The organism is Kitasatospora sp. MAP12-44 (genome assembly GCF_029892095.1).
Classification (GTDB): Bacteria; Actinomycetota; Actinomycetes; order Streptomycetales; family Streptomycetaceae; genus Kitasatospora.
Genome location: NZ_JARZAE010000004.1, coordinates 2,347,300 through 2,460,086, shown reverse-complemented (window position 1 = coordinate 2,460,086; position 112,787 = coordinate 2,347,300). Strand labels below are relative to the sequence as shown.

The 112,787-nt window shown below is 72.0% G+C and carries 103 protein-coding genes, 1 pseudogene and 3 riboswitches (1 of these 107 running past the window's edge); of the genes and pseudogenes, 54 read left to right on the top strand and 50 right to left on the bottom strand.

The features are described from left to right. Nucleotides 1–489: 489 nt before the first annotated feature. Together P3T34_RS11570 and glnA are read right to left on the bottom strand one after the other, a co-directional pair. Nucleotides 490–2,559: a Shedu anti-phage system protein SduA domain-containing protein gene (locus tag P3T34_RS11570; protein ID WP_280665944.1), complete on the bottom strand. Its 2,070-nt coding sequence runs from the start codon at nt 2,557–2,559 to the stop codon at nt 490–492. Nucleotides 2,560–2,919: 360 nt separating this feature from the next. Next, nucleotides 2,920–4,335 carry a type I glutamate--ammonia ligase gene (glnA, locus tag P3T34_RS11565; protein ID WP_280665943.1) on the bottom strand — a complete coding sequence of 472 codons (1,416 nt, stop codon included), beginning with the start codon at nt 4,333–4,335 and terminating at the stop codon, nt 2,920–2,922. A gap of 302 nt (nt 4,336–4,637) precedes the next feature. On the opposite strand from glnA, the gene P3T34_RS11560 reads away from it, so the two are divergent. After that, on the top strand, nt 4,638–5,105 hold the full coding sequence (locus tag P3T34_RS11560) for an RDD family protein (protein WP_280665942.1): 468 nt from the start codon (nt 4,638–4,640) through the stop codon (nt 5,103–5,105). 104 nt (nt 5,106–5,209) lie between these two features. Here the strand turns inward: P3T34_RS11560 and P3T34_RS11555 are convergent, their stop codons facing one another. From P3T34_RS11555 to P3T34_RS11535, 5 genes are all read right to left on the bottom strand, one after another. Beyond that, the gene (locus tag P3T34_RS11555; RefSeq protein WP_280665941.1) at nt 5,210–5,899 is read right to left on the bottom strand and encodes a DUF4191 domain-containing protein; all 690 of its coding nucleotides are present in this window, start codon (nt 5,897–5,899) and stop codon (nt 5,210–5,212) included. Nucleotides 5,900–6,030: 131 nt separating this feature from the next. Then, nucleotides 6,031–6,189, bottom strand: coding sequence for a hypothetical protein (locus P3T34_RS11550; RefSeq protein WP_280665940.1), 159 nt, complete (start codon nt 6,187–6,189; stop codon nt 6,031–6,033). 176 nt (nt 6,190–6,365) lie between these two features. After that, the gene (locus tag P3T34_RS11545; RefSeq protein ID WP_280665939.1) at nt 6,366–7,322 is read right to left on the bottom strand and encodes a lipoyl synthase; all 957 of its coding nucleotides are present in this window, start codon (nt 7,320–7,322) and stop codon (nt 6,366–6,368) included. A 104-nt stretch (nt 7,323–7,426) separates the two neighbouring features. Next, complete coding sequence (gene lipB, locus P3T34_RS11540; RefSeq protein ID WP_280665938.1) at nt 7,427–8,230, bottom strand: lipoyl(octanoyl) transferase LipB; 804 nt, start codon at nt 8,228–8,230, stop codon at nt 7,427–7,429. A 122-nt stretch (nt 8,231–8,352) separates the two neighbouring features. After that, complete coding sequence (locus tag P3T34_RS11535) at nt 8,353–10,392, bottom strand: GAF domain-containing protein (RefSeq protein WP_280665937.1); 2,040 nt, start codon at nt 10,390–10,392, stop codon at nt 8,353–8,355. A 348-nt stretch (nt 10,393–10,740) separates the two neighbouring features. On the opposite strand from P3T34_RS11535, the gene P3T34_RS11530 reads away from it, so the two are divergent. Beyond that, on the top strand, nt 10,741–12,471 hold the full coding sequence (locus P3T34_RS11530; RefSeq protein ID WP_280665936.1) for a regulator: 1,731 nt from the start codon (nt 10,741–10,743) through the stop codon (nt 12,469–12,471). Nucleotides 12,472–12,518: 47 nt separating this feature from the next. Here the strand turns inward: P3T34_RS11530 and P3T34_RS11525 are convergent, their stop codons facing one another. Continuing rightward, nucleotides 12,519–13,862 carry an NAD(P)/FAD-dependent oxidoreductase gene (locus P3T34_RS11525; protein WP_280665935.1) on the bottom strand — a complete coding sequence of 448 codons (1,344 nt, stop codon included), beginning with the start codon at nt 13,860–13,862 and terminating at the stop codon, nt 12,519–12,521. 325 nt (nt 13,863–14,187) lie between these two features. Further along, complete coding sequence (locus P3T34_RS11520) at nt 14,188–15,093, bottom strand: TIGR01777 family oxidoreductase (RefSeq protein ID WP_280665934.1); 906 nt, start codon at nt 15,091–15,093, stop codon at nt 14,188–14,190. Between the two features lie 129 nt (nt 15,094–15,222). On the opposite strand from P3T34_RS11520, the gene P3T34_RS11515 reads away from it, so the two are divergent. After that, the gene (locus tag P3T34_RS11515; protein ID WP_280665933.1) at nt 15,223–16,275 is read left to right on the top strand and encodes a DUF2510 domain-containing protein; all 1,053 of its coding nucleotides are present in this window, start codon (nt 15,223–15,225) and stop codon (nt 16,273–16,275) included. Nucleotides 16,276–16,287: 12 nt separating this feature from the next. Here P3T34_RS11515 and P3T34_RS11510 read toward each other — a convergent pair whose 3' ends face one another. From P3T34_RS11510 to cobU, 7 genes and pseudogenes are all read right to left on the bottom strand, one after another. Continuing rightward, entirely contained in the window at nt 16,288–16,803 is a 516-nt protein-coding gene (locus P3T34_RS11510) for a DUF4240 domain-containing protein (RefSeq protein WP_280665932.1), read from the bottom strand. 167 nt (nt 16,804–16,970) lie between these two features. Beyond that, nucleotides 16,971–18,746, bottom strand: coding sequence for a 2-oxoglutarate dehydrogenase, E2 component, dihydrolipoamide succinyltransferase (sucB, locus tag P3T34_RS11505; protein ID WP_280665931.1), 1,776 nt, complete (start codon nt 18,744–18,746; stop codon nt 16,971–16,973). Between the two features lie 60 nt (nt 18,747–18,806). Beyond that, a complete protein-coding gene (gene lpdA, locus P3T34_RS11500; protein WP_280665930.1) occupies nt 18,807–20,195 on the bottom strand; it encodes a dihydrolipoyl dehydrogenase in 1,389 nt (462 codons plus the stop codon). 447 nt (nt 20,196–20,642) lie between these two features. Then, a complete protein-coding gene (locus tag P3T34_RS11495; RefSeq protein WP_280665929.1) occupies nt 20,643–22,133 on the bottom strand; it encodes a leucyl aminopeptidase in 1,491 nt (496 codons plus the stop codon). Nucleotides 22,134–22,318: 185 nt separating this feature from the next. After that, nucleotides 22,319–23,068: an adenosylcobinamide-GDP ribazoletransferase gene (locus P3T34_RS11490; protein ID WP_280671989.1), complete on the bottom strand. Its 750-nt coding sequence runs from the start codon at nt 23,066–23,068 to the stop codon at nt 22,319–22,321. 10 nt (nt 23,069–23,078) lie between these two features. Then, complete coding sequence (locus tag P3T34_RS11485; RefSeq protein ID WP_280665928.1) at nt 23,079–24,197, bottom strand: nicotinate-nucleotide--dimethylbenzimidazole phosphoribosyltransferase; 1,119 nt, start codon at nt 24,195–24,197, stop codon at nt 23,079–23,081. 59 nt (nt 24,198–24,256) lie between these two features. Further along, nucleotides 24,257–24,808, bottom strand: a pseudogene (gene cobU / locus P3T34_RS11480) (bifunctional adenosylcobinamide kinase/adenosylcobinamide-phosphate guanylyltransferase); the annotation flags it as partial. Nucleotides 24,809–24,929: 121 nt separating this feature from the next. On the opposite strand from cobU, the gene P3T34_RS11475 reads away from it, so the two are divergent. Next, entirely contained in the window at nt 24,930–25,130 is a 201-nt protein-coding gene (locus P3T34_RS11475) for a hypothetical protein (RefSeq protein ID WP_280665927.1), read from the top strand. Between the two features lie 33 nt (nt 25,131–25,163). Here the strand turns inward: P3T34_RS11475 and P3T34_RS11470 are convergent, their stop codons facing one another. Next, a complete protein-coding gene (locus P3T34_RS11470; protein WP_280671987.1) occupies nt 25,164–25,883 on the bottom strand; it encodes a class I SAM-dependent methyltransferase in 720 nt (239 codons plus the stop codon). A 269-nt stretch (nt 25,884–26,152) separates the two neighbouring features. Further along, nucleotides 26,153–26,752: a DUF3043 domain-containing protein gene (locus P3T34_RS11465; protein WP_280665926.1), complete on the bottom strand. Its 600-nt coding sequence runs from the start codon at nt 26,750–26,752 to the stop codon at nt 26,153–26,155. Nucleotides 26,753–27,055: 303 nt separating this feature from the next. Here P3T34_RS11465 and P3T34_RS11460 point away from each other — a divergent pair, with 303 nt between their 5' ends. Together P3T34_RS11460 and P3T34_RS11455 are read left to right on the top strand one after the other, a co-directional pair. After that, nucleotides 27,056–27,859 (top strand): PspA/IM30 family protein, encoded by an 804-nt coding sequence (locus tag P3T34_RS11460; protein WP_280665925.1) that lies wholly within the window; start codon nt 27,056–27,058, stop codon nt 27,857–27,859. Nucleotides 27,860–27,891: 32 nt separating this feature from the next. After that, complete coding sequence (locus P3T34_RS11455; RefSeq protein ID WP_280665924.1) at nt 27,892–28,185, top strand: hypothetical protein; 294 nt, start codon at nt 27,892–27,894, stop codon at nt 28,183–28,185. 77 nt (nt 28,186–28,262) lie between these two features. Here the strand turns inward: P3T34_RS11455 and nadA are convergent, their stop codons facing one another. After that, on the bottom strand, nt 28,263–29,456 hold the full coding sequence (nadA, locus tag P3T34_RS11450) for a quinolinate synthase NadA (protein ID WP_280665923.1): 1,194 nt from the start codon (nt 29,454–29,456) through the stop codon (nt 28,263–28,265). A 160-nt stretch (nt 29,457–29,616) separates the two neighbouring features. Here nadA and P3T34_RS11445 point away from each other — a divergent pair, with 160 nt between their 5' ends. From P3T34_RS11445 to P3T34_RS11435, 3 genes are all read left to right on the top strand, one after another. Beyond that, a complete protein-coding gene (locus tag P3T34_RS11445; RefSeq protein ID WP_280665922.1) occupies nt 29,617–30,543 on the top strand; it encodes an NADP-dependent oxidoreductase in 927 nt (308 codons plus the stop codon). Between the two features lie 67 nt (nt 30,544–30,610). Beyond that, nucleotides 30,611–31,075: an Lrp/AsnC family transcriptional regulator gene (locus P3T34_RS11440; protein WP_280665921.1), complete on the top strand. Its 465-nt coding sequence runs from the start codon at nt 30,611–30,613 to the stop codon at nt 31,073–31,075. A 176-nt stretch (nt 31,076–31,251) separates the two neighbouring features. Beyond that, a complete protein-coding gene (locus tag P3T34_RS11435; protein ID WP_280665920.1) occupies nt 31,252–32,598 on the top strand; it encodes a pyridoxal-dependent decarboxylase in 1,347 nt (448 codons plus the stop codon). Nucleotides 32,599–32,613: 15 nt separating this feature from the next. Here P3T34_RS11435 and P3T34_RS11430 read toward each other — a convergent pair whose 3' ends face one another. Then, entirely contained in the window at nt 32,614–33,489 is an 876-nt protein-coding gene (locus P3T34_RS11430; protein ID WP_280665919.1) for a GNAT family N-acetyltransferase, read from the bottom strand. A 237-nt stretch (nt 33,490–33,726) separates the two neighbouring features. Here P3T34_RS11430 and P3T34_RS11425 point away from each other — a divergent pair, with 237 nt between their 5' ends. Further along, a complete protein-coding gene (locus P3T34_RS11425) occupies nt 33,727–34,080 on the top strand; it encodes an iron-sulfur cluster assembly accessory protein (protein WP_280665918.1) in 354 nt (117 codons plus the stop codon). A 102-nt stretch (nt 34,081–34,182) separates the two neighbouring features. Here the strand turns inward: P3T34_RS11425 and P3T34_RS11420 are convergent, their stop codons facing one another. After that, a complete protein-coding gene (locus P3T34_RS11420; protein WP_280665917.1) occupies nt 34,183–34,875 on the bottom strand; it encodes a hypothetical protein in 693 nt (230 codons plus the stop codon). A 122-nt stretch (nt 34,876–34,997) separates the two neighbouring features. Further along, nucleotides 34,998–35,216 carry a hypothetical protein gene (locus P3T34_RS11415; RefSeq protein WP_280665916.1) on the bottom strand — a complete coding sequence of 73 codons (219 nt, stop codon included), beginning with the start codon at nt 35,214–35,216 and terminating at the stop codon, nt 34,998–35,000. Between the two features lie 234 nt (nt 35,217–35,450). Between P3T34_RS11415 and P3T34_RS11410 the strand changes: the two genes are divergently transcribed. Continuing rightward, nucleotides 35,451–36,425 carry a carbohydrate kinase family protein gene (locus P3T34_RS11410; RefSeq protein ID WP_280665915.1) on the top strand — a complete coding sequence of 325 codons (975 nt, stop codon included), beginning with the start codon at nt 35,451–35,453 and terminating at the stop codon, nt 36,423–36,425. On the opposite strand, the gene P3T34_RS11405 is transcribed toward P3T34_RS11410, so the two are convergent. Continuing rightward, complete coding sequence (locus P3T34_RS11405; RefSeq protein WP_280665914.1) at nt 36,418–37,800, bottom strand: aminotransferase class V-fold PLP-dependent enzyme; 1,383 nt, start codon at nt 37,798–37,800, stop codon at nt 36,418–36,420. The genes P3T34_RS11410 and P3T34_RS11405 overlap by 8 nt on opposite strands. 338 nt (nt 37,801–38,138) lie before the next feature. Here P3T34_RS11405 and P3T34_RS11400 point away from each other — a divergent pair, with 338 nt between their 5' ends. The 4 genes from P3T34_RS11400 to P3T34_RS11385 all read left to right on the top strand — a co-directional run bounded on the left by P3T34_RS11400 (nt 38,139) and on the right by P3T34_RS11385 (nt 42,657). Continuing rightward, on the top strand, nt 38,139–38,987 hold the full coding sequence (locus P3T34_RS11400) for a cytochrome c oxidase subunit II (protein ID WP_280665913.1): 849 nt from the start codon (nt 38,139–38,141) through the stop codon (nt 38,985–38,987). Next, nucleotides 38,987–40,774: a cytochrome c oxidase subunit I gene (gene ctaD, locus P3T34_RS11395; protein WP_280665912.1), complete on the top strand. Its 1,788-nt coding sequence runs from the start codon at nt 38,987–38,989 to the stop codon at nt 40,772–40,774. Before P3T34_RS11400 ends, ctaD begins: the two co-directional genes overlap by 1 nt. Next, nucleotides 40,774–41,190, top strand: coding sequence for a cytochrome c oxidase subunit 4 (locus P3T34_RS11390; protein ID WP_280665911.1), 417 nt, complete (start codon nt 40,774–40,776; stop codon nt 41,188–41,190). Before ctaD ends, P3T34_RS11390 begins: the two co-directional genes overlap by 1 nt. Nucleotides 41,191–41,364: 174 nt before the next feature. Beyond that, nucleotides 41,365–42,657, top strand: coding sequence for an Ig-like domain-containing protein (locus P3T34_RS11385; protein ID WP_280665910.1), 1,293 nt, complete (start codon nt 41,365–41,367; stop codon nt 42,655–42,657). Here the strand turns inward: P3T34_RS11385 and P3T34_RS11380 are convergent, their stop codons facing one another. The 5 genes from P3T34_RS11380 to P3T34_RS11360 all read right to left on the bottom strand — a co-directional run bounded on the left by P3T34_RS11380 (nt 42,658) and on the right by P3T34_RS11360 (nt 47,473). Continuing rightward, nucleotides 42,658–43,029: a GntR family transcriptional regulator gene (locus P3T34_RS11380; RefSeq protein ID WP_280665909.1), complete on the bottom strand. Its 372-nt coding sequence runs from the start codon at nt 43,027–43,029 to the stop codon at nt 42,658–42,660. Between the two features lie 130 nt (nt 43,030–43,159). Beyond that, on the bottom strand, nt 43,160–44,812 hold the full coding sequence (locus P3T34_RS11375; RefSeq protein WP_280665908.1) for a ubiquinol-cytochrome c reductase cytochrome b subunit: 1,653 nt from the start codon (nt 44,810–44,812) through the stop codon (nt 43,160–43,162). After that, entirely contained in the window at nt 44,809–45,906 is a 1,098-nt protein-coding gene (locus P3T34_RS11370; protein WP_280665907.1) for a Rieske 2Fe-2S domain-containing protein, read from the bottom strand. Before P3T34_RS11370 ends, P3T34_RS11375 begins: the two co-directional genes overlap by 4 nt. Then, complete coding sequence (locus tag P3T34_RS11365; protein WP_280665906.1) at nt 45,903–46,712, bottom strand: c-type cytochrome; 810 nt, start codon at nt 46,710–46,712, stop codon at nt 45,903–45,905. Before P3T34_RS11365 ends, P3T34_RS11370 begins: the two co-directional genes overlap by 4 nt. A 140-nt stretch (nt 46,713–46,852) precedes the next feature. Next, nucleotides 46,853–47,473, bottom strand: a complete 621-nt coding sequence (locus P3T34_RS11360; RefSeq protein ID WP_280665905.1) for a heme-copper oxidase subunit III — start codon at nt 47,471–47,473, stop codon at nt 46,853–46,855. 472 nt (nt 47,474–47,945) lie between these two features. Between P3T34_RS11360 and P3T34_RS11355 the strand changes: the two genes are divergently transcribed. The 3 genes from P3T34_RS11355 to P3T34_RS11345 all read left to right on the top strand — a co-directional run bounded on the left by P3T34_RS11355 (nt 47,946) and on the right by P3T34_RS11345 (nt 51,184). Continuing rightward, complete coding sequence (locus P3T34_RS11355; protein WP_280665904.1) at nt 47,946–48,368, top strand: hypothetical protein; 423 nt, start codon at nt 47,946–47,948, stop codon at nt 48,366–48,368. 135 nt (nt 48,369–48,503) lie between these two features. Then, nucleotides 48,504–49,580, top strand: coding sequence for an anthranilate phosphoribosyltransferase (gene trpD / locus P3T34_RS11350; RefSeq protein WP_280665903.1), 1,077 nt, complete (start codon nt 48,504–48,506; stop codon nt 49,578–49,580). A 76-nt stretch (nt 49,581–49,656) separates the two neighbouring features. Then, a riboswitch (SAM riboswitch) is annotated at nt 49,657–49,776 on the top strand. 49 nt (nt 49,777–49,825) lie between these two features. Beyond that, the gene (locus P3T34_RS11345) at nt 49,826–51,184 is read left to right on the top strand and encodes an aminotransferase class V-fold PLP-dependent enzyme (RefSeq protein ID WP_280665902.1); all 1,359 of its coding nucleotides are present in this window, start codon (nt 49,826–49,828) and stop codon (nt 51,182–51,184) included. 6 nt (nt 51,185–51,190) lie between these two features. Here the strand turns inward: P3T34_RS11345 and P3T34_RS11340 are convergent, their stop codons facing one another. Next, on the bottom strand, nt 51,191–51,472 hold the full coding sequence (locus P3T34_RS11340) for an Lrp/AsnC ligand binding domain-containing protein (protein WP_280665901.1): 282 nt from the start codon (nt 51,470–51,472) through the stop codon (nt 51,191–51,193). Continuing rightward, nucleotides 51,469–52,278 carry a rhomboid family intramembrane serine protease gene (locus P3T34_RS11335; protein ID WP_280665900.1) on the bottom strand — a complete coding sequence of 270 codons (810 nt, stop codon included), beginning with the start codon at nt 52,276–52,278 and terminating at the stop codon, nt 51,469–51,471. The genes P3T34_RS11340 and P3T34_RS11335 overlap by 4 nt, the downstream gene beginning before the upstream one ends. 195 nt (nt 52,279–52,473) lie before the next feature. On the opposite strand from P3T34_RS11335, the gene P3T34_RS11330 reads away from it, so the two are divergent. The 7 genes from P3T34_RS11330 (at nt 52,474) to P3T34_RS11300 (ending at nt 60,733) form a co-directional block, all read left to right on the top strand. Then, nucleotides 52,474–52,713, top strand: a complete 240-nt coding sequence (locus tag P3T34_RS11330; protein ID WP_280665899.1) for a hypothetical protein — start codon at nt 52,474–52,476, stop codon at nt 52,711–52,713. 153 nt (nt 52,714–52,866) lie between these two features. Beyond that, the gene (locus P3T34_RS11325) at nt 52,867–54,318 is read left to right on the top strand and encodes an NYN domain-containing protein (RefSeq protein WP_280665898.1); all 1,452 of its coding nucleotides are present in this window, start codon (nt 52,867–52,869) and stop codon (nt 54,316–54,318) included. Between the two features lie 195 nt (nt 54,319–54,513). Further along, entirely contained in the window at nt 54,514–55,548 is a 1,035-nt protein-coding gene (locus tag P3T34_RS11320; RefSeq protein ID WP_280665897.1) for an NlpC/P60 family protein, read from the top strand. Nucleotides 55,549–55,709: 161 nt separating this feature from the next. Continuing rightward, on the top strand, nt 55,710–56,744 hold the full coding sequence (locus tag P3T34_RS11315) for a C40 family peptidase (protein WP_280665896.1): 1,035 nt from the start codon (nt 55,710–55,712) through the stop codon (nt 56,742–56,744). Between the two features lie 283 nt (nt 56,745–57,027). Next, a riboswitch (cyclic di-AMP (ydaO/yuaA leader) is annotated at nt 57,028–57,178 on the top strand. A gap of 11 nt (nt 57,179–57,189) precedes the next feature. Then, nucleotides 57,190–58,287, top strand: coding sequence for a C40 family peptidase (locus tag P3T34_RS11310; RefSeq protein ID WP_280665895.1), 1,098 nt, complete (start codon nt 57,190–57,192; stop codon nt 58,285–58,287). A 200-nt stretch (nt 58,288–58,487) separates the two neighbouring features. Next, nucleotides 58,488–59,558 (top strand): C40 family peptidase, encoded by a 1,071-nt coding sequence (locus tag P3T34_RS11305; protein ID WP_280665894.1) that lies wholly within the window; start codon nt 58,488–58,490, stop codon nt 59,556–59,558. Nucleotides 59,559–59,698: 140 nt separating this feature from the next. Next, the gene (locus tag P3T34_RS11300; protein WP_280665893.1) at nt 59,699–60,733 is read left to right on the top strand and encodes a hypothetical protein; all 1,035 of its coding nucleotides are present in this window, start codon (nt 59,699–59,701) and stop codon (nt 60,731–60,733) included. A 19-nt stretch (nt 60,734–60,752) separates the two neighbouring features. Here P3T34_RS11300 and P3T34_RS11295 read toward each other — a convergent pair whose 3' ends face one another. Further along, nucleotides 60,753–62,153, bottom strand: a complete 1,401-nt coding sequence (locus P3T34_RS11295; protein ID WP_280665892.1) for a glycosyltransferase 87 family protein — start codon at nt 62,151–62,153, stop codon at nt 60,753–60,755. A gap of 195 nt (nt 62,154–62,348) precedes the next feature. Here P3T34_RS11295 and P3T34_RS11290 point away from each other — a divergent pair, with 195 nt between their 5' ends. After that, nucleotides 62,349–63,488, top strand: a complete 1,140-nt coding sequence (locus P3T34_RS11290) for a glycosyltransferase family 4 protein (RefSeq protein WP_280671984.1) — start codon at nt 62,349–62,351, stop codon at nt 63,486–63,488. Nucleotides 63,489–63,516: 28 nt separating this feature from the next. Here P3T34_RS11290 and P3T34_RS11285 read toward each other — a convergent pair whose 3' ends face one another. Next, nucleotides 63,517–65,307: a long-chain fatty acid--CoA ligase gene (locus P3T34_RS11285; protein WP_280665891.1), complete on the bottom strand. Its 1,791-nt coding sequence runs from the start codon at nt 65,305–65,307 to the stop codon at nt 63,517–63,519. Between the two features lie 284 nt (nt 65,308–65,591). Here P3T34_RS11285 and P3T34_RS11280 point away from each other — a divergent pair, with 284 nt between their 5' ends. The 5 genes from P3T34_RS11280 (at nt 65,592) to P3T34_RS11260 (ending at nt 69,563) form a co-directional block, all read left to right on the top strand. After that, nucleotides 65,592–66,023, top strand: coding sequence for an SRPBCC family protein (locus P3T34_RS11280; protein WP_280665890.1), 432 nt, complete (start codon nt 65,592–65,594; stop codon nt 66,021–66,023). A 22-nt stretch (nt 66,024–66,045) separates the two neighbouring features. Then, a complete protein-coding gene (locus P3T34_RS11275; RefSeq protein WP_280665889.1) occupies nt 66,046–67,215 on the top strand; it encodes an ArsA-related P-loop ATPase in 1,170 nt (389 codons plus the stop codon). Nucleotides 67,216–67,329: 114 nt separating this feature from the next. Beyond that, the gene (locus tag P3T34_RS11270) at nt 67,330–67,584 is read left to right on the top strand and encodes a DUF5304 family protein (RefSeq protein WP_280665888.1); all 255 of its coding nucleotides are present in this window, start codon (nt 67,330–67,332) and stop codon (nt 67,582–67,584) included. A 203-nt stretch (nt 67,585–67,787) separates the two neighbouring features. Next, a complete protein-coding gene (locus P3T34_RS11265; protein WP_280665887.1) occupies nt 67,788–68,732 on the top strand; it encodes an ROK family glucokinase in 945 nt (314 codons plus the stop codon). Nucleotides 68,733–68,822: 90 nt separating this feature from the next. After that, complete coding sequence (locus tag P3T34_RS11260; protein WP_280665886.1) at nt 68,823–69,563, top strand: endonuclease/exonuclease/phosphatase family protein; 741 nt, start codon at nt 68,823–68,825, stop codon at nt 69,561–69,563. 10 nt (nt 69,564–69,573) lie between these two features. Here the strand turns inward: P3T34_RS11260 and P3T34_RS11255 are convergent, their stop codons facing one another. Next, nucleotides 69,574–70,680, bottom strand: coding sequence for a methyltransferase domain-containing protein (locus P3T34_RS11255; protein WP_280665885.1), 1,107 nt, complete (start codon nt 70,678–70,680; stop codon nt 69,574–69,576). Beyond that, nucleotides 70,680–70,823: a hypothetical protein gene (locus P3T34_RS11250; RefSeq protein ID WP_280665884.1), complete on the bottom strand. Its 144-nt coding sequence runs from the start codon at nt 70,821–70,823 to the stop codon at nt 70,680–70,682. Before P3T34_RS11250 ends, P3T34_RS11255 begins: the two co-directional genes overlap by 1 nt. A 174-nt stretch (nt 70,824–70,997) precedes the next feature. Here P3T34_RS11250 and P3T34_RS11245 point away from each other — a divergent pair, with 174 nt between their 5' ends. Together P3T34_RS11245 and P3T34_RS11240 are read left to right on the top strand one after the other, a co-directional pair. Further along, on the top strand, nt 70,998–72,041 hold the full coding sequence (locus tag P3T34_RS11245; protein WP_348534649.1) for a helix-turn-helix transcriptional regulator: 1,044 nt from the start codon (nt 70,998–71,000) through the stop codon (nt 72,039–72,041). 274 nt (nt 72,042–72,315) lie between these two features. Beyond that, entirely contained in the window at nt 72,316–72,693 is a 378-nt protein-coding gene (locus P3T34_RS11240; protein WP_280671982.1) for a hypothetical protein, read from the top strand. A 46-nt stretch (nt 72,694–72,739) separates the two neighbouring features. Here the strand turns inward: P3T34_RS11240 and P3T34_RS11235 are convergent, their stop codons facing one another. Then, nucleotides 72,740–73,288 (bottom strand): hypothetical protein, encoded by a 549-nt coding sequence (locus P3T34_RS11235; RefSeq protein WP_280665883.1) that lies wholly within the window; start codon nt 73,286–73,288, stop codon nt 72,740–72,742. Between the two features lie 61 nt (nt 73,289–73,349). Then, a complete protein-coding gene (locus tag P3T34_RS11230) occupies nt 73,350–74,123 on the bottom strand; it encodes an alpha/beta fold hydrolase (protein WP_280665882.1) in 774 nt (257 codons plus the stop codon). Nucleotides 74,124–74,354: 231 nt separating this feature from the next. Here P3T34_RS11230 and P3T34_RS11225 point away from each other — a divergent pair, with 231 nt between their 5' ends. Beyond that, entirely contained in the window at nt 74,355–75,173 is an 819-nt protein-coding gene (locus P3T34_RS11225; protein WP_280671981.1) for a lysophospholipid acyltransferase family protein, read from the top strand. Nucleotides 75,174–75,246: 73 nt separating this feature from the next. On the opposite strand, the gene P3T34_RS11220 is transcribed toward P3T34_RS11225, so the two are convergent. Continuing rightward, the gene (locus tag P3T34_RS11220; RefSeq protein ID WP_280665881.1) at nt 75,247–75,903 is read right to left on the bottom strand and encodes an NAD(P)-binding domain-containing protein; all 657 of its coding nucleotides are present in this window, start codon (nt 75,901–75,903) and stop codon (nt 75,247–75,249) included. Between the two features lie 63 nt (nt 75,904–75,966). After that, complete coding sequence (locus P3T34_RS11215; protein ID WP_280665880.1) at nt 75,967–77,940, bottom strand: anthranilate synthase family protein; 1,974 nt, start codon at nt 77,938–77,940, stop codon at nt 75,967–75,969. 304 nt (nt 77,941–78,244) lie between these two features. On the opposite strand from P3T34_RS11215, the gene P3T34_RS11210 reads away from it, so the two are divergent. Further along, nucleotides 78,245–79,579: a 3-deoxy-7-phosphoheptulonate synthase class II gene (locus P3T34_RS11210; RefSeq protein ID WP_280665879.1), complete on the top strand. Its 1,335-nt coding sequence runs from the start codon at nt 78,245–78,247 to the stop codon at nt 79,577–79,579. A gap of 127 nt (nt 79,580–79,706) precedes the next feature. Further along, nucleotides 79,707–79,970 carry a (2Fe-2S)-binding protein gene (locus tag P3T34_RS11205; protein ID WP_280671979.1) on the top strand — a complete coding sequence of 88 codons (264 nt, stop codon included), beginning with the start codon at nt 79,707–79,709 and terminating at the stop codon, nt 79,968–79,970. 23 nt (nt 79,971–79,993) lie between these two features. On the opposite strand, the gene bfr is transcribed toward P3T34_RS11205, so the two are convergent. Further along, a complete protein-coding gene (gene bfr / locus P3T34_RS11200) occupies nt 79,994–80,473 on the bottom strand; it encodes a bacterioferritin (protein WP_280665878.1) in 480 nt (159 codons plus the stop codon). Nucleotides 80,474–80,677: 204 nt separating this feature from the next. Here bfr and P3T34_RS11195 point away from each other — a divergent pair, with 204 nt between their 5' ends. After that, nucleotides 80,678–81,307 carry a sulfite oxidase-like oxidoreductase gene (locus tag P3T34_RS11195; protein WP_280665877.1) on the top strand — a complete coding sequence of 210 codons (630 nt, stop codon included), beginning with the start codon at nt 80,678–80,680 and terminating at the stop codon, nt 81,305–81,307. Nucleotides 81,308–81,319: 12 nt separating this feature from the next. Here the strand turns inward: P3T34_RS11195 and pknB are convergent, their stop codons facing one another. The 4 genes from pknB to thiO all read right to left on the bottom strand — a co-directional run bounded on the left by pknB (nt 81,320) and on the right by thiO (nt 85,520). Further along, nucleotides 81,320–83,257: a Stk1 family PASTA domain-containing Ser/Thr kinase gene (gene pknB / locus P3T34_RS11190; protein WP_280671977.1), complete on the bottom strand. Its 1,938-nt coding sequence runs from the start codon at nt 83,255–83,257 to the stop codon at nt 81,320–81,322. 71 nt (nt 83,258–83,328) lie between these two features. Next, complete coding sequence (locus tag P3T34_RS11185; protein WP_280665876.1) at nt 83,329–84,126, bottom strand: thiazole synthase; 798 nt, start codon at nt 84,124–84,126, stop codon at nt 83,329–83,331. 6 nt (nt 84,127–84,132) lie between these two features. Beyond that, nucleotides 84,133–84,342, bottom strand: a complete 210-nt coding sequence (thiS, locus tag P3T34_RS11180; protein ID WP_280665875.1) for a sulfur carrier protein ThiS — start codon at nt 84,340–84,342, stop codon at nt 84,133–84,135. After that, nucleotides 84,339–85,520, bottom strand: a complete 1,182-nt coding sequence (thiO, locus tag P3T34_RS11175) for a glycine oxidase ThiO (RefSeq protein ID WP_280665874.1) — start codon at nt 85,518–85,520, stop codon at nt 84,339–84,341. The genes thiS and thiO overlap by 4 nt, the downstream gene beginning before the upstream one ends. Beyond that, a riboswitch (TPP riboswitch) is annotated at nt 85,514–85,627 on the bottom strand. It overlaps the preceding gene by 7 nt. Before the next feature lie 156 nt (nt 85,628–85,783). Between thiO and P3T34_RS11170 the strand changes: the two genes are divergently transcribed. The 3 genes from P3T34_RS11170 to thiE all read left to right on the top strand — a co-directional run bounded on the left by P3T34_RS11170 (nt 85,784) and on the right by thiE (nt 88,041). Further along, nucleotides 85,784–86,962: an FAD-dependent oxidoreductase gene (locus P3T34_RS11170; protein WP_280671975.1), complete on the top strand. Its 1,179-nt coding sequence runs from the start codon at nt 85,784–85,786 to the stop codon at nt 86,960–86,962. Between the two features lie 105 nt (nt 86,963–87,067). Beyond that, nucleotides 87,068–87,388: an Rv2175c family DNA-binding protein gene (locus tag P3T34_RS11165; protein ID WP_280671973.1), complete on the top strand. Its 321-nt coding sequence runs from the start codon at nt 87,068–87,070 to the stop codon at nt 87,386–87,388. After that, nucleotides 87,388–88,041, top strand: a complete 654-nt coding sequence (thiE, locus tag P3T34_RS11160; protein WP_280665873.1) for a thiamine phosphate synthase — start codon at nt 87,388–87,390, stop codon at nt 88,039–88,041. The genes P3T34_RS11165 and thiE overlap by 1 nt, the downstream gene beginning before the upstream one ends. A gap of 1 nt (nt 88,042) precedes the next feature. Here the strand turns inward: thiE and P3T34_RS11155 are convergent, their stop codons facing one another. Continuing rightward, entirely contained in the window at nt 88,043–89,149 is a 1,107-nt protein-coding gene (locus tag P3T34_RS11155) for a polyprenyl synthetase family protein (protein ID WP_280665872.1), read from the bottom strand. A 158-nt stretch (nt 89,150–89,307) separates the two neighbouring features. Here P3T34_RS11155 and metF point away from each other — a divergent pair, with 158 nt between their 5' ends. Both metF and P3T34_RS11145 read left to right on the top strand, forming a co-directional pair. Continuing rightward, nucleotides 89,308–90,222, top strand: coding sequence for a methylenetetrahydrofolate reductase [NAD(P)H] (metF, locus tag P3T34_RS11150; RefSeq protein ID WP_280665871.1), 915 nt, complete (start codon nt 89,308–89,310; stop codon nt 90,220–90,222). 104 nt (nt 90,223–90,326) lie between these two features. Further along, nucleotides 90,327–91,100 (top strand): hypothetical protein, encoded by a 774-nt coding sequence (locus tag P3T34_RS11145; RefSeq protein WP_280665870.1) that lies wholly within the window; start codon nt 90,327–90,329, stop codon nt 91,098–91,100. Between the two features lie 27 nt (nt 91,101–91,127). Here P3T34_RS11145 and P3T34_RS11140 read toward each other — a convergent pair whose 3' ends face one another. Both P3T34_RS11140 and P3T34_RS11135 read right to left on the bottom strand, forming a co-directional pair. After that, nucleotides 91,128–92,519, bottom strand: a complete 1,392-nt coding sequence (locus P3T34_RS11140) for an NAD(P)/FAD-dependent oxidoreductase (RefSeq protein WP_280665869.1) — start codon at nt 92,517–92,519, stop codon at nt 91,128–91,130. A gap of 3 nt (nt 92,520–92,522) precedes the next feature. Further along, nucleotides 92,523–93,134 (bottom strand): DUF4126 domain-containing protein, encoded by a 612-nt coding sequence (locus P3T34_RS11135; RefSeq protein ID WP_280665868.1) that lies wholly within the window; start codon nt 93,132–93,134, stop codon nt 92,523–92,525. A gap of 145 nt (nt 93,135–93,279) precedes the next feature. Here P3T34_RS11135 and P3T34_RS11130 point away from each other — a divergent pair, with 145 nt between their 5' ends. The 3 genes from P3T34_RS11130 (at nt 93,280) to P3T34_RS11120 (ending at nt 95,539) form a co-directional block, all read left to right on the top strand. After that, nucleotides 93,280–93,804 (top strand): SAV_6107 family HEPN domain-containing protein, encoded by a 525-nt coding sequence (locus tag P3T34_RS11130; protein ID WP_280665867.1) that lies wholly within the window; start codon nt 93,280–93,282, stop codon nt 93,802–93,804. Nucleotides 93,805–94,021: 217 nt separating this feature from the next. Beyond that, entirely contained in the window at nt 94,022–94,774 is a 753-nt protein-coding gene (locus tag P3T34_RS11125) for a methyltransferase domain-containing protein (protein ID WP_280665866.1), read from the top strand. A 378-nt stretch (nt 94,775–95,152) separates the two neighbouring features. Continuing rightward, nucleotides 95,153–95,539 (top strand): DUF3040 domain-containing protein, encoded by a 387-nt coding sequence (locus P3T34_RS11120; protein WP_280665865.1) that lies wholly within the window; start codon nt 95,153–95,155, stop codon nt 95,537–95,539. 75 nt (nt 95,540–95,614) lie between these two features. Here the strand turns inward: P3T34_RS11120 and P3T34_RS11115 are convergent, their stop codons facing one another. From P3T34_RS11115 to P3T34_RS11100, 4 genes are all read right to left on the bottom strand, one after another. Beyond that, on the bottom strand, nt 95,615–98,059 hold the full coding sequence (locus P3T34_RS11115) for a DUF3488 and transglutaminase-like domain-containing protein (protein WP_280665864.1): 2,445 nt from the start codon (nt 98,057–98,059) through the stop codon (nt 95,615–95,617). Continuing rightward, on the bottom strand, nt 98,056–99,393 hold the full coding sequence (locus P3T34_RS11110) for a DUF58 domain-containing protein (RefSeq protein ID WP_280665863.1): 1,338 nt from the start codon (nt 99,391–99,393) through the stop codon (nt 98,056–98,058). Before P3T34_RS11110 ends, P3T34_RS11115 begins: the two co-directional genes overlap by 4 nt. 1 nt (nt 99,394) lies before the next feature. Beyond that, on the bottom strand, nt 99,395–100,354 hold the full coding sequence (locus tag P3T34_RS11105; protein WP_280671971.1) for a MoxR family ATPase: 960 nt from the start codon (nt 100,352–100,354) through the stop codon (nt 99,395–99,397). 351 nt (nt 100,355–100,705) lie between these two features. Continuing rightward, on the bottom strand, nt 100,706–101,266 hold the full coding sequence (locus P3T34_RS11100) for a carbonic anhydrase (protein WP_280665862.1): 561 nt from the start codon (nt 101,264–101,266) through the stop codon (nt 100,706–100,708). Nucleotides 101,267–101,833: 567 nt separating this feature from the next. Between P3T34_RS11100 and rsmH the strand changes: the two genes are divergently transcribed. The 9 genes from rsmH to murG form a co-directional block, all read left to right on the top strand. Continuing rightward, nucleotides 101,834–102,829 carry a 16S rRNA (cytosine(1402)-N(4))-methyltransferase RsmH gene (gene rsmH / locus P3T34_RS11095; protein ID WP_280665861.1) on the top strand — a complete coding sequence of 332 codons (996 nt, stop codon included), beginning with the start codon at nt 101,834–101,836 and terminating at the stop codon, nt 102,827–102,829. A gap of 43 nt (nt 102,830–102,872) precedes the next feature. After that, nucleotides 102,873–103,478, top strand: a complete 606-nt coding sequence (locus P3T34_RS11090) for a cell division protein FtsL (RefSeq protein WP_280665860.1) — start codon at nt 102,873–102,875, stop codon at nt 103,476–103,478. Then, nucleotides 103,475–105,580 carry a penicillin-binding protein 2 gene (locus P3T34_RS11085; protein ID WP_280665859.1) on the top strand — a complete coding sequence of 702 codons (2,106 nt, stop codon included), beginning with the start codon at nt 103,475–103,477 and terminating at the stop codon, nt 105,578–105,580. Before P3T34_RS11090 ends, P3T34_RS11085 begins: the two co-directional genes overlap by 4 nt. 128 nt (nt 105,581–105,708) lie before the next feature. Beyond that, a complete protein-coding gene (locus tag P3T34_RS11080; RefSeq protein ID WP_280665858.1) occupies nt 105,709–107,265 on the top strand; it encodes a UDP-N-acetylmuramoyl-L-alanyl-D-glutamate--2,6-diaminopimelate ligase in 1,557 nt (518 codons plus the stop codon). Next, a complete protein-coding gene (murF, locus tag P3T34_RS11075; RefSeq protein WP_280665857.1) occupies nt 107,262–108,668 on the top strand; it encodes a UDP-N-acetylmuramoyl-tripeptide--D-alanyl-D-alanine ligase in 1,407 nt (468 codons plus the stop codon). The genes P3T34_RS11080 and murF overlap by 4 nt, the downstream gene beginning before the upstream one ends. Then, complete coding sequence (gene mraY / locus P3T34_RS11070) at nt 108,665–109,726, top strand: phospho-N-acetylmuramoyl-pentapeptide-transferase (protein WP_280665856.1); 1,062 nt, start codon at nt 108,665–108,667, stop codon at nt 109,724–109,726. Before murF ends, mraY begins: the two co-directional genes overlap by 4 nt. Continuing rightward, nucleotides 109,723–111,147: a UDP-N-acetylmuramoyl-L-alanine--D-glutamate ligase gene (gene murD / locus P3T34_RS11065; RefSeq protein WP_280665855.1), complete on the top strand. Its 1,425-nt coding sequence runs from the start codon at nt 109,723–109,725 to the stop codon at nt 111,145–111,147. Before mraY ends, murD begins: the two co-directional genes overlap by 4 nt. A 29-nt stretch (nt 111,148–111,176) precedes the next feature. Further along, on the top strand, nt 111,177–112,547 hold the full coding sequence (gene ftsW / locus P3T34_RS11060) for a putative lipid II flippase FtsW (protein WP_280665854.1): 1,371 nt from the start codon (nt 111,177–111,179) through the stop codon (nt 112,545–112,547). 6 nt (nt 112,548–112,553) lie between these two features. Next, on the top strand, nt 112,554–112,787 hold the start of the coding sequence (gene murG / locus P3T34_RS11055; protein WP_280665853.1) for an undecaprenyldiphospho-muramoylpentapeptide beta-N-acetylglucosaminyltransferase. The gene runs 873 nt beyond the window's last position; the window shows 234 of its 1,107 coding nt (coding positions 1–234); it begins with the start codon at nt 112,554–112,556; the stop codon falls past the right edge of the window.

Sequence of the window (112,787 nt, the reverse complement as noted above, 5' to 3'; positions counted from 1 at the left end):
GCATGGCGATCGCCCGGCCTGGCGTCGGGCGGGACCACAGCGGTCGCCGCCCGACGCGCTCTGCCGCGCGGGTCAGCTCGGCCGGGTCGGCGATCCCGCGGGTCGGCGAGGACCGCGGCCGCGACCTGCTCAGGGGAGCCCACACCGACCAATGAGGAACCGCTTGTCACGACCGCTGTCATCCGACGATGAGGGGTGGCCGACGCCGCGTCGGTCACCCCTCGAAGCGCTGTCGGGTGGTGGCCCAGCAGAGGTGATTCGGTACACATGAGGACGAGAAATGACTAGTGGCTGCGAGAGTCACTGAGAGTAGTATCAGCTGGTCAGTCAAGGTAGACGTGACATCATCGCAGGTCAGAGAGCTGTCCGCCGAAAACTCCTAAAGCTGGTGTCATGGCCATCACATCGGCGCGGCCAGGGGTGCTCGGGCGCGCTCACGGGCTTGGATAAGGCAACAGCATCGGCGCCGCCACACTCTGCGACGCAGGGTCAGCGGTCCTCGACGATGAAGCATGCTCGCTGGTAGAGCTCGTCGAACGTGATGATCTCGACATCCTGGATAGATTTCCGGTATAGCTCGAAGGAGCTGAGCTTCACCGGGTTCACTTCTCCATTCTGGATGAACTCCTGCAAGCTCCCGATCACCACGACCTGCCGGGGTCGGGTGGTGGACAGTTGGATACCGGTCGGGGTGCCGTCGTCCTCGAAGATCCGGGCGAGGAACTCACGGGAGATGAGCTGCTGGGCCTTGCTGGCGGTCATCTGCACCTGAGCCACACTGCCGCCCAGCTCCTTCGAGACCTGGTAGACGCCCGGGCGGTACTGGGTCCTGGCGAGTAGCTCCGTCTCGTGGGTCTTGATCTCGCAGAAGAGCATGCTGCTGATCAGTCCCTTGGAACGCATAATGGCGTCGATGCGCTTCCCAGCCCCGCCGAAAATGCTGGCGCCGGTGGTGAAGCGTTCCAGTTTGCCGTCGTCGATGGATTCGCAGGCGATGAGGTTGAGGCCGTAACCAAAGATCCACTGGTTCTCCTCGAAGAACGCCTGCCAGACCGCCTCCGCCCCGCGTGTCGTGGCCAGGCTCTCCGCCTGCTGGAAGTAGTCCGGATCGGTAAGCAGCCGCTCGAACTTCTGGAGCTGTTCCTTGCGGTTGCTGATCAGCCGGATGTCCTCCTCGGTGAGACCACCGCCGATCGCGGTCCTGACCGCACCGAGAACCATCGTCCGGTCCTGACCGGTCAGCAGCTGGGCCAGCTGCGCCTCGTCGCTGGCCACCAGCTGGAGAGGGTCGCCGGGCATGCTCAGGCCAGCGCAGCCCTGGAGGAAGTTGATGACCTTCCAGAAGTTCTCGTGAACGTCACCGATGTCGACAAGTGCCTTGACGGCCCGGGTGGCCCCATTGTCAGGAATCATCTGGTTGACGGGGGTCTCCCCAGCCTTCTTCTTGTCCTTCTTCCAGAGCTTGATCCTGGGCGTGAAGCTGTCACCCTTTTTGATGATGACGACGTTGCACAGGGTCGCCACCTGGGGCCGATCGTCGAGGACGAAATCGGTGATCATCCGGTGTGCGCGGGTGTCGTAGAGGTAGTGGAACCCGCCGCTGTCATGCGAACCGCGGATCTCCAGGCTGGCGAAGTCCCCTCGGATGACATCGAACTCGGTGGCGGAGAAGGGGAGGCGGAAACCGCGAACGATAGGAGTGGCTGGTGCGGTGGCCTGGATCCGCCAGTCCGGCGGGATGCTGGGCATCGGCCGAGGATCACCTTCGACCACGAGGTCCTGAACGTCAATGCGTCCGAGCTGGCCGAGCACGGTCTCCAGCGTCCGCCAGATCAACTCCTTCGTCTCTTCGGTGAAGGCGTGCAGGAGCTCGCGTTCCACTGTCAGGACCGCCTCGTACGTGGCTTCCGTCCAGCTGTCACCCGGCATGGGATGGAAGAAGCCGCCGTTGTGGCGCAGGGTCAGGACCGCGGTGCGCAGCAGATCGCGTGTGCTCTCCTCGCCGGCGCAGTCCAAGAGGCTGTAGGTCTGGCCCAGGACCAGGTCGAGCTTGCTCGTGTCCTCGTCGCCCAGCGGCAGCGGGACCAACGGGCCCGTCGATGCGACGCGGACTGGGGCGTACATGGGGCGGCCGGAAATGAACGCAGAGGGACGTAGGCTCCATCCGTCCGGTGCCAGAAGCCGGTTCAGCTCCTCGACGCGCCCCGTTGCCTCCTCGACATCGGCTGCCACCTCGGGATGGACCATCCGTGCCAGAAATGCGAGCAGTACCTCGTCCGGTCCGTGGGAGAGCCCCAGCCTGGGATCCTCGAAGATCCAGTCGTCGGGCAGGTCGTAATTGTTGAGCCGGTGCTGCTGGATATCGGCGCGGACAGTCGGGAGCCGGCTGTTCTCTGATGACGGTCGGTCGAGGTCGTAGAGGTTCTCCAGGAACGTGACTTCGTCCAGTTTCCCCCACCAGGGGCTCGGCATCCCGCGCAGGTACTTGAAGATGTCCTGCCGCGTCACCGCCGTGATTTCTGGGCGCGCGTGTGCCGGGGCGGGGTCGCTGGACGTCATGCCTCCATGATGGCCGTCCGGTATGGCAGGAGGCGGGCTATTGGGAGATTCCGTTCTCGCTCGGGCATCAAGGTGTCTGGCTGGCTACGAGAACATCGCAGCCCGTCCGGGCGAGGCTGGGTGATCACCGTCATTTTGAGGTGCAACGAGAACGGGGGCTCGTCACGCTCTGTGAGGAGCGTGACGAGCCCGACGTCGCCCTGCCTAGCTGATCCACCGTCAGCTATCGGCGTCGCCATTTCACACTCATTTCACATGAGGGCGAGGAGCAGCGAGCAACGACGAGAGCTTCTGAGAGGCGTTTTCGCAGGTCAGAGGCCCTGAAAGGGCCTCCTGGCCAACTGGCTCATGGGGGCCGATTCAGAGGTCGAAGTACAGCTCGAACTCGTGCGGGTGGGGGCGCAGGGCGATCGGGGCGATCTCGTTGGTGCGCTTGTAGTCGATCCAGGTCTCGATCAGGTCGGGGGTGAAGACGCCGCCGGCCAGGAGGTACTCGTGGTCCTTTTCGAGGGCCTCGAGGACGGCGGGGAGGGAGGCGGGGACCTGGGGGACGCTGGCGTGCTCGTCGGGGGCGAGCTCGTAGAGGTCCTTGTCGACCGGCTGGAGCGGCTCGATCTTGTTCTTGATGCCGTCCAGGCCCGCCATCAGCATGGCGGAGAAGGCGAGGTACGGGTTGGAGGACGGGTCGGGCGCGCGGAACTCGATGCGCTTGGCCTTGGCGTTGGAGCCGGTGATCGGGATCCGGATCGCCGCCGAGCGGTTGCGCTGGGAGTAGACCAGGTTGACCGGGGCCTCGAAGCCGGGCACCAGGCGGTGGTAGGAGTTCACCGACGGGTTGGTGAAGGCGAGCAGCGAGGGCGCGTGCTTCAGCAGGCCGCCGATGTAGTAGCGGGCGGTGTCGGAGAGGCCGGCGTAGCCCTGCTCGTCATAGAAGAGCGGCGCGCCCTCGGCCCAGAGCGACTGGTGCACGTGCATGCCGGAGCCGTTGTCGCCGAAGATCGGCTTGGGCATGAAGGTGGCCGTCTTGCCGTTGCGCCAGGCGACGTTCTTGATGATGTATTTGAACAGCATCAGGTCGTCGGCCGCGTGCAGCAGGGTGTTGTACTTGTAGTTGATCTCGGCCTGGCCGGCGGTGCCCACCTCGTGGTGCTGGCGCTCGACCTCCAGGCCGGAGGCGCCGAGCTCCAGCGACATCTCGGCGCGCAGGTCGGCGAAGTGGTCGACCGGCGGGGTCGGGAAGTAGCCGCCCTTGTACTTGACCTTGTAGCCGCGGTTGCCACCCTCCTCGATCCGGCCGGAGTTCCAGGCGCCGGCCTCGGAGTCGATGTGGTAGTACGAGGCGTTCGCGCTGGTCTCGAAGCGGGCCTCGTCGAAGACGTAGAACTCGGCCTCGGGGCCGAAGAAGGCGGTGTCGGCGATGCCGGAGGAGGCGAGGTAGGCCTCGGCCTTCTTGGCCACGTTGCGCGGGTCGCGGCTGTAGGCCTCGCCCGTGATCGGGTCCTGGATGAAGAAGTTGATGTTGAGGTGCTTTTCCTTGCGGAACGGGTCCAGGCGCGCGGTGGCCAGGTCCGGGACGAGCGCCATGTCCGACTCGTGGATGGCCTGGAAGCCGCGGATCGACGAGCCGTCGAACATCAGGGTCTCGGCGGGGTCGAACGTTGCCGCAGGCACCGCGAAGTGCTGCATGACTCCGGGCAGGTCACAGAACCGCACATCCACGAACTTGATGTCGTTCTCCGCGATGTACGCCTTGACCTCGGCGGCGTTCTTGAACATCAATCCTCCTCAGCCCGGCCGCGGGGGCCGGGTTCAGACGTTCACGGACCGGTCGTCCCAACCGGCCGTGGTGCGGCCACGATAGGAACCGGCCGTTTCCTGGTCGTGACCCTATCGTTTCGCCCATGTTAACCAGCCGCCTCGCGCGGGCGGCAAAGCCGCACGGCTACGGGCAAATCGCATCCCCGCCCAGGTTGCGCATCTGGACTGGTCTAGACCAGCTGAATCGAGCCGTCGAGATGGATTCACCCGCAGGGGGAGTCGATGGCGGTCGGGCCGAGCTGCCCGGATAGTGTGCATTCGTGGACAGCAGAGAAGCGTTGGGATCGTGGATCGAAGGCCCGAAGGCCGCAGCCGAGCGGATGGGCGCCGACTTCGGCTACCGGGGTGAGCGGCTCGGCCTGCCGCGGGAGGGCACCGGCTCGCTGGCCGGCCCGGGCCGCCGGATCGGCGCGCTGTTCGTCGACGGCTGGCTCTGCAGCCTGATCGCGTACGGGCTGATCGCGCACGGTGACCAGTCGCGGGCGAACCTCTGGACCACGCCGCTGCTCTTCGCGGTGACTGCGATCCTGCTGGCGACCACCGGGACGACCGTCGGCAAGCGGCTCTTCGGCCTGCGCGTGGTGCGGCTCGGCGGCACCCGCGCCTCCATCCCGCAGGTGCTGCTGCGGACGTTCCTGCTCTGCCTGCTGGTGCCCGCGCTGGTCTGGGACCGCGACTCGCGCGGCCTGCACGACAAGGCTGTCGGCACCGTCGAGGTCCGGATCTGACCACCGCCGCCCCAGACGGTTGAGCACAACGAGCTGAGCACAACGAGAGGCCCCGCCGCGGAGAACCGCGGCGGGGCCTTGGGGTATTCGGGGGCAGGCGGGGCTCAGCGGCCCTGGCCGCCCTTGGGCATCCGCGCACCCTTGGGCATCGGGCCCTTGGGGATCGGCGCCTTGGAGAGCAGGTCGCCCAGCGCGCGCAGCCGGTCGTTGGTCTCGGTGACCTGGGCCGGGGTGATCGCGCGCGGCAGCCGCATCAGGTGGATCTGCAGCTTCTTCAGCGGCACCTCACCCGGTCCGTCGCCCACCACGATGTCGTGCACCGGGATGTCGCCGACCACGCGGGCCATCTTCTTCTTCTCGGAGGCCAGCAGCGGGCGCACCCGGTTCGGGTTGCCCTCACCGATGAGCGCGATACCGGCCCGACCCACCGCGCGGTAGATCGCGTCCTGGCTGCGGGTGACCGCCACCGGGGTCGGGTTGCTGCTCCAGCCGCGCTTCATGTTGTTCAGCACGGCGGCCGCCGCACCCGGCTGGCCCTCCATCTGCCCGAACGCCGCTCGCTCGGCCCGTCGCCCGAAGACGATCGCCATGGCCAGGACCGCCACGATGAAGCCCAGGATGCCCAGGTAGATGGGATGACCGATCACGAACCCGATGGCGAGGAACACGCCGAAGGTCAGGAGGCCAACGCCTCCGATGATCAGGCCGATCTTGGTGTCGACCTTCTTGGTCATGCTGTACGCCTGGCGGATCTGCTTGAGCCGCCCGGGATTCTCGGATGTTTCCCTCGCCATGAGGGTCATGGTACGTGGCGCGGTCATCGGATCACGAAGTACGGTCCCGATTCGGTCCGAACCGTGATCCTTCCGACCGTCCGGACCAGGCGATCCGGGGCCGAGCCGGCGATCCGGGGCGGAGCAGGGCGTTACTTCGCGACCGCCGCCGTCCGGGCCGCCTCACGGTCCGCCGCGTACCGGCGGTTCTCGCAGACCGAGGTCCAGGCGTTCAGCCGGGCCTGCCTGCGGCCGCCGGACAGCAGCACGCTCTCCGCCAGCCTGATCGCACTGCCGATAGTGGTACGCATGCCGGGCCTCTCCCCTCGGTGGGCTCGTGGACCAGTCTGGGCCGCCGGTGTTTCCGCACAGTGACCGCACGGTCAAACGCGGATGAAAACGCGGAGGAAAAACGGGGAGGAAAAACGCGGAGGCCCGGCCGCCTTCCAGAGGAAGACGGCCGGGCCTCTCGCAGAGTGCGGCTGGATCAGACGGCGGCGGTGCGCTCGCGGTGCTCCAGCGCCTGCCGGTACAGCCGGCCCGCGCGGTAGGACGAACGGACCAGCGGCCCGGACATCACACCGGCGAAGCCGAGCTCCTCGGCCTCCTCCTGCAGCTCCACGAACTCGTGCGGCTTCACCCAGCGCTCGACGGGGTGGTGGCGTACCGAAGGCCGCAGGTACTGCGTGATGGTGATCAGCTCGCAGCCGGCGCCCACCAGGTCGGCCAGCGCCTGGCTGACCTCCTCGCGGGTCTCGCCCATGCCCAGGATCAGGTTGGACTTGGTCACCAGGCCGGCCGCGCGGGCCTGCGTGATGACGTCCAGCGAGCGCTCGTAGCGGAAGGCCGGGCGGATCCGCTTGAAGATCCGCGGCACCGTCTCGACGTTGTGCGCCAGCACCTGCGGGCGCGAGGAGAAGACCTCGGCCAGCTGCTCGGGCACCGCGTTGAAGTCGGGGATCAGCAGCTCCACGCCGGTCCGGCCACCCTCGCGGCCGGCCGTCAGCGCGTGCACCTGGCGGACGGTCTCGGCGTACAGCCAGGCACCGCCGTCCGGCAGGTCGTCGCGGGCCACGCCGGTGATGGTCGCGTAGTTGAGGTCCATCGTGACGATGGACTCGGCAACCCGGCGCGGCTCGTCCCGGTCGAAGTCGGCGGGCTTGCCGGTGTCGATCTGGCAGAAGTCACAGCGCCGGGTGCACTGGTCTCCGCCGATGAGGAAGGTCGCCTCGCGGTCTTCCCAGCACTCGAAGATGTTGGGGCAGCCGGCTTCCTGGCAGACCGTGTGCAGGCCTTCCTTCTTGACCAGCGACTGGAGGGCGTTGTACTCCGGACCCATCTTCGCGCGGGTCTTGATCCACTCCGGCTTCCGCTCGATGGGGGTCTCGCTGTTGCGGACCTCCAGGCGGAGCAGCTTCCTGCCGTCGGGTGCGACAGCGGACACGTGCGACTCCTAGAACTAGACGGGGTACCCCCAGGGTACGCCTCTACTTGTACGGTCTGCGCTGAGCCTTCGCCCCGCATTCGCAGGGCAACAGCGGCAGCGGGTCAGGGATTCCCGATCAAGGCCGGCTCGGGCAGCTCGGCGAGGACCTCGGACAGGTGGCGCTCGACCACCGGCAGCACCTCGCCGACCGGCACGTCCCGGCCCAGCTCGGTGGAGAGTGAGCCCACGCCGGCGTCCCTGATCCCGCACGGGATGATCCGGTCGAACCAGGTCATCTCGGGGTTGCAGTTGAGCGCGAAGCCGTGCATCGTCACGCCGCGGGCCACCCGTACACCGATCGCCGCGAGCTTGCGGTCGTCCCCGCGCTGCCCGGCGTTGGACGGAGCGTACTCGGGGCCGGCCAGCCGCGGATCGATGCCCAGCGGCAGGCCCATCCGCAGCGTGAGCCTGCCGATGTCGACCACGTCCGCCGGGTCCACCCGCGCGTCCGGCAGCTCCTGGCCCAGCACCCAGACGCCGCTGCGGCCCTCGACCCGGCTGGAGCTCACGCCGAGCTCGCCGCAGGCGCGGATCAGCGCCTCCTCCAGGCGGCGGACGTAGGCGACCACGTCCATCGGCTCGGGCAGCTTGACGATCGGGTAGCCGATCAGCTGCCCGGGACCGTGCCAGGTGCCCTCGCCGCCGCGGTTGACCTCGACCACGGGGGTGCCGTCCAGCGGCAGGTCCTCGGGCTTGGTGCGCTTGCCGGCCGTGTAGACCGGCTGGTGCTCGAGCAGCAGGACGGTGTCCGGGATCTCGTCTGCCCGCCGCAGGGCGTGCAGACGCTGCTGCTCCTCCCAGGCGACCTGGTACGGCACCGCGCCTTCGCCGATGCCCATGCGTACGAACCGCACGTTCGCGCTCACCGCTGCTCCTTGCCAGGCGTTCGAGACCAACCTCGCTAGCCTACGCCCGCTCGCTCAGCTGCCCGAGAGCAGCCGTTCAGCTGCCCTCCTGGCGGTCCGCCGAGCTGCCCGAGAGCAGCCGTTCAGCTGCCGTTCGGCTGCCCTCCCGGCGGTCCGCCGACCCGGCCCGAGATCAGCTGGAGCCGCAGCGCGAGCTGGAGCTCCAGCGTCCGCTCCGGCCCGTTCCAGTGCGGACCGAGCAGCACCTCCACCCGGTCCAGGCGCTGGACCACGGTGTTCACATGCACGTGCAGCTCGTCCTTGGCCCGGGTCAGGCTGCCGCCGCAGTCGAAGTACGCCCGCAGCGTGCGCACCAGCTCGGTGCCGCGCCGGGCGTCGTACGCCAGCAGCGGTCCCAGCGTGCGCTCGACGAAGCCGCCGACGTCGTGCCCGTCGCCGAGCAGCACGCCCAGGAACCCGAGCGACTCGGCCGACGCCCCGTCGCCCTCGCGCCCCAGCATCCGCAGCGCGCGCACGCAGCGCAGGCCCTCGCCGTACGCGGCCGCCAGCGCGACCGGGCCGGCCGCACTGCGACCGGTGCCGACCGTCACCGGCTGCCCAGCCAGCCGGGTCAGCCGCTCGGCGGCCAGCGCCGCGGCCGCCGCCGGGGTGGCCGAGCCGTCGTCGGGGAGCAGCAGCACCACAGCCTCGCCGTGCTCGGCGCTGACGCCCCGCGAGCCGCCCGAGGCCCCCGAACCGCCCGAGGCCCCCGAGGCCCCCGAGGCCCGCGAGCCGCCCGAGGCTCCCGAGCCGCCCGACCCCGCCGGGGCGCGCGAGCCGAAGAGCAGCTGCGCGGCGGCCCCCGCCAGCCGTGAGCGGCCGTCGGGCGCGGTCTCGGCGACCAGCACCAGGTGCGGGCGGCCCAGATCCACGCCCAGCCGGCGGCCGCGGGCCAGCAGGCCGGCCGGGTCGCGGTCTGGCGCGCTCAGTAGGTCGGCGAGCAGCTCGCCGCGGACCCGGTTCTCCGCCTCGGCGACCGAGCGGCGCAGCAGCAGGAGCAGCGCGGTGACCACGCAGGCCCGTTCGAACAGCCGCCGGTCGGCGTCGTCCAGCTCGGGCCGGCCGCGCAGCAGCAGGCTGCCGAGCGGCTCCTGCCCGGCCAGCACCACGCAGACCCAGCTCTCGCCGTGCCGCACCGCCCGTCCCTCGGCCCGCGAGCGCTCCACCGCCGCCGCCAGCGCCCCGGCCGGGCTCGGCCGCCCGGCCAGCGGACGGCCCTCGGGGTCCTGCACCGCGACCTCGCCCTCCAGCAGGACGCCCACCTCGGCGGCCACGTCCGCCACTTCGGCGCCGCGCAGCACCAGGTCGGTGAGCCGGTCGTGCGCCTGCCCGGCGCGCTGGACGGCGGCCGCGTGGGCGCGGATGACGGCGTTGGCACTGTTCAGCTCGGCCAGCGCGGCCCGGGTGCCGGCCACCGACTCGGCGGTGTCCAGGGCGATCGCGGCGTGTGCGGCCAGCGAGCAGAGCAGCGCGACCTCCTCGGGGGAGAAGGCCCGCGGCGAGCGGTCGGCCGCGAACAGCACCCCGATCACCGTGCCGCCGAGCAGCAGCGGCACGCCGAGGATGGCGACCAGGCCCTCGTCCAGCACGCCCGCGTCCACCCGGCCGGTGTGCTGGAAGCGCCCGTCGGTGCGGTAGTCCGGCGAGGCGTACGGGCGGGCGGTCTGCGCGACCAGGCCGCCGAGTCCCTCGCCGAGGCTCAGCCGCAGGCTCTGGAAGAGCGGCGAGACCGACCCGTCGGTGACCCGCATATAGGTGTCGCCGGCGGCCTCGTCCGGCAGGGTCAGATAGGCGGTGTCGGTGCCGAGCAGCAGCCGGGCCCGCCGGACGATGGCCCGCAGCACCGCGTCCAGGTCGTGAGAGGCCGCCAGATCGCCTGCGGTGTCGAAGAGCGCGGTCAACTCGGCCTCGCGGCGCCTGTGCTGATGCAGCGTCCGGTGCACCCGCAGGGCGAGCCGGACGGACTCCTCGACCTGGGCCAGCACCTCCGGTTCGGCGCCGTCGCGCCGGGCCCGGGCGAGCACGTCCGCGAAGTCCTCGGTAGCGGCGCCGCCGGAGGCGAGCAGGTCCAGCAGCCGGCGCAGCGCGGGGGCCGCGGCGGTCACGGGTACGGAGTCATCCATGGTGCGGGACACCGTCTCACATCGTTCTCCCGCCGCGGCAGGGGGCAGTACGCGAGGAACTCCGGTGGCTGCAACCCATGTGAGGAACCGCCACAGTCGGCTGCCGTCGCGTGGGGGTGTACACCACTCACCGCTCGGGCCCGAAAACCCCAGCATCTCCAAACCCCCTGCGGGTCACCTTCCCCACAACGGGCGGCCATCCTTCACCCGTTCGGAGGATTGGCCGCCCAGATCCGCCCATAGCGCCCGAATGCTCGCTACATTCACGCCGATTCCCGACAGGGGGCGCCGCACCAGGCAGCGGGGGATTGGACTTCCCGGTGCGCCGTCCGAGAGGTGTTGACTGACATGCCCCAACGGCCTGCGACCGACAGCCCGGCTTACGGTCCGCTCGACCCGCACGAACGGCGGACCGCGCGGTCCCTGCCGGACGCCTCCCTGTCCGCACCGCCGGGCGACGAACCCGAACCCGACCCCGAGCACGAGCACGAGGCGTCCGCCGGCGGCCCGGCAGGCACCGAGCGCGCCCAGAACCCGGCGCTCGCCGCGCTGATCGAGGAGGCCGGCTTCTCCCATGCCGGCCTGGCCCGCCGGGTCGACCAACTGGGCCTGGAACACGGGCTCGACCTGCGGTACGACAAAACCTCGGTGACCCGCTGGCTGCGCGGCCAGCAGCCACGCGGCGCCACCCCGGCGCTGATCGCCGAGGTCTTCACCCGCCGGCTCGGCCGCCGGCTCTCCGCCCAGGACATCGGCCTGGACGCCTGCGCGCCGGTCTACGCGGGCCTGGAGTTCGCCCAGACGCCGCAGGAGGCCGTGGACATCGTCGCCAGCATGTGGCGCAAGGACACCGGGCCGCAGTCCGAACTGCGCCGGATCGCCTTCACCCCGGCCGGGTTGGTGGTGCCGAGCCGCGACTGGCTGATCGGGCGCACCGACGAACAGGTCGCCCGGGACGGCTCGGTGGTCGGCTACCCGGCCGCCGCCGGCGGCCCGGCCGACCCGCTGGACCACCCGCCGCTGCGCCCCGCCGGCCTGCCGGGTGCCCGGGTGGCCGCCCCGGGCCGGGTGCCCTCGCAGAGCCGCCGGCCGCTGGTCTCAGACCTGAGATCCCCGCAGGCCCCGGCGCCGCTGCCGCCCGACCCCGGCGCCCGCCCGCCGCGCCCCGGGCTGCGGGTGGGCCGCGGGGACATCGCGGCCGTCCGGGCGGTCGGTGACCTGTTCCGCTCGCTGGACAACGCCTACGGCGGCGGCCACGCCCGGCAGGCGCTGGTGCGCTACCTGGAGAGCGAGGCCGAGCCGATGCTGCGCGGCCGCTACGGCGAGCAGATCGGCCGGGCGCTGTTCGCCGCCGTCGCCGACCTGACCAGGCTGGCGGGGTGGACGTCCTTCGACATCGCCGCGCACGGCCTGGCGCAGCGCTACTTCGTCCAGGCGCTGCGGCTCTCCCAGGCGGCCGGCGACCGGGTGCTCGGCGGGTATGTGCTGATCACCATGAGCCAGCAGGCGGTGCACCTGGGGCACGGCCGGGAGGCGGTCCAGCTGGCCCGGGTCGCCCAGCAGGGCGTGGGGACGGCGGCCCCGGCCGCGGTGCAGTCGCTGATGCACGCCGCCGAGGCCCGCGGCCACGGGATACTGGGCGACGTCCGTGCCTGCACCACCGCCCTGGTGCGCTCCGAGCGGGCCCTCGCGGTGGCCCGGGGGAGCGACGAACTCCCCTCTTGGGCACGGTACTTCGACGAGGCGCAGCTGGCCGACGAGTTCGCCCACTGCTATCGCGACCTGCAGCAGTGGCGGCTGGCCGCCCAGCACGCGGAGAAGTCGCTGCGGCTGCGCTCGGCGGCCTACGCGCGCAGCCGGGTCTTCTGCCGGATGGTGCTGGCGGCGGCCCGGCTGGGCATGGGAGATCTGGAGGAGTCCTGCGGGATGGCGACCGAGGCGCTCCGGGCGGCGGGTGAGATGCGCTCCGCCCGGACGGTGGAGTACCTGCGCGACTTCCACCGCCGGCTCGCGCCCTACCGGGGCAGCCCGGTGGCCCGGGCCTTCGAGGAGGCCGCGCGGCAGGCGGGGGTGATCTAGGACCGAGGGGGGCGCGCACCGCACATGCGCGCCCCCGGGTCCGGAAGTCAGGCCGCCTCGCGTGCCTCCCGCGCGCCGTGGTCGGCCAGGCCGAGGTCGCGCAGCACCGACTGCGCCGCCCGCCGCCCCGACACCAGCGCGCCCTGCGCGCTGCTGGTGTCCCGGTGGTCGCCGCAGACGTACAGCCCGGCCAGCACCCGCACCGGGCGACGGAAGTTGTGCGGGGGCGGCATCGCCGGGACGGCCTCCGGCAGGTGGCGCACGCTGAGGAACTCCCACTCCCGGGTGGACACCCCGTACAGCTCCGCCAGCCGCGAGCGGACCGCCGGTTCGAGACCGGCCGGCCCGCCCGCGTCGAAGCTGCGGCGGCCGAGCACGGTGGTGGCCACCAGCGAGCGCCCGGGCGGGGCGTAGGACGGGTGCACCGCGCTGAGCACCAGCGAGTGCGAGACCGGGGCGGAGCCGCTGGGCCGGTCGGCGTCCAGCAGCATCACGGCTTCGGCGATCGGCGAGCCGGCCGTGGTGTGGTAGTAGGTGGTCACCGGGTGGAACTCGGGCAGCCGCAGCCCGGGCAGCAGTTCGGCCGCCGACCGCGCGTCGGTGGCCAGCAGTACGGCGCGCGCGCCGATCCGCCCGTGCTCGGCGGTCAGCACGCCGTCCGCGCCGACCGCGGTCACCCGTACGCCCAGCCGTACCGTCCCGGGTGGCAGCGCGCCGGCCAGCCGGCCCGGCACGGCGGCCGTCCCGGCGGCGGGCAGGCACAGCCGCCCGCGGGCGTAGCCGCGCAGCACCAGGTCGGCCACCCGGCTACTGGTGCCCAGCGCGGGATCGCTGAGCAGCGCGGTCAGCAGCGGCCGCAGGAACCCGTCCGCCACCCGGGGGGAGAACCCCCGGTCGAGCAGCGCCTGCGCGGTCGTGGTCTCCGGGCGGGCCAGCAGCCGCGGCACCGGCGCGGCGGCGAGCCGGCCGAGCACCGATCCGAGCCTCGCCTTGTCCAGCGAACTGCCCAGCGGCGCACGGACGGTGGCCTGCCGGACGGTGGCCTGCCGGACGGTCGGCGGCTGCGGGCCGACGGTGCGGTAGCGGCGGCCAGCGCTGTGCACCAGCACCCCGGGGGCCAGCGGACAGAGCTCCAGGCTGTCCAGGTCGAGCCGACGGATCAGCTCGGGGAAATCCGTGTTGAGCAGCTGACCGCCGTGGTCCAGCCGGTAGCCGTCCAACTGCTGGCCGGCCATTCGGCCGCCGATCCGCTCGGTCGCCTCCAGCACCTGGACGTCCAGTCCGGCGGTGATCAGCGCGCGGGCGGCGGCTAGGCCCGCCAAGCCGGCGCCGACCACGACCACGTCGGGGTCGGCGGGTCGGCTGCGGCGGGTGATGTCATATGCGGTCACTGGCGAGCTCCCTCCCTGGTCCCGGAGCTCCGGGCCGGCGGACGGCTGCGGGGGTGCCGGGACAGTCCGAACAGGTGATGCCCCGTCAAAGCCTTGTTCAGGCAAGGGCATTCGCTCGGATCGCCGCCGCTTCAGCCGTGCCGGTGGCACGCCCGCGGGCGACGGCGGCGCGCCGTGCGCTCTCGGGCGCCGCAGGATGCCCCCATGCGCCCCCTCTGCGACACGCCCTGAGCTCCCCGCCGCCCCTTGCGCCCCGGCGCCGACCGTGCTCGACAGGCCGCGCTCAGCCGACCGTGCTCGGCAGGCCGCGCTCACTGGGACACGCTCAGCGGGCCGCGCGCACCGCCGCCTCCACCGTCGGGTGGGTGAACCGGAACCCGGCGGCCAGCAGCTTGCCCGGCACCACCCGGTGGCTGCCGACCACCTCCACTGCCATCTCGCCGAGCGCGATCCGCAGCACCGCCTCCGGCACTGGGAACGGTGTCGGGCGACCCAGCACCTTGCCCATGGCCTCGGTGAGCTGCTGGTTGGTCACCGGCTCCGGCGCCGACAGGTTCACCGGTCCGCTCAGCTCCTGGTGGTCGATCAGAAAGCGCAGCGCCGCCACCTCGTCGACCAGCGAGATAAAGCTCCAGAACTGCTCGCCCGAGCCCAGTCGCCCGCCCAGCCCCAGCTTGAAGAGCGGGAAGAGCCGCCCGCCGGCCCCGCCCGCGGCGGAGAGCACCAGACCGGTGCGCGGGTGCACCACCCGCACGCCCGCCTCGGCGGCCGGCCGCGCGGCGCCCTCCCAGTCCACGCAGACCCGCGCCAGGAAGTCGTCCCCGGCCGGCGCCGACTCGTCGATCACCCGGTCGCCGGTCTGCCCGTAGTAGCCCACCGCCGAGCCGCTCACCAGCACGGCGGGCTGCTTCGGCGCGCTCGCGATCGCCGCCGCCAGGGTGCGGGTGCCGAACACCCGGCTCTCACGGATCTCCCGCTTGTAGGCCTCCGACCAGCGGCGGTCGCCGACCCCGGCGCCGGCCAGGTGCACCACGGCGTCCGTCCCGTCCAGCGCGGCGCGGTCCAGCTGACCGAGCCCGGGGTTCCAGCCGACGCCGTACGACCCGTCGGGCTGTCGGCCGAGCGCGCGGCGGTGCCGGACCAATCGGACCACCTGGTGGCCGTCGGCCAGCAGCGAGCGGACAAGGGCGGAGCCGATCAGGCCCGAGGAACCGGTGACAGCGATACGCATGCGGCCATCCTGGCAGGCCGCTCCCCGCGGCCCGCTGCTCGACCCCTGCCACGGTCCCGGGCGTGTCGCCCGACGGCCCGTCATGTCGCCGGTCTGTCTGCCGTCGTCCGCGACCGATACGGTACGGCCGTGAGCAACTCGACCGCACCCGGCTGGTATCCCGACCCGCAGCGCGCACCCGCCGCCGGTGCGCCGCAGGAGCGCTACTGGGACGGCGGCGGCTGGACGGCGCAGACCCGGCCCGCCGTGCCGCCGGTCCCACCCGCCGTACCCCTCTCGGACGCCTCGCCCGCCTACGGCCACCCGGCCGTCCCCGCCCCGGCCGAGCCGTCGGCCTACGGCTTCCCGCCGCCGCCGTACGGGTATCCGCAGGCGCCCGGCTACCCGCCGCCCGGACCGCCGCCCGCCCCGCCGGCCTACCTGGTCGCGCCGCCCGCCCCGCCGTACGGAGCCGCCCCCTACTTCGCGCCGCCCGCCCCCGCCCGCAACCGCACCGGGCTGGTGGTCGGCGTGCTGGCCGGCGCCCTGGTGCTGATCGGCGCCACCGTCGCCGGCGCCGCCGCGCTGCTGGGCAGCGCGGGCGCAGCCGTCCACCCCGGCCCCGTCGCCGCGCAACCCGCGCCGCAGCAGCCCACCCCCACCCCCAGCGACCAGCCCCCGCTGCTGGGCAAGGCGCCGGTCTCGCCCGACGGCACGACCGTCAAGGACCTGCTCGACGGCTGGACCGTCCCGCTGCCCAGCGGCTGGACCTCCGAGGACCACGACGCGGGCAGCGCCCTGTGGCTGACCACCACCCCGTACGACTGCAGCGCGCCCGGTGGCTGCGTGCGCGGCAACTTCTCGATCGACAGCGGCCCCACCCAGGGCCCGGACGCGCAGACGGCGGCCCGCGCGGCGATGCCGAGCCGTGCGACGCAGCTCTACGGCGCCCTGGTCTCGCATCAGGAGCTGGTCAGCGGCCCGATCACCGTCGCGGGCCTGGCGGGCTACGCCGTCCGCTGGCACGTGGCGCCGACGACCGGCGCCCAGGGCTACCTCCTGGTGGTGGCACTGCCGGCGACCGGGGGCGGCTTCACGGTGCTGGTCGGCTCGGTCGACGACGACCCGAGCGCCCCCAAGCCGGCGGTGCTCGAACAACTCGTCGCCGGCATCACCACCGGTCCGCCGCCCAACGCCGCCTGACCGCAGTGTGCGTCAGTCTCCGTACTGCTCCCACAACTTGGGGAATCGTTTCGCCATCTCCGCCGAGTCGTCGAAGTCGAAGCGCGCGCCCTCCGGCTGCCGGGGCTGCTGCGTGCCGAGGTCGGGCAGCGGCATGCCGGTGAGTCGTTCGTGCGCCTCGTCGGCGGCGTAGCCGAACTCCTCGGCGTCGCCGTCCTCCTCCTCGTCGAAGTCGGAGACCAACTCGGCCAGGTCGTCCGGGTGGTGCACCGCTCCCTCGAAGACCTCGCGGCCCTGCGCGATCAGCCAGCACCGGAAGTAGTCGAAGGCGTCCTCGGAGGCGCCGTCGAGCATGAGGTACGCCGCGCCCCACAACTCGCGGGTGTAGGCCCGCTGGAAGCGCGCCTCGAACAGCCGGGCGAAGTCGATCACCTCATCCGGCGTCAGCTGCACCAGCCGCTCCACCAGCAGGTCGGCCTGGTCGTCCGGATCGCCTTCGGCGGCGTCGCGGGTCTCATCGATGATCTGCCAGAAGTCCGTCTCGTACATCACCGCTCCAGCATCCCTGGTCCACGAACCAAACGCACACCCTATGCGCCGCCCGTGCAGGGCGCGCGCCGAGCGCAGATGCGCCGAGCCCCGGCCCGTACGAGACGGACCGGGGCTCGGCGAACTGCCTTGGTGCCTTACAGACGAGCGCCTTGCAGGCGAGCGCCTTACAGACCGAGGTCGCCCTCGAAGGCGCCCTCTTCCAGGCGGGCCTTGACGGTGCCCAGGAAGCGGGCCGCGTCGGCGCCGTCGACGATCCGGTGGTCGTACGACAGGGCCAGCAGGACCATGTCGCGGATCGCGATGGTCTCGCCCAGGTCCGGGTGGTTGACGACGACCGGGCGACGCACGGTGGCGCCGATCCCCAGCATGCCCACCTGCGGCTGGTTGAGGATCGGGGTGTCGAACAGCGCGCCGCGCGAACCGGTGTTGGTCACCGTGAAGGTGCCGCCGGCCAGCTCGTCGGGCTTGAGGCCACCGTCGCGGGTACGGGCCGCCAGGTCGGCGACCTTCTTCGCGATACCGGCGATGTTGAGGTCGCCGGCGCCGTGGATCACCGGGACGAAGAGCCCCTTCTCGGTGTCCACCGCGATGCCGACGTTCTCGACGTCGTGGTACGTGATGGTGTCGTCGTCGTTCACCCGGGCGTTGACGATCGGGTGGACCTTGAGCGCCTCGGTGGCGGCCTTGATGAAGAACGGCATCGGCGAGAGCTTGACGCCCTCGCGCTGCAGGAAGCCGTTCTTCGCCTTGGCGCGCAGCTGCATGATGCGCGTGACGTCGACCTCGACCACGGTGGTCAGCTGGGCCGACACCTTGAGCGACTCGACCATGTGCTTGGCGATCGCCTTGCGCACGCGGGTCATCGGCACGGTCTGGCCACGCAGCGGCGAGGCGACGACCGGGGCGGCGGCCTTGGGAGCGGCGGCAGCGACCGGGGCGGCAGCCGCAGCAGCCTTGGCGGCAGCGGCGGCCTCGGCGGCGGCGATGACGTCCTGCTTGCGGATCCGGCCACCCACGCCGGTACCGGCGAGCGTGCCGAGCTCGACACCCTGCTCGGCCGCGAGCTTGCGGACCAGCGGGGTGACGTAGGCGTCACCGGCGTCGGCGACCGGCGCGGCGGCGACCGGAGCCGGAGCAGCGGCCACGGGGGCAGCGACCGGGGCGGGCGCGGCGACCGGCGCGGGGGCCGGAGCAGCGACCGGGGCGGCAACCGGAGCCGGAGCGGCAACCGGAGCCGGGGCCGCGGGGGCCTCGACGACCGGGGCCGGGGCAGCGGCCACCGGGGCCGGAGCAGCCGGGGCCGCCGGAGCGGCGGCGACCGCACCCGCCGCGCCGATCAGCGCGAGCTGGGCGCCGACCTCGGCGGTCTCGTCCTCGCCGACCAGGATCTTCACCAGCACACCGGCGACCGGCGACGGGATCTCGGTGTCGACCTTGTCCGTCGAGACCTCGAGCAGCGGCTCGTCGACCTCGACGGTCTCGCCCTCGGCCTTGAGCCAGCGGGTGACGGTGCCCTCGGACACCGACTCGCCGAGCGCCGGGAGCAGGACCGGGGTGGCGCCGGCGGCCGGGGCGGCCGGGGCGGCAGCCACCGGAGCCTCGACGACCGGGGCCGGGGCGGCAACCGGGGCCGGGGCCGCGGGGGCCTCGACGACCGGAGCAGCGGCGGCAGCCGGAGCGGCCGCGGCCACCGGGGCGCCGGAGCCGTCGTCGATGATGGCCAGCTCGGCGCCGACCTCGACCGTCTCGTCCTCGGCGACCTTGATGGCGGCGAGGATGCCGGAGACCGGCGCGGGGATTTCGGTGTCGACCTTGTCCGTCGAGACCTCGAGCAGCGGCTCGTCGGCCTCCACTCGCTCACCCTCGGCCTTGAGCCAACGGGTGACAGTGCCCTCGGACACGCTCTCGCCCAGTGCGGGCAGCGTTACTGAGACCGCCATGGTTTCAGCGACTCCTATCAAGTCGTTCAGGAAGTTCAGGAAGGGGGGTGCGGGCGAGAACTAGTCGTGCGAGTGCAGCGGCTTGCCGGCCAGCGCGAGGTGCGCCTCGCCGAGCGCCTCGGACTGCGAGGGGTGCGCGTGGATCAGCTGCGCGACCTCGGAGGGCAGCGCCTCCCAGTTGTAGATCAGCTGGGCTTCGCCGACCTGCTCGCCCATGCGCGCACCGACCATGTGCACGCCCACCACGGCGCCGTCCTTGACCTGGACGAGCTTGACCTCGCCGGCGGTCTTCAGGATCTTGCTCTTGCCGTTGCCGGCCAGGTTGTACTTGAGCGTGACGACCTTGTCCTTGCCGTACACCTCGACGGCCTTGGCCTCGGTGATGCCCACCGACGCGACCTCGGGGTTGCAGTACGTCACGCGCGGCACGCCGTCGTAGTCGATCGGCACGGCCTTCAGGCCGGCCAGCCGCTCGGCGACCAGGATGCCCTCGGCGAAGCCGACGTGCGCCAGCTGCAGGGTCGGGACGAGGTCGCCGACGGCCGAGATGGTGGGCACGTTGGTGCGCATGTACTCGTCGACCAGGACGTAGCCGCGGTCCATGACGACCCCGGCCTCCTCGTAGCCCAGGCCCTGCGAGACCGGGCCGCGGCCGATGGCGACGAGCAGCAGGTCGGCGTCGATCTGCTTGCCGTTCTCGGTGGAGACGCGTACGCCGTTCTCGGTGTACTCGACGCCGGAGAAGCGGGCCTTGAGCTCGAACTTGATGCCACGCTTGCGGAAGGCCCGCTCCAGCAGCTTGGAGGAGTTCTCGTCCTCCAGCGGGGCCAGGTGCGGCAGGGCCTCGACGATGGTGACGTCGACGCCGAAGGACTTCCAGACGGAGGCGAACTCGACACCGATCACGCCACCGCCGAGGATGACGGCGGACTGCGGGACGCGGTCGAGCTTGAGGGCGTGGTCCGAGGAGATCACCCGGTCGCCGTCGATGACCAGGCCCGGCAGCGACTTCGGCACGGAGCCGGTGGCGAGGACGATGTGGCGGCCCTCGTAGCGCTGGCCGTTGACGTCCACCGAGGTCTGCGAGGAGAGGCGGCCCTCGCCGGTGACGTACGTGATCTTGCGCGAGGCCACCAGGCCCTGCAGACCCTTGTAGAGGCCCGAGATCACGTCGTCCTTGTACTTGTGGACGCCCTTGATGTCGATGCCCTGGAAGGTCGCGAGCACGCCGAACTCGGCGGCCTCGCGGGTCTCGTCGGCGATCTCGGCCGCGTGCAGCAGCGCCTTGGTCGGGATGCAGCCCCGGTGCAGGCAGGTGCCGCCGAGTTCGCCCTTCTCGATCAGGGCCACGCTCAGACCCAGCTGAGCGGCGCGGAGCGCCGCGGCGTAACCGCCGCTTCCGCCTCCGAGAATGACTACGTCGAAAACGGTGCTGGCGTCGTTCGCCACGTCACGTCCTCCATGCAATGGGGTGTGGATCGTCCGGGCCGGGGCTGGTCCGGTGTGTCGGGCGGGCCCTTGTGGGGCGCCCAGTCGTGCCGGAAATACATCTTCGCACTTGTTCGCGGCGCTTGATGTCCAGGGCTGCATCACGGGGGGTGCGGGACGGTTGGGCAGGGGGTGCGGCGACCCCCATTTCCTGCCGTCTGTGCAGGTCAACGCCGTGTGCCAGGGCGCCGGTCGGAGTGCTGCGCCGATCGTGACCGAACTTGATTCCGCCTTGTGGAACAAAGTTTCGCCCGAAGCGAACACGTGTGGGTGGAGCTCTGTGCGGCTACCAATTGGTAACCCCGGAATTCGCATACCGCGGGTGATCCGGCGGCCACGGAAAACGCCGACAGGGCCCGGCGTCGAAACGCCGGACCCTGTCGAGGAGCCCTGTGCTTGCGCGAGCCGTCAGGCCTGCGCGGTCTCCTGCGCGTACTGCACCAGGGTGCGCACCGCGGAGCCCGTGCCGCCCTTGGGCGTGTAGCCGTACGCCGCGCTCTCGTGGAACGCCGGACCGGCGATGTCCAGGTGCGCCCAGTCGATGCCCTCGGCCACGAACTCCTTGAGGAACAGGCCGGCCACCAGCGCGCCACCCATCCGCTCACCCATGTTGGCCAGGTCGGCGACCGGCGAGTCCATGCTCTTGCGCAGCTCGGCGGGGAGCGGCATCGGCCAGGACGCCTCGCCGGCGCGGTCGGCGATGCCGACCAGCTTCTCGCGGAAGTCGTCGCTGCCGGCCATCACGCCGAAGGTGCGGGTGCCCAGGGCCATCACCATGGCGCCGGTCAGGGTCGCCACGTCGACGATCGCGTCCGGCTTCTCCTCGCCCGCGCGGACGATCGCGTCGGCCAGCACCAGGCGGCCCTCGGCGTCGGTGTTCAGCACCTCGACGGTCTTGCCGCCGTACATCTTCAGCACGTCACCCGGGCGGGTGGCGGTGCCCGAGGGCATGTTCTCGGCCAGCGCGAGCCAGCCGGTGATGTTGACGGCCAGACCCAGGCGCTTGGCGGCGACCACCGCGGCGAAGACCGCGGCCGCACCCGACATGTCGCACTTCATGGTCTCGTTGTGGCCGGCCGGCTTGAGCGAGATGCCGCCCGAGTCGTAGGTGATGCCCTTGCCGACGAAGGCGAGGGTGGCCTTGGCCTTGGGGTGGGTGTAGGCCAGCTTCACCAGCCGGGGCGGGTTGGCCGAGCCGATGCCGACGCCGAGGATGCCGCCGAAGCCGCCCTTGGCCAGCGCCTTCTCGTCCCAGACCTCGACCTTGAGGCCGTGCTCCTTGGCGGCGGCCTGCGCGATGGCGGCGAACGCCTTCGGGTGCAGGTCGTTCGGCGGGGTGTTGATGAGGTCGCGCGAGCGGTTCATCTCCTCGCCCAGGACGGTGGCGCGCTCCACGGCGGCCTTCGCGTCCTTGCTGCCCTTGCGGCCGGTCAGCACGGCCAGCTCGCCGACCGGCTCCTTGACGCCCTCGGTGGTGCGGTACGTCGTGAAGTCGTACGAGCCGAGCAGGCCGCCCAGGGCGACCGCCTCGATCTCCTCGGCCGACTCGGCCGGCAGCGCGAGACCGGCCTTCTTGGCACCGGCGAGGGTGCGCGCGGCGACACCGGCCGCGCGGCGCAGCGCCTCGGTCGAGTAGCCGCCCTCGGCGTTGCCCAGGCCCACGGCGAGGACGAAGCCCGCCTTCAGGCCGGCGGGGGACGGCAGCTTGACGGCCTCGCCCTCGGCACCGTTCGCACCAAGCGTGACGAGGATCTCAGCCAGCTTGCCGTCGAACGCCTCGGCGACGGCCTCGGCGCCCGGTGCCACGACGAGACCCTTGGGTCCCTTCGCGACGCCGATCACCAGCGCGTCCGCACGCAGCGCGGCGGCTGAGGAGGTGCTCACAGACAATGCAGTCACGTAATTGCGTCCTGTTCTTTCGCGGTCCACGGCCGGATTACGGCATGGGTACAGCCCCAGCGTGCTCCGCCATGACGGCGCAGGGCTACGGTGCTCACCGCATGGTAGTCCGCATAGTGGGACTGCGCCGCCCCCTGGTACCCCGCCTGCCAGGGGCTTCGTCGGCCTGCGAAGACTAGGGAAGACTAGGGGTGGCTCAGGGTGATGCTGATGAGGCAGGCGGTGGTCGCGGTCTCCGTCATCGCCCCCAGGACGTCCCCGGTGATGCCCCCGAAGCGGCTCACGCAGCGGTGCAGCAGCAGCGCGCCCGCGAGCTGGCCGAGCAGCAGGGCCAGGGCGTAGCGCGGATCCGCGCCGAGCAGGGCGACGGCGGCGGCGCTCAGCGCGCAGGCCGCGGCGGCGCCGGCCGGGGAGACGGTGCCGGCCACCATCGCCCCCAGGCCGCCGGGGCGGGCGGCCGGCACCGAGCGCAGGCAGCCCCAGCCGAGCGCGCACCGGCCGGCCATCGCGGCGGTCAGCACGGCGACTGCGCCGCGCGCCGCGGAGTGCGCGAACTGGTCGGCCAGGCAGGCGATCTGAGTGAGCATCACCAGAAGCAGGGTCAGCACGCCGAACGGTCCGATGTCGGACTGCTTCATGATCCGCAGGGCGTCCTCGGCGGGCTTGCCACTGCCCAGGCCATCCGCGACGTCGGCCAGGCCGTCCAGGTGCAGCCCACGGGTGAGCGCGGCGAGCGCGGCCACCGAGGCGACGGCGGCCAGCAGCGGAACGCCGCGCCAGGCGGCCAACGCGCCCAGCGCGCCGGCGAGTACGCCCAGCACCACCCCGACCAGCGGCGCGGCGAGCATCGCCCGCCCGGCCGACTCCCGGTCCCAGCGCTCCACCCGGACCCGCAGGACGGAGAGCGTGCCGAAGGCGAACCGCAGACCGTGCAGCCGCACGGCCTCAGGCCTTGCCCAGCAGCTCCAGGGCGCTGGGCAGCTTGGCCGGCGCCTTGGGTCGCAGCATGGCGGCCGGGCCGGCGGCGTCCTGCTCGGCCAGCGCGTCCGAGGCGGCCTGCAGCAGCGGCAGCGCCATCAGGGCGCCGACGCCCTCGCCCATGGTGATCTGCTGGTCGTGCAGCGGGGTGAGGGTCAGCCGGTCGTACGCCTTGACCAGGGCCGGCTCACCGGTGACCTGCCCGGCCCGCCACCACTCGGGCGCGCGGAACGAGACCCGCTGGGCGACCAGCGCGCAGGCCGCCGACACCACGCCGTCCAGCACCACCGGCAGCTTGCGCACCGCGGCCTGCAGCAGGAAGCCGGTGATCGCCGCGAAGTCCGCGCCGCCGGTCGCCGCGAGCAGCGCCAACTGGTCGCCGAGCACCGGACGGGCGCGCCGCAGCGCGTCGCGGATCGCGGCGCACTTGACCATCCAGACCTTGTCGTCGATCCCCGAGCCGCGCCCGCAGACCGCCGCCGCGTCGGTGCCGCAGAGCGCGCCGATCAGCACGGCGGCCACCGTGGTCGAGCCGACCCCGAGGTCGCCGAGGATCACCAGGTCGGTGCCGAGGTCGGCCTCCTCGTCGGCGATCGCCATGCCGGCGGCGAAGGCGGCGACGGCCTCCTGCTGGGTGACCGCGTCCTCGATGTCGATCCGGCCCGAGCCGCGCCGCACCCGGTACTGGACGACCTCGGCCGGGAACTCCGCCGGGTCCGCGTTCACCGAGACGTCCACCACGCGCAGCTCGGCGCCGAACCGCCGGGCCAGCCGGGCGATCGGCGCGGTGCCGTCGAGTGCCGCGTGCACCCGGGCGATGGTGCCGCCGTCGGCGGGCAGTTGGGAGACACCGAGCGCCGCGATGCCGTGGTCGCCGGCGAAGAGCAGCACCTTGGGCGCGCTGATCGCCCGCACCGGGGAGCGCCCCTGCACGGAGGAGAGCCAGCTGCCCAGCTCCTCCAGCTTCCCGAGACCGGCCCGGGGCTTGTCGAGGTCGAGCCAGCGCTCGTCGGCCGCGCGACGAGCGGCGTCGTCGGGGCGCTCGACGAGCGAGGCGAAGGTATCGAGATCCACGGTGGTGTCCATCGACGGGAACATTACCAACCAGCGCTCACGCTGTCCGGAGCCCGGGGCCCGCAATCCCCTTACGCTTCTTGGCTGCCCTTGATGACCAGCACCTGTCCCGCCACCACCAGCAGCACCCGGTCCGAGGCGTCCGCGACGGCCATGTTCAGCCGGCCGAGCGCGTCCCGGAAGCGGCGGCCGGCGGGCGTACCGGGCACCACGCCCATCCCCACCTCGTTGCTCACCGCGATGACCTGGCGCCGCGTCGACCGCCAGGCCTCGGCCAGTTCCGCGCAGCGCTGCTGCACCGCCCGCTCGGCGCCGGCCGCCCAGGCGTCGTCGTCCCAGGCGCCCGCCTCGTCCATCACGGCGGTCAGCCACAGTGCCAGACAGTCGATCAGGACCGGCGCGGGGTCGCCCTGGTCGGCCAGCAGCGGCTCCAGCGCGCAGGTCTCGACGGTCCGCCAGCTCGCCGGGCGGCGCTCGCGGTGCAGCGCGACGCGCTGCGCCCACTCGCCGTCGCCGTCCCGGTTGCCGCTGGTCGCGACGTAGCAGACGTCGGTGTGGTCGAGCAGCAACTGCTCGGCCCGGGTGGACTTGCCGGACCGGGCGCCGCCGAGGATGAGGGTGCGTGCCATGGCCACCATCCTGCCCGAGGGGGTTGGCCGCGGTTGACGCCGGTCACCGCGGGCAGCCTGACCCGTGCGGGGCAGCGGGATACCCTGCGCTCAAGCAATCAGGGAGGAGCCGGACATGGCGTGGACGTGGCGTTACGAGGCGGCGGACGGTTCGGTCGTCACTCGGGCCGAGGAGTCCGAGGAGTTCTCCGGTCAGGGCGACGCGGAGTCCTGGGTCGGCGAGGAGTGGAAGCAGCTGCTCGAGGAGGGCATCGAGCGGGTCGCGCTGCTCGACGACGGCCAGCAGATCTACACGATGAGCCTGCGCGAGGGCTGATCCACCCGTTGCCCGTGCGTGGTGGGCACGGAACTACTTCGTGCCCACCAGGTGCAGCAGCGCGGCGACCTGGCGGTAGGGGTCCTCGCGGCCGGCCCGCTCCTCGGCCTCCAGCAGCTGGGCGAGCTGGCGCCCGTCCACCGGCAGGGCGGCGTGGTCGGGGGCCGCGTCGGTGAAGACCCGCACGCCGTACCAGTGGCGCAGCGGCACGGAGACCTCGGAGAGCGTACGGGCCAGGTCGGCCAGCCGGTCGGCGCGGGCGGTCAGGCCCAGCCGGTTCGCGTAGTGGTCGTTGTCGAAGGCCTGCAGCGCGGCCCGCCAGTCGCCGGTGAGGCCGGCCCGCATGGCCAGCGCGTCCCCGTTGCGGGCCAGCAGCGAGAGCAGCCCGCCGGAGGCGAGCATCCGGGCCAGCGAGGCGATCATCGGGTCCGGATCGGGCAGGTACATCAGCACGCCGTGGCAGAGCACCAGGTCGAAGCTGCCGGGGCCGAACCAGCGGCCGCACTGGTGCCCGTCGCCGCTCAGCAGCCGGACCCGCTCACGCACCTCGGGCGGCTCGGCGGCCAGCTGGGCCTGGGCCGCGCCGAGCGTGACCGGGTCGGAGTCCAGGCCGGTGACGTAGTGGCCGGCCCGGGCGAGGCGCAGCGCCTGGGTGCCCTGGCCGCAGCCGACGTCCAGCACCCGCAGCGGGGCCGCGGTGGCCCGCTCGCCGAAGTGCGTGGTGATCCGCTCGGCCAGCTGCCTGGCCACCATCTCCTGGCGGACCAGGTTGCGCAGGCCGCCCTGCCGGTCCAGCCAGGCACCGGCGCCGCCCGCGAACGAGCCGCTGCGGGCCGGCACCCGGCCGTAGCCGGTGCGGTCGTACGTCGCCACGTCGTACCCGGCGCGCTCGTCGCCGGGCCGGTCGTAGTCGGCACGCTCGTACCCCGTACGGTCGTGCCCGCCCGCCGCCTGGCCGGGCAGCGCGTACAGGCCGGGCCCCTGCGAGGCGGGGGACCAGCCGTACGGCAGCGGCTCGGCGGTCAGGGGTGCTCGCCCCGCTTCACGCGCGGCTTGGGCAGCCGCAGCCGGCGCATCTGCAGGATCCGCATCAGGCCGTAGCCGATCGCCCCACGGGTGTTCTCGCCCGCGAAGCGCGCCGCGAACTCCTTGCGCAGGCCGAAGCCCAGGCGCAGGAAGTCGAGCGCCACCAGCACGAAGAAGAGCACGAAGAGCACCAGGGACAGCTGCTGCAGCAGCGGCACCTTGACGATGCTGAGGATCAGGATCACCACGGCGAACGGCAGGAAGAACTCGGCCAGCGACCAGCGGGAGTCCACGTAGTCGCGGGCGAACTTGCGCACCGGGCCCTTGTCACGGGGTGGCAGCGCACGCTCGTCGCCGTTGATCAGCGCGACGCGCTGCTTCTCGCGCTCGGTCCGCATCCGCTCGCGGGACTGCTTGGCAGCCTCCTTGCGGTCCTTGGGTACCGTCACCCGGGTGCGGCGGTGGGCCTCGGCCTCGCTGCGCTTGGGCGTCGGGCGGCCCTTCTTGGCCTGCGGATCGCGGGCCTGGGTCGCGTCATCCTGCTCGGCCAGCGCGGTGGCGGAGGAGGGGGCATCATCTGAACGGCGTCGGAACACACGACAAGCCTACGTGCTGGCCAGGGTGTCTCCGGGGTGCTCAAGGAACCAAACCCGTATCGATCCACCGGTTGAGGTCTCCGTCGAGGTCTCCGGCGATGTCTCCGGGGCGACCCTGATCAGGGAACTGGTGAGGAATCCACCCAGGGGATGAGGTGGCGGCCGGATATCCGTAGCAGTCTTGTGGCAGGCCGGTGTACTGCGGTGGATGGCACGCTGCAACTACACTCGCACTAGATTTGGTACGAGATAGAAACCGCTGGCCGGAGAAGGGGGCACCCGAGGCCCATGAGCGACGGAATCATGAAGCGTATGGGGCTGATCTTCAAGTCCAAGGCCAACAAGGCTTTGGACCGTGCAGAAGATCCCCGAGAGACGCTCGACTACTCGTACCAGAAGCAGCTCGAGCTGCTGCAGAAGGTGCGCAGGGGCGTGGCCGACGTGGCCACCTCGCGCAAGCGCCTGGAGCTTCAGCTGACGCAGCTGCAGCAGCAGTCCGCCAAGTACGAGGACCAGGGCCGCAAGGCACTGTCGCTGGGCCGCGAGGACCTCGCGCGCGAGGCACTGACCCGCAAGTCGGCGATGCAGTCGCAGATCACCGACCTGGAGACGCAGTACCAGCAGCTCCAGGCCGAGGAGGAGAAGCTCACGCTCGCCTCCCAGCGGCTGCAGGCCAAGGTGGACGCCTTCCGCACCAAGAAGGAGACCATCAAGGCCACCTACACCGCCGCCCAGGCGCAGACCAGGATCGCGGAGTCCTTCTCCGGGATCTCGGAGGAGATGGGCGACGTCGGCCTGGCCATTCAGCGGGCCGAGGACAAGACGGCCCAGATGCAGGCCCGGGCCGGCGCGATCGACGAGCTGCTCGCCTCGGGCGCGCTCGACGACGCCAGCGGTCTCGGCCGCAAGGACGACATCGAGGCCGAGCTGGAGCGAGTGGCCGGCGGCTCCGACGTCGAGCTTGAGCTCGCCCGGATGAAGGCCGAGCTCGGCGGCGGGTCCACCGGCCCGGCCGCCATCGAGCAGGGCAACGGTGGCGCAGCCCAGCAGGGTGGTCAGCAGGGCGGTACGCAGGACACCCCGCCGACCATCAACTACCACAAGTAAGCGGCCCGTCGACAGCAGGGAGAGACACCAGCATGATCATGAGGATCATGGGTGAGGGTCAGTTCAAGGTTGCCGACGAGCACCTGAACCGGCTCAACCAGCTCGACGACGAGCTGCTCATCGCCCTGGAATCAGGAGACGAGGCCACTTTCCGGGCCGCTCTGGGCAGTCTGCTCGGCGCGGTCCGCGAGGTCGGCGCTCCGCTGCCGGTCGACTCCCTGGAGCCGTCCGAGCTGATCCTGCCGGACACGGACGCCACTATCGACCAGGTCCGCGAGCTGCTGCGCACCGAGGGGGACGGGCTCATCCCCGGCATCCCGGAGTAACCACCCGGTCACACACGTGAGAGGGGCGGTACCCACCAGGTGGGTACCGCCCCTCTCACGTGTGCGCCGGCCCGCCGCTACGGCAGGGCGAGCATCCGGTCCAGCGCGGCCTTGGCGTACTTCTCGGTCTCCGGGTCGACCGTGATGACGTTCGGGACCCGGCCGGCGACCAGCGACTCCAGTGCCCAGACCAGGTGCGGCAGGTCGATCCGGTTCATCGTCGAGCAGAAGCAGACCGCCTTGTCGAGGAAGACGATCTCCTTGTCCGGGTGGGCCTTGGCCACCCGGCGCACCAGGTTCAGCTCGGTGCCGACGGCCCACTTGGAGCCGGGCTCGGCGGCGTCCAGCGCCTTGATGATGTACTCGGTCGAGCCCACCTGGTCGGCGGCCGCGACCACCTCGTGGCGGCACTCCGGGTGCACCAGCACATTGACGCCCGGGATCCGCTCGCGGACCTCGTTGACCGAGTCCAGCGTGAAGCGGCCGTGCACCGAGCAGTGCCCGCGCCACAGGATCATCTTGGCGTTGCGCAGCTCCTCGACGGTCAGGCCGCCGTTCGGCTTGTGCGGGTTGTAGAGCACGCAGTCGTCCAGCGAGAAGCCCAGGTCGCGCACCGCCGTGTTGCGCCCCAGGTGCTGGTCCGGCAGGAACAGCACCTTCGAGCCCTGCTCGTACGCCCACTCCAGCGCGCGCTTGGCGTTGGAGGAGGTGCAGATGGTGCCGCCGTGCTTGCCGGTGAAGGCCTTGATGTCGGCGGAGGAGTTCATGTACGCGACCGGCACGGTGGCGTCGGCTATGCCGGCCTCGGCCAGCACGTCCCAGCACTCGGCGACCTGCTCGGCGGTGGCCATGTCGGCCATCGAGCAGCCGGCTGCCAGGTCGGGCAGGATGACCCGCTGGGTGTCGCCGGTCAGGATGTCGGCGGACTCGGCCATGAAGTGCACGCCGCAGAAGACGATGAACTCGGCCTCCGGACGGGCCGCCGCGTCGCGCGCCAGCTTGAACGAGTCGCCGGTGACGTCGGCGAACTCGATGACCTCGTCGCGCTGGTAGTGGTGCCCCAGGATGAAGACGCGGTCTCCGAGCGCGGCCTTGGCGGCGCGGGCGCGCTCCACCAGGTCCGGGTCGGAGGCGGGCGGCAGGTCGCCGGGGCACTCGACGCCGCGCTCGCTGGTCGGGTCGGCCTGGCGACCGAGCAGCAGCAGCGCCAGCGGCGTCTGGCTCGGCTCGGCGAACCCGGCGACGGGCTGGGTGTCAACAGTGGTGGTCACGGGCGGGTGCCCTCCTGTGCGGCCGGAGGTTCCCAGCCTTCTCGTCTATCTGACGTTATCTATGATAACCCGTTCGCGTCACCCTGACGATGGCCATCGTGTCGATGTGACGCAATCCGCTCGACAGGACGTCGGTGGACTGCTCGTGTTCGCTGGGACCATGAAGGCAATCGCGATCAGGCAGTACGGCGGCCCCGAGGTCGTCGAGTACATCGAGCTGCCCGACCCCAAGGTCGGCCCCGACTCGGTGCTGGTGCGGGTACGGGCTGCCGGGGTCAACCCGGTCGACTGGAAGATCCGCGAGGGCTATCTCGACGCGGCCATCGACGCGTACTTCCCGCTGGTGATGGGCTGGGACCTGGCCGGCGTGGTGGAGCGGGTCGGCCCGGCCGTCACCGAGTTCCGGCCCGGCGACGAGGTGGTCGGCTACGTCCGCAAGGACGCCGTCCAGCATGGCACGTACGCCGAGCTGGTCTCCGCCCCGGTGCGCACGCTGGCCCGCAAGCCCCCGTCGCTCGACTGGGCGCAGGCCGGCGGGCTGCCGCTGGCCGGGCTGACCGCCTACCAGGGCCTGGTCAAGGTGCTGCGGGTGCGGGCCGGCGAGACGGTCCTGGTGCACGCCGCGGCCGGCGGCGTCGGCGGCTTCGCGGTGCAGATCGCGCTGGCGCTCGGCGCCCGGGTGATCGGCACCGCCAGCGAGCGCAACCACGCCTACCTGCGGGGCCTGGGCGCCGAGCCGGTGGCGTACGGCGCCGGGCTGGCCGAGCGGGTCCGGGCGCTGGCGCCGCAGGGCGTGGATGCAGCCCTGGACCTGATCGGCGGCGAGGCGGTGGAGGTCTCGCTCGGCCTGGTCGCGGACCCCGCGCGGATCGCCTCGGTCGCCAACCACGAGGTGCTGGCGGTCGGCGGGCACTACCACTTCGTCCGCCCGGACGCCGCCGACCTCACCGCCCTGGGCGAGCTGGTGGAGGCGGGCAAACTGACCGTCGCCGTCGCCTCCACCTTCCCACTGGCCCAGGCCGCCTCGGCCCAGGCGCTCAGCGCCGAGGGCCGGACCAGGGGCAAGATCGTGCTGATGGTGGACTGACGAGCGAAGTTCGTCAGAATGGGGCGTATCCCCACCCCGCGCCCGACCCCGTGGAGACCCCGCACCGATGAGTACCAGCCGAACCGCCGAGCCGGCCGGTGTCTCCCTGGACGAGACCGACCGCCTGCTGCTGGCCCACCTGGCCAGGGACGGGCGTGCCTCGTACGCCGAGATCGGCGTACTCAGCAACCTCTCCGCCACCGCCGTCCGCCGCCGGATCGACAGGCTGCGGGCACGCGGCGTGGTGCGCGGCTTCACCGTCGTGCTCGACCCGGCGATGCTGGGCTGGCAGACCGAGGCCTTCGTCGAGGTCTACTGCCGCGAGCGCACCGCCCCCGAGGAGATCCTGGCGAGCCTGCGGCAGTTCCCCGAGGTGGTCGCGGCCTGGACGGTGACCGGCGATCCGGACGCGCTGGTCCACCTGCGGGCCGCCGACACCCGGCACCTGGAGGCGGTCATCGAGCGGATCCGCAAGGAGCCCGGGGTGCAGCGCAGCCGCAGTTCCGTGGTGCTCTCGCAGCTGATCGGCTGATCGGCGGGCCCCTCGCGCGGGCCACGCAGCATTCCTGCGCCGAACCTGTCGAACACGCTCGAAAGCTGCTGGAACCGGCGCATTCCGACGCGCGGCCGCGCGCCCCCGCTGCCTAGGCTGATCAACAGTCCCCAGCTCGGCGAAAGGCCCGGATCGTGTCCGCAGCACCGCACCGTATGCACCAGCCCGACAATGAGTTGGTCGACCTGGTTTTCGGCTACATGCGCGATCGCCTGCAGTACGACCCGGTGCCGCTCGACCACCCCGGCGACGGCGAGCAGCTGCGCAGCCACCTGGCCGGCCTGCTCAATGAGCACGGCAACGCGCCGGCCGACGTCCTCAAGCTCTACGACCACGAGCTCTCCCGCGCGGTGATCTCCGCCGACAGCCCGCGCTACCTGTCCTTCATCCCGTGCGCCCCGACCAAGGCCGCGCTGCTCTTCGACATGGTGGTCTCCTGCGCCTCGCTGCAGGGCATCTCCTGGCTGGAGGCGGCCGGCGCGATCGCCGCCGAGAACCAGGTGCTGCGCCTGATAGCCGACCGGGCCGGCCTGCCCGCCTCGGCCGGCGGCACCTTCGTCTCCGGCGGCTCGGCGGGCAACCTGTCCGCGCTGGTGGTCGCCCGTGATGTGGCGCGCCGCAAGCTCGGCGTCGGCCCGGAGGCCCGGCTGCGGATCGCGGTCGCCGACCAGGTGCACTCCTCGGTCAAGAACACCTTCAACATCATCGGTGTCGAGGCATTCAAGGTCCCCACCGTGGACCGCCGCTTCACCGGCGAGGCGCTGCGCGCCGCACTGGCCGCCGACCCGCACCCCGAGACCGTGATCGCGGTGGTCGGCACGGCCGGCACCACCAACGAGGGCATCATCGACGATCTGGCGGGCCTCTCCGAGGTCACCCGCGAGCGCGGCCTCTGGTTCCACGTCGACGGCGCGTACGGCGGCGCCGGCCTCTTCGCCCCGTCGGTGCGCGAGCGCTACAACGGCATCGAGTACGCCGACTCCTTCGTCGTCGACCCGCACAAGTGGCTCTTCGCCCCCTTCGACTGCGCCGCGCTGATCTACCGCGAGCCGCAGCTGGCCAAGGCCGTGCACACCCAGGACGCCTCCTACCTGGACGTCCTGCACCACGAGGGCGACGAGTGGAACCCCACCGACTACGCCTACCACCTCACCCGCCGGGCCCGCGGCCTGCCGCTCTGGTTCTCGCTGGCGGTGCACGGCACCCAGGCCTACACCGACGCCATCGAGGCCGGCCTGACGCTGGCCCGGGAGACCGCCCAGCTGGTGCGCGAGACCGAGCACCTGGAGCTGCTGCACGACCCGCAGCTCTCCGCCGTCTGCTTCCGCCGCACCGGCTGGACCGACCAGGACTACTACGCCTGGTCGCAGCAGCTGCTGGCCGACCAGATCGGCTTCGTCACGCCGACCGGCTGGGACGGCGAGACGGTCGCCCGCTTCGCCTTCCTGCACCCGGGCACCACGATGGAGATGGTCCGCGAGATCCTCGACACCATGGCGTGAGCCCGCCGTAGGGCCTCACAGGAAGCCGCCGCTCGGCAGGTACGGGGCCGGCGGCTTCATGCCGCGCAGCGCCAGGTAGCCGGTGGAGGTCAGGCTCAGGCCCAGCTCCAGGCCGACGTCCACCGCCCACTCCTGGTCGGCGGTCAGCCACTCGACGCCGGCCGCCGTGCCGTCCGGCACCCGCGCCAGCGCTTCGCGCAGCAGCCGCACGGCCAGCCGCTTGGAGGTGGCGGCCAGCAGCTTGACGCTGCCACCCAGGCGGTAGCAGTAGCCGCTGCCGGCCAGGGTGTCGGCGATCAGCAGCTCGTCGTAGTGGGCGAGCATGAAGTCGTGCTCGGGCCCGTGCGCCGCGCCGCGCAGCCGCCGGTCCACCGAGTCCAGCAGGTGCTTGTGGCTGGCGTTGCCGGGGTGCACGGGGATGTCCCCGGCGTCCAGCAGGCCGGCCCGGTCGACCCGGCCGGTCAGCTTCATGGTCGGGTGCAGCGTGAAGCCGGCCAGCCGGTAGCGGCGGGCGGCGGCCGGGTCGGCGGGGGCGCAGATCATCCCGCGCAGGCAGCCCCGCCCGTGCGCGGCGGCCCGCTCCAGCAGCAGCCGGCCGACCTCCTGGCCCTGGGGGCCCGGCAGCACGGCGAACAGGGCGAGGATCCAGACGCCCTCCCGCCGCATCGACAGCGCGAAGCCCACCGCCCGGCCGTCCTCCTCGGCCAGCCAGCAGCCCTCGGGATCGGTGAGCGCCAGATGCCTGGTCCTGGCCCGGTGCATGGCGACCTCCGCCGCGCCGGCCTCGCGCGGTGGCCCGTTCGGCCCTGCGAGGTCACGGAAGGCGGCATCGGCGATCTCCCGGACGGCGTCGGCGTCGGCGAGGGTGTCACGGACCTGGCGCAGGATCATGGGCCTATCCTGGCCAATCGGGAACGGGCCGCGCCCGGCGTTTTCCCATTCCGAGGTGACCGGCGGCACTGCCTTCCCCACTCGCCGGACCGTGACCGGCACCCTGCGGTGTGCGAGCATGGACGACGTGGGGGAGCGGGGAACAGTCCGCGAACAGCAATGACTGCCCGGAATCAATCCGGGCGGCCGCTGGTTGGCACCAGCGGCAGATCGTCGTCACAGACCGGGAGTAAAGAGATGACCGTCCAGGACGAGACCACCGTCGAGAGTGGTCTGCTCCTTACCGACGCAGCCGCGGCCAAGGTGAAGGGCCTGCTGGAGCAGGAGGGTCGTGACGACCTCGCGCTGCGCGTGGCCGTGCAGCCGGGTGGCTGCTCCGGCCTGCGCTACCAGCTCTTCTTCGACGAGCGTTCGCTCGACGGCGACGTCGTGAAGGACTTCGGCGGCGTCAAGGTCGTCACCGACCGGATGAGCGCCCCGTACCTCGGCGGCGCGTCGGTCGACTTCGTCGACACCATCGAGAAGCAGGGCTTCACGATCGACAACCCGAACGCCACCGGCTCCTGCGCCTGCGGCGACTCGTTCAGCTAAGCGCGACCAGCCCTGCGCCGAAGGCGGCCCCGGAGTGTTCCGGGGCCGCCTTCGGCGTGTCCGAGCGATCCAGGACGGTCGGTCTCAGTAGGCCGGTCGGTCTCAGTTGGACGCGCTGACCGGGCCGCCGTTGGGCAGTGACTCCAGCGGGACGTTCGCGCCGGTGTCCAGGTCGACCACCGCGCGGCCCTGCAGCGGGGCGGCCAGGGTGGCCACCACGGCCTGGCTCTTGACCAGCGCCGGGCAGGCCTGGCCGACCGGGGCCTTCTGGGTGATGACGATCTGCACGCCGACCTTGCCGGCCTTGCTCTCGTCGGTCCGCAGCCCGTACTTGTCGCAGACGCCGCCGAAGAAGAAGACGGTCAGCTGGTTGCCGCTGCTGAGGTAGCCGGTCGGCTGCAGGTGGCTCGGCAGGCCGGGCGCGCTGCCGGAGCCCGGGGCCGGCGGCGTGTTGACGGGGGCCGCAGGCCGGGTGGGCGCGGTGCCGGTGCCCGGGGCCGTACCGCCGGGGGCGGTGGTCGGCGTACCGGGCGCCGGGGCGATCGGCGCGCTCGCCGAGGGCAATCCCGAGCCGGCCGGGGCGCTCGGCGCGGCCGGCGAGGAGGCGACGGGCGACGGGCTGCCGCCGGCGACGGGCTTGCCGCTGCTGCCGCCGCAAGCGCTCAAGGTCGCCGCGACCGCCAGCAGCAGTCCGCCGGCCGCCACCGCGCGCCGACGGCGCCCGCGCGGCGCGGCCGCGACTGCACCGGTGGTGGCGCGGGGGGTGAACGGCTCGGCTGCGGTCTTGTCGTCCATGGGAGACGTCCTCCAGAGTCTGCGGATTCCTGACAGGCAGCTGTGCGCTGCCCCGGTGTGACGTGTCACGGAAGAATCCGGTTCCCCGGGAGAATCGCCGGTCGTTCCTACGACCGACCGGCCTAGAGCCCGAACTCCGCCATGCCGGCCACCAGGTCACGGGTGCGGGCGGGCACCGAGATGCCGTGGCTTGGCCGGGCGCTGGGCTGCGGGCCGGTGGCCAGCGGCGGCCAGAACGCGCCGAGTCGGCGGGAGGAGTCGAGCAGGGCGTCCAGGCTGTCCGGATCCGCCTCACTCTTGCGCAGGCTCGGATCCTGGACGGGGGAGTGCTTGGGCAGCATGGCAGGTGCTCCGATTCGCCGCCGCGGCCTCGTCGCCGCGGGCCTGGGGACTACGCCGAGCCCCTCTGTTCGCGACCCTAGGCCGCCGGACCGGACCCGGCCAGACCTACCCGCAGGTAGTCGTCCGCGTGGTCGTCAATCGGGCATCCTCCTCGCCGCGGTCCGACGATCCCCGGGGCGGCCGCTACCGTAGGGGGGTTGTCCCCAAGCCAGCCCCCCAATCGAGGAGCCTTCGTGCGCATCGCCGTTGCCGGTTCGATCGCCTCCGACCATCTGATGACCTTCCCGGGCCGCTTCTCCGACCAGCTGGTCGCCGAGCAGCTGCACACGGTCTCGCTGTCGTTCCTGGTCGACACCCTGGACATCCGCCGCGGCGGGGTCGCGCCGAACATCACCTTCGGGATGGGCGTGCTGGGGCTGCGCCCGGTGCTGGTCGGTGCGGCCGGCGCGGACTTCGAGGAGTACCGCGGCTGGCTGGAGCGGCACAACGTGGACACCGAGTCGGTGCACATCTCGGAGACCCGTCACACGGCCCGCTTCATGTGCACCACCGACGAGGACCACAACCAGATCGCGTCCTTCTACACCGGCGCGATGGCCGAGGCCCGCTACATCGAGCTCAAGCCCGTCGCCGACCGCCTCGGCGGCCTGGACCTGGTGCTGATCGGCGCCGACGACCCGCAGGCGATGGTCCGGCACACCCAGGAGGCCCGCACCCGCGGCTACGCCTTCGCCGCCGACCCGTCCCAGCAGCTGGCCCGGCTGGAGGGCGACGCGATCCGCGAGATCGTCGACGGCGCCGCGTACCTCTTCACCAACGAGTACGAGGCCGCGCTGATCGAGAACAAGACCGGCTGGTCGCAGGACGACATCCTGGAGCGGGTCGGCACCCGGATCACCACGCTGGGCAGCAAGGGCGTGCGGATCACCCGCAAGGGCGAGCAGGACATCGTGGTGCCCTGCGCCCAGGAGAAGCAGAAGACCGACCCGACCGGCGTCGGCGACGGCTTCCGGGCCGGCTTCCTGGCGGGCCTGTCCTGGGACCTCGGCCTGGAGCGGTCCGCCCAGATCGGCTGCATGCTGGCGACCCTGGTGATCGAGACCGTCGGCACCCAGGAGTACGAGCTGCGCGCCGCCAACTTCATCGAGCGCTTCGCGGCCGCCTACGGCGAGGACGCCGCCGCCGAGGTCCGGGCCCGGCTCAGCTGAGCCTGCGCACCAGGTAGGCGAATCCCCGGTCGGCGCCGTAGTCGGCGGCCGGGGCCTCGCCCAGGTACTCCTGCTCGCGCATCCCGCACCAGGCGGGGATGTCCAGCCGGGCCGCCTCGTCGTCGGCCAGCACCACCACGACTCCGCCCGGCGCGACCTCGCCGATCCGCTTGGCCAGCTCGATCACCGGCAGCGGGCAGCGCTTGCCCAGCGTGTCGAGGACCAGTTCTTCCCCGCCCTCCTTGGGGAGCGGTGCCAGGTCCAGGCCGAGCGGGGCGCGTACGGCGGCGACCAGCTCGGGCAGCACCGTCAGGAACCGGTCCACCTCCGCCTCCGGCGTCCCGAACGGCAGTGAGACCCGGACGTTGCCCTCGGTCAACACCCCCATCGCGGCCAGCACATGACTGGGCGTCAGGGTGCTCGACGTGCAGGAGGAGCCGGAGGAGACCGCGAAGCCGGCCCGGTCGAGCTCGGTCAGCAGCACCTCGCCGTCCACATAGAGGCAGGAGAAGGTGACCAGGTGCGGCAGCCGGTGGACCGGGTCGCCCACCACCTCCACCTCGGGCACCAGGCGCGGCACCCGCGCCCGGATCCGCTCGACCAGCGCGTGCAGCCGGGCGTTCTCCTGCTCGGCCTCGTCCCGCACCGCCCGCAGCGAGGCAGCCGCCGCCACGATCGCCGGCACGTTGACGTAGCCGGGCACCCGGCCGCGCTCCCGCTCGTCGGCCGGCAGCGCGGAGGAGAACCGGACGCCCTTGCGGACGACCAGCACCCCGACCCCCGCCGGGCCGCCCCACTTGTGCGCACTGGCCGTCAGCAGCGACCAGCCGCCCGGCACCGGCAGCCGCCCGGCGCTCTGCGCCGCGTCCACCAGCAGCGGCACCTCCCCGCAGCGCTCGGCCACCTCGGCGACCGGCTGCACGGTGCCCACCTCGTGGTTGGCGGACTGCAGTACGGCCAGCGCGGTGTCCGGGCGGACGGCGAAGTCCCGGGCCAGCACCCGCCCGGTGCGGTCCACCGGCACCACGCCGACCGTCCCGCCGTCCGCCTCGTGCAGCTCGGCGGTGTGCAGCACGCTGGAGTGCTCGACCGCCGAGTGCAGCAGGTGACGTCCCGTCCGGCGGCGCCCGCGCAGGGCGCCGAGCATGCCCAGCTGCACCGCCTGGGTCCCGCTGGTGGTGAAGGACACCTCGTCGGCCCGCGCGCCCAGCACCTCGGCCACCGTCTCGCGGGCGGCGTCCAGCAGCATCCGGGCCTGCCGGCCGGAGCGGTAGAGCCTGGCGGGGTCGGCCCATCCCTCGTCCAGGGCGGCGACGAGCGCCTGGCGCGCGACCGGATGCAGGGGAGCGGTGGAAGCCGCGTCGAAGTAGGACACGACGGACACGGTAACCCGGCCTCACTCGGCGTCAGACGAACACCGGATTTGTCCGCTTCGTCCGCACCCGACGATCCGTCACCCAAGCGCCTCGAGACCGTCCCCTGATCGGGTGAATGGACCCCGAATGCCTGGCGTGACCTGGGAGTCCACGCCTGCCGGGGCTGATCGGGTAGGCGGACGGCGCGTTACCGGGACCTGCTCGTCAGGTCCGCATAAGCCTGGAGTAGGGTTTGGCCCGCATAAGCATTCAAACCGTGCCCGTGGGCGGGTCGCCGGGGAGGCGAAACACTCCTCGGGGCGACGCGATCGCGGGCGAGACTTCGGGAAGGCGCTACGTGAGTCCCAACGGCTCCGACCGCTCGCCGCGGCGCACGATGCGGCGGAAGCTGCCTCAGGCGCTGGCACTGGGCCTCGTCATCGCGACCGCTACCGGCTGCTCGGCCAACGACCTGCCCAGGCTTGGCCTCCCCAGTCCCGTCACCACTACTGGACACCTTGTCCTTCAGATGTGGCAGGGGTCCTGGATCGCGGCGCTGGTGGTCGGCGTACTGATGTGGGGTCTGATCATCTGGAGCGTGATCTTCCACCGGCGCAGCCGCACCGGTATCGAGATCCCTCCGCAGACCCGGTACAACGTGCCCATCGAGGCGCTCTACACCGCGGTCCCCATCGTCATCGTCTCGGTGCTGTTCTACTTCGTCGCCCGCGACGAGTCGACCCTGACGAGTGTCTCGGCCAAGCCGCAGCACTACGTCAACGTGGTCGGCTTCCAGTGGAGCTGGGCGTTCAACTACGAGAACACCGAGACCCCGGACCCGACCAGCACGACCGCGGCGTACGACATCGGCACCCCGCAGAACATTCCGACCCTGTGGCTGCCGGTCAACGAGTCGGTCCAGTTCCGGCTGACCTCGCGTGACGTGATCCACGACTTCTGGCCGATCGACTTCATGATGAAGATGGACGTCGTGCCGGGCGTGGTGAACCGGTTCCAGGTCACCCCGACCGTCCTGGGTACCTACAAGGGCAAGTGTGCGGAACTCTGCGGTGTGAACCACGACCAGATGCTCTTCCAGGTCAAGGTCGTCACCCACGACGAGTACGAGAACCACCTGCAGCAGCTCCGGGCCAGTGGCCAGGCAGGCGCGGTGCCTTCGGGCATCACGACCATGGGAAGTGAATAGTGACCATCCTCAACGAGCCCGCCGCTGCCGGCGGGGCATCCGGGGGCACCGTCACGGTCGGCGGGGGCGCACAGCGCACTCGTAAGCCGGGTTCCACCATCATCAAGTGGCTGACCACCACCGACCACAAGACGATCGGCACGATGTACCTCGGTACGTCGTTCGCGTTCTTCTTGATCGGTGGCATCCTCGCCCTGGTCATGCGGGCCCAGCTGGCTCAGCCCGACGGCAAGGTCCTGACGAACGAGCAGTTCAACCAGGCGTTCACGATGCACGGCACGATCATGCTGCTGATGTTCGCGACGCCGCTCTTCGCCGGCTTCGCGAACTGGATCATGCCGCTCCAGATCGGCGCTCCCGACGTCGCCTTCCCGCGTCTGAACATGTTCGCCTACTGGCTCTACCTGTTCGGCTCGACCATCGCGGTGGGTGGCTTCCTCACCCCGCAGGGTGCGGCCGACTTCGGCTGGTTCGCCTACTCGCCGCTCTCCGACGCGGTCCGCTCGCCGGGCGTCGGCGCCGACATGTGGATCATGGGTCTGGCCTTCTCCGGCTTCGGCACGATCCTCGGTGCGGTCAACTTCATCACCACCATCATCTGCATGCGCGCGCCCGGCATGACGATGTTCCGGATGTCGATCTTCGTCTGGAACGTCCTGCTGACCGCCGTGCTGGTCCTGCTGGCCTTCCCGGTTCTCGCCGCCGCGCTCTTCGCGCTGGAGGCGGATCGGAAATTCGGGGCACATATCTTCGACCCGGCCAATGGCGGGGCGCTGCTCTGGCAGCACCTCTTCTGGTTCTTCGGGCACCCCGAGGTGTACATCATCGCGCTGCCGTTCTTCGGCATCATCTCGGAGATCATCCCGGTCTTCAGCCGCAAGCCGATGTTCGGTTACTCCGGCCTGATCGCCGCCACCATCGCGATCGCCGGCCTCTCCGTGACGGTGTGGGCGCACCACATGTACGTCACCGGACAGGTGCTGCTGCCGTTCTTCTCCTTCATGACCTTCCTGATCGCGGTGCCCACCGGTGTGAAGTTCTTCAACTGGGTCGGCACCATGTGGAAGGGCTCGCTGAGCTTCGAGACCCCGATGCTCTGGACGGTCGGCTTCCTGGTGACCTTCCTCTTCGGTGGTCTGACGGGTGTTCTGCTGGCCTCCCCGCCGATCGACTTCCACGTCTCGGACTCGTACTTCGTGGTCGCCCACTTCCACTACGTGGTCTTCGGCACCGTCGTCTTCGCGATGTTCGCCGGCTTCCACTTCTGGTGGCCGAAGATGACCGGCAAGATGCTCGACGAGCGCCTTGGCAAGATCACCTTCTGGACGCTCTTCATCGGCTTCCACACCACCTTCCTGGTGCAGCACTGGCTCGGCGCGGAGGGCATGCCCCGCCGCTACGCGACGTACCTGGCCTCGGACGGCTTCACCACGCTGAACACCGTCTCGTCCATCGGCTCCTTCCTGCTCGGCCTGTCGATCCTGCCGTTCCTCTACAACGTCTGGAAGACCGCCAAGTACGGGGAGAAGGTGGAGGTCGACGACCCGTGGGGCTACGGCCGTTCGCTGGAGTGGGCGACCTCCTGCCCGCCGCCGCGGCACAACTTCCTCACCCTGCCCCGGATCCGCTCGGAATCCCCGGCGTTCGACCTGCACCACCCGGACATCGCCGCGCTGGACTACCTGGAGTTCCACGGCCACCCGGCCAAGCACTTCGAGGGCGTCACGCCGGCCGTCTACGACACCCCTGAGCTGACCACCAAGGGCAAGAAGGAGGGCGACGCCTGATGAAGGAGCAGGGCAAGATCTTCGCAGGCTTCGCCGTCTTCATCCTGGCCTGTGCCATCACCTATGGCATCTGGACCACGCACAGCTCGCACGGCACGGAGGCCGCCGGTACCACCGCGCTCTTCCTGGCCTTCGGCCTGTGTGCCTTCATCGCGTTCTACCTGGGCTTCACCGCCCGCCGGGTGGACCTCGGTGCCGGCGACAACCCCGAGGCCGAGGTCTCGGACGACGCCGGTGAGCAGGGCTTCTTCGCCCCGCACAGCTGGCAGCCGCTGTCGCTGGCCTGCGGTGGCGCGCTGGCCTTCCTCGGCGTCGTCTTCGGCTGGTGGCTGATGTTCTGGTCGCTCCCGGTCATCATGATCGGCCTCTTCGGCTGGACCTTCGAGTTCTACCGCGGCGAGGACCGGAACCAGTAGGCACGGTTCCCCGCACGCACCAGGCAGGACCCCTCTTCGGAGGGGTCCTGCCTGTTCTGTTAGCGCGTCCGGGTGGGCCGTTCACTCGCGCGGGCGCTGCGGCGTGCGCCCCGCCTCCGGGGGTGTCCTGATGTTCCTACGATCTGAGACAGGTCCGAACCTCAGGAGGCTCACGTGGCCGTCAGACGCGCAATAGGGCGAGAGAACGGAGCGGACCGCCGTCGTGCGGTGCCGGCCTGGCTTGCCCTCGCGCCACTCCTGCTGACCCCGCTGGCGGGTTGCTCGGAGGGTGGCGGCGGGCAGTCGGGCAGCAAGCCGCCGCGGGCCGTGGACGCCGCGACGCTGGTGAGCACCTCGCCCGTCGCCGACGCCGACCCCGGCAAGCCCTTCACGGTGACCGCCAAGGCGGGCGACGCGATCACCGATGTCACCCTGAGCGGTCCGGGCGGCGCAGTGGTGGCGGGCACCCTCGACCCCGGCGGGCACGGCTGGCACAGCGTCGGCCCGCTGCTGCCCGGCACCCGCTACACCGTGCGGATCGCCGCCGCCGACGGCAGGGGCGGCCGCGGCGAGCGCACCTCCGACGTCACCACCAAGGCCGCCGACAAGCTGCTCACCGCGACCCTGGGCCCCGACGCCGGGCCGGCGGTCTACGGCGTGGGCGAGCCGCTCACCGTCCAGCTCTCCGAGCCGGTCACCGACCCGGCCGCCCGCCAGCAGGTCGAGCGCGGACTGAGCGTCTACTCGCAGCCCGTCCTGCGCGGCGCCTGGCACTGGGTGGACAGCAAGAATCTGCACTTCCGCCCGCAGGAGTACTGGCCGGCCAACGCCTCGGTCCGGTTGACCTTCGACGTCCAGGGCCAGCCCTTCGGCGGCGGGATGTACGGCGGCGCGGCGAGCCGGGTCTCCTTCCGCACCGGCGACCGGGTCGAGGCGCTGGTCGACGCCTCCACCGACGAGCTGACCTTCAAGCGCAACGGCGAGGTGGTCAACACCATCCCGGTGACCACCGGCAAGCCCGGCTTCGACACCCGCAACGGCATAAAGGTGGTGCTGGGTCAGGAGCGGGTCGTGCAGATGAGCAGCGAGACGATCGGCATCGCCAAGGGCAGCGAGGAGTCGTACGACCTCAAGGTGGAGTGGGCCACCCGGGTGACGTGGAGCGGCGAGTACGTGCACGCGGCGCCCTGGTCGGTGGGCTCGCAGGGCGTGGAGAACGTCAGCCACGGCTGCACCGGGATGAGCACCGACAACGCCGAGTGGTTCTACGACCAGACCCGGGTGGGCGACATCGTCCAGGTGGTCAACAGCAAGGGCCACACCATGGAGCCGTTCGGCAACGGCTTCGGGGACTGGAACCTCGGCTGGGACGAGTGGGTCAAGGGCAGCGCCCTGGGCAAGGAGGTCAGCACCAGCAGTCCCACCCCGGTGGCCGACGCCGCCACCACCGTGCACCCGCAGATCTGATCAGTCCTGCCGGTAGACGAGGCCCAGCGCGCCGTTCACGGCCGCCAGGGCCTCGTCCCGTGTGGTGCCGAGACGCTCGGCCCGCTCGGCGAACTCGGCGGCGGCCGCGGCCAGCAGGCGGTGCGCGGTGTCACCGGTGGCGGCGATCAGGGTGCCGCGCCGGCCGTGGGTCTCCACCACGCCGTCCGCCTCCAGTTCGCGGTAGGCGCGGGCGACCGTGTTGGCGGCCAGCCCCAGCTGCTCGGCCAGCGCCCGGACGGTGGGCAGCTTCAGACCCGTCGGCAGGACCCCGGTACGGGCCTGCTCGGCGATCTGCGAGCGCAGCTGCTCGTACGGGGGAGTGGCGGCGGAGTGGTCCAAGCTCAGCTGCACGGGGGAGCCTCCTGGGCGGTGGGCGGGCGGGGGACCATTCTCGCGCGCCGCGGCCGCGGTGAACGCCAAGGGCCCCCGTCCGGTGGTGCCGGACGGGGGCCCTCAGGTGGCTGGCAGTCAGCTCAGGGGATCAGTGGTGGCCGTGGCCGCTGGTGATCTCCTGGTGCTCCTCGACGGTCGGCTTCGGGATCTGGCCACCCTCGCCGAAGTAGCCCGCGGAGAGCTTGGCGCGGGTCTTGGTGAGCAGGCCGACCTTGCGGGCGACACCGTTCTCGTCGACCTCGGCAGGCAGTTCCAGCGGCTCCGGCTGCTCGTGCGAGGTGAGCGTGTGGAGCCGGCCCTGCGGGAGCTGGGCGTGGATCTCGATGAACTCACCGTGCGGCAGCCGCTTGATGACACCGGTCTCGCGGCCGTGCAGCACCTTGTCCCTGTCACGGCGCTGGAGGCCGAGGCACCAGCGCTTGGTCACGTAGAACACGATGATCGGGATGACGAAGGAACCCGCCCGGACGAAGTACGTGATGTCGTTCAGCGACAGGTGGAAGTGGGTCGCGACCAGGTCGTTGCCACCACCGAGCAGCAGCACCAGGTAGAGCGCGATCCACGCGGCGCCCAGACCGGTACGGACCGGGGCGTTGCGCGGGCGGTCCAGGATGTGGTGCTCGCGCTTGTCGCCGGTGATCCAGCCCTCGATGAACGGGTAGAGCGCGATCAGCGCCAGCACCAGCGGGAAGAGCATCAGCGGGATGAACACACCCAGGTTCAGGGTGTGGCCCCAGGCGCGGATCTCCCAGCCCGGCATGACACGGATCAGACCCTCGGCGAAGCCCATGTACCAGTCGGGCTGCGCGTCGGTGGAGACCTGGTCGGGACGGTACGGACCGTACGCCCAGACCGGGTTGACCGAGGCGATCGCGGACATCGCCGCGATGATGCCGAACACCAGGAAGAAGAAGCCGCCGGCCTTGGCCATGTAGACCGGCATGAGCGGCATGCCCACGACGTTCTGCTCGGTCTTGCCCGGGCCCGCCCACTGGGTGTGCTTGTGGTAGAAGACCAGGATCAGGTGCGCGACCAGCAGGCCCAGCATGATGCCCGGGATGAGCAGCACGTGGATCGTGAAGAAGCGCGGGATGACGTCGGTGCCGGGGAACGGCCCGCCGAACAGGAACATCTGGATGTACGTGCCCACCAGCGGCACGGCCAGGACCGCGCCCTCCATGAACCGGATACCGGTGCCGGAGAGCAGGTCGTCGGGGAGCGAGTAGCCCATGAACCCGTCGAAGAAGCCCAGGCAGAGCAGCAGGAAGCCGAAGACCCAGTTGATCTCGCGGGGCTTGCGGAACGCGCCGGTGAAGAAGACGCGCATCATGTGCACGAACATCGCGGCGACGAAGACGATCGCGGCCCAGTGGTGGATCTGACGGATCAGCAGACCACCGCGGACCTCGAAGCTGATGTTCAGCGTCGACTCGTAGGCCTCGGACATCCGGATGCCGTTCAGCGGCGCGTACGAGCCGTTGTAGACGACCTCGCCCATGCTGGGCTTGAAGAACAGGGTGAGGTAGACACCCGTGAGGATGATGATGACGAAGGTGTAGAGGCAGATCTCACCGAGCATGAAGGACCAGTGGTCCGGGAAGATCTTGCGCAGGTTGGCCTTGGCGAGGGAGTAGATCCCCAGCCGGCCGTCCACCCAGTCCGCTGCCGCCTCGCCCTTGTTGGCGGGCTTGGCACGCGTGCTGGCCGGAGCCGTCTGCTTGGTGCTGGTCGAGGAACTCATGCGCTGCGCTCCCAGAAGCTCGGGCCCACGGGCACGGTGAAGTCCTGCGTGGCCACCAGGTAGCCGTCAGAGTCAGTGCTGATCTTCAGCTGCGGCAGCGGGTGTCCGGCCGGGCCGAAGATGACCCGGGCGCCGTCCGACAGGTCGAAGGTCGACTGGTGGCACGGGCAGAGCGCGTGGTGGGTCTGCTGCTCGTACAGGCTGATCGGGCAGCCGACGTGGGTGCAGATCTTGGAGTAGCAGAGCACCCCCTCGAAGCCCAGCGCCGCCGACTTCTCGTCCTTGAGGTCCTCCGGCTGGATGCGGATCAGCATCAGCGCGTCCTTGGCGATGGCTTCCTGGAAGTCCTCGTCGGAGTCCTGGAGGCCGTTCGGACGCAGGGCCGAGGGGCCGGGCTTGGCGAAGGTCAGCGAGCCGACCACGATGTCCTCGGCCTTCATCGGCTCGTCGGTGTTCATGTTGACGAGCCGGATCGGCGCGGAGGGGGTGGCCTCGGACCAGTCGGTGGAGTCGAGCTTCTTCTCCGGCAGCGGGCCGAGGTCGCGCAGCAGCACGACGCCGGACAGCGGGACCATCGCCATGGAGCCGATCAGGGTGTTGCGGATCATCTTGCGACGACCGAACCCGGACTCGGCGGCGCCGGTCTTGAACTGCTGGATGACGTCCGCGCGGACCTCGTCGTCAGCCTCGATCGGGTGGCGCTCGGCGGGCATCTCGACATCGGACATCAGGGTGCGGGCCCAGTGGACCGCGCCCGCGCCGATGCAGAAGAGTGCGACCGCCAGCGTCATGCCCAGCGCGAAGTTGAGCGCGCTGACATGGCCGAGCGGGAAGATGTAGACCAGCTTGTCCGGGTTGATGCTGGCGTACGAGGCGATGAAGCCCACGGTCGCCAGCATCGACAGGATGAACATCCCCGACACCTGGCGCTCGGCCCGCTTGGCGGCCCGCTCGTCGATGTCGGTGCGCCGCGGCTCGTGGGCCGGCAGGCCCGGGTCCGCGAACGGGTCGTCGGCTACGGCGAGATGGCCGTGCCCTTCGGAGGCGTCGTGCGCCTCCGGCAGCTTGTCATCTGAGATGTTGTCGTGGCTCATGACTTCTTGGCCTTGGTGGTGTGGGCAGCGACCCAGATCGCGACCGCGATGAGAACGCCGAGACCGAAGATCCAGCCGAACAGGCCCTCGGTCACCGGACCGAGGCTGCCCAGGGTCAGACCACCGGGGTTGGGGGCTTCGTCGGCCTGGTAGCGGACGAACGCCACGATCTCCTGCTTCTGCTTCTCCGGCATGGTGCTCTCCGGGAACTGCGGCATGCTCTGCGGGCCGGTCTGCATGGCCTCGAAGATGTGCTTGGCGCTCACGCCGTCCAGCGAGGGTGCGTACTTGCCCTGGGTCAGGGCGCCGCCGGCACCCGCGAAGTTGTGGCACTGCGCGCAGTTGGTCCGGAACAGGTCGCCACCCTTGGCGATGGCGTCCGTCTCGGTCGACGTGTACTGCTCGGACGTCGGCGTCACCGGGCCCGGGCCGAGCGAGGCGACGAAGGCGGCCATCTGGTCGATGTCCGACTGCGAGTAGATGTTCTTCTTCTTCGGGATCTGAGCGCCCGGCTGCTGGGCCGGCATCCGGCCGGTGCCGACCTGGAAGTCGACCGCGGCGGAACCGACACCCACCAGGCTCGGACCGCTAGGGGTGCCCTCGCCGTTGAGGCCGTGGCAGGACGAGCAGCCCACGGCGAAGAGTCGCTTGCCCTGCTCGATCGCGAGCGACTGCGCGGAGCTGTCGGCCTGTGCCTTCTCGGCGGGCGCGAACGCGGCGTACAGCCCCCCGGTGATCGCCAGGGCGAAGAGTAGGACGACCAGCGCCGCCAGTGGGTGGCGCCGTCGTGCGGAGAGCTTTTTCACGGAATAACCCCGGTGTCAGGATCTGGTCGGCTGGTGGTGGGCCCGGCGCGCAGTCGGCGTCGGCAGGGCATCGGCACGGGCAGAAGGACCCGGAGCCGGTGAGGGCAGCGGGTCCGGCCGGCGGCCAGCGACCTGATCGGCTACTTGATCAGGTAGATGGTCGCGAACAGGCCGATCCAGACCACGTCGACGAAGTGCCAGTAGTACGACACGACGATCGCGGCGGTGGCCTGCTCGTGCGTGAACCGCTTGGCTGCGTAGGTCCGTCCCAGGACCAGCAGGAAGGCGATCAGACCGCCCGTCACATGCATCCCGTGGAAGCCGGTGGTCAGGTAGAACACCGAGCCGTACGGGTCCGAGGACAGCGAGAGGCCGTCCTTCTTCACCAGCGAGGTGTACTCGTAGATCTGACCGCCGATGAAGATCGCACCCATCACGAAGGTGAGCGAGAACCACGAGCGGAGCTTCTTCACGTCACCGCGCTCGGCGGCGAAGACGCCGAGCTGGCAGGTGAGCGAGGAGAGCACCAGGATCGTGGTGTTCACGGAGGAGAAGGGGACGTTGAGGGCATGTGCCTTCTCGGCCCAGAAGTCTGGTCCCTTCACGGAGCGAGCCGTGAAGTACATCGCGAAGAGGGCCGCGAAGAACATCAGCTCGGAACTCAGCCAGACGATGGTTCCGACGCTGGTCATGTTCGGTCGATTGACCGATCCATGTGCGTGCCCGGTTTCTGTTGCTGTTGCTGTCGCCACGACCGACATTATGTCGGTCCCTTATTCCGTCTTCACGTCGGGGGGTCTCCCTCGGAGTGTCCGGTGCGTGCGGTATGCCCGGATGGCCGTGTCCGGGTCCTCCGGGGCGCGGGTCGTCGCCCGAGGCGGATGAGATTCGTCGTCCGATGCGACTTTCCTGACGGTTCGTCCGGCTGGATCACCCCTTCGCCCCGCGTGTTCCTGACGGCGGAAGAGGCCGGGAGGCGCTAGCGCGTGGGCCGTCCGGGTGATCTACGGGGGTGGGGGTGACGGCCGTACGCCCGATCGGGTGACGGCCCGCCACGTCCGGGTCCGGAGGAGATCGCGCGGGACGCTCACCGGGACGGGTGATGCGGAGTAGCATCCGGGAGTGGTGGACGTGGCGCGGATCACACCCGTGGCGCGTTGTACCGGCGGTAGCAGGCGACGTATCGAGGCACCTTTCGAGGCACCTTTTTCTGAGCACCTGGGAGCAGGGCCGATGACGCACACGAGCGACGAGACGCTGACCGTTCTCGTCTACAGCGACGACCGCAACACGCGCGAGCAGGTCACCACGGCGCTGGGCCGGCGGCCCGCGGCGGATCTGCCGGAGCTGACCTACCTGGAGTGCGCCACCACCCCGGCGGTGCTGCGTGCCCTGGAGAAGGGGGGCGTGGACCTCTGCGTCCTGGACGGCGAGGCCGTGCCGGCCGGCGGTCTCGGCCTGGCGCGCCAGGTCAAGGACGAGATCTACGGCTGCCCGCCGGTGCTGGTGCTGATCGGCCGGCCGCAGGACTCCTGGCTCGCCGCCTGGAGTCGGGCGGACGCGGCGATCTCCCACCCGGTGGACCCGGTGGCGCTGGCCGACGCGGCCGCCGCGCTGCTGCGGGCCCGGCTCGGGGCCCGCAGCCTGTCCAGCTGAGACCGTCCGGCAGTGCGCTGAACGGTTCGTCTCAGCAGACGGACGGGGCCGTCGTCCTCGGGGCGGCGGCCCCGTCCCGCTGGTTAGGCTGACGGCATCCCTTTTCGAGCACTCGGATGCGAGCTGGAGTCGGCCATGGTGAATGTGAACCCTGCGAACGGCGGCCAGGACCCCGTGCAGGTGGTCCGCACCTGGCCGGACGTCCTGGGCGCGCTGCTGAACGGCGAGCACCTGACCCGGGCGGACGCCGCCTGGGCGATGGACCGGATCATGAGCGGCGAGGCCAGCCAGGCGCAGGTGGCCGGGTTCATGGTGGCGCTGCGGGCCAAGGGCGAGACCGTCGACGAGGTGGCCGGACTGGTCGACGCGATGTACGCGCACGCCGAGCCGCTGCACATCCCCGGCCCGGCGGTGGACATCGTCGGCACCGGCGGCGACCGGGCGAAGACCGTCAACATCTCCACCATGTCGGCCATCGTCGCGGCGGCGGCCGGCGCCAAGGTGGTCAAGCACGGCAACCGGGCGGCCTCCTCGGCCAGCGGCTCCTCCGATGTGCTGGAGCGCCTGGGCATCCGGCTCGACCTCGGCGCCCGGCGGGTGGCCGAGATCGCCGAGGAGGTCGGCCTCACCTTCTGCTTCGCCGCCAAGTTCCACCCGGCGATGCGGCACGCCGCCCCGGCCCGCCGCGACCTCGGCGTGCCGACCGCCTTCAACATCCTTGGCCCGCTGACCAATCCGGCCAAGGTGACGGCGCACGCGGTCGGCTGCTTCGACACCCGGCTGGCCGCGCTGATCGCCGGGGTACTGGCCCGGCGCGGCTCCAGCGCGCTGGTCTTCCGCGGTGACGACGGGCTGGACGAACTGACCGTCTGCAGCACCTCGCGGGTGTGGATCGTGCGGGCCGGCGAGGTGACCGAGACCGTCTTCGACCCGCGCGAGGTGGGCATCGAACTGGCCGGCGTGGAGAGCCTGCGCGGCGCGGACGCCGAGTACAACGCCAACGTCGCCCGCCGGGTGCTGGCCGGCCAGCGCGGACCGGTGCGCGACGCCGTGGTGCTGAACTCCGCGGCGGCGCTGGTCGCCCTGGAGCTGACCGATGCGCCGCTCACCGAGCAGCTCGCCGCCGCCATGGCGCGCACCGCGGCCGCGATCGACTCCGGCGCCGCGCAGGCCACCCTGAAGAGCTGGGCCGAGGCGACCGCACGCGCCTGACCTGCGGGTCTCATGGTTGTCCGGATGGCGGGACGGTGTTTGACCATCCCTCGACCGCTGGTTAAAGTCTTCGTCAGGTCATGAGTGACAGCGCGACTAGCCCCAGCTTGCTGTCCGGCAACCCTCCGTCCGTGGCGGGGTGCCCTGGGTGAAGACCAGGCCAGGCGGCGACAGGTCCGCATGGCAAGCGCGGGCCACCGGTCTCTTCACTCCCGGGGTCCAGACCCCTGGAGGAGTGCATCCCCATGTCTCTCGACACCCGTTTCCTCACCCCCCTGGCCGTGCTCGGCTCCGCCGTCGAGGTCCCGCTGGTGAGCGGCGAGAAGGTCACCTACGCCGCACTCGACTACGCCGCCAGCGCCCCCGCGCTGCAGCGGGTCTGGGACGACGTGGCCGCCTACGCGCCCTACTACGGCAGCGTGCACCGTGGCGCCGGCTACCTCTCGCAGCTCTCCACCGACCTGTTCGAGCAGAGCCGGCGCACCGTCGAGGAGTTCCTGGACCTGCGCGAGGGCGACCAGCTGGTCTTCACCCGGGCCACCACCGACTCGCTGAACCTGCTGGCGGGCGCGCTGCCGGCCGGCACCCGGGTCTTCGCCTTCGAGACCGAGCACCACGCCTCGCTGCTGCCCTGGCGCCGCGAGGGCCTGAGCGTCAGCTACCTGCCCGCGCCGCGCTCGCACGCCGAGGCGGTCGCCGCACTGGAGGCCGCGCTCAGCGCGCAGCCCGCCGAGCACCGGCTGTTCTGTGTGACCGGCGCCTCCAATGTCACCGGCGAGCTGTGGCCGATCGCCGAGCTGACCGAGGTGGCGCACCGGCACGGCGCCCGGGTGGTGCTGGACGCGGCCCAGCTCGCGCCGCACCACCGGGTCTCGGTGCGCGAGCTGGACGTGGACTGGATCGCCTTCTCCGGGCACAAGTTGTACGCCCCGTTCGGCGCGGGCGTGCTGGCCGGGCGCTCGGACTGGCTGGACGCGGCGGAGCCGTACCTGGCGGGCGGCGGCGCCAGCCGTACGGTGGCCCGCGAGGCGGACGGTTCGGTGGCCGTCGAGTGGCACCGGGGCCCGGCCCGGCACGAGGCCGGCTCGCCCAATGTGATCGGCGCCTACGCGATCGCCTCCGCCTGCCGCGCGCTGACCGAGGCCGGTTTCGACGCGCTGCAGGCCCGCGAGGAGCAGCTGGTTGCCCGGCTGAAGGCGGGTCTGGCGGAGCTCCCGCAGGTCAAGGTGCTCAGCCTGTTCGGCGAGGACGCCGCGCGGGTCGGCGTGCTCTCCTTCGTGGTCGAGGGCTGGAACAGCTCGCACTTCTCGGCCGCGCTCTCGGCGGAGTACGGCATCGGGGTGCGCGACGGCCTGTTCTGCGCGCACCCGCTGGTGCGCACCCTGCTCGGCGGGGAGCAGGCCGCGCCCTCCGAGTGCGGTGCGCCCGAGCCGTCGCTGCCGGGGGAGCAGAGCCTGAACGCGATCCGGGTCAGCTTCGGCGCCGGCACCCCCGACGAGCACCTGGAGCGCTTCCTTGGCGCCGTCCGGGAGTTGCTGGCGGACGGCGCGCGCTGGACCTACCGCAACGAGGGCGGCCGCTGTGTGGCGGACACCAGGCGCTGACGGTTGTCAGCCGTCAAGGCCGAGCGCGAAGGCGGTCTCCAGGTCGTGCTGGGAGTAGGTGCGGAAGGCGATCTGGGTCTCGGTGTGCTCGACGCCGGGCACCTTGTTGAGCCGTCCGGGGATCACCTCGGCCAGGTCCTCGTGGTGGCGCACCCGCACCATCGCGACCAGGTCGTAGCCGCCCGTCACGGAGTAGACCTCGCTCACCCCGTCGATGGCGGCGATCGCCTCGGCGATCTCGGGGATCCGGTCGACGCTGGTCTTGATGAGCACGATGGCGGTGATCACTGGGGAACTCCTGGTGGGGGAGGGGTCGGGCCAGCGTATCGGGCACCTCGGCAGGCCGCCCACACGGCCAGGAAGCCCGCGGTGAAGCCGATCACATGGGCCAGGTAGGCGACGCCGGGCAGCGCGTCGCGGGCCGACCACCACTGGACGGCGAACCACAGGCCGAGCACCAGCCAGGCGGGCAGGCGCAGCGGCAGGAAGAAGAGGAGCGGGACGAGCGTGGTGACCCGGGCCTTGGGATAGAGCCGGAGGTAGCCGCCGAGCACCCCCGAGATCGCGCCGGAGGCCCCGACCAGCGGCCGCAGCGACTCGGCGCCGCCGCCCCCGGTGAGCGCGTAGCCGTACGCGGCCAGCGCGCCGGCGGCCAGGTAGAAGAAGAGGAAGCGCAGCCGTCCGAGCCGTTCCTCCACGCCGGCGCCGAAGACGAAGAGGAAGAGCATGTTGCCCAGCAGGTGCAGCCAGCCGCCGTGCACGAAGAGCGAGGTCAGCACCGAGAGCGCCGGGCTCTTGCCGGGTGTGGCGACCAGCGGGCAGGCGGGCAGCGGTGGGGTGGTCGCGGCCAGCTGAGCGGGGGTCAGCGGGCGGTCGCTCAGCAGCTCGGCGGGGATCGCGCCCCAGCGCTGCTGGTAGCGCTGGGCGGCGCACGCGCGTCCGGCGGTGGTGTCGCCGTAGCCCGGGTTGACGCCGCTGGGGCCGACCAGGAAGACCGCGCAGTTCAGCGCGATCAGGAGATAGCTGACCAGCGGGGCCGGCGCGGCCCGCTCGTCCTCGGGTCGGGCGACCTCGTCGCGCACCGGGAGCACCATGGGCGGATGCATTCCGCGCCGGGCGGCGGCTGACACCGCGCTGTGCTGCGACCGGGTTACCACATGACAGCAGGGCGTGTCCGCCCGCTGGTGGGAACCGGTATCCGGTGCCTGCTGCACCAGGGCCAGGCCCTAGGCTTGGGGCCTGGGCGGGAGCACCGCCCAGGTCATGGATCCGCCGAGAGGACCCCGCCGATGCCCGTCCCCGCGCCTACCGCCGAGACCCGCTGGCGCTGCACGCTGTGCGGCAACCTGACCCGTTTCGACGTGACGCGCTCGTCCCGGGTGGTCGAGTACCTGCACCTCGATCTCGCGGGCGAGGCGAAGGTGGAGGAGCGTGAGGTGCTGAGCGAGACGCTGGAGTCGGTGCGCTGCCGCTGGTGCAACGCCGTCGACCAGATCGAGCTGGTCCCCCGCCCGGGCGCCGAGGACTAGCCCTTCTGCCGCGGCCGGGTGGGCAGGGCGGGCGTGTGGCGTGGTGTCCGCTGAGGCACGGTTCACGCGACAATTGCCCGAGCGGTTGACTTTTAGGGCGTGGGGCACCCGGCCGGGCGGCCCCCGCAGAACAGGATCGGAGCCGAGGACGCGATGGACGCAGCGAGGGAGTCCGCCGAGCCGCAAGGGAAGCTGTCCGCTGCCCCCGGCCCGGAGACGGACAGCCCCCAGGAGGCGTCCGACGCTGTCGAGCCGGTCGCCGATCAGAGCGCTGAGCAGGCCGCTGAGCAGGCCGCCGAGCAGTTGGACCGGCCGCTGCCCGAGGGCGTGCGCCGCCGGGTGGTCGGGCTGGCCGCGGACGCGCTCGGCGGCCTGCCCGCCGGGGAGTTGCCCACGACGCTCCGTCCGTATGCGAAGTTCACCCCGGCCCGCCGGGCGAAGTACGCCGGGACGGCGCTGGCCGCCGCGCTGGAGGCCGACCCGGTCTTCCGGCTGCGGATAGCGGACCGGCTGCGGCTCGGCCAGCCCGACCTGGTCAAGGCCCTGGAGGCGGGCAGCGTGCCCGGCGCCGCCGAGCCGATGGACGTGGCCGCCGCCGCGTACCTGCTGCGCCCGCGCGGCTGGGTGCAATTGGTGGTGGAGGCCGGCGAGCAGGTGGAGCGGGCCGGCGCGGACGGCGCCGCCGCCGAGTCCGCGCGGATGGTGGAGAAGCTCCAGGAGGAGCTGACCGCCTCCCGCGCCTCGGCCCGGGCCGACCTGGACCGCCAGCGGGCCGAGTCGGAGGGCACCCGCCGGGAGTTGGAGGCGCTGCGCAAGAAGCAGCGCAGCCTGGAGAGCGACACCCGCCGGGCGCAGGCCGAGGTGAAGAAGCTGCAGGCCGAGCTGGCCTCCGCCGCCTCCGCCGCGGCGACCGAGCGCGGCGCGGCGGAGAGCGAGAGCCGCCGTCTCAAGCACCGGGTCGCCGAGTTGGAGAGCGCCCTGGAGTCCGGCCGCCGCTCGGTGCGCGAGGGCCGCAGCGTGGAGGACATGCGGCTGCGGCTGCTGCTGGACACCGTGCTGCAGTCGGCGCAGGGCCTGCAGCGGGAGTTGGCGCTGCCGGTCACCCAGCTGCACCCGGCGGACCTGGTGGACGCGGTGGTGCCGGCCGCGGCCTCGCCGCACGACGTGGCCCGCCGGGCGCTGGCGGAGGACGACCCGGCGCTGCTGGACCAGTTGCTCGCGATCCCGCAGGTCCACCTGGTGGTGGACGGCTACAACGTGACCAAGACGGGCTACCCGACGCTGCCGCTCGAGCAGCAGCGGATGCGCCTGCTCGGCGGCCTGGCGATGCTCGCGCAGCGCACCCAGGCCGAGGTGACCTGCGTCTTCGACGGTCAGGACCTGGACGTCCCGGTGATCATGGCGCCGCCGCGCGGGGTGCGGGTGCGGTTCAGTCGCACCGGGCAGACGGCCGACGAGCTGATCCGCCAGTTGGTGCGGGCCGAGCCGCAGGGCAGGCCGGTGGTGGTGGTCTCCGCGGACAAGGAGGTCGCCGACGGCGTGCGCAAGGCCGGCGCGCGCCCGGTCGCCTCGGTGCTGCTGCTGAACCGGCTCTCCCGCGCCTGACCGCCGCCGGTCGGTCCGGCCGTGCTTGACCCTGGCTCAGCGCGTGGAGGTTCGGTGAGGACCGCCGGGCGGGCGGTAGTTCGTGGCGGCAGGAGAGTGGCGCAAAGATGTGATCTTCACTAGGGTCTGGCGTCAAACCTATTTTTCCGGCCACTCGCCCGATCGGGTGAGACCGCAGGAAGAAGGAGTCCTCCCGTGGCGTCCCACCGCCGTCCCAAGCAGCCGAGCCGTACGCGGACCATCGTGTTCACCGCAGCTGCGGCGACCGCGGTCGCACTGTCCGCGCAGACCGGTGCCTGGGCCGATCCCAAGCCCTCGCTGGATGAGGTCAAGGCGCAGATCGACGGCCTCAACGCCCAGCAGGAGGCGGCGTCGGAGCAGTATGACGGTGCCAAGGAGCGCGGCGACCAGCTGCGCCAGCAGGCCTCCCAGCTGCAGGACCAGGTGGCGCGTCAGCAGGCGGAGGTCACGCAGCTGGAGGGCGGGCTCGCGGGTGTGGCCGCGGACCAGTACCGCAATGGCGGCATTGACCCCTCGGTGCAGCTGATGCTGAACTCCAATCCCTCGCTCTACCTCGACCAGGCCTCCAGCATGGCGCAGGCCACTGACACGCAGACCGAGACGTTGAAGTCCCTGCAGTCCGACCAGCGCAAGCTGGACCAGGAGAAGCAGGAGGCCACCGCCACGCTGGCCGAGCTGGACCGCTCCACCCAGGAGTTGAACCAGGCCAAGGCGGATGTCCAGGCCAAGCTGGCCGCGGCGCAGCAGCTGATGAACTCGCTGAGCGCCAGCGACCGGGCCGCCCTGCAGCAGGCCGACCGCGCCTCGCGCAGCAGCGCCCGGGTCGACCTCAGCACCCTCAACCTGCCGCCGGCCTCCGGTTATGCGGCGGCCGCGGTGGCGACCGCGCTGAGCGAGCTGGGCAAGCCGTACAGCTGGGGGGCGACGGGTCCCAACAGCTTCGACTGCTCCGGCCTGATGGTCTTTTCGTACGCCTCCGCCGGCGTCTCGCTGCCGCGTACCTCGCAGGAGCAGGCCAGCTACGGCATCGAGGTGCCGAGCCTGGCCCAGGCACAGCCCGGGGACCTGGTGATCTACGGCCCCGGCGCGCACCACGTGGGCATGTACATCGGCAACGGCGATATCGTGCACGCCCCGCACACCGGCGACGTGGTCCGGATCGCCTCGGCGACCTCGGTCGGCTCCATCGAGACCATCCGGCGGGTCTGACGCCGAGTCGACACGACTGCGTTGGCACTTACGGGCAGAGTTGCTCGTTGTTTGCGCCAAACGTTTGAACGGATCACGGTTCTGTTACTAGGGTCATGATCCGAGCCGCCGCGATGGAGATCACCCAGCCCGGGTGGCAGCGGGGAAGAAGGAGTCCTCCCGTGGCGTCCCACCGCCGTCCCAAGCAGCCGAGCCGTACGCGGACCATCGTGTTCACCGCAGCTGCGGCGACCGCGGTCGCACTCTCCGCGCAGACCGGAGCATGGGCCGATCCCAAGCCCTCGCTGGATGAGGTCAAGGCGCAGATCGACGGCCTGAACACCCAGCAGGAGGCCGCGTCGGAGCAGTACGACGGTGCCAAGGAGCACGGCGACCAGCTGCGCCAGCAGGCCTCCCAGCTGCAGGACCAGGTGGCGCGTCAGCAGGCGGAGGTCACGCAGCTGGAGGGCGGGCTCGCGGGTGTGGCCGCGGACCAGTACCGCAACGGTGGCATTGACCCCTCGGTGCAGCTGATGCTGAACTCCAATCCCTCGCTCTACCTCGACCAGGCCTCCAGCATGGCGCAGGCCACTGACACGCAGACCCAGGTGCTCAAGTCCCTGCAGTCCGACCAGCGCAAGCTGGACCAGGAGAAGCAGGAGGCCACCGCCACGCTGGCCGAGCTGGACCGCTCCACCCAGGTGCTGAACCAGGCCAAGGCGGACGTCCAGGCCAAGTTGGCCGCCGCGCAGAAGCTGATGAACTCGCTGAGCGCCGGCGACCGGGCCGCCCTGCAGCAGGCCGACGCCGCCTCACGCAGCAGCTCGCGGATCGACCTCAGCACCCTCAACCTGCCGCCGGCCTCCGGCTACGCGGCGATCGCCGTGGCGACCGCGCTGAGCGAGATCGGCAAGCCGTACCACTGGGGGTCGACAGGTCCCGACGAGTTCGACTGCTCGGGTCTGATGGTCTATTCCTACGCCGCCGCCGGCGTCTCGCTGCCGCGTGTCTCCCAGGAGCAGGCCGGCTACGGCGTCACGGTGCCGAGCCTGGCCCAGGCGCAGCCCGGCGACCTGGTGATCTACGGCCCCGGCGCGCACCACGTGGCCATGTACATCGGCAACGGCGACGTCGTGCACGCCCCGCGCGAGGGCGAGCTGATCCATATCGCCTCGGCGACCTCGATCGGCACGATCCAGACCATCCGACGGGTCTGACGCCGAGTCGCGGCGACTGCGCTCGCGCCGAACTGACGCCTCACCAAACGGTTTTGTGAGCTGCGCCACTCAAGGTGCCGCTCGTGATCAACCCCTGGTGATGCCCATATCACCCACAGTCAAAGTTGCACGTTTTTTCCGACAAGGATTTGAACGGATCACGGTTCTGTTACTAGGGTCATGATTCGAACCGCCGCGATGGAGATCACCCAGCCTGGGTGGCAGCGGGGGTTACCGCCGAGTCTGGAAAGCAGCGGGGCAGTTGACTGCCCGACGGGGAGCCCTTGCGAGGGTGCTGCGGACCGGAGCCGGGGAACCACGTTCCTCGGGGTGAATCGGCGCCAGGTCGACCGCAAGGTCGGTGAGGCGTCGTAGGGCATCTCTTCCAGCCCGAACCCGTCAGCTCACCCGGTAGGCGGATGTAGGAAGAAGGAGACCCGCCTTCGTGGCGTCCCATCGTCGTCCCAAGCCCACCGGTCGAACTCGCGCGTCGATCCTGACCGCGGCCGCTGCCACTGCCATGGCCCTTGCCTCGCAGACTGGCGCGCACGCGGACCCGGCGCCCACCCTCGACCAGGTCAAGTCGCAGGTTGACGCCCTGAACACGCAGGCCGAGGCTGCCACCCAGCAGCTGGACGGTGCCCAGGAGAAGCAGCAGCAGCTGACCACGCAGGTCGGCCAGCTGCAGGACCAGGTGGCCCGCCAGCAGGACCAGGTGACCACGCTGCAGGGCGGTCTGGCCGAGGTGGCCGCCGACCAGTACGCCTCCGGCGGTATATCGCCGACCGTTCAGCTGATGCTCAGCGCCAAGCCGGACAGCTTCCTGACCCAGGCCGGTTCGCTGAACCAGATGAACAGCACCCAGTCCGAGACGCTGAAGCAGCTCCAGCAGGAGCAGCAGAAGCTCGACCAGGACAAGGCCGAGGCGCAGAGCAAGCTCGCCGACCTGGCCAGCACCACGCAGACCCTGCAGGCCGCCAAGACCGATGTGCAGGCCAAGTTGGCGAAGGCCCAGGCCCTGCTGAACACGCTGACCGCGCAGCAGCGCCAGCAGATGGCCGACGCCGAGGCGAAGGCCTCCGCCGACGCCGCCGCCAAGTCCGCCGCCAGCATCGCGGCCATCACCGGCCAGGCCGCCTCGCGCAGCTCCAGCCGGACCGACCTGAGCGCCCCCAACACCGCCGGCGCCAACCCGCATGCCGCCGCCGCGATCGAGGCCGCCGTCAGCCGGCTCGGCGACGCGTACGTGTACGGCGCCACCGGCCCGAACACCTTCGACTGCTCGGGTCTGACGCAGTGGGCCTACGCGCAGGCCGGCGTCTCGCTGCCGCGCACCTCGCAGGAGCAGGAGTCGGCCGGCACCAACGAGGGCACCAACCTGGCCAACGCTCAGCTCGGTGACCTGATCATCTTCTACGGCGGCGACCACGTCGGCATCTACGTGGGCGGCGGCAACGTCATCCACGCCCCGCACACCGGTTCGGTGGTCCGCTACGAGGCGGCCTCCTCGATGCCGATCACGGCCATCGTGCGCCCGTACTAGGGTCCCCACGCAGGTCCGCACGTAGGTCCGCACGGCCCGGTCTCCGCTCGGAGGCCGGGCCGTCGGCGTTCCGGTCGGCGCACTGATGTCCGATTGGTGGTCAAATATTCGTCTTGGCAAGGGTTTGGACTCATTCGCCGCGCACCGCTAACGTCGGCGCTCGGAGTACCGCCTTCCACGTCGATTGGAGCCGTCGCCTCATGGTGATGCCGCACCGCCCGACCACCCCCGGCCGCACCACCCCGCCGGGAGCCGCACGCCGACTGGCCCGCGCGCTGGCGGTCACGGCTGCCGCGACCACCGCGGTGGCGATAGCTGCCGCAGGCGGCGCCCAGGCCGTCCCCACGCCCGACAAGAGGGACGTCAAGGCCCAGGTCGACCAGCTCTACTCGGAGGCCGAGCAGGCTTCGGAGCAGTCCAACGCGGCGGAGGAGACCCAGCGTCGGCTGCAGGGCGAGTCGGCCATCCTGCAGGCGCAGGTCGCCACGGGGCAGGACGCGCTCAACCGGATGCGCGGCCAGCTGTCAACGGTGGCGGCCGCCGAGTACCGCTCCGGCGGGATGGATCCGTCGGTGCAACTGATGCTCTCCGCCAACCCGGAGCGCTACCTGGACGAGGCCCGCAGCCTCGACCAGGTCGCCGAGCAGCGCGCCGCCTCGCTGCGCGAGGTGATCGAGCAGCAGCGCCGACTCGACCAGCGGCGCGCCGAGGCCACCAGCAAGCTGGCCGAACTCGACGGTGTGCGCAAGTCGCTGGTGGACAGCGAGCAGCAGGTGCAGCAGCGGCTGAAACGCGCGCAGGACCTGCTGAACACGCTGGACGCCCGCGACCGCGCCGTGCTGGCTGCCCAGGACGCCAGGGACGCGCAGGACCGGGCGGCCCGCGGTGGCGAGCGGGTCGACCTGGGCAACCAGCCACCGTCCTCGGACCGCGCCGCGGTCGCGCTGGCGGCGGCGCTCAGCAAGATCGGCTCGCCGTACGTCTACGGGTCGACCGGCCCCGGTTCCTTCGACTGCTCCGGTCTGATGTACTGGGCCTGGCGGCAGGCCGGAGTGACCCTGCCGCGCACCTCGCAGGCACAGGCGTTCGGGGGGCAGCGGATCAGCCTGGCCGAGGCGAGACCGGGAGACCTGGTGATCTTCTTCAGGGACATGCACCACGTCGGTATGTACGCCGGCGGCGGTGTCGTCGTGCACGCGCCCTACCCCGGGGCCCGGGTGCGCTACGAGAGCGTCGCGGCGATGCCGGTCGCGGCGGTGGTCCGGCCCTGAACGCTTTCGAGCGGCTGCGGCCTGCCCCGGCGGCCGCAGCCGCCGGGGAGCTGTCGCGCCGCGCCGCGCTGCTGCTCGCACTCGGCGCCGCCGCCCAGCTCTCGCTTCCCCGACTGGCGCCGCCGCAGTCGCCGGTCGCGGTGCCCGCGGCGACCGCGGCGGCGGTCGACCAGCTGCTCGCCGCGCACGCCCGGGCGCTGCGCTCGGGCGGGCTGGCCGCGCTGCCGCTGGCCCAGTTCGACTACCGGGTCACCGACCTGAGCGGACCGCAGGTCTCGGCCGAACTCTCCTATCGGATAACCGACTTCGACGACTACCCGGCCGTCCTGCGGCGCCGCTTCACGCTCGGCGCCGACGGCCTGCCGGGCGCCGAGACGGCTGCCCCCCGGAGCCCTGCCGCGCCCTGGGACCCGGGCCCGCTCGGGGTCGTCCCCGGGGCGCACTGCCTGGTGCTCGGAGCCGCCGACCACGACGAACTGACCGCGCTGGCCGGGGTGGTGGACGCCGGGGTGCCGACCGTCAACGGGCTCTGGGGTACCGGCTGGGCGGGCCGGCTGCTCGTCCAACTCCCGCAGACCGAGGTGCAGTTCGCGCAGCTGCTGGCGGTGGCCGCGGACGCCTACCAGGACATAGCCGCGGTCACCAGCGCGGCCGCCGGAGCGCCGGTGCACACCCCGGCCGACCGGGTGCTGGTCAACCCCGCGGCGTACCGCGAACTCAGTGCGCTGGGAAGGCGGGTGGTCCTCACCCACGAGGCCACCCATGTGGCCACCCGGGCCGACACCCACCCGTGGACGCCGCTCTGGCTCTCCGAGGGGATCGCCGACTACACCGGCTACCTCGGCACCGGACGCACCGCCCGGCAGATCGCGCCGGAGCTGGCCAAGGACATCGCAGCCGGCCGCACCCCCACCGCGCTGCCGCTGGACGCCGACTTCGCGGCGGGCTCCCAGGGTATCGCGCAGGCCTATGAACTCTCCTGGCTGGCCTGCGACCTGATCGCCCGTCAGCACGGCAATCCGGGTCTGGTCCAGCTCTACCGCGCGGTCGGCGCGGCCGGCGCGGGCGCCGGCCGCGAGCAGCAGCTCGACCAGGTCTTCCGGGCCCAGTTCGGCTACGGGCTGGCCGAGTTCACCAAGGAATGGATCGCCGAGACGGTCCGCCAGCTGAGCTGAGCTCAGCCGAGCCGGTCGGCTACGGGCGCTGCTGGACGTCGTCCAACAGGCTCTGCTCGTAGGCGATTCCGGGCCGGACCGGGTAGTTCTGCTCAGGCTCCGTCAGCACCGCGGTGGTGGCCTGCGGTGCGGGCGCGACCCCCTTGGTCGACTGCCACAACCGGTAGCAGGAGATCAGGGTCGCGGCCAGCAGCAGCAGGTTGCGGGATGCGAGCACCGTCACGCCCCACGGCAGGCTGTTCACGACCTGGCCGAACATCAGCGGGAACTCCGCGGTGGTCAGCCCGGTGGCCAGCAGGATCAGCAGCGCCACCGGCTTCTGACTGGTCCCGCGCACGGTCAGGCAGACCGCCGCGAGACCGACCAGCCAGACCATGTACTGCGGGCTGATCACCCGGCTGGTGACGGTGAAGATCAGCAGCGCGGCCAGCGCCGCGTCGAAGGTGGTGGACGGCTGCCAGCGGCGCGCCCGGATCCGCCAGAGCAGCAGCCAGCCGAAGCCCACCAGGGTGGCCATCACGGCGACCTTGGAGATCACCGGGACCCACGGGCCGAGCATCTCGACCGAGCCGTAGTTCATCATCACCTGGCCGTGCCAGGCGCCGGCCAGCCGGGCGAAGTGCAGCGGCAGCGCGCCCAGCGACTCCACCTCGATGCCGCGGTCGGCCTGGAAGGTGAGGAACTGGAAGGCGCCGTTCATCCCGGCGGCCAGCAGGAAGGCGAGTGTGGCCAGGGTGGCCGCCGCCGCCGTCCAGGAGTGCCGGGTGCGCCGGCCGCGCGGGGTGCCCGCCAGCGCGATCAGCGGCCAGAGCTTGATCAGGCCGCCCAGGCCCAGCAGGATGCCGCCCAGCACCGGTCGGCGCAGCAGCACCAGCAGCCCGGCGATCGCGATCGCGGTGACCAGGATGTCGTAGCGGCAGTAGACCGTCGGCCCGAGCAGCGGCACGCCGAGCACCCAGATCCAGCCGCCCAGCAGGCTGCGGCCCTTGCGGCTGCCGTTGCGCACCAGCATCGTCATGGCCACCGCGTCGAAGACGCCGCACAGCACGAAGAACGAGGTCAGGTACGACCACGGCAGCATGCCCGGAAGCAGCATCACCAGCGCCGCGCCGGGCGGGTACTGCCAGGTCACGTCGTCCATCGGGAAGGTGCCGGTCTGCAGCACCTCGAACCAGCCGTGGTAGATCACCGACACGTCGGTGGTCACGTCCAGCTGGCTGATCCTGATGACGCCGAAGACGAGCAGCAGGATCAGCAGCCGGGTAGCCGCCCAGGACGCGCCGAGCGCCCACAGGGCGCCACGAGCGGCCGCTGGGGCCGCCGGAGCGAGTGCGGTGGCGCCCTGCGCCTCGGGTTCGACCACGGCGAGGCCACCGCTGCTGCTGCCAGCCTGGCCGGCTGGGCCGTCCTGCGCCAACACCACTGAGCTCCCTCGTCAACGTCTCGCATGCCGGCGTCTCCGCATGCCTGCCTGAACCTGTGCCGACTAGGACAGGCTCAGCGGGGAAACGGTTCCGGTCGGTACTCCGTTCCCAGCAGGTGGGCATGGTGTCCTATGGTACGGATCAGCGAGCGGTGAACCGAGCACCCCCCGACCGAGCGAGCCGTGGCCAGTATGCCCAAGACCCTCATCGTCACCAACGACTTTCCCCCGCGCCCAGGCGGGATCCAGGCCTTCGTCCACAACATGGCGGTCCGCCAGCCGGCCGGCAGCGTTGTGGTGTATGCCTCATCCTGGCGCGACGGGAGCGAGGTGTCCCGGTTCGACGCCGAGCAGCCGTTCCCGGTGATCCGCGACCGGACCACCATGATGCTTCCCACACCCCGGGTCACCCGGCGGGCCGCCGAGATCCTGCGGGCCGAGGGCTGCGACTCGGTCTGGTTCGGCGCGGCCGCGCCGCTCGGCCTGATGGCCCCCGCGCTGCGCCGGGCGGGCGCCGGTCGGCTGCTGGGGATGACGCACGGCCACGAGGCCGCCTGGGCCCAGCTGCCGGCCTCCCGGCAGCTGCTGCGCCGGATCGGCGAGGGCACCGACACGCTGACCTACCTCGGCGAGTACACCCGCTCGCGGATCGCCCGCGCCGTCGGTCCCGGCCCGGCCGCGCGGATGGCGCAGCTGCCGCCGGGGGTGGACGAGCAGACCTTCCACCCCGACTCCGGGGGCGCCGAGGTGCGCGCGCGGCTGGGGCTGGCGGACCGCCCGGTGGTGGTCTGCGTCTCCCGGCTGGTGCCGCGCAAGGGGCAGGACACCCTGATCGCGGCCATGCCGCAGATCCTGGCCGCCCAGCCGGACGCCGTGCTGCTGATCGTCGGCGGCGGCCCGTACCTCGCGGACCTGCGCAAGCTGGCCGAGGCCAAGGGCGTCGCCGCCTCGGTGCGGTTCACCGGGGAGGTGCCGTGGGCCGAGCTGCCCGCGCACTTCGGCGCGGGGGACGTCTTCGCGATGCCGTGCCGGACCAGGCGCGGCGGGCTGGACGTGGAGGGCCTGGGCATCGTCTACCTGGAGGCCTCGGCCACCGGGCTGCCGGTGGTCGCGGGCGACTCCGGCGGAGCGCCGGACGCGGTGCTGGAGGGCAGGACGGGCTACGTGGTGCCCGGCGGCTCGCCGGGGGCGGCGGCCGAGCGGATCGTCCGCCTGCTGGGCGACGAGCGGCTGCGCCGCGAGCTGGGCGAGGCGGGGCGGCGCTGGGTCGAGGACGCCTGGCGCTGGGACCTGCTGGCGGGACGGCTCGGCGCCCTGCTCGCGGGGGAGTAGCAGCAGGGCGCCGAAAGGCGAAGTGGCGTCAGCGCTGGTAGAGCGCCTCGACCTCGGTGGCGAAGTCCTTGAGGACGACGCCGCGCTTGAGCTTGAGCGAGGGCGTCAGATAGCCGTTGGCCTCGGAGAAGACGGTGTCCAGGATCCGGAACTTCTTCACCGCCTCGGCGTGCGAGACCGCCTTGTTGCCCTCGTCCACCGCCTCCTGGACGGCGGCCAGCAGCGCCGGGTCCTCGCGCAGCTCGGCCAGCGTGGCCGGCGGGCGGCCGTTGAGCTCCAGCCACCTGGGCAGGAACTCCTCGTCGATGGTGACCAGGCAGCCGATGAACGGCTTGCGGTCGCCGACCACCATCACCTCGCCGATCAGCGCGTGCGCCCGGATCCGGTCCTCGATCACGGCCGGGGCGACGTTCTTGCCGCCGGCTGTGACGATGATCTCCTTCTTGCGCCCGGTGATCGAGAGGTAGCCCTCGTCGTCCAGGCTGCCCAGGTCGCCGGTGGCGAACCAGCCGTCCCGCAGCGCCTCGGCGGTCGCGGTCGGGTTGTTCCAGTAGCCGGTGAAGATCTGCGGGCCCTTGAGCAGCACCTCGCCGTCCTCGGCGATCCGCACCGCGGAGCCGGGCAGCGGTTGGCCGACCGTGCCGATCTTCGGCTTGTCATCCGGGTTGAAGGCGGTGGCCGCGCAGGTCTCGGTCAGGCCGTAGCCCTCCAGCACGGTGAAGCCGATGCCCCGGTAGAAGTGGCCCAGACGCTCGCCCAGCGGCGCGCCGCCGGAGATCGCGTGGGTGGCCCGGCCGCCCAGGGCGTTGCGCAGCTTGCTGTAGACCAGCTTGTCGAAGACCTTGTGCTTGAGCGTCAGGACCAGGCCCGCGCCGCCCTGGTCCAGCGCCCGGCTGTAGGCGATGGCCACGTCGCTGGCCTGGTCGAAGATCTTGCCCTTGCCGTCCGCCTGCGCCTTGGAGCGCGCGGTGTTGAAGACCTTCTCGAAGACCCGCGGCACGCCCAGGATCAGCGTCGGGCGGAACGAGGCCAGCTCGGCGGTGACGTCCTTGATGTCCGAGACATGGCCCAGCTTGCTGCCGGAGATCGCGGCGGCGATCTCGGCGATCCGGCCCAGCACGTGGGCCAGCGGCAGGAAGAGCAGCACCGAGCTCTCGCCGGCGCGGAACAGCTCGGGCATCCGGGCCGTCACATTGCCCAGCTCGGAGAGGAAGTTGCCGTGCGTCAGCTGACAGCCCTTGGGGCGGCCGGTGGTGCCCGAGGTGTAGACGATGGTGGCGATCGAGTCCTCGGTGGGGACCGAGCGGCGCTCGGTGACCACGGCGTCCGCGACGGCGTTGCCGGCCGCGTTGAGGGCGTCGATCGCGCCCCGCTCGATCTGCCAGCTGTGCTCGAGCTCGGGCAGCGCCTCGCGGACCTCGGCGAGTACGGCGGCGTGCGCGTCGGTCTCGGTGATCACCGCGATCGCGCCCGAGTCGCCGAGGATCCACTGGACCTGCTCGGCGGAGGAACTCTCGTACACCGGCACGGTGATCGCGCCCGCGCACCAGATGGCGAAGTCCAGCAGCGTCCACTCGTAGCGGGTGCGCGACATCACCGCCACCCGGTCGCCGGGCATGACGCCGGTGGCGATCAGGCCCTTGGCGGCGCGGTGCACCTCGGTCAGGAACGCGGCGGCGGTGAGGTCCTCCCAGCGACCGTCCACCTTGCGGCTGAGCACGGCCACACCGGGGCGCTCGGCGGCGTTCTGGTGGACCAGGTCCGAGAGGTTGCCACCGCTCGGGACCTGGTAGAGGGCCGGAAGGCTGAAGTCGAGCACTGCTGCTCCTGTCTGCGACGCTGCGGGACGGCAGGACGTTACTGCCCGGTAGGGAGATTCGGGTAGGGGGGTCGGGCATGGTGTTCGCAGTGTCACACCGGCGGCCCGCCGGGGGTCGTTCCGATCCGCACCTTACGTCAGGCCGTCGGTGACCTGTGGGTAGCCCCGGGACGTCTGGGGCGCCTGGGGCCTGGTACCCGTGGGGAAGGCGGTGCCTCCGGCCGCGATAGCCTGGCGCGTGCGCACACCTGACGACTCGCACGGGACAACGCGGAGGCCCACCCATGGCGGAACACACCAGGTCGAGCATCGTCATCGAGGCGACCCCGGCCCAGGTGATGGCGGTGATCGCCGATTTCGAGGCGTACCCGCTGTGGACGGGCGAGGTCAAGGAGATCGAGGTGCTCGGCCGCGCCGAGACCGGCCGCGCCACCGAGGTGCGCCTGCTGCTGGACGCCGGAGCGATCCGCGACGAGCATGTGCTCGCCTACACCTGGAACGACGACCGCGAGGTCTCCTGGACGCTGGTCAAGAGCCAGATGCTCCGCTCGCTGGACGGTTCGTACGCGCTGGCCGCCACCGCGGGCGGCACCGAGGTCACCTACCAGCTCGCGGTCGACGTCAAGATCCCGATGCTCGGGATGATCAAGCGCAAGGCCGAGAAGGTCATCATCGACCGGGCGCTGGCCGGGCTCAAGAAGCGCGTCGAGGGCTGATCGCCCGATGCCGCGACCGGTCATGACGCGAACCGTGCTCGTCACCGGTGACGGCGCCGGGGTGGCCGAGGTGGCCGCCGCCACCGCGCTGCACGCGGCCGAGCGCGGGCTGCGGACCCTGCTGGTGGCCGCGGACGACCCGCATCGGCGGATCGACGGACTGTTCGGCAGTCGGCTCACCGCGGTGCCCGAACCGGTCGCGGGCAACCTGTGGGCCACCCGGATCGACGAGCAGCACGCCTTCCGCCGGGCCGTCGCCGGTCTGGACGGCCCGCTGCGCAGCGGGTACGACCTGCTCGGCGTCGAACCGCTGGACGAGGACGAGCTGACCGCGCTGCCCGGCACCGGGCACCTCGCGTTGCTGCGGGCGCTGCGGCAGCCCGCCGGGGAGTGGGACGTGCTGGTGGCCGCCGCCCCGCCGCCCGCCGAACTCACCGCCGCCCTCGCGCTGCCCGAGCAGCTCGACCGCTACCTCGCCCGGCTGCTGCCCGAGCAGCGCCAGGCCGCCCATGCGCTGCGCCCGATGCTGGCCGCCCTGGTCGGCATGCCGATGCCGGCCGACTGGATCTACAAGGCCCGCGGCTGGGCGGCCGTCGAGCTCGCCGCCGCGCGCGAGGTGGTCGAGTCGCCGGCCACCTCGGTGCGCCTGGTGGCCGACGCCGGCAGCTTCACCGCCGACGGGCTGCACCGGGCCCGGGCCGGCCTCGCGCTGTTCGGGCACCGGGTGGACGCCGTCGTCGCGCATCGGGCGCTGCCGGCCGCCGCGCTCGGCTCGCCCGATCCCTGGCTCGCCGCGCTGGCCGTCCGCGAGCGCGAGCGGCTCGACGGGCTCGGGCTGGACGTGCCGCTGCTGATCGCCGACCAGCTGGCCGAGGAACTGCCCGCGCTGGCCCGGCAGTTGTACGGCACCGGGGCGGGTCCCGAGCCCACCGACGGCTGGCCCTGGACCGCCGAGGACCGGCTTGCCGAGGACGGCGTGCTGCTCTGGCGGCTCGCGGTGCCCGGCGCCGACCGCGCCGACCTGGAGCTGATGCGGCGCGGCGACGAGCTGGTGGTCGGGCTCGGCCCGTACCGCCGGATCCTGCCGCTGCCCTCGGCGCTGCGCCGCTGCACGGTGGCGGGAGCGGGCCTGCGCGACGGCGAGCTGACGGTGCGCTTCGCGCCGGATCCGGAGCTCTGGCCGCGCTCCTGAGCGGGCGGGCGGGCCGGGCGCCTCGGCAGCGGGTGTGCCCGGCGCCTCGGCGGCCTCCGGTAGCGTCGCGGCAGGGGCCGCGGTCGCGGTCGCCGGCACGAGGAGGCGCCCGTCATGAACAGTTCAGATCCTGTCGACAACCCGCTCGGCCCGCTGGTCGACGAGACGCGCAAACTGGCCTTCGCGGTGGGCGGGAAGGCCCTGCACGCGGCCGGGCGGTTCCGCGACCAGTACCCCGAGGTCTACGAGCACCTGGCCACCGCCGGAACCGAGCTGATGGCCGCCTATCGGGCCGCAGTGGCCGGTCACGAGCGCCGCTGGGCGGCTCCGGAGCCGAGCGGCAGCGAGCGGATCGACGTGGAGGAGTGAGCGGTCGTCAAGCGCCGCTCGACCTCGGTTACCCAGCGGATCCAGGACACTACCGATCGGTATGAATCGTACGACTTTTGAAGCCTCTCGGCGGGGTTCCCTTCTCCTTGTCTTCGGATAATGTATGGCACGGTGTGTAGGGGAGCGTGGACGGGGCGAGTCCCGGCCCGCCCATCGGGCACGAGCGAATGACTGAGGGACACATGGCTCTGACCATCGGCGTCGACGTCGGCGGGACCAAGATCGCGGCTGGCGTGGTCGATGAGACCGGCGAGATCCTGGCCCGGACCCGGGTACCCACCCCGGCCGACCCCCAGTGGGCCGTCGACGCCATCGCCCAGGCGGTGCGCGAGCTCAAGGAGAGCTACGGCGAGGTGGCCGCGGTGGGCGTCGGAGCCCCCGGCTTCGTCGACCGGGAGCGCTCCACGGTGATCTTCGCGCCCAACATCGCCTGGGAGAACGAGCCGCTGCGCACCCGCATCGAGGAGCTCACCGGCCTCGACACCGTGGTGGAGAACGACGCCAACTGCGCCGCCTGGGCCGAGTTCCGCTTCGGCGCCGCCGCCGAGTACAGCGACATGGTGCTGATCACCGTCGGCACCGGCATCGGCGGCGGCCTGGTGCTGGACGGCCGCCTGCACCGCGGCCGGTTCGGCGTGGCCGGCGAGATCGGCCACCTCAACATGGTCCCCGACGGCCTGCTCTGCGGCTGCGGCGGCAAGGGCTGCTGGGAGCAGTACGCCTCCGGCCGGGCGCTGCGCCGCTACGGCCGGGAGCGGTCGGCCGCCGACCCGATCGCCGGCAAGCGGATGCTGGAGCTCAACGACGGCGTCGCCGAGACCATCCGGGGCATCCACATCACCGAGGCGGCCGAGGACGGCGACCCGCTGGCGCTGGAGTGCTACGCGGAGCTGGCCGACTGGCTCGGCCGCGGCATGGCCGACCTGGCCGCGCTCTTCGACCCGGGCGTCTTCGTGCTCGGCGGCGGGGTCTCCGACTCCGGCCGGCTGCTGCTCGACCCGGTTGCCAAGGCCTACGGGACATATCTGACCGGCGGCGTGCACCGGCCGCGGGCCGAGGTGGTGCTGGCGTCGATGGGCTCGGCGGCCGGCATCGTCGGCGCCGCCGACCTGGCCCGTACGCGCTGAACGATCGCGCCACCGCACGCGCTGAACGAACGCGCTGACGAACCGTCACGCTGCCGGTCCCGCAACGACGGAACCGGTAGCGTGTCACGGGTGACTCTCGACCTGCCGCCCTCCGGCCCGGAACCCGACGGTGCCCAGCGGGTCCGCGTGCTCAGCTACAACATCCGCTCGCAGCGCGACAGTCGGCGCGCGCTGGTCCGGGTGATCCGCGCCTGCGAGGCCGACCTGATCTGCATCCAGGAGTCTCCCCGGTACATGTTCCCGCAGGCGCAAGCGGCCTGGCTGGCCCGCGAGACCGGCACCGTGATCCTCTCCGGCGGCGGCCGCATCGCCGCCGGCCCGCTGCTGCTCGGCACCCCGGACGTCACGGTGCTTCGCCGCGCCGACCTGCTGCTGCCCAAGGTGCGCGGCCTGCACGCCCGCGGCTTCGCCACCGCCGTCATCCGGCTCGGCCGCGCCGCGCCGTTCGCGCTCACCAGCTGCCACCTCAGCGTCAACCCGCCCGAGCGGCTACGGCAGTTCGAGCTGCTGCCCGGCCAACTCGCGGGCGCGCAGCACGCCGTGATCGGCGGCGACTTCAACGAGCACCCCGAGGACCCGGGTTGGCGCCGACTGGCCGAGCGCTACCAGGACGGCTACGCCACCGCACCCTGGGGCGGCGAGTACACCTCCCGCCCCGGCGACCCGTTCCAGCGCCTGGACGCCGTCTTCGCCACCCCGGCCATCGACGTACTCGCCAGCGGCGTCCCATCCCTCCCGATGCCCGACCTGCTGGCCGCCACCGACCACCTCCCGGTCCTCGCGGCCCTCCGCATCCCAGCAGCGCCCTGACCACCGCGCCTCACGCCGCTGGCCTCCCGAAGCTCGGCAGGCTGTGGGCGGGCTCGTCCAGCCATGGTGTCTGGCCGTCGGGAGTGACCGTCAACCCGAACCGCTCGAGTCCGGGACGACCGGCCGCGTCCCACCAGGCGTAGGCCTCCTCGACCTCCGTCCAGAGATTCCGGGGGCCGGACTGCGCGACCGCGTGTGACCCGTTCCAGTCGGCCAGTCGGCAGTGGGCGTACGAGACGCCGTCCCAGACCTCCGAGCGCCCCGTACCGAGCCGGTCGTAGCCGGCCCAGACGCTCTGCCGGAGCAGACCCGGAACCAGCAGGCCGACGGCGAAGGCCGCCGCGGTTTCCTCTTCCACCGCCGCCGGGTCGATCAGCGAGGCGCGGTGGCGCACCGCCTCGATATCGAACGGCCCGGACTGCGGCCGCTGGTCGCGGACCCACATGAAGGCCACGTCCGCCACGAAGGGACCCGACGCCGAACGCCCGTCGTCGGCGACGGTGAGCTTGAGCAGCGCTCCGTTGCAGAACGCCGTGCCGAACGGCGTCAGGACCAGGCCGCCGGGTCGGGTCTGCTCGACCCACGCGAACGGCACGCGCCGCACCGCCGCCGTGGCGTGGACGCGATCGTAGGGCGCCCTGTCGCGGTAGCCGAGCGCGCCGTCACCGGCCACCACGGTCGCGCCCAGGTGAGCTCCGCCCAACCGGGTCCGCGCCAGATCCGCCAGACCCGCATCCACCTCGACACTGGTCACCCGGGCACCCCCCAAGTGCCGGGCGAGGAGTGCCGCCGTCCAGCCCGTCCCGGTGCCGATTTCCAGGACTCGCATGCCCTCGGTCACCTCCAGGTGCCGCAGCATCGTCGCCACGACCGTCGGCATCGAGCTGGACGAGGAGGGAGTCTGTCCGTCGTCGTAGAGCTGGGTAACCAACGGCAGGTCGGAGCAGACCAGTTCCATCCACCGCGCGCTGTCCGTCCGCCGGTCGATCCACTTACCCTCATGGTGAATGCGGTCGGGGGTGAACGCGGTGCGCGGGACCGTGGTGAACGTCTTCTCCCACTTCGCGGGCAGAGCCCCGGAGTCCAGCAGTGCCGCGGTGAGTTCGGTCCAGGTCATCACTTGCCTCCGGGCTTGGGCAGGTTGGTGGGCGGCGCGCTGCGCTGACCGTCGTGCGGAGCCGTGTCGGGCTTGCCGGAGTGCGAACCGCCGTTGCCGTTGCCCTTGCCGTCGTCGCCTGAACCGCCGCCATGCTTCGCCATGATCGCTCTCCCGGGTGTCTCTCGGTTCTGAGGATGACGCTCTCGCACGCCACACCACCCAGACAACAGTGGTGAGTTGACCCGAACCAGAGCAAATATGGCGCACCCCTGGTGCATACTCGATGCACCAGGAGCTCTGACCTGGGTAGACGTATCCCGAACAGAGGGGCCGAAATGTCCTTCGCACGGCGGCGCTTGGCGCAGCGTCGAAAGTCGCTGGGCTACAGTCAGGAATCGATCGCAGCTGAACTCCAGGTCGATCGCTCCACCATCGGCCGGTGGGAGCGCGGCGAGGTCGCACCGCAGCCGCACATCCGGCCAAGACTTTCCAGGCTCCTGCAGGTCACCCCGACCGAGCTTGACACGCTCCTGGCGACACCACTGCCAGTCGAGTGCTCTCCGGTGATCGGACAAGCGCCACGGCCCATGGTCACAGTTGACACCGTGGTACCCGGGACTTACTTGGATGTGGGTGACCTTGACTCCATGAACCGTCGTGAATTCCTCCAACTCGTGAGCATAACCGGCACACTTGTCGCACTGTCGCCGCTCGATCTCGACCACGCCGACCGCCCGGTTCTGGCGGCCGTGAGCGACATCGATGAGCACGAAATGCTGAACAGTCATCTGTGGCAGGTCTTTTCGCTGGCCAAGTCGAAGCCATCGGTCTACCCGCTTGTTCGGCATCAGCTCAGTGCACTCGCGGCAAGCCTTGCGGAAGCGCGCGGTGAGGCCGCACACAAGCGACTCTGCGCGCTGGTTGGAGATCTGTTCCAACTTGCAGGCGAGATCTTCTTTGACAGCAACCGCTACACGGATGCCGCCTACTGCTACACGCTCGCGACGAGCGCCAGCAAGGAGGCGGACGCCTATGACCTGTGGGCATGCGGACTGACACGCCATGCCTTCATCGGTATGCATGAGCGCCGATTTGCCAAGGCCATACCGCTGTTGAACACCGCATCCCAGGTCGCACAGCGCGGCGATGGCGAGCTTTCGACGCGGCACTGGGTAGCAGCGTACAGGCCGAGGCATTCGCGGGTATCGGCGATTTCGCTGCCTGTCATCGCGCTCTGGATCTTGCCCAGGAAGTCCACTCGCTCAGCGGCCAGGTGCACAACGGTGGTTGGTTGCGCTTCGACGGCTCACGCCTGGCAGAGGAGCGGGGCACCTGCTACATCGAGCTCGGCCGACCGGATCTCGCCGAACGGGCGCTGACCGAGGCTTTGGATCAGAAACTCTCCCTGCGTCGGAGAGGCAGCGTACTGACGGACCTTGCCGTGCTCGGAATCCAGCGCGGTGACTCCGATCAGCTCCTGCTGTACGCGAGTACGGCCGTGGAACTGGCACGGCAAAGCGGATCCGGGTACGTCGGGCGGAAGTTGCAGGGCCTGCAATCGAGGCTTGATCCGTTCATCTCGGACAGGCGTGTCTCTGAACTGAGCAACCAGATCTCGAATCTAGCCATCATCTCTGTGTGACGAGGGGACCTATCGTGCAGACCGAAAACGGCCGCACCTTCCGCGAGGCGTGGATCGCCGGAGTCAGGAAGTACTACCCGGGGGAGCCCAAGCCGGGCTACGTCACGCCGTGGGAGGAGACTCCCGAGTGGGAGCGCCGGTCCGCAGCGGCCGTCTACGAGCAGGTCTGCGGGTTCATCGCGGTGAGTGACGGCAACACCGCCAAGCTGACCCGGGAGCAGAAGGGGCGCTTTGTCGCGTTGTGCTGGATCGCCCAGATCCACAAGCACATCGAGAACCCCAAGCCCGGTTACGTCGCCGACTGGGAGGCACTGCCGCAGTGGCAGCGGGAGACCGACGCGGACATCTTCGAGCGGATCGAGCAGGAATTCATCGAGCGCGAAGCCTGAGCCGCGCCGTCCCGGAAGGCGGGACGGCGCGGCTCTTCGGTGGTCGTCAGACGACTGCGCCGCCGGTCGGGTCCGGGGGCTCGTCCTCGTCGCGGTCCTTCATGCGGGCGACCAGGGTGACGAAGCCGCCCAGGAAGGCGGACAGGCCGACCCAGGCGGGCCAGCCGGCGATCTCGCGCCAGAAGAAGGCGTCGAAGAGCAGCAGCGCCGGACCGCCGAGTACGGCGATCCAGGCGAACTTGGCGGTGGTGTCGCCGTGGGGGAGCGGCGGGGGCTCGGGCGGCACGTAGTGGCCCTCGTCCGGGTCCTCGGCGGGCGTCCAGACGCGGTGGCCCTCGGCGGGTGGCCCCACCGGGGGACGGGGGCGCGGCTCGGGCGTCAGGCCAGCCCGCTCGTTCCTGGCCCGGAGGTTCTCGATCTCCGGCCAGTCCGGCCGGTTGAGGTCCACCGGATCGTCGAACTGCGCCACCAGCGCGGCGAAGATCGCGTCCTGCTCGGCCTGGCTCCCAGGGGCGGGAGCAGGCGTCTGCTCGCTCTCCCGCTCCGAGGGACGCTCCTCGTCAGCGCCCGCCGCCCCGCCCGCCGCCCCGCTCATCGGTACTGCCTCATCTGCTCTGCCGGCCCTTCAGCCCTGGTGGCCCTAGCCCTGACGATCTTCAGCCCTGACGATCTTCGGCCTTCGCGACCGTGGTCAGCCGCCGGACGAACGCGAGGGACTCCTCGAAGATCAGTCCGGCGTCGTGGTCCAGCGTCGCCACATGGAAGCTGCGCTCGCACAGCCGCTCCGTCACATCGATCGAGGATATCCGCGCGAGCACCAGAGCGGAGTTCGCCGGGGAGACCACGTGGTCCTGCGGGCTGTGCAGCAGCAGCACCGGCTGGGTCACCCGGGGCAGGGCGTGCTGGACCTCGCGCCACAGCAGCGAGAGGGACCACACGGCGTGCGCGGGCATCCGGTCGTAGCCGACCTCCGCGGCCCCGGCGAGGGCGATGTCGCCGGCGACCCCGGGCAGGCTGGGCACCAGGTGCCGCAGGACCGGGAGCATCGCGATGGCGGGGGTGTCGGCGCGTACCGACGGGTTGACCAGCACCACACCGCTGACCCGCTCGCCGTGCTCGGCCGCCAGCCGCAGGGTCAGCGCGCCACCCATCGACAGGCCCATCACAAAGACCTGCTCGCACTCCTGCGAGAGGGTCAGCAGCTCACGGGAGACCTCGGCGTACCAGTCCTCCCAACGGGTCACCTGGAGGTCCTGCCAGCGAGTGCCGTGGCCCGGGAGCAGCGGCAGCGAGACGGTGAGCCCGGCGGCGGCCAGCTCCTCGGCCCAGGGGCGCAGCGACTGCGGGGAGCCGGTGAAGCCGTGGCAGAGCAGGACGCCGACCGGTCCGCCGCGATGGCGGTACGGTTCGGCACCGGGCAGCAGCGGCATGCGCAGGCTCCTTCGCGAAGATGCGGAGATGAAGACGCGGAGATGGGGAAGCGGCCGGGAGCGCATCGTCCCATGGGAGGGGCGGCTAGTACACCCGCTGGGGGTGCCTCCTGACGGGCTCCGGCGGCGCCGAGGGCCGGTCGCGGCTGCCCACGGTGTCCGAACGGGTGCTCCGGGGCATTAGGATCGACCGGTCTGCAACACAGGAGGCCCCGGTTGTTCTACCGACTGATGAAGATGATCGTCGCACCACTGCTACGGATCTTCTTCCGGCCGTGGATGGAGGGTGCGGAGAACATCCCCGACGAGGGAGCCGCGATCATCGCGAGCAACCACCTCTCCTTTTCGGACTCCTTCTTCCTGCCCGCGCTGATGAAGCGCCGGGTCACCTTCATCGCGAAGGCGGAGTACTTCAATACGCCCGGAATCAAGGGCAAGCTGACCGCCGCCTTCTTCAAGGGCGTCGGCCAGCTGCCGGTGGACCGCTCCGGCGTCCGCGGCGCGGGCGAGGCGGCGATCCGCAGCGCGATCTCGGTGATCGACCGCGGTGAGCTCTTCGGGGTCTACCCCGAGGGCACCCGCTCGCCCGACGGCAAGCTCTACCGCGGCAAGGTCGGCGGTCTGGCGCGGGTCGCGCTGGCGACCGGCGCGCCGGTGATCCCGGTCGCGATGATCGACACCGAGAAGGTGCAGCCGCCCGGCCAGGTGCTGCCCACCTTCGGCATCCGCCCCGGCATCCGGATCGGCCGCCCGCTGGACTTCTCGCGCTACCAGGGGATGGAGAACGACCGCTTCATCCTCCGCTCGGTCACCGACGAGGTGATGTACGAGATCATGCGGCTCTCCGGCCAGGAGTACGTGGACATCTACGCGACCGCCGCCAAGCGGCAGATCGCCGACGACAAGAAGCGGGCCGACGCCGAGCGCCGGGCCGAGCAGCGGGCCGCGCACCTTGAGCAGAAGGCGGCGCTCAAGGCCCAGCAGGAAGCCGAGAAGGCCGAGGCGGACGCCAAGGCCGAGGCGGAGCAGCGGAAGCCCGACGAGTCCTAGGCTCCAGACGGCATGGTGTCCAGGGCACTGCTGCGCAGCAGTGCCCTGGACACCTGAGCGGGTCCCTGAGAGGTCAGTTGGCGGCCTGGAAGCTGTAGTTGAAGTCGGCGTGCCCGTAGTGGCGCATCATGCCGAGCCAGAACGGCATCAGCATCTCCATGCCGCGCGCCGCCGTGATGCCGCCGAGGTCGATGATGTCGGCGGCCGGCCAGCCGAAGCTGCCCAGCAGCTCGGTGACCTCGCGCTTGGCGCGCTGGTCGTCACCCGCGACGAAGAGGTTGTGCCGGCCCGGCACCCGGCGCGGGTCGACCATCACCGGCGCGGAGACCGTGTTGAGCGCCTTGACCACCCGGGCGTCCGGGAAGCGGCGCTGGATCTGCTCGCCCACGCTGTCGGTGTTCACCGGCTCCAGCGACACCTGGCCGTCGGCGGCGAAGACCAGCGGGTTGGAGGCGTCGATCAGCAGTTTGCCGCCCAGCCGGTCCGCCCCGGCCGCCTCGAGCGCCAGCAGCGAGACCGTCCCCGAGGTGGCGTTCAGTACGCGCTCGCCGAACTCCGCCGCGTCGGCGAACGTCCCGGCCGAGCCCTGCGGCCCGGCCGCCTCGGCCCAGGCCGCGGCGCTCGGATTGTCCTTGCTCCGCGATCCCATCGTCACGTCGTGGCCGAGGGCCACCAGCTTGCTCGCCAGGGTCTGCCCGACGGTTCCCGTTCCCAGCACGCCATATCGCATGCCGGCCATTGTGCCTGACGATCAGTCAGGCCCGCTGGCCGGGCACGCCGTCAGCACTTCCGGTCAGCGCCGCACAGCAGGTACGGCAGGTACCGCAGGTACGGCCGGGGCGAGCGGCAGCAGCGCGGCCACGATCCCCACGCCGTCCCGGGTCAGCACCGACTCGGGGTGGAACTGCAGGCTCGCGAAGCCCGGTCCGCGCAGCGCGTGCACATCGCCGGTGAGCTCGTCGCGGGCCACCTCGACCCCGAGCGCCGCGAGCCGCTCGGCCTCGGCGTCGGTGCAGCGCGCGGTGAAGGTGTTGTAGAAGCCCACGGTCTGCCGCTCGCCGAACAGGTCGACGCTCTCCTGCGCACCCTGGAACGGCACCGGCTTGCGGCCCAGCGGCAGGCCCAGCTCGCGGCAGAGCAGCTGGTGGCTGAGGCAGACCGCCAGCAGCGGCGCGGTCCGGGTCAGCGAGCGGACGGCCGCCAGCGCGTCCGCGGTGATCTCCCGCAGCAGCGCCATCTTGGGATCGCCGAGGTCGGCCGGATCGCCCGGGCCGGGCCCGAGCACCAGCGGGCCGGTGTGCGCGGCCACCAGGGCACGCAGCCCGGGGGTGTCGTAGCGCAGCACGGTGACCCGGTGGCCCAGCGAGGTCAGCAGGTGGGCGAGCATCGAGGTGAAGGTGTCCTCGCCGTCCACGACCAGGGTGCCCGCCTCCTGCGCGGCGGGGGCCAGCTGCTGCATCCGCAGCCAGAACGGCGCCAGGTTGGTCCGGCGGGCGTCCAGCGCGGCCTGCACCCGGTGGTCGTCGGCCAGTCGCGGACCCTCGCCGCGCCCCGAGGACCGCTCGGCCGGCGGGCGGGCGCCGAGCGCGGCCAGCACCCCGGCGGCCTTGGCGTGGGTCTCGGCCACCTCCGCGTACGGGTCGGAGTGCCGCACCAGGGTGGCGCCCACCCGGACCACCAGCCGTCCGGTGCGCGCCTCGATGTCCGCGGTGCGGATGCAGATCGGCGAGTCCAGCTGCTGCCCGCCGCTGGCGGAGCGGCCGATCAGCGCCAGCGCGCCCGAGTAATAGCCGCGCCCGCTGCCCTCGTAGCGGCGGATCACCCGGGTCGCGTTCTGCACCGGGCTGCCGGTGACGGTGGCCGCGAACATGGTCTCCTTGAGCACCTCGCGGACGTCCAGCGAGGTGCGGCCGCGCAGCTCGTACTCGGTGTGCGCGAGGTGGGACATCTCCTTGAGCCGCGGGCCGAGCACCTGGCCGCCCAGGTCGCCCACCGTGCACATCATCTTGAGTTCCTCGTCGACCACCATGGTGAGCTCCTCCAGCTCCTTGGGGTCGTGCAGGAAGTCCAGCAGCGAGCCGATGGCGGGGCCGGTGGCCGGATAGCGGTAGGTGCCGGAGATCGGGTTCATCACCACCGTGCCGCCGCTCTGGCGCACATGCACCTCCGGCGAGGCACCGACCAGCACGCGGTCCCCCGTGTGTACCAGGAAGGTCCAGTACGCCCCGCGCTCCTGCTCCAGCAGGCGGCGCAAGAGGGTCAGCGCCAGCGCGGGGGAGAAGTCCGCCAGGGTGGCGGAGAAGTCGCGCCGGATGACGAAGTTGGCGCCCTCGCCGTTGCCGATCTCCTGCGAGATCACCTGCCGGACGATCTCGGCGTACTGCGCGTCGTCGATGTCGAAGCCGCCGCCGGTCAGCGCGACCGGCAGCCCGGGCAGCGCCGGCAGCACCTCGGCCAGCGGGAACGCGTACTGCTCGGCCACCGCGAGGGCCTGCAGCGGCGTGCCGTCGTCGTGCGCCTCGAAGCCGCGCTCGCGGATCTGCCGGTACGGGACGAGCGCGAGCAGGTCGTGCCGCGGCATGCCGTCGGCGGGGCGCCCGAAGCGCACCGGCAGCTCGGCCAGCGTCTCGTACGAGCCGACCTCGCCGATCAGGATCTCGACGGTGTCCGGGGCGAGCCGCGGGGCCCGGCGGTGCAGGACGGCGAAGGCGGGCGCGCCGGGTGCGGTGAGACGGGCGAGCAGGCTGGCCGCTGTGGGGCTGGTCACGTTTCGGCTTCCTTCCGGAGGGTTCTCGGGTGCGGGATGCGGGTCCGCTGTGCCGGGAGGGCCGTCTGCCGATGAAACGCCGACGGCCGCCCCGAGGGGCGGCCGTCGTGTCGTCAGGGACGCGCGATCAGTGGGCCACCTCGGGGATGGTCCACCACCAGGAAAGGGTGAGCGGCGCGTTCATGGAAGTGACAGTAGCCGATGGTCCACTGGAGTGAAGACCTTCGATGAATTGTCTCGTGCGCTGTCTCACCCAGCGGTCAGCAGCGACAAATCGCTTGTCGCACCCCGTAGCCTTGCCAGCGTGACCGTGACAAATCAGTACACCTGGCAGTCCCTGCCCGCGGCGCAGCAGCCTGAATGGCCGGATCCTGAGGCGCTGCGCACCGCTCTTGCGGACCTCGCTTCGTATCCGCCGCTCGTCTTCGCCGGCGAGTGCGACCAGCTGCGCACCCGGCTCGCCGCCGTGGCGCGCGGTGAGGCCTTCCTGCTCCAGGGCGGCGACTGTGCCGAGGCCTTCGACGGCGTGTCGGCGGAGCACATCCGCAACAAGCTGAAGACCCTGCTGCAGATGGCCGCCGTGCTGACGTACGCGGCCTCCGTCCCGGTCGTCAAGATCGGCCGGATCGCCGGGCAGTACTCCAAGCCGCGTTCCAAGTCGACCGAGACCCGGGACGGCGTCACCCTCCCGGTCTACCGCGGCGACTCGGTGAACGGCTTCGAGTTCACCCCGGAGTCCCGCCGCCCCGACCCCGAGCGCCTCAAGCGGATGTACAACGCCTCCGCCGCGACGCTCAACCTGGTGCGCGCCTTCACCACCGGTGGCTACGCCGACCTGCGCCAGGTGCACGCCTGGAACCAGGACTTCGTGCGCAACTCGCCCGCCGGGCAGCGCTACGAGCGGCTCGCCAAGGAGATCGACAACGCGCTGAACTTCATGCAGGCGTGCGGCGTCGCGCCCGAGGAGTTCAAGACCGTCGAGTTCTTCTCCTCGCACGAGGCGCTGGTGCTCGACTACGAGACCGCCCTCACCCGGGTGGACTCGCGCACCGGTGACCTCTACGACGTCTCGGGCCACATGGTCTGGATCGGCGAGCGCACCCGCCAGCTGGACGGGGCGCACATCGAGTTCGCGTCGAAGATCCGCAACCCGATCGGCGTCAAGCTCGGCCCGACCACCACGGTGGACGAGGCGCTGACCCTGATCGAGCGGCTCGACCCCGAGCGCGAGCCCGGTCGGCTCACCTTCATCACCCGGATGGGCGCGGGCAAGGTCCGCGACAACCTGCCCACCCTGGTGGAGAAGGTCACCGCCTCCGGCGCGCAGCCGGTCTGGATCTGCGACCCGATGCACGGCAACACCTACGAGGCCGAGACCGGCCACAAGACCCGCCGCTTCGACGACGTGCTCGACGAGGTCAAGGGCTTCTTCGAGGTGCACCGCGCCCTGGGCACCCACCCGGGCGGCATCCACGTGGAGCTGACCGGCGACGACGTGACCGAGTGCGTCGGCGGCGGCGACGAGGTGATGGTCGACGACCTGCACCAGCGCTACGAGACGGCCTGCGACCCGCGGCTCAACCGCAGCCAGTCGCTGGACCTGGCGTTCCTGGTCGCCGAGATGTACCGCGGGCACTGAGCCGCACAGTGTGACGAAGGCCCCTTCGGTCCTGGAGCAATCCGGACCGGAGGGGCTTTTTCGTTCTCGGAACGCCAGGTAAGGTAAGGCTTAGCTCAATGACGCTGAGACCTTGGGAGTAGCCGCGATGTACGTGTGCATGTGTCATGCGGTCACCGAGGAGCAGGTCAAGCAGGCCATCGACAGCGGTGCCAACTCCCCGCGCCAGATAGCCCAGGGCTGCAAGGCCGGCACGGACTGCGGCTCCTGCGTCCGGCGGATCCAGACGATGCTCGGCGAGCACGGCGCCCGGCCGTGCCCCACCGCCCGGCTGGCCGCCAAGCTCGGCCTGGCCGATCCGGAGGTCAATCTGCCGGCCCTGGTGCAGTCGCCCGTTCGCCGCGTGGCATAGGACCCGGTCTGAGGCGGTCCGGCTCAGGACTCCGGCTGCTCGATCAGCTGGGCCAGGTAGAGCGCCTCGCCGAGCTTCTCCAGCAGTTCGAGCTGGGTGTCCAGGTAGTCGATGTGGTGTTCCTCGTCGGCCAGGATCGACTCGAAGATATTGGCCGAGGTGACGTCGTTCTTGGCGCGCATCACCACGATGCCCCGGCGCAGCCGGTCGATCGCCTCGACCTCGACCTGCCGGTCCGCCTCGAACATCTCCTGGACCGTCTGGCCGATCCGGACGTGGAAGAGCCGCTGGTAGTTGGGCAGGCCGTCGAGGAAGAGGATCCGGTCGGTGAGCGTCTCGGCGTGCTTCATCTCGTCGAAGGACTCGTGCCGGGTGTACTTGGCGAGCTTCGTCCAGCCGAAGTTCTCCTGCATCTTGGCGTGCAGGAAGTACTGGTTGATCGCGGTCAGCTCGGCGGTGAGCTGCTCGTTGAGGAACTCGATGACCTCGGGGTCGCCCTTCATGGCGGTGCCTTTCCTGCCTGCGCGGGGAACGGTGGCTTTCGACCGGAATCCTGACATCGGCAGGGGCGATATTTCCAGTAAGTTCACACTTACCAAGCAATCGCTGGGATTGTCGGATTTGGCCTGATTTTCTGGCCCGGGGGGCGTGCGGCGCAGCCGAGGGGCGCGCGGCTGGCATCGTCCGCCGTCTGTCACCATTGACGCATGGGTCAGTCCGAACACGAGCAACGGCAGCTGTCTGACCTGCGCCTTCCCCCCGGTCAGCGCCTGCAGCGCGGCTGGCCGGTGCTGCACTACGGTCCGGTGCCCCGCTTCAAGCCGCTGACCTGGGACCTCCAGGTCTTCGGGGCGACCGCCTCGGCCGAGAAGCACAGCTGGGACCACGAGGCCTTCCACGCCCTGCCCAAGGTCACCGTCCGCGCCGACTTCCACTGCGTGACCCGCTTCTCCATGCTCGGCAGCGAGTGGAGCGGCGTGTCGGGGGCCACCATCCTGGAGCTGGTCCCGCCGGCCCCGGGCGTCACCCATGTGATGGTCTGGGCGGAGTACGGCTACAGCGCCAACCTGCGGCTGGCCGACTTCGCCGACCCGCGCACGGTCTTCGCCACCCACCGCAACGGCGAGCCGCTGACCGTCGAGCACGGCTTCCCGGTGCGCCTGGTCGTCCCGCAGCTGTACGCCTGGAAGGGCCCCAAGTGGGTGCGCGCGGTGGAGTACATGCGCGCCGACCGCCGGGGCTTCTGGGAGGAGCGCGGCTACCACAACCGCGCCGACCCGTGGAACGAGCAGCGCTACTCCTACCAGGAGGAGCCCGGCGACGGGCCGATGCGGTAGAGACCGGCCGCGTCAGAACTTGATGGTCACCGTGGAGCCCTTGGGCGCCTGCTGGCCGGCGTTCGGGCTCTGCGAGCTGACGTTGAGCAGGCCGAGCAGGCTCAGTCCGCTGGACTTCACCTTGAAACCGGCCGCCGTCAGCGCGTTGGTGGCGTCCGACTCGCTCATCCCGACCACGTTCGGCACCTGCACCGGCTGCGGCCCCTTGGAGAGCGTCAGGGTCACGGTCGAGCCCGGCGCGGCGGTGCCGCTGACGTCCTGCGCGGTCACCGCGCCGGACGGGACGGTGTCCGAGTACGCCTGGTCGGTCCCGAGCGCCGTCTTGAAGCCCGCGCCGGTCAGCGCGCTCTGCGCCTGCGTCACCGGCTGGCCGACCACGTCGGGCACGGCGACCGGAGCCGGGCCCTCGCTGACCACCAGGGAGACCGGTGCGTCCACCGCCAGCTGCTGCCCGGCGGCCGGCGCGGTGCTGATCACCGAACCCTGCGGCACGCTGGGGCTGTAGTCCTGGCTGGTCGTCCCGGGGGTCAGCCGGGCGCTGCTGAGCTGCTGCCTCGCCTGGTCCAGCGGCTTGCCGGTGACGTCCGGCACGGCGATCCGCTCGGGGCCCTTGGAGAGGGTCACCTTGACCCCGTCGCTCTTGCGGGCCCGCGCGCCGACGCCGGGATCGGTGCTGATCACCTGGCCGGCCGGGACGGTCTCGCTGAACGCCTGGACGAACCGGCCCTGCAGGTCGACCCCGTTCAGCGTGCTGACGGCCTGCGCCTGGGTCTGGCCGATCACGCTGGGCACCGTCGCGTAGACCGCGCCGGAGAGGAGGTAGCTGGTCAGCGCGATGACCAGGGCGACGACGCCGAGCACCGCGCCCCACACCACACCCCGCCGCGAGCGCCGGGGCCGGCGCTGCGCCCGGGTGGGGGCGGGCTCGTTGTACGGGCGCGGCTGGGCGAGCAGCGGCATCGGCGGCAGCACGCTGGTGTGCTCGGGCGCGGGAGCCGACAGCGGCGCGGTGATCACCGAGGTCGCCTCGGCGGTGGCGAACCGCGGGGTGGGCCGGGTGGAGGCGGGCGGCTCGGCGTCCAGCTGGTCCGGCGTCAGCGCGCGGCGCACCCGCTGCAGTGCGGCCAGCAGCTCCACTGCGTCCCACGGGCGGGACTGCGGCTCGCGGGCGGTGGCCGCGGCGACTATCGCGTCCAGCTCCGGCGGGATGCCGGGGACGGTGAGCGAGGGGGCCGGGACGGACTCGTGCAGGTGACGGTAGATCACCTGCATCGGGTTCTCGGCGACGTACGGCTTCTGACCGGTGAGCAGCTCGTAGAGCACGATGCCGGCCGCGTAGACGTCCACCCGCTGGTCGGTCGGCCCGGACTGCATGATCTGCTCGGGCGCCAGGTACGAGACGGTGCCCATGACCACGCCCGGCGTGGTGGTGCTGGTGACCGAGGCGCCCGCCTCGGAGAGCAGCCGGACCAGCCCGAAGTCGGCGACCTTGACCAGCCCGCCATCGGTGATCAGCACGTTCTCGGGCTTGACGTCCCGGTGCACCAGGCCCGCCCGGTGCGCGGCGCCGAGCGCGGCCAGCACCGGCTCCAGGATGTCCAGCGCGGCGCGGATGCTCAGCGCACCGCGGTCGCCCAGCACGTCGCGCAGGGTGCGGCCGGGCACGTACTCCATGGCGAGGAAGACGACGCCGCCGTCCGCGCCCTGGTCGAAGACGTTGACCACGTTGGGGTGCGAGAGCCGCGCGACGGCCTTGGCCTCCCGGATGAAGCGCTCGGTGAACTCCACGTCGCCGGCCAGCGCGGGGTGCATCACCTTGAGCGCCAGCACCCGGTCCAACCGGGTGTCGGTGCCCCGGTAGACCGTGGCCATGCCGCCCATCGCGATGCGCTGCTCGACCCGGTACCGGCCGTCCAGCAGCGCTCCGAGCAGCGGGTCGTTCAACGTCATGTCCACCGGAGCAGTGTAGGGGGGCCCGGAGCACGATGCGGTTACCCCGATGTCATGGTTCAGAACGCCGTTCAGAACGCCGGGCGCTCGCGGTGGTCGAGGTCGGCGCGGCCGGCCATCGCCGAGGAGGCCTCGGCGTGGAAGCGGCGCGGGATGCGGCCCGCCCGGTAGGCGAGGCGGCCGGCCTCGGCGGCCCTGCGCATCGCGTCGGCCATCAGCACCGGCTCTTGAGCGCGCGTCACGGCGGAGGCCAGCATCACCGCCGAGCAGCCCAGTTCCATCGCGAGCGCCACGTCGGAGGCGGTGCCCGCGCCGGCGTCCAGGATCACCGGGACGGTCGCGCTCTCCACGATCAGCTGGAAGTTGTGCGGGTTGCGGATCCCCAGGCCCGAGCCGATCGGCGAACCCAGCGGCATGATCGCCGAGCAGCCGACGTCCTCCAACTTGCGGGCCAGCACCGGGTCGTCATTGGTGTACGGGAGCACCACGAAGCCGTCGTCGACCAGTGTCTCGGCGGCGTCCAGCGTTTCGATCGGGTCCGGCAGCAGGGTCCGCTCGTCGGCGATCACCTCCAGCTTCACCCAGCTGGTGCCGAGCGCCTCGCGGGCGAGGCGGGCCGTCAGGACGGCCTCGCCGGCGGTGAAGCAGCCGGCCGTGTTGGGCAGGATCCGGATGCCGTTGCGGGTCAGCACGTCGAGCACCGAGCCCTGCGTATTGGCGTTCACCCGGCGCATCGCGACGGTGGTCAGCTCGGTGCCCGAGATCCGCAGCGCCTGCTCCAGGACCTCCAGGCTGGGGGCGCCGCCGGTGCCCATGATCAGCCGGGAGGTGAAGGTGGTGTCGGCGATGGTCAGAAGGTCGTCGGCCATGGCTGCTCAGCCTCCCTGGACGGCGGTGAGGATCTCGATCCGGTCGCCCGCGCTGAGTACGGTCCGCTCCCAGGCGCCGCGCGGCACGACGGTCTCGTTGACCGCGGCCGCGACCCCCGAGGGCGCGCTGCTCAGCGCGGAGACCACCTCGGCGAGGGTGGCGGTGTCCGCGACCTCGCGCGGTTCGCCGTTGACGGTGAGGGGGATCGGGTTCATCGGGTTGCCTTCACGGTGAAGCGGGTGGGGGAGAACGGGACGGCCGGCTCGGGCAGGACCCCGGTGGCCAGGTAGTCGGCGAGCAGGTCGCCGGTCACGGCGCTGAGCAGCACGCCGTTGCGGTAGTGGCCGGTGGCGGCCGCCAGGCCCGGCAGGTCGGTGGGGCCGAGCAGCGGGGCATTGTCGGGCGAGCCCGGGCGCAGGCCCGCGCTGGTCTCCACCAGCGGCAGTTCGGTGATCCCGGGCACCAGATCGTGCGCGTCGCGCAGCAGTTCGTAGACGCCGCCCGCGGTGACGGTGGTGTCGTAGCCCTGCTCCTCGCTGGTCGCGCCGATCACCAGCTCGCCGTCGGCGCGCGGAACCAGGTAGAGGTGCTGCCCGCGGACCACCGCGCGGACGTTGCGGGAGAGGAACGGGCCGTACGCGGTTGGCATCCGCAGCCGCAGGATCTGCCCCTTGACCGGGCGGATCGCGGGCAGCACGTCAGCCGGCAGCCCGGGCAGCAGATGGCTCTGCGGTCCGGCGGCGAGCACCAGTTGAGGAGCGGTCAGCTGTTCGCAGCCGTCCACCTCGACGCCGCTCGCGCGGTCGCCGTCCAGCAGCAGCGCGGTCGCCCGGCCGCGCCGCAGCACGACGCCGGCCTGTTCGCAGGCGGCCACCAGGGCGGCGCAGAGCCGGCGGCCGTCCACCTGGTGGTCGCCGGTGACGTGCAGACCGCCGCGGACCGCGGGGGAGAGCATCGGTTCGAGCTTGCGGCACTCGCGGCCGGTCAACCAGTGCGAGGCCAGGCCGAGCCGCTGGTGGAACGCGTGCAGCTCGCGCAGCTCCTCGCGGTCGTCGGAGTCCAGCGCGACGGCGAGTGTGCCGGTGGCGCGGTAGCCGGTGGGCAGGCCGGTGAGCTGCTCCAGTTCGGCGGTGAACGCCGCGTACCGCTCGTTGGAGGCGATCCCCAGACGCAGCAGCGGCTCCTCGCCGTAGTGCAGCTCGGTGACCGGTGCCAGCATGCCGGCCGCGACCTGGGCCGCGCCGCCGCCGGGCTCCGGGTCGACCACGGTGACTGCGAGCCCGCGCTGGGCGGTGCGCCAGGCGACCGCAAGTCCGATGACGCCGCCGCCGATCACCAGCACGTCGGTGGGCCGCGCTATCGGATCGGGCCGTGCGCAGTCTGTGCCTGTCAAGGCGCTGATGCTCCCTTCGCCGGAATGACCCGGATCAGGTTCGGACGGTCGCAGGCCGCGTCAGCCCGCCTCTCAGCCCGGTGCACCGGGCTCCCGTGATGAGGATGCCTCCTACCCTAACGCCGGGTGACACCCGGGCCGAAGGCGTGCCCGGCCCTCGATACGGGTTCCGGCAACCCCCGGTGAAGGCTGGTACGGATCGCTACAGTGAGCGAGTGGCTGAGCTGAAGAGCGCGGAACAGGTGGTCATCGTCGGCGCCGGCATGGCGGGAGCGCAGTGCGCGCTCGCGCTGCGCCAGGGGGGTTGGCAAGGGGGGATCAGTCTGCTGGGCGAGGAGTCGCAGCCGCCGTACGACCGGCCGCCGCTCTCCAAGGACGTGCTGCTCGGCAAGACCGACAGCACCGCCTTCGAACTGGACTGGGAGCAGCTGGGCATCGAGCTGCTGCCCGGCCGCCGGGCCACCGGCCTGCGCCCCGGCGTGCTGGAGACCGACGGCGGGGAGCTGGCCTACGGGCAGCTGGTGCTGGCCACTGGCGCCGACCCGGTCCGGCTGCCCGGCGCGGACGGCGCCCGGGTGCTGCGCACCCTGGACGGCGCGGACGGCGCCCGGGTGCTGCGCACCCTGGACGACGCGCTCGCGCTGCGGGCCGTGCTGCGCCCGGGCCTGCGGCTGGTGCTGGTGGGAGCCGGCTGGATCGGCGCCGAGACCGCCACCGCAGCCCGGCAGCTTGGCTGCGAGGTGACCGTCCTGGAGGCCGCCGCCGAACCGCTGGCCGGCGCGCTGCCGACCACACTGACCGCGCCGATGGAGCGCTGGTACGCCGAGGCCGGCATCGACCTGCGGCTCGGCGCGAAGGTCGCCGCCGTGCGGCCGGACGGCGTGCTGCTCGCGGACGGCTCGGTGCTGGCCGCCGACGAGGTGGTGGTCGGCATCGGTGCCCGGCCGGCCACCCGCTGGCTGGCCGGCTCGGGGGTCGAACTGGACCCGGCCGGGGCGATCCTCACCGACGCCTCGCTGCGCACCTGCCTGCCGCGGGTCTGGGCGGCCGGCGACTGCGTCAGCTACCCCTCGGCCCGGTTCGGGGAGCGGATCAACGTCCAGCACTGGGACCACGCGATGCACTCGGGACGGGCGGTGGCCGCCGCGCTGCTGGGCGCCGACGCGGCCTACGACCCGGTGCCGTACTTCTGGTCCGAGCAGTTCGGGCGGATGGTCCAGTACGCGGGTCGGCACGCGGCCGGCGACCGGCTGGTCTGGCGCGGCTCGCCCGAGGACCCGGCGTGGAGCGTGCTGTGGCTGCGCGAGGGCGCGCTGGTGGCGGCGTTCGCGGTCGACCGGCCGCGTGACGTGGTGCAGGCCCGCCGCCTGATCGACCAGGCCGTGGTGCTCGATCCGGAGCGCGCCGGCGACCCGGCGGTGGCGCTGAAGTCGGCGCTCTGACGGCTTCGCCCGGGGCGTTTGGTGCGCGGGAGTGCCAGGGGATGGCAGGCTGGTGCCGTGAGTAGCGATACGGATGCCAAGATCGAAGCCTTCGTCCACGAGTGGATGTACCTGCCCGACATCTCCGAACAGTGGGGTGTGCGGGTCACCGAAGTGCGCCAGATGGTCAAGGACGGTGAGCTGATCGCGTTCCGCCGCGGCGAGAACCGCTCGCTCCAGGTGCCGGCCGCCTTCATCGACGGACCCGGCCTGGTCAAGCACCTGGCCCCGACGCTGACCCTGCTGCGCGACGCCAAGTTCACCGACGAAGAGATCATCGAGTGGCTCTTCACCGAGGACCCGACGCTGCCGGGCAGCCCGATCCAGGCGCTGCAGGAGAACCGCGGGACCGAGGTCAAGCGGCGCGCCCAGGCGATGCTGATCTGATGGCCGGAGCCGACCACCGGGCGAAGCTCGCCGACGCCCGGCTCTACCTGTGCACCGACGCCCGGCGCGAGCAGGGCGACCTGCCGCAGTTCCTGGACGCGGTGCTGGCGGGCGGCGTGGACATCGTCCAGCTCCGGGACAAGGCCCTGGAGGCCAAGCAGGAGCTGGCGGCCCTGGAGGTCTTCGCGGACGCCGCCCGGCGGCACGGCAAGCTCTTCTCGGTCAACGACCGCGCCGACGTCGCGCACGCCGCCCGGCCCCAGGTGCTGCACCTGGGCCAGGACGACCTGCCGGTGCCGGCCGCCCGCGCGATCCTCGGCGAGGATGTGGTGATCGGCCGCTCCTGCCACGCCGAGTCCGAGGTGGACGGCGCGATCGCCGAGGCCGGCGTGGACTACTTCTGCACCGGGCCGGTCTGGCCGACGCCCACCAAGCCGGGCCGGTACGCGCCGGGCCTGGGTCTGGTGGAGTACGCGGCGCGGCAGACCACGGACCGCCCGTGGTTCGCGATCGGCGGGATCGACCTGGGCAACCTGGACGAGGTGCTGGCCGCCGGCGCCCGCCGGGTGGTGGTGGTCCGCGCGATCACCGCCGCCGACGACCCGGGCGCGGCCGCCGCGGAGCTGGCCCGCCGGGTGCGCGCGGTCCAGTAGCTCAGTAGCGGCGGACGGTGGCGGCCCGGGCGAGCGCGAGCAGCGTGGTCCGGGCCGCCTCGTCCGCCAGCGGGGCGGCGTCCAGGGCGGCCAGCGACTGGCCCATCAGCGAGTCGATCCGCTCCTCGACCCGGTCGGCCGCGCCACTGCGGGCGACCAGCTCGCCCAGCTCGGCGATCTCCTCGGCCCCCAGGCCCGGCGCGCCGAGCCGCTCGTCCAGTCGGCGGGCCTCGGCCGCGGGCAGGCCGCGCAGGGCCAGCGCGACCAGCATCGTCCGCTTGCCCTCGCGCAGGTCGTCGCCGGCGGGCTTGCCGGTCACGGCCGGGTCGCCGAAGACGCCGAGCAGGTCGTCGCGCAGCTGGAAGGCCTCGCCGAGCGGCAGCCCGAAGGCCGAGTAGGCGCCGACCAGTTCGTCGGACGCCCCGGCGAGCCGGGCGCCGACCTGCAACGGGCGCTCGATGGTGTACTTCGCCGACTTGTAGTGCAGAACGGTCTGCGCCCGGTCCAGCGCCAGCGCGTCGGTCGAGTCGCCGGCCACCGGCTCCAGCACGTCCAGGTACTGGCCGGCCATCACCTCGGTGCGCATCAGGTCGAAGACCGGCTTGGCGGCCAGCACGGCGGCGGGCGGCAGTCCGCAGCGGACGAAGAGCTCGTCGCACCAGATCAGCAGCAGGTCGCCGAGCAGCACCGCGGCCGCCGCGCCGTACTGCTCGCGGTCGCCGCGCCAGCCGCTGTCCCGGTGCAGCGCCTCGAAGCGCCGGTGGACGGCGGGCAGGCCGCGCCGGGTGTCGCTGCGGTCCATCAGGTCGTCGTGCACCAGGGCGCTGGCCTGCAGCAGCTCCAGCGCGGCCGCCGCGTGCTCGATGCCCTTGCTGTCGGCCGCCCCGCCCGCGCCGCGCCAGCCCCAGTAGCAGAAGGCGGGCCGCAGCCGCTTGCCGCCGTCCAGCAGGAAGTCACGCAGCGCGTCGGTGGCCGGGACCAGGCCGGGGGAGATCTTGCCGAGCAGGGCGCCCTGCTCGTCCATGAACGCCGTGAGCGCGGCGTTCACGCGCTCGCGGACCGCCTCCACATCGAGGGGCTGCACGGGCGACGGGCTGGGCGAGGTCACGGCGGTCTCCGGAATCACTGGGGTACGGCCAGACTAGCCCGGGCCACCGGAAGCCGTTGTCCGTGGACATCGCGCGGCCGTCGCGCGCTGTGGACAAGTCGTCTCGATCCGTGGACGTCGCCTGCCCACCCCCCTGGTCCGGCGGTTAACCTGCGAACATGGCACTAGGTATCGCCTCCACCAGAACCGACCGGGCACTGACGGTCCGCGAGCTGCTGGCGGCCGGTAAGCGGTCGTTCTCCTTCGAGTTCATGCCCCCGCGCAGCGAAGCGGCGGAGCAGAAGCTCTGGGACGCCATCCGCCGACTCGAAGCGCTCAACCCGAACTTCGTCTGTATGACGTACGGCGCGGGCGGCTCCTCGCGCGGCCGCACGGTCAACCTGGTCGGCCGGATCGCCTCCGAGACCACGCTGACCCCCGTCGCGCATCTCACCGCCGTCGACCACTCGGTGGCGGAGCTGCGCAACATCATCGGCCACTACGCGGACGAGGGCGTCCGCAACGTCCTGGCGGTCCGCGGCGACCCGCCCGGCGACCCGATGGGCGAGTGGGTGCGCCACCCCGAGGGCGTCACCTACGCCTACGAGCTGGTCGAGCTGATCAAGGGCATCGGCGACTTCTGTGTGGGCGTGGCCGCCTTCCCGCTGATGCACCCGCGCTCGGCGAACTGGGACGACGACATCCGCCACTTCGTCGCCAAGGTGCGGGCCGGCGCGGACTACGCGATCACCCAGATGTTCTTCGAGGTCGAGGACTACCTGCGGCTGCGCGACAAGGTCGCCGCGGCCGGCTGCGACGTGCCGATCATCCCGGAGATCATGCCGGTCACCAACGCCAAGCAGCTGGAGCGCTTCCCGCAGCTGAGCGGCTCGGCCTTCCCGGCGGCGCTGGAGAGCCGGCTGCGCGCGGTGATCGACGATCCGCAGGCGCTGCGCGCGGTCGGCATCGAGCACGCCACGGCGATGTCCGAGCGGCTGCTCGCCGAAGGGGCGCCCGGTCTGCACTTCATCACCCTGAACGGCTCGCTGGCCACCCTGCAGATCTACCAGAACCTCGGCCTGCACCGGGCCTGACCCGCGCCCGCTCGCACACCTGGGCGGATGTGGGGCCCCGAACGCGGAAACGGTACAGTCGCGGCACGCGCGCGCCGTGCGCCGGGCTGTGGTGGAGGTCGCAGATGAGCATCGGATTGCTGGTGTTGTACGCGGCCCTCGCGGCGGTCGCCCTGTGGCTGATCGCCGAGCTGCTGCTGCAGAACCGGGCCCCGCTGCACTGGCGGGGTGTGGCGCTCGGCGGGTTCGTGCTGGTGGTGGCCGGGATGGCGATCCGGTCCGTGCCGCTGATCGGCGCGGGCGCGCTGGCGTTCGCGACCGGCCAGGTCTTTGTGACGCTCGCGGTCAAGAGCGGGAAGTCGAGGGCCTGGTCGCTGCGCTCGGCCGACGGCGCGCTGCCCGGGCCGCTGGCCAAGGTGCCGCTGCTGAGCGCGGCCACCAGCGGTGAGCCGACGGTGGCCGCGGTCGCTGCCGCCGTGCCGGTGGTGGGCGAGGTCGGGCCGATCGAGGACGCCGAGCACGAGCACGAGGCCGTGCCGGACCCGCTGGCCGGGGACGAGTACGGCGTCTACGAGCCCACGGCCGAGTACCAGCAGGAGCAGCCGCAGCAGCAGCAGCCCGAGCAGCACGGCTACCAGCCGTACGGCGACCAGCAGCAGTGGCAGCAGCAGCCCGTCCCCGGCTACGAGCAGGGCGGCTACCCGCAGCAGCAGAACTACGAGTACTACCAGCAGCAGCCGCAGCAGCCCTACCAGGACCCGTACTGGCAGCAGCAACAACAGCAACAGCAGCAGCCGTACGACCCCGCGCAGTACCAGCCGGAGTACGGCGTTCCGCAGCAGCCGCAGAGCTACGAGTACTACCAGCAGCCCGAGACCTGGCACCAGCAGCAGCAGTAGCAGTACCCGCCGTCGCAGCGGCCCCGCTCAGGCCGGGCCGATCAGGCCCGCCGTGATGCAGGCCGACATGCCCGCGCGGGCCAGCCCGCCGCCCGGGTGCGCGGCGCCGCCGATCAGGTAGCGCCCGGCCGTCGGCTCGGCGTTGGGCGTGCGCAGGAACGCGCCGTGCGCGCCCGCCAGGGCCGGGCGCGGGACGGCGCCGCCCGGGGCCGAGGTCTCCCGCTCGGTGTCCGCCGGGGTGCGCACGACCCGCCACAGCACCCGCTCGCGCAGGTCCGGAACGGCCGCCTCCAGGTGCCCGAGCAGCTGGTCGGCGTAGCGGTCCGCGACGCCCGGCGCGGTCCAGTCAAGCCGGGCCTGCGAGGGGACAGTGACGGTGAGGGTGACCGTCTCGTGGGCGTCGTCCGGGCGCAGCGACGCGTCGTCCGGGCGCAGCACCTGCACCGTTGGGCGGGCGCAGAGCCGGGCGGTGGCGCCGAAGAGCGCGTCCAACTCGTCGGCCCGGTCGGCGGCGTGCACCACCGTGCGGTGCGCCACCCCGGCGGGGCGCGCGCCGCGCAGCGCGAGCAGCACGGTGAAGCGGCCCGGCAGCGCCGGGTCGCCGGGGGCCGTGCGCAGCAGCAGGCCGTCCTCGGTCGGCGGCTGCTCGACCCGGGTGTCGAACCTGAACTCCACGCCCCGCTGCTCGCAGCGCCGGTAGAACGCCTCGGCCAGCGCCCGCATCCCGCCGCGGACGTACCAGACGCCGAAGCTCTGCTCCATGTACGGGATCACCGTGGCCCCGGCCGGGACGGTCCGCGGGTCGAAGCCGAAGCGCAGCGCGTACTCCTCCAGCAGCGCGGTCAGCGCCGGGTGGCCGCCGAGCTCGCGTGCGGCGACCTGCGCCAGCGTCGGCGCGCCGCCGCCGAGCAGCCGGCCGAGGCCGCGCCGGGGGGCCGCCGGGTACGGGTCGGTGGCCAGCGGCGTGGTGTCGGCGGGCAGCGGTTCCTCGAGCAGCGGGCGGCGGGTGGCCTCCCAGACCGCCCGGCCGCGGTTCGTCAGCTGGCCCCAGCGCTCGCCCGCCCCGGTGCCGAAGGCCGCGTCCAGCGCCTGCGCGACCCCGCCGCGCGAGGCGTTCGGCAGCGCGACGGTCGCGCCGTCGGCGAAGACGTGCCGGCTCTCCGGGGCCACCGGCGCCAGCTCGACCAGCTGCTCGAGCGGCTCCTTGCCGGTCTTCAGCGCGAGATCGCGGTAGACCGCCGGGAGGGTGAGCAGAGTGGGACCGGTGTCGAAGGCGAAGCCGTCCCGCCGGTACTGGCCCAGCATCCCGCCGTACGTCGGGGCCGCCTCGCAGACCGTCACCCGGTGTCCGATGGTGGCCAGCCGCGCCGCCGCCGCCAGCCCGCTGATCCCCGCTCCGATGATGACGATCCGTGCCATGCCTCAAGATCCTAGTGCGGCCGCCACACCGGCCCGGCGGCCGCGGCGCTCGCGGCGGTTGGCCAGGAAGCGGCGGATCCGGGCGAAGGCGAACCAGACCAGCAGCAGGCCCGCGACCAGCAGGACCGCCGCCACCGAGGCGGCCGCCCAGGGATGGAAGATCGCCAGCGTGACCAGGCCGGCCACCGCGAGGTCCTCCAGCAGGCTGATCACGATGTTGCTGAGCGGCTCGGGGGAGGTGTTGACCGCCATCCGCAGCGAGGCCTTCACCACATGACTGGCCAGCGCGACCCCGCCGCCGATCGCGCCCGCCGCCAGCTGGCCGAGCGAGCCCGGGTGCTGGCCGGCCAGCAGCGCGGCCACCACGGCGCCGGCGACCGGGCGGATCACGGTGTGCACGGCGTCCCAGACGCTGTCCACGTACGGGATCTTGTCGGCCACCGCGTCACAGATGGTGAGCACGATCGCGGCGATCAGCACATCCGTGCGCTCCAGCACGTGCGGCACCGACTCGGCCCCGCCGAAGCGGCCCAGCAGGCCGAGCAGCATCACCACGGCGTAGGCGTTGATGCCGCTGGCCCAGCCGCTGGTGAAAATCAGTGGTAGCACCGTCATGGATCTCTCCCCCGTCTCGCACAGTCGCCGGTCACCGTATCGCGACCGGCCCACCGCACCGGCCGGGCCCGTTGTCAGTGGGCCGGTTCAGCATGGAGGTGCGGATCGCCCGATCCGCGCCGCCTGCTCCGGACCGGGGGAGACCATGACCGTCACCGACCTCCCGAACGAGATCCCCAACCAGACGCCCCACCAGCCGCCACATCAGCCGTCCGACCAGCCGTCCGACCAGATCCCGCTGCGCTCCGTCGACGTCCATCCGGTGCTGCTCAGGGCCGGAGCACCACCCGCCGCCCGCGAGCTGCTGGTGCAGGCCCACCGCACCCTGGTCCTGGCCGCCGGCCTCGAGGATCCGCTGGAGAGGTACGCCACCGCGCATCTCGCCGCGCTGCGCACCACGGCCGCCGTGCTCGCGGTGCGTGGCCGCCCGGAGACGAATCCGCGCCGCCGCAAGGCGATCCGCAGCGCGTGGGAGGTGCTGCCCGAGATAGCTCCCGAGCTCGCCGAGTGGGCGGTCTACTTCGCGGCCGGGGCCCGAAAACGCGCCGCGGCGGAGGCGGGCCTGCAGGGCTCCGCCACCGCCCGCGACGCGGACGACCTGGTCCGCAACACCGCGGTCTTTCTGCGCCTGGTCGAACGCGTGCTGCGGCTGAGCGGCCCGCCCCTCTGAGACCGACCGGCACATGGTGGGCGGCGTCGCGACGCCCGGACTCTCGCCTGGACGGCTTCTCCTCAGTCGCCAATGCTCCGCAGTGGCTCCCTCGTCGGCACCGCCCAGACTCGGCCCGGACGCCGCTCCTTCCTCCACCCACCATGTGCCGGTCGGTCTAAGGTGGAGCCAGCCCGCTCTCACCAGCCCGCTCTCACCGCCTTCCGAGGAGACCTCCTTGTACCCGACGCGTCCCCGCAGCGCCCTGCGTACCGCCGTGGTCTGGGAGGTGGTCAGGACGGCGCTGGAGCGCCGCGCGGCCGAGCTGGACCAGCCGGTGCTGGACGTCCTGGACACCGGGGGCGGCACTGGCAACTTCGCCGTGCCGGTGGCTCGGCTCGGCCACCGCGTCACCGTGGTCGACCCGAGCCCCGACGCGCTCTTCGCCCTGGAGCGCCGCGCCGCCGAGGCGGGCGTCACCGATCTGGTCCGCGCCGTCCAGGGGGACACCCAGACGCTGCCCGAGCTGATCGCCCCCGCCTCGGTGGACGCGGTGCTCTGCCACGGCGTGCTGGAGATGGTGGACGACCCGGCCGACGCGCTCGCCAGCCTGACCGGGACGCTGCACAAGGGCGGCCTGGTCAGCCTGCTGGCCGCCAACCGCAACGGCGCGGTGCTGGCCCGCGCGCTGTCCGGCCACTTCGACGAGGCCCGCGCCGTGCTGTCCGCCGCGGACGGCCGCTGGGGCCCCGGCGACCCGATGCCGCGCCGCTTCAGCGCCGACGAGCTGGACTCGCTGGCCACCGACGCCGGCCTGCTGGTGCAGTCGGTGCACGGCGTGCGGGTCTTCGCCGACCTGGTCCCCGGCGTGCTGGTGGACACCGAGCCGGGCGCCCTGGAGGCGCTGCTCAAGCTGGAGGAGACCGCCTCCCAGCAGCCCGCTTTCCACGCCGTCGCCACCCAGCTGCATGTGCTCGCCGCTCTGAGCTAGGACCGACCGGCAATTGGTGGGCGGCGTCGCGGCGCCCGGACTCTCGCCTGGACGGCTTCTCCTCAGTCGCCGATGCTCCGCATGGACTCCTTCGTCGGCACCGCCCAGACTCGGCCCGGGCACCGCTCCTTCCTCCGCCCACCAATTGCCGGTCGGTCTAGTCGGGCACTCCCAGCCACCGTGGTCCGTTGGCACCGTGCGGGGCTCTCGCCGATGTGTCGGACACGACGGATCGGCGCCCGCCCCCATGGGCACCCTTGGACCGTATGATCTGGGTAAAGCCAGAACGCATGACGGCCAGGCGCATGGGGCATATGGACCACAACGAAGCCAGGTGGCGGACCGGTCGCCCCCGCGACCGACGAGTAGGAGGACTCCGTGCCGCTCTCGGAGCACGAGCAGCGACTGCTCGACCAGATGGAGCGAGCGCTGTACGCCGAAGATCCCAAGTTCGCGACAGCGCTTGAGGGAACCGGGCTGCGCATGTACACCCGTCGGCGGGTGTACCAGGCCGCCGCCGGGTTCGTCGTGGGTGTCGCTCTCCTGATGGGGGGCATGGTCGCTCAGCTCATCTGGGTGAGCGTCGTCGGCTTCCTCGTCATGCTGGGCTGCGCGGTGCTCGCCGTCACCGGGTGGCGGCGCCATCCGGCGGCCGCCCAGGGGGGCGGGCCACGCACCGCGCCGCCGGCCCGCCGCAAGGCAGGCGTGATGGACCGGATGGAACAGCGCTGGCAGCGCCGCCGGGACGAACACGACGGCATGTAGCGCTCCTACGAACCACAGCGAGAAGCGCGGTGGGCGGGCAGTCCGAGGACTGCCCGCCCACCGCGCTTCTGCGTGCTACTCGCCGTCCGCCGGCTTCGCCGAGCGCCGTACCGGGCGCAGGCGCGCCGCCAGCCGCCCGCGTGCCGCAGCGGCCCGGGCCAGCACGGCCCGCCCGCGCAGCCGTGCGGCCAGCAGCCGGTCACCGGCCCGCCAGACCAGCCGCGCCGCCGAGGGCGGCAGCAGCAGCGCGCGCACCCGGCGCCCGCGTCCGGCCGCGGAGCGCAGGCTCTCCCGCACGGTGCGGACGTCCGGACCGAGCGGGGCCGGCTGCCCGACCTCACGGGCGTACAGCACCCGCTCGGCGGCCAGCGCCACCCGCCCGACGGCGGCCTGCGCCTTCTCGTCCAGCGAGCCCTGCTCGGTGAGCCGGCGCATGGTGTGCCGCGGGCTGCGGGCGTCGTCCGGCGGGATGCCGAGGTCCCAGGCCGAGTCGATCAGCTCGCTCCAGGCGGCCAGCACCTGCTCGCGGGTCAGCGCGGCGGAGTCGGCGCCGGCCCGGCGGCGTCCGCCGCGACCCAGCCGGCGCCGACGCAGCCGGGCCCGCCAGACCATCGGTGACAGCAGCAGGAGCAGCACCAGGGCCGCGCCCGCCAGCAGCGCCAGCAGCTGCGGGGAGGCCGCCGAGGAGCTCTGCGTGGTGGCCACCGCAGTCGGCGCCTTGCTCTCGGGGCACTGCCCGAGCTTGCGCAGCTGGGCCGGGCAGCCGGCCTGCGCCGAGGGCACGCTGGTCGGCGCCGAGTGCGCGCTGGCGCTGGGCTGGTCGGCGGTCGGGGACATCGTGGGAGCGGGCTGGTCGGAGGTGTACGCCGGCGCCGAGCCGCGGCTCGGGGTCGGCTCGAAGCGCAGCCAGCCCGCGCCCTGGAAGTACAGCTCCGGCCACGCGTGGTAGTCCTTGCTGCCGACCACGTAGGTGCCGCCGCCCTGGTCGGCGCCGGGCGCGAAGCCGACCGCGACCCGGGCTGGGATGCCCAGGGTGCGCGCCATCGCCGCCATGGTGGCGGCGAAGTGCACGCAGAAGCCCTTCTTGTCCTGGAGGAACTTCGCGATGGCGTCCGGACCGGTGCCGGGGTCGATCGAGGAGCTGTAGACGAAGCCGCCGGACTGGGCGAACCAGTCCTGCAGCGCCACCGCCTTGTCGTACGCGGTGGGCCGGCCCTGGGTGACCTGCAGCGCGGTCTGCTTGACCACGGGCGGCAGGTTGTCGGGCAGCCCCAGGTCGGTGGCCATGATCGCGGCCGGCGGCGCTGCGGCGGCGCGCAGCTCGTCCGCGGTGGGCTTGAGGTCCAGCGAGGTGACCGTGTAGCTGAGCCCGCCGGCGTGCTGGCCGCGGTCGCCGATCAGCGAGCGGGTCTGCGGCTCGTAGCGCCAGTCGCCGGACACCGTGGACTTCATCATCGGGTACGGCGCCGGCAGCCACTCGCTGCCCAGCTTCGGGGAGATGGCGATCTGGGTGTCCATCGACCCGGTGCTCACCAGGCCGCCCAGCCCCTCCGGGGTGGGCAGCTCGGAGGGCACGGCCTGGGCCGGCTGCTCGCCGGGCTTCCACTCCACACCGGTGAAGTCGTCCAGCGCGGTGATCCGCAGATAGGCGGTGGCCAGGTCGGGGCTGCTGCCGCGGTAGGTGATCAGCGGCTGGTTGTCCGGCTGGCGCAGCCCGTCGGTCAGTGAGACCACCGGGTTCAGCGCGTTGATGTTGCCGCCGCGCCCGCCCGAGCCACTGGCGTCGACGCCGCCGCCGACCAGGCTGAGATCCCAGTTGGGGGCGAGGAAGGGCAGCAGCAGGGCGACCACCAGGGCCACCAGACCGATCTGGTGGCCGCCGGTGCTGAGCGCGGTGCCGTTGCGCTCGGGACCGCTGCCGGCGCCGCGGAAGACCCGGCCCCAGCGGGAGAGCCGGTCGCGGCCCTCCGCGAAGAGCAGCATCAGGTAGCCGCCGGCCGAGAGCATGAACCAGAGCACCGGCGAGCCGGAGTCACCGGCCAGGCCGGTGCCGACCGAGTAGAGCGCCAGCAGCGGCAGCCCGGCCAGCGCGGCCCGCCGGTAGGTGACCGCCAGCGCGTCCACCACGACGGCGATCAGCGCCACCGAGGCGGTCAGCAGCAGGCTCAGGCCGGTGGAGGCGGGCGCCGGGATCGAGTACGCCTGGATCTCGGTGCCCGCCGAGCCGAGCAGGTCGCCGATCGTCCGGACGGTGTCCGGCATCGGGATCACGCCCAGCAGCATGTGGTCGGAGATGCTGAGCACCATCGCCAGCCACAGGGCCAGCAGCAGCTGTCCGACGATCACCATCGGGCGGGCCGCGCCGAGCCGGCGCAGGCCCGCTCCGGCCAGCGCGTTGACCAGGACCAGGAGGAGGGCGACCAGCAGCCAGCCGGCCGGGGTGACCAGCGGGCTCAGGCAGAGCGTGGACATCGCGGTGGCCAGCGCCGCGTAGACCGTCAACCGTGCGCGGGTGGTCATGCGCTCGCCTCCTTCCGGGCCGGGCCGCTGTCGGCCGCGGCAGGCGCGGCATGGCGGTCGGCCTGCCGCCAGATGTCGGGTAGCGAGTCGCCGGCCCGTACCGGCAGGACGGTCCAGCCGGCCTGGCGCAGCAGGCGCAGCGCCCGGTCGGTCTCGCTGTCGGCGCCGTCGGGGAAGGCCGCCCGCAGACCGGTCCAGCTGCCGGTGTCCAGGACGAAGGCGACGGCCGCGCCGGCCCGGCGGCGCAGTCGGCCGAGGCCGGCCAGCTGCTCCTCGTCGAGCGAGCCGAGGATCGCGACCAGCAGTCCTTCGCCGCCCAGTCGCAGCACCTCCTCGGCGGGGGCCAGGCCGCCGCCCTCGGAGTGCTCGAGCACCGCCAGGGAGTCCAGCAGCAGGCCGATCGACTCCGAGACCGAGCCGGCGCCGACCATGCCGCTGTTCGACAGCGCGGCGCCGGTGTCGGCGAGCAGCCGGGTCTGGTAGCCGCGCTCCAGCAGGTGGGTGCCGACCGAGGCCGCGCAGCTGACCGCCCACTCGAAGGAGGAGGCGGGGCCGTTGCCCCGGTGCCCGATCTCGCGGGTGTCCAGCAGGACGGTCGCCCGGGCGCGCAGCGGCTGCTCCTCGCGGCGGACCATCAGCTCGCCGTACTTGGCGGTCGACTTCCAGTGCACCCGGCGCAGGTCGTCGCCGTGCCGGTACTCGCGTGGCACCGTGTCGTCGTCGCCGGCCAGTGCGACCGCCCGGGACATGCTGTCCCCGTAGCCCGCCCACTCGCCGGCCAGCCGGATCTCGGGCAGCTTCTGCACGCGCGGGACGACCGTGAGCACATCCGCCGCGTTGAACGCCCGGGTCAGCTCGCACATCCCGAACGGGTCGGTGAGCCGCAGCTGCAGCGGGCCCAGCGGGTAGCGCCCGCGCAGGTCGGAGCGGACCCGGTAGGAGACCTCGCGAAAGCCGCTCGGCTCGACCCGGTCCAGCACGAAGCGCGGTCGCGGCCCCAGCACGTACGGGACCTTGTCCTCCAGCATCAGCAGCCCGGTGGGTACCCGGGAGATGTTGTCCACCCGCAGGTGCACCCGGGCCTCCTGGCCGGCCTGCGCGCGCTGCGGGGTGAGCCGGCGTCCGCTGGCCACCCGGTAGCGGGTGCGCACCAGCAGCACCGCGGCCGCCAGCGGCAGCGCCGCCAGCAGCACACCGACCCGCAGCAGCGCGCTTTGACCCAGCAGGTACGAGCAGAGCACCGCCGTCCCGCCGGCGGCGAGGAAGGAGCGGCCCCGGGTGGTCAGGCCGCGCAGGCCCGCCCGGACGCCGGACGGGTCGTCCTGTGACGCCACCTCAGATCCTCCGCGCCGGGCCCTGGGGGTGCGGGATCGGCAGGCGGTGCACCAGGTCCCGGACGATCTGCTCGGCGCTGCGGCGGCTCAACTGGGCCTCCGCGGTGGGCAGCAGGCGGTGTGCCAGGACCGGCACCGCGAGCGCCTGGATGTCGTCCGGCAGGACGTACTCGCGGCCGTCCAGCGCGGCGGCCGCGCGGGCGGCCCGGATCAGGTGCAGGGTGGCGCGCGGCGAGGCGCCCAGCCGCAGTTCGGGGGAGGTGCGGGTGGCGGTGACCAGGTCGACGGTGTAGCGCCGGACGCTGTCCGCGACGTGCACGGTGCGCACCACCTCGATCAGCTTGAGGATGTCCGCGGCGTGCGCCACCGGCTGCAGGTCGTCCAGCGGGGACGCGCCGCCGTGCGAGTCGAGCATCGCCAGCTCGGCCTCGGGACTCGGGTAGCCGATCGAGATCCGGGCCATGAAGCGGTCCCGCTGGGCCTCGGGGAGCGGGTAGGTGCCCTCCATCTCCACCGGGTTCTGGGTGGCCACCACCATGAACGGCGAGGGCAGCTCGTAGGTGGTGGCGTCGATGGTCACTTGGCGCTCGGCCATCGACTCCAGCAGCGCCGACTGGGTCTTGGGGGAGGCCCGGTTGATCTCGTCGCCGATCACGATCTGCGCGAAGATCGCACCGGGGCGGAACTCGAAGTCCATCCGCTGCTGGTCGAAGACGCTGGTGCCGGTGACGTCCGAGGGGAGCAGGTCGGGGGTGAACTGGATCCGGCGCACCGTGCAGTCCACCGACCTCGCCAGCGCCTTGGCCAGCATGGTCTTGCCGACCCCGGGGACGTCCTCCAGGAGCAGGTGGCCCTCGGCCAGCATCACGGTCAGCGCCAGCCGGACGGCCTCGGGCTTGCCCTCGATGACGCTCTCGACCGAGGCGCGGACCCGGTCGATCACCGCGTTCAGCTCCGGCAGCCCCGGGGCCGCCGATCTCGCCGGGAAGGCCCCAGGTGCCGACCGCGGACCGGACCCCCGCCCGTCGAGACCGGTCTCATCGTTGTAGGTCGTCACCCGTGTGCTCCTCGCCCCACTCACGCCGGTCCTGCTGTTCGGGTCCGGCCCCACCCCTAGGACGCGTCCGGCCACCGTTTCGGTTTAGTGGGACCGATCTCGGCGGCGGGCTCGCGGTCAGACCGCCCCAGGTGGTGCGGGGATCAGGCCTGCAGGCGCATTCTTCCCTGCCCAGTGGCCAGAAGTCACCCACCCCCCTGCCGACGGCTCGGCAGGGGGGTGGCAGGGCGGGGGCGCAGGGGCGGCGGCCCAGGGTCAGTGGATCTCGCGCAGCAGCCCGGTGTGCACGTCGAAAACGAAGCCGCGGACGTCGTCGGTGTGCAGCAGGAACGGCGAGGTGCGCACCCGCTGCATGGACTGGCGGACGTCCCCGTCCAGGTCGACGAAGGACTCGACCGCCCACTGCGGGCGCTGGCCGACCTCCAGTTCCAGCTCGTGCCGGAAGTCCTCGGTCAGCCCGAGCAGGCCGCAGCCGGTGTGGTGGATCAGGGCGATCGACCGGGTGCCCAGGGCGCGCTGGCTGATGGTGAGCGAGCGGATGGTGTCATCGGTGACCACGCCGCCGGCGTTGCGGATGATGTGGGCGTCGCCGAGTTCCAGGCCGAGCGCGGCGAAGAGGTCGAGGCGGGCGTCCATGCAGGCCACCACGGTCACCTTCTGCACCGGACGGGCGTCCATGCCGCCGTCGCGGAAGGTGACGGCGTACGTGCGGTTGGCGCCGATGAAACGGTCGATGATCGTCTCGGCGTCCGGGGTGCTGGAGGTGGCCCGGGCAGGGGCACCGTCAGGCGCCGGCCGGTCAGGGGTCACTGTCATGGTGACGACGTTAGTAGGATTTTCCCGCCTCTGGTGAGACCTGGGCCGGGTTGAGGGGCCGGTGTGATGGAGCACATAGGGGGCTTGCGGCGCCGCGCAGATTCCGCCGCCCGGTGCTCAGCCGCTCGCCGATCCGGCACGCCCGTCCGCGTGAACCGGCTCTGGCCTGCGACGATTCATTCGGCCGCGCGGGTGGCAGAGCGCCCGGGGCGATTGACTGGGCAGGGCCGCGCGGTAGGCTGGCCGCGCAGTGGAGCACACGGCTCACGCTTCGTCAACTGCACGCCGGGGGCGTCTGGGAGCAGAAACCACGGCGAGCATTGACCACGGCGCACCCCGACGACCGTACGCAGCCCGCGGCCTCCCCCCGCTCGGTGCCTCCTGGCGCACCTTCCCCGGTGCCGGGCGGTCACAGCCTTCCCCCAGCGAGCGGGTGGGGACCACGGGCGGCGTGCGCCCCGCTGGCCGAGGCTCCGCCTCCAGTGGTCCAAAATGGTCGGATCACAGCTCCCCGGCGCCGTACGCGACTCTCGGGCGGCTCCGCACCGAGGAAAGGCGCCACCGCGCATGGCCATGGGCAGTCCGGATCCCAAGCACGTCCCGGTGATGTTGCAACGCTGCATGGACGCCCTCGCCCCGGCGATCAGCGGACCCGGCGCGGTGGTGGTGGACGCGACGCTCGGTCTGGGCGGCCACAGCGAGGCGCTGCTGACCCAGTTCCCCGAGGCCCGGCTGATCGCGGTGGACCGCGACCCGGCCGCGCTCAAGCTCTCCGCCGAGCGCCTGGCGCCGTTCGGCGAGCGAGCCACCCTGGTGCACGCGGTCTACGACGAGATCCCCGAGGTGCTCGACGACCTCGGCATCCCCGAGGTGCAGGGCATCCTCTTCGACCTCGGCGTCTCCTCCATGCAGCTGGACGAGGCCGAGCGCGGTTTCGCCTACGCCCAGGACGCGCCGCTGGACATGCGGATGGACCAGACCCGCGGCCTGAGCGCCGCCGAGGTGCTCAACACCTACAGCCACGGCGACCTCGCCCGGATCCTCAAGGTCTACGGCGAGGAGCGCTTCGCCGGCAAGATCGCCTCTGTCATCCTGCGCGAGCGCGCCAAGGAACCGTTCACCAACAGCGCGCGTCTGGTGGAGTTGGTGCGCAACGCCATCCCGGCGGCCACCCGGCGCACCGGCGGCAACCCGGCCAAGCGGACCTTCCAGGCGCTGCGGATCGAGGTCAACGGCGAGCTGGAGGTGCTGGACCGGGCCATCCCGGGCGCGCTGGGCGCGCTCGCGGTGGGCGGCCGGATCGCGGTGATGTCGTACCAGTCGCTGGAGGACCGCCTGGTGAAGCAGTACTTCGCGGCGGCCGCCGCCAACACCGCCCCGCCCGGGCTGCCGGTCATCCCCGAGGAGCACCAGCCCTGGCTGAAGCTGCTCACCCGCGGGGCCGAACTCGCCACCGAGCAGGAGATCGAGGAGAACCGGCGCGCCGCTCCCGTACGGCTGCGGGTGGCGGAGAGGATCAGGCCGACCCCGGCGAACGCGGGGGGCACGAGCCGTCGGGGCTGATCCGGACGGGGGGCGAGGAGTGTCGAGGACGAGGGAGAGCGCAGTGCCGGTGCCGGCCGCCAGCGATGGCATCCAGAAGGGCAGGCTGCTGCCCGGGCAGCTGGGCCGGGCCCGGATCACCGTGCGGCCGGGGCGCCCCAAGGGCGGCGGCCGGGGGCGGGCGCCGTTCGCGATCCTGGTGGTGCTGCTGCTCTCGCTCGGCCTGCTCGGCCTGCTGGCGCTCAACACCGCGCTGAACGAGGGTTCGTTCGAGCTGACGAAGCTGCAGAAGCAGACCACCCAGCTGACCGACCAGCAGCAGATGCTGCAGCAGCAGATCGGCCAGAACTCGGCGCCGGACGCACTGGAGCGCAACGCCCGCCAGCTGGGCATGGTCCCCGGCGGCGACCCGGCCTTCCTGCAGGACGACGGCAAGGTGCTCGGCTCGCCCGGCCAGGCCGCGGACAGCCCGCCGGTCAAGCGCACCGGGGCCGACCTGTGGCCGCCGACCGCCCAGCCCGCGCAGAGCGCCGCGGCCCCGCCGGCCGCCGCCCCGCCGGTGCCCGATCCCGCTTCGACCGGCCCCGCCTCCACCGGCGAGGGCAGCCTGCGGGTGGACCCGGTCTCCCCGTCGCCCACCCCGTCCGCGAGCGCAGGAGCAGCGCGATGACCACGCCCCGCCGCCCCCGCGACCCCGGCGAGCGTCCGCGCCGCCCGGCCGCCGCCCAGCAGCGCCCCGAGGGCGCCCGCGCTCCACAGCGCCCCGCCGCCAAGCCCCGCCCCGGCGAGCGCCCGCGCCGCCCGGCTGCCGCGGGGGGCGCCCGCCCGCCGGCCCGTCCAGGGGCCCAGCGGCCCGGGGCCAAGCGCCCGCCGGTCCGTCCGCAGCCCCGCCCGCTGAAGCTGGCGGACCCCAAGCGCCGGCTGCGCTCGGTCTTCATCGTGCTGGCCGTGGTCTTCTCGGTCTTCGCCGGCCGGCTGGTGCAGATCCAGCTCTTCGACTCCGACGCGCTGGCCGCCGACGCGGGCGCCTACCGCTACGTCGACGTCCCGCTGCGTGCCGAGCGCGGCTCGATAACGTCCTCCGACGGCGTCGCGCTGGCCAGCACCGTGGACGCGTACGACATCAACGCGGACCCGACGATGTTCACCGCCGACGCGCTGCACATCACCGACGGCCCCGAGCAGGCCGCCGCCCTGCTGGCGCCGATCCTGAACGTGCCCAAGGACAAGCTGGCCGCCAAGCTGCGCACGCCCAAGAGCCGCAACGTGGCGCTGGCGCTGCGGCAGACCCCGCAGACCCGCAACCAGGTCATGGACCTGCGCACGGCGCTCACCAAGAAGACCGACACCAAGGTCTGCCGGGCCGAGAAGGCCCTGCTGGCCAAGCCCGCCGACCAGGGCGGCCGCACCACCGTGGACGACGACTGCGTCAACCCGCTGGGCGGCATCGTGCCCGCCCCGACCGCCGCGCGGGTCTACCCGGCCGACGGCCTGGCCTCCAACCTGGTCGGCTTCGTCAACGGCGCCGGGGTCGGCGCGGGCGGCCTGGAGCTGCAGTACCAGAAGCAGCTGGCCGGCCAGGACGGCCACCGCACCTCGGCGGTCTCCAACGGCCAGCCGATCCCCACCGGGGGCGGCAGCCAGGTGGACGCCGTCCCGGGCAGCGACATCCGGCTGACCATCAACCGGGACATCCAGTGGGAGGCCCAGCGCGCCATCACCGACCAGGTCACCACGGCCGGGGCGGAGAAGGGCTATGTGATCGTCCAGGACGTGAAGACCGGTCAGATCCTCGCGATGGCGACCTCGCCCGGCTTCAACCCCAACGACCTCAACAGCGCCAAGCCCGACCAGCTCGGCAACCCGGCCCTGCAGGACGCCTATGAGCCCGGCAGCACGGCCAAGCTGATGACCATGGCGGCCGTCCTGGACACCGGCGCGGCCACCTGGGACACCCATGTGACCGTCCCGGGCACGCTGACCCGGGCCGACCAGGTCTTCCACGACGACGTCGACCACGACACCTGGTACCTGACGCTGAACGGCGTGCTGGCGAAGTCCTCCAACATCGGGACCATCGAGGCCGCCGGCAACCTGGGCAAGACCCAGCAGCAGGCGAACCAGGTGCTCGGCGGCTACCTGCAGAAGTTCGGCATCGGGCAGCCCAGCGGCCTCGGCTTCCCCGGCGAGACCCGCGGCATCCTGGCCGACCCGGCGAGCTGGCACGGCACCCAGCAGTTCACCATCCCGTTCGGCCAGGGCCTGTCGGTCAACGCGCTGCAGGCCACCTCGGTCTACTCCACGATCGCCAACGGCGGCGTCCGGGTGGCGCCCAGCCTGATCGAGGGCACCACCGGACCGGACGGCCGCTACACGCCCGCCCCGGCCGGCGCCGAGACCAGGGTGGTCAGCGAGCAGACCGCCAAGACGCTCGGCCAGATGCTGGAGTCCGTGGTCTCCGACGACCAGGGCACCGGCAACACCGCGCAGATCCCCGGCTACCGGGTGGCCGGCAAGACCGGCACCGCCAACCGGGTGGACCCGACCACCGGCAAGTACTCCGGCTACACCGCCTCCTTCATCGGCTTCGCCCCGGCCGACAAGCCCGAGATCACGGTGTCCTGCGTCATCCAGAACCCGGTCAACGGCCACTTCGGCGGCCCGCTCTGCGGCCCGGTGTTCAAGCAGGTGATGGAGTTCGCGCTGAAGACCCTCCAGGTGCCGCCCAGCGGCAGCCAGGCCCCCAACCTGCCCGTCGACTGGAAGCCCTGACCATGAGCCCGCACCCCGCCGTCCCTGTGAACCCCCTCACACCGAAGGGTGCCGCAGCCGTGCGGGCCCAGGGGAGTGCGGAGGGCTCACTTGGCCCCGAGGGCCTGCGGGCCGATAGCCTGCCCGCCGTGCCGAAATCAGACCAAAGCAGTGTGAGCCCGCCCCGCCCGGCTGCGGGGCAGCCGACCCCGCTCGCCGAGATCGCCCGGATCCTCGGAATCGCGCCGGTCGAGGGCGCCCCGGCCAGTGGCATCACCCATGACTCCCGCGCGGTCCGCCCGGGCGACGTCTACGTGGCCTTCGCCGGCGCCAACCACCACGGCGCGGCCTTCGCCGGCCAGGCGGTCGAGCGCGGCGCGATCGCCGTGCTGACCGATCCGGCCGGCGCGACCCAGGCGGCGGTGACCGGCGTCCCGGTGCTGGTGGTGGAGCAGCCGCGGGCCTGGATGGGCGCGCTGGCGGCGCGGATCTACGGCGACCCCTCGCAGGCGCTGCTGACCGTCGGCATCACCGGTACCAATGGCAAGACCACCTCGTCCTACCTGGTCGAGGGCGGTCTGCGGGGCGCCGGACGCAACCCGGGCGTGATCGGCACCGTGGAGATGCGGGTCGCCGCCGAGCGGATCAAGAGCGAGCGCACCACCCCCGAGGCCACCGACCTGCACGCGATCCTCGCCGTGATGCGCGAGCGCGGCGCGGACGCGGTGGTGATGGAGGTCTCCAGCCACGCGCTGGTCTACGGCCGGGCGGACGGCGTGCAGTACGACGTCGCGGTCTTCAACAACCTCACGCCGGAGCACCTGGACTTCCACCCGGACATGGAGGACTACTACCGGGCCAAGGCGCGGCTCTTCGAGCCCGCCCGCACCCGCGCCGGGGTGGTCAACCTGGACGACCCGTACGGCCGCCGGCTGGCCGCCGAGGCCGCGATCCCGATGACCGGCTTCTCCGCCAAGGGGGCCGCGGACGCCGACTGGCGCGCGCTGGACGTGCAGCTCGGCCCGACCGGGTCCACCTTCCGGGTGGTCGGGCCGCAGGGGCAGTCGGCCGACGCCGCCGTCCCGCTGCCCGGCCCGTTCAACGTCGCCAACGCGCTGGCCGCGATCACCGCCCTGGTCACCGCCGGGCTGCCGCTGGACGCGGTGGTCGCGGGCGTCGCGGGCGTCGCGGGCGTGCCGGGCCGCCTGGAGCGGGTGGACGCCGGGCAGGACTTCGTCGCGGTGGTCGACTACGCGCACAAGCCGGACGCCCTGCAGGCCGTTCTGGAGTCGCTGCGCGAGGTGACCAAGGGCCGGCTGCACGTGGTGGTCGGCTGCGGTGGCGACCGGGACCCGCACAAGCGCGGCCCGATGGGCGCGATCGCCGCCCGGCTGGCCGACACCGCCGTGCTGACCAGCGACAACCCCCGCTCCGAGGACGCCCTGGCGATCCTGGCCAGCATGCTGACCGGGGCGGCCGGGGTGCCCGAGGCCGAGCGCGGCGCCGTCCTGGTGGTGCCGGACCGGGCCGAGGCGATCGCCGCCGCGGTGGCCCGCGCGCACGCCGGTGACACCGTCCTGGTCGCCGGCAAGGGCCACGAGGTGGGCCAGTACGTACGGGACGAGATCCGCCCGTTCGACGACCGGGAGGTGCTGCGCGAGGCCATCGCGCACGCGCACCCCGACCGAGGAGTAGAGCAGCAGTGATCGCACTGACCCTCGCCGAGGTGGCCGCCGCGACCGGCGGCCGACTGGCCGATGTGACGGACCCGCAGACCCTGGTCACCGCGCCGGTGGTGATCGACTCCCGGCAGGTGCGGCCCGGCGCGCTGTTCGCCGCCTTCGCCGGCGAGCACGTGGACGGCCACGACTACGCCGAGCGCGCGATCGCCGCCGGCGCCGTCGCGGTGCTGGCCGAGCGCCCGGTCGGGGTGCCGGCGGTGCTGGTCGAGGACGCCCAGGTGGCGCTCGGCCTGTTGGCCCGCGCGGTGGCTGAGCGAGCCAAGGCCGTCCGCACGGTGGCGCTGACCGGCTCGGCCGGCAAGACCAGCACCAAGGACCTGATCGCCCAGCTGCTGGAGCGGATCGGCCCGACGGTCTGGACCGAGGGCTCGCTCAACAACGAGCTCGGCCTGCCGCAGACCGTCACCCGGGTCGAGGAGGGCACCCGTCACCTGGTGCTGGAGATGGGCGCCCGGCACAAGGGCGACATCGCCTATCTGACCGGCCTGGTCCGCCCGCAGATCGGCCTGGTGCTCAATGTCGGCACCGCGCACCTGGGCGAGTTCGGCTCCAAGCAGGGCATCGCCGAGGCCAAGGGCGAGCTGGTGGAGTCGCTGGCCGAGGACGGCGTCGCGGTGCTCAACGCGGACGACCCGCTGGTGCGGGCCATGCGTACGCGCACCAAGGCCCGCGTGGTGCTCTTCGGCGAAAGCCGGGACGCCGACGTACGGGCGACTGATGTTCGCCTGGACGCCACCGGCCGGCCGTCGTTCACGCTGACCACCCCGGCCGGTTCCGCACCGGTACAACTGCGCCTGTACGGTGAGCACCACGTCTCGAACGCACTCGCCGCCGCCGCGGTGGCGATGGAGCTCGGGCTGTCCGTCGACGACACCGCCGCCGCCCTGGGCGAGGCGGGTGCGCTGTCCCGCTGGCGCATGGAGGTCGTCGACCGGGCCGACGGTGTGACCGTCGTCAACGACGCCTACAACGCGAACCCGGAGTCCATGCGGGCCGCGCTGCGGGCCCTGGTGACGATCGGTGGCCGTGGTCCGGAGCGCCGCCGCACCTGGGCGGTGCTCGGCGAGATGCGGGAGCTCGGCGAGGAGAGCCTCGACGAGCACGACGCCATCGGGCGGCTCGCCGTTCGACTCGACGTCACCAAGCTGGTGGCGGTGGGTGGGCGCGAGGCGGCCTGTATGGAACTCGGCGCGAGGAACGAAGGTTCGTGGGGTGAGGAGTCGGTGCTGGTGTCCGACGGGGACGCGGCGGTCGAACTGCTGCGCGGTCAACTGCGGCCAGGGGACGTGGTGCTGGTGAAGGCCAGCCGTTCGGTGGGCCTGGAGAAGGTCGCCGCAGCCCTGCTCGCCGATGGGGCCGCCCAGTGAAGCAGATCCTCTACTCCGGCATGATCGGCCTGGTGCTGTCGCTGTTCGGCACCCCGGCGCTGATCCGCATCCTGGCCAAGAACGGCTACGGCCAGATGATCCGCGACGACGGTCCCAAGGCGCACCACAGCAAGCGCGGTACGCCGACGATGGGTGGCATCGCCTTCATCCTGGCGACGCTGGTGGCCTACGCCGCGACCAAGGTGATAACGGGTGAACAGCCCCGGGCCTCCGGCCTGCTGGTGCTGTTCCTGATGTCCGGTCTCGGTCTGGTCGGCTTCCTGGACGACTACATCAAGGTCGTCAAGCAGCGCTCGCTGGGTCTGCGGGCCAAGGCGAAGCTGCTCGGGCAGTCCTTTGTCGGCCTGGCCTTCGCGATCCTCTCGCTGCAGTTCCACGACACCCGCGGACTCACCCCGGCCTCCACCAGCCTGTCGTTCATCCAGGACTTCAGCTGGAAGATCGGCCCGGTGCTGTTCGTCATGTGGGCCTATTTCATGATCGCCGGTATGTCCAACGGTGTGAACCTCACGGACGGTCTGGACGGTCTGGCCACCGGCGCCTCCGTGATGGTCTTCGGCGCCTACGTCTTCATCGGCGTCTGGCAGTACGGCCAGAGCTGCTCGATCGCGGCCCGGGCCACCGCCAACTGCTTCGAAGTGCGTGACCCGCTGGACCTGGCGGTGGTCGCCTCGGCGCTGATGGGCTCCTGCTTCGGCTTCCTGTGGTGGAACACCTCGCCCGCCAAGATCTTCATGGGCGACACCGGCTCGCTGGCCCTGGGCGGCGCGCTGGCCGGTCTGGCGATCTGCTCGCGCACCGAGCTGCTGCTGCCGCTGCTCGGCGGCCTCTTCGTGATCATCACCCTCTCGGTGATCATCCAGGTCGGCTCGTTCCGGATGACCGGCAAGCGGGTCTTCAAGATGGCACCACTGCAGCACCACTTCGAACTCAAGGGCTGGAGCGAAGTCCTGATCGTGGTCCGGTTCTGGATCATCCAGGGCCTGTGCGTCGCGGTCGGCCTCGGCCTCTTCTACGCGGGATGGGTGAACGGATGACCTCGCCCGACTGGGCCGGCCTGCCGGTCACCGTGGCCGGCCTCGGCGTCTCGGGGATCAGCGCGGCCAGGGTGCTGCGCGACCTCGGCGCCCGGGTCACCGTGGTGGACGGCGGCGACGGCCCGGCCCTGCGGGCCCGCGCCGAGCAGCTGACCGGCGTCGAGGTCCGCCTCGGCGACGCGGACTCCCTGCCCGCCGGCACCCGACTGGTCGTCACCTCGCCCGGCTGGCCGCCGAGCAGCCCGCTCTTCACGGCCGCCGCCGAGGCGGGCGTGGAGATCTGGGGCGACGTCGAGCTGGCCTGGCGGCTGCGCCGGCCGCTGGCCGCCACCGGTGAGCCGGCCCCCTGGCTGGCCGTCACCGGCACCAACGGCAAGACCACCACCGTCCAGATGCTCGCCTCGATCCTCACCGCGGCCGGCCGGCGCACCGCCGCCGTCGGCAACGTGGGCGTCTCGGTGCTGGACGCGGTGCTCGCCGAGGAGCCGTACGACGTGCTCGCCGTCGAGCTCTCCAGCTACCAGCTGCACTGGGCGCCGAGCCTGCGCCCGCACTCGGCCGCGGTGCTGAACGTGGCGCCCGACCACCTGGACTGGCACGGCTCGATGGAGGCGTACGCCGCCGACAAGGGCCGGATCTACCAGGGCAACCAGGTGGCCTGCGTCTACAACCTGGCCGACCCGGCCACCGAGGCACTGGTCCGCGAGGCCGACGTCGAGGAGGGCTGCCGGGCGATCGGCTTCGGCCTCGGCGCGCCCGGCCTCTCGCAGTTCGGCCTGGTGGACGACCTGCTGGTGGACCGCGCCTTCGTGCCCGACCGGCAGACCAGCGCCGCCGAGATCGGCTCGGTCCAGGACGTCAACCCGCCCGCTCCGCACAACCTCGCCAACGCGCTGGCCGCGGCCGCCCTGGCCCGCGCCTACGGGGTGGACGCCAAGGCCGTCCGGGAGGGCCTGCGGGCCTTCCGCCCGGACGCGCACCGGATCGCCCACGTCGCCGAGGTCGACCAGGTGGTCTACGTCGACGACTCCAAGGCCACCAACCCGCACGCGGCGGCCGCCTCGCTGGCGGCCTACCAGCCGGTGGTGTGGATCGCCGGCGGGCTCGCCAAGGGCGCGGAGTTCGAGGAGCTGGTGCAGGGCGCGGCGACCCGGTTGCGGGCCGCCGTACTGATCGGCGAGGACCGCGCGCTGATCCGCCGGGCGCTGGCGCGACACGCTCCCGATGTCCCGGTGTTCGAAGCGGCCGCGGGCCAGACTGGCGCGGTGGCGATGGCCGAGGCGGTGCGAACGGCGGCCGGCCTGGCCCGACCGGGTGACACCGTCCTGCTCGCCCCGGCCTGTGCGTCGATGGACATGTTCACCAACTACGGCGAACGCGGTGATCTCTTCGCCGCGGCGGTACGGGAACTGACGGGCTGACGGAGCGAGCAGGAAGAGGGGCGGGCGCGGTGGCGGGTCAGGGCAAGACGGAGGCGGCCGCGCCACCGGAGCGCGGCCCCTCCCGGTTGTCGTTCATCTCGGCGACCACCACGACCTTCAAGTCCGAGGGGCCGGTCGGGCGGCTGCGCGCGCTGCGCGAGCGGATCCGCTACACGCTGGGCCGGCCGCTGACGCCGTACTACCTGATCCTCGGCTCCACCGCGCTGCTGGTGGTGCTCGGCCTGGTGATGGTCTTCTCGTCCTCGAACATCACCGCGATCCGGCAGGGCCTGCCGGGTCTCTTCTACTTCCGCAAGCAGCTGGTCGCGGTGCTGATCGGCGCGGTGCTGCTGATCGCGGCGGCCCGGGTGCCGGTCGCGGTGCACCGGGTGCTGGCCTACCCGGTGATGCTGGGGGCGATGGCCGCGATGGTGCTGGTCGCCATCCCGGGCATCGGTATGGAGGTCAACGGCAACCAGAACTGGCTGAACTTCGGTTTCTTCCAGGTCCAGCCCTCGGAGTTCGCCAAGCTCGCGCTGGTGCTCTGGGGGGCCGACCTGCTGGCCCGCAAGGAGAAGGCCAGGACGCTCAACCAGTGGAAGCACCTGCTGATCCCGCTGGTGCCCGGCGTGCTGCTACTGCTCCTGCTGATCATGATCGGCGGGGACATGGGCACCTCGATGATCCTGGTCGGCATGGTCTTCGCGCTGCTCTGGATGGTCGGCGCGCCCCTGCGGCTCTTCGTCGCGACCCTGGGCATCGCGGTGGTGGCCTGCACCGCGCTGATCATCACCGTGCCGCACCGCCTGGACCGGCTCGCCTGCATCGGAACCACCAAGCCGGTGCCGGGACACGACTGCTTCCAGGCCCTGCACGGCCTGTACGCCTTCGGCCTGGGCGGTCCCTTCGGGTCCGGACTGGGTGCCGGCTTCGAGAAATGGGGCCAGCTGCCGGAGGCGCACACCGACTTCATCTTCGCCGCCACCGGCGAGGAACTCGGTCTGGTGGGGACGCTGTCGGTCATCGGTCTCTTCGCGGCACTAGGGTATGCGGGTATCCGAGTGGCCATCGGCACGAAGGACTCCTTCGTCAGGTATGCCGCGGGAGCCGCCACCACGTGGATCATGGCGCAGGCCATGATCAACCTGGGGTCGGCACTGGGACTGCTGCCCATCGCGGGCGTACCCCTGCCGCTGTTCTCCTACGGGGGATCCGCCATGCTGTCGGCCATGTGCGCTTTGGGCATGCTGCTCTGCTTCGCTCGCAGCCTGCCCGGGGCAAAGGCGGCCCTGGCCGCCCGGAGCTCGAAGTCCCGGTTCAGGACAGGTCTGCGCCGGGTGCTGCCACGACGACGAACCACAGCGCGCCCGGCCGGCCGGCCGCCGCGCAGGGAGCGGTGAATTTCGGTGCATGTCGTACTCGCCGGCGGAGGCACCGCCGGACACATCGAGCCCGCAATGGCTCTCGCGGACGCGCTGCGCAGGCACGACCCCAGCATCGGCATCACCGCGCTCGGAACCGAGCGCGGCCTGGAGACCCGGTTGGTGCCCGAGCGGGGCTACCACCTGGAGCTGATCCCGGCCGTGCCGCTGCCGCGCAAGCCGACCCCCGAGCTGATCACCGTCCCCGGGCGGCTGCGC

Bases quoted from the DNA above. Each gene is read 5' to 3' on its own strand.
- glnA (WP_280665943.1), bottom strand. From the start codon at position 4,335: ATGTTCAAGAACGCCGCCGAGGTCAAGGCGTACATCGCGGAGAACGAC.
- P3T34_RS11530 (WP_280665936.1), top strand. From the start codon at position 10,741: ATGCCCCAACGGCCTGCGACCGACAGCCCGGCTTACGGTCCGCTCGAC.
- P3T34_RS11415 (WP_280665916.1), bottom strand. From the start codon at position 35,216: ATGCTGCCCAAGCACTCCCCCGTCCAGGATCCGAGCCTGCGCAAGAGT.
- P3T34_RS11375 (WP_280665908.1), bottom strand. From the start codon at position 44,812: ATGAGTTCCTCGACCAGCACCAAGCAGACGGCTCCGGCCAGCACGCGT.
- metF (WP_280665871.1), top strand. From the start codon at position 89,308: ATGGCACTAGGTATCGCCTCCACCAGAACCGACCGGGCACTGACGGTC.
- P3T34_RS11445 (WP_280665922.1), top strand. From the start codon at position 29,617: ATGAAGGCAATCGCGATCAGGCAGTACGGCGGCCCCGAGGTCGTCGAG.
- P3T34_RS11470 (WP_280671987.1), bottom strand. From the start codon at position 25,883: ATGGTGGCCAGGCAGCTGGCCGAGCGGATCACCACGCACTTCGGCGAG.
- thiS (WP_280665875.1), bottom strand. From the start codon at position 84,342: ATGAACCCGATCCCCCTCACCGTCAACGGCGAACCGCGCGAGGTCGCG.
- bfr (WP_280665878.1), bottom strand. From the start codon at position 80,473: ATGAAGGGCGACCCCGAGGTCATCGAGTTCCTCAACGAGCAGCTCACC.
- P3T34_RS11360 (WP_280665905.1), bottom strand. From the start codon at position 47,473: ATGTCGGTCGTGGCGACAGCAACAGCAACAGAAACCGGGCACGCACAT.
- P3T34_RS11555 (WP_280665941.1), bottom strand. From the start codon at position 5,899: ATGGCGAGGGAAACATCCGAGAATCCCGGGCGGCTCAAGCAGATCCGC.
- P3T34_RS11115 (WP_280665864.1), bottom strand. From the start codon at position 98,059: ATGACCACCCGCGCACGGTTGACGGTCTACGCGGCGCTGGCCACCGCG.
- P3T34_RS11290 (WP_280671984.1), top strand. From the start codon at position 62,349: ATGCCCAAGACCCTCATCGTCACCAACGACTTTCCCCCGCGCCCAGGC.
- P3T34_RS11345 (WP_280665902.1), top strand. From the start codon at position 49,826: ATGTCTCTCGACACCCGTTTCCTCACCCCCCTGGCCGTGCTCGGCTCC.
- P3T34_RS11165 (WP_280671973.1), top strand. From the start codon at position 87,068: ATGTACCTGCCCGACATCTCCGAACAGTGGGGTGTGCGGGTCACCGAA.
- P3T34_RS11185 (WP_280665876.1), bottom strand. From the start codon at position 84,126: ATGGCCGACGACCTTCTGACCATCGCCGACACCACCTTCACCTCCCGG.
- P3T34_RS11550 (WP_280665940.1), bottom strand. From the start codon at position 6,189: ATGCGTACCACTATCGGCAGTGCGATCAGGCTGGCGGAGAGCGTGCTG.
- P3T34_RS11355 (WP_280665904.1), top strand. From the start codon at position 47,946: ATGACGCACACGAGCGACGAGACGCTGACCGTTCTCGTCTACAGCGAC.
- murD (WP_280665855.1), top strand. From the start codon at position 109,723: ATGACCTCGCCCGACTGGGCCGGCCTGCCGGTCACCGTGGCCGGCCTC.
- thiE (WP_280665873.1), top strand. From the start codon at position 87,388: ATGGCCGGAGCCGACCACCGGGCGAAGCTCGCCGACGCCCGGCTCTAC.
- P3T34_RS11145 (WP_280665870.1), top strand. From the start codon at position 90,327: ATGAGCATCGGATTGCTGGTGTTGTACGCGGCCCTCGCGGCGGTCGCC.
- P3T34_RS11255 (WP_280665885.1), bottom strand. From the start codon at position 70,680: ATGACCTGGACCGAACTCACCGCGGCACTGCTGGACTCCGGGGCTCTG.
- P3T34_RS11330 (WP_280665899.1), top strand. From the start codon at position 52,474: ATGCCCGTCCCCGCGCCTACCGCCGAGACCCGCTGGCGCTGCACGCTG.
- P3T34_RS11535 (WP_280665937.1), bottom strand. From the start codon at position 10,392: ATGGATGACTCCGTACCCGTGACCGCCGCGGCCCCCGCGCTGCGCCGG.
- P3T34_RS11305 (WP_280665894.1), top strand. From the start codon at position 58,488: ATGGTGATGCCGCACCGCCCGACCACCCCCGGCCGCACCACCCCGCCG.
- P3T34_RS11510 (WP_280665932.1), bottom strand. From the start codon at position 16,803: ATGTACGAGACGGACTTCTGGCAGATCATCGATGAGACCCGCGACGCC.
- P3T34_RS11475 (WP_280665927.1), top strand. From the start codon at position 24,930: ATGGCGTGGACGTGGCGTTACGAGGCGGCGGACGGTTCGGTCGTCACT.
- P3T34_RS11250 (WP_280665884.1), bottom strand. From the start codon at position 70,823: ATGGCGAAGCATGGCGGCGGTTCAGGCGACGACGGCAAGGGCAACGGC.
- P3T34_RS11220 (WP_280665881.1), bottom strand. From the start codon at position 75,903: ATGCGATATGGCGTGCTGGGAACGGGAACCGTCGGGCAGACCCTGGCG.
- sucB (WP_280665931.1), bottom strand. From the start codon at position 18,746: ATGGCGGTCTCAGTAACGCTGCCCGCACTGGGCGAGAGCGTGTCCGAG.
- P3T34_RS11485 (WP_280665928.1), bottom strand. From the start codon at position 24,197: ATGGACACCACCGTGGATCTCGATACCTTCGCCTCGCTCGTCGAGCGC.
- P3T34_RS11085 (WP_280665859.1), top strand. From the start codon at position 103,475: ATGACCACGCCCCGCCGCCCCCGCGACCCCGGCGAGCGTCCGCGCCGC.
- trpD (WP_280665903.1), top strand. From the start codon at position 48,504: ATGGTGAATGTGAACCCTGCGAACGGCGGCCAGGACCCCGTGCAGGTG.
- P3T34_RS11140 (WP_280665869.1), bottom strand. From the start codon at position 92,519: ATGGCACGGATCGTCATCATCGGAGCGGGGATCAGCGGGCTGGCGGCG.
- P3T34_RS11520 (WP_280665934.1), bottom strand. From the start codon at position 15,093: ATGCGTATCGCTGTCACCGGTTCCTCGGGCCTGATCGGCTCCGCCCTT.
- P3T34_RS11135 (WP_280665868.1), bottom strand. From the start codon at position 93,134: ATGACGGTGCTACCACTGATTTTCACCAGCGGCTGGGCCAGCGGCATC.
- P3T34_RS11265 (WP_280665887.1), top strand. From the start codon at position 67,788: ATGGCTCTGACCATCGGCGTCGACGTCGGCGGGACCAAGATCGCGGCT.
- P3T34_RS11275 (WP_280665889.1), top strand. From the start codon at position 66,046: ATGACGCGAACCGTGCTCGTCACCGGTGACGGCGCCGGGGTGGCCGAG.
- P3T34_RS11430 (WP_280665919.1), bottom strand. From the start codon at position 33,489: ATGATCCTGCGCCAGGTCCGTGACACCCTCGCCGACGCCGACGCCGTC.
- P3T34_RS11570 (WP_280665944.1), bottom strand. From the start codon at position 2,559: ATGACGTCCAGCGACCCCGCCCCGGCACACGCGCGCCCAGAAATCACG.
- P3T34_RS11280 (WP_280665890.1), top strand. From the start codon at position 65,592: ATGGCGGAACACACCAGGTCGAGCATCGTCATCGAGGCGACCCCGGCC.
- P3T34_RS11325 (WP_280665898.1), top strand. From the start codon at position 52,867: ATGGACGCAGCGAGGGAGTCCGCCGAGCCGCAAGGGAAGCTGTCCGCT.
- P3T34_RS11100 (WP_280665862.1), bottom strand. From the start codon at position 101,266: ATGACAGTGACCCCTGACCGGCCGGCGCCTGACGGTGCCCCTGCCCGG.
- P3T34_RS11245 (WP_348534649.1), top strand. From the start codon at position 70,998: ATGTCCTTCGCACGGCGGCGCTTGGCGCAGCGTCGAAAGTCGCTGGGC.
- P3T34_RS11435 (WP_280665920.1), top strand. From the start codon at position 31,252: ATGCACCAGCCCGACAATGAGTTGGTCGACCTGGTTTTCGGCTACATG.
- P3T34_RS11230 (WP_280665882.1), bottom strand. From the start codon at position 74,123: ATGCCGCTGCTGCCCGGTGCCGAACCGTACCGCCATCGCGGCGGACCG.
- P3T34_RS11335 (WP_280665900.1), bottom strand. From the start codon at position 52,278: ATGGTGCTCCCGGTGCGCGACGAGGTCGCCCGACCCGAGGACGAGCGG.
- P3T34_RS11130 (WP_280665867.1), top strand. From the start codon at position 93,280: ATGACCGTCACCGACCTCCCGAACGAGATCCCCAACCAGACGCCCCAC.
- pknB (WP_280671977.1), bottom strand. From the start codon at position 83,257: ATGACGTTGAACGACCCGCTGCTCGGAGCGCTGCTGGACGGCCGGTAC.
- P3T34_RS11205 (WP_280671979.1), top strand. From the start codon at position 79,707: ATGTACGTGTGCATGTGTCATGCGGTCACCGAGGAGCAGGTCAAGCAG.
- P3T34_RS11195 (WP_280665877.1), top strand. From the start codon at position 80,678: ATGGGTCAGTCCGAACACGAGCAACGGCAGCTGTCTGACCTGCGCCTT.
- P3T34_RS11170 (WP_280671975.1), top strand. From the start codon at position 85,784: ATGGCGGGAGCGCAGTGCGCGCTCGCGCTGCGCCAGGGGGGTTGGCAA.
- P3T34_RS11370 (WP_280665907.1), bottom strand. From the start codon at position 45,906: ATGAGCCACGACAACATCTCAGATGACAAGCTGCCGGAGGCGCACGAC.
- P3T34_RS11270 (WP_280665888.1), top strand. From the start codon at position 67,330: ATGAACAGTTCAGATCCTGTCGACAACCCGCTCGGCCCGCTGGTCGAC.
- P3T34_RS11425 (WP_280665918.1), top strand. From the start codon at position 33,727: ATGACCGTCCAGGACGAGACCACCGTCGAGAGTGGTCTGCTCCTTACC.
- rsmH (WP_280665861.1), top strand. From the start codon at position 101,834: ATGGCCATGGGCAGTCCGGATCCCAAGCACGTCCCGGTGATGTTGCAA.
- P3T34_RS11235 (WP_280665883.1), bottom strand. From the start codon at position 73,288: ATGAGCGGGGCGGCGGGCGGGGCGGCGGGCGCTGACGAGGAGCGTCCC.
- P3T34_RS11460 (WP_280665925.1), top strand. From the start codon at position 27,056: ATGAAGCGTATGGGGCTGATCTTCAAGTCCAAGGCCAACAAGGCTTTG.
- P3T34_RS11455 (WP_280665924.1), top strand. From the start codon at position 27,892: ATGATCATGAGGATCATGGGTGAGGGTCAGTTCAAGGTTGCCGACGAG.
- P3T34_RS11390 (WP_280665911.1), top strand. From the start codon at position 40,774: ATGAAGGAGCAGGGCAAGATCTTCGCAGGCTTCGCCGTCTTCATCCTG.
- P3T34_RS11440 (WP_280665921.1), top strand. From the start codon at position 30,611: ATGAGTACCAGCCGAACCGCCGAGCCGGCCGGTGTCTCCCTGGACGAG.
- P3T34_RS11420 (WP_280665917.1), bottom strand. From the start codon at position 34,875: ATGGACGACAAGACCGCAGCCGAGCCGTTCACCCCCCGCGCCACCACC.
- P3T34_RS11225 (WP_280671981.1), top strand. From the start codon at position 74,355: ATGAAGATGATCGTCGCACCACTGCTACGGATCTTCTTCCGGCCGTGG.